This is a genomic window from Nocardia sp. NPDC051030 (genome assembly GCF_040683015.1).
In the GTDB taxonomy this organism is placed as follows: Bacteria; Actinomycetota; Actinomycetes; order Mycobacteriales; family Mycobacteriaceae; genus Nocardia.
On the sequence record NZ_JBFBCD010000006.1, the window covers coordinates 403,700 to 516,476 of the forward strand.

Here is a 112,777-nt window from a genome sequence, read left to right on the forward strand (position 1 = left end):
CGCCGATCTGCGCCACCTCGATCGGTGACAGCTGATCCACCAGGGCGAGCGCCTTGGCGACGCTGCGCGAGGGCAGGTACTCCATGACCAGCCAGGGTTCACCGGCCTCGAGGACCACGTCGTAGACGGCGATGGCGTGTTCGTGCGAGAGCTTCGCGGCGACCCGGCCCTCATGCATGATCCGGCTGCGGACCTCGCGCGCCTCGTCCTCGCTGAGTCCGGCCGTGGTCAGCACCTGTTTGATGGCGACATCCCGCTTGAGCAAGCGGTCATGGGCCAGCCAGACCGCGCCCATGCCGCCGCCGCCGAGCTTCGACTTGAGACGGTAGCGGCCGGCAACCAGGGAATCGGGGCCGACGATGGGATTGGCGCGTTCGGTCACGGGTGCAGGGTAGCGGAAAACCATCCTGACTGGCCTGGTTCGAAACTCGTCGTTTGCGCCACTGCCCCTTGACGCGCGGCGGGACTCGAGTTCTACTGTGCATTAGTCGAACATATATTCGATTATGTTAGGTAGCTGGAGCGGTGCTGGTTGTACTCCATCCATGGCGAGAGGTGGGTCGATAGATGGGTTCGGCTGGGGAAGCGAAACAGCGGCAACTGGCGGAACTGCGCCGGCGCATGGCCGCCATTCCGGCGCGCGGCGCGGACGCCGCCGCCCGGATATCCGTGGCCGAGGTGGACGCGGATTCGGGAGTCTTGCGTGGCGAACCCTTGCCGGTGCCGCCCGCCCTCGAAAATCTGCTACCCGAAGGCGCTTTGGTGAAGGGCTCGGTGGTCGCCTACACCGGAGCCCACTCCCTGCTGTCCGGTTTGCTGGCCTCGGTGACCGCTTCCGGCGGCCACGCCGCGGTCGTCGGCCTACCCCGGCTCGGCTTGCTGGCCGCTGCCGAAATGGGTGCCCGGCTGGATCGCCTGGCCGTCGTCACCGACCCCGGTGCCGACCCGCTGGAGATCGCCTCGGTGTTGCTGGAGGGCCTGGACCTGGTTGTCCTGGGCCTGAACGGCGCGTCCGTCCCCCTCTCCCGCACCCGAGTCCTCACCGCCCGCGCCCGCAGCAAGCACTCCACCCTGGTGGTCACCGGCGGTTCCTGGTCCGGCCCCGCCCTCCGCATCGACACCCGGGTCACCGGCTACAGCGGCCTCGGCCGCGGCTCCGGCCGCCTCCGCACCGTCTGCCTCGACGTCTCCGTCCACGGCCGCTCCGCCCAACCCCGCTCCGGCCGCCTCGACCTCTGCCCCCGCAATGGCCGAGTCGAATGGGTCGAACCCGCCCTCACCCCAGCCCCGCCCCTCCCCACCCGCCATGCCGCCTCCGCATCCTGACGCAATCCCGCTCCACGACACCGCTGTTCGGCAATACGCAGGACGGCCCGCATCGGTAACCGGTATGCCCGGTAGCTGCCCGGGCAGTCGCGATGCAGCGCCTGCTGTTCGGCGACACGATGTGGGACGGCTAACCTGCCTGACCAGCATTTTCGGGACGAGCCGCAGGGCTGTTCATCGGTCATCGGTGTCTCGGCGTCCTGGGCGGTTGGTTGGAAGGGTGGGTGGGCGTTGTGCCGCGGTGTAGCGGCCTCGACGCGTTGTGGGACAGATTCTTTCGGTTCGAGTGGTGCGAGCGCGCCGTGGTGATGGAGTGGGTGTGACGGCGCGGCGGTCTCGGGTGCTGGCGGTGTGGTGCCCGGATTGGCCTGCGGTGGCTGCGGCCGCGGAGGCGGGGGCTCCCGTGACGCGGGCGGTGGCGGTGTTTTCGGGGAATCGGGTGGTGGCTTGTTCGGCGGTGGCTCGGGGGGAGGGGGTGCGCCGCGGGCTGCGGCGGCGGGAGGCGCAGGGGTGCTGCCCGGATCTGCTGGTGGCGCAGGATGATCCGGATCGGGATGCGCGATTCTTCGAACCCGTGGTGGCGACCGTGGATGCGACCGTGCCGGGGGTGGAGGTGTTGCGGCCGGGGCTGCTGGTGCTGGCCGCGCGGGGGGCGGCGCGGTTCTTCGGGTCGGAAGAGGCGGCGGCGGAGCGACTGGTGGATGCGGTGGCGGCGGCCGGGGCGGAATGCCAGATCGGGATCGCGGATGAACTGTCGACGGCGGTGCTCGCGGCACGGCGAGCCGTCATCGTGCAGCCGGACGAGGGGGCGGAATTCCTTGCACCGCTGCCAGTTTCGGAGCTGTCGGTCGAACCAGCCCTGGCTCCGCCGGAGCGCAAGGATCTGGTGGATCTGCTGCACCGCTTGGGATTGCGCCGGATCGGTGATTTCGCGGCGCTCACACCGGTCGAGGTGGCCTCCCGTTTCGGCGCGGATGCCATTGCCGCGCACCGCTGTGCGCGCGCCGTGCCGGAACGTCCGCCGTCGGTCAGCACGCCCGCCGCCGACCTGGTGGTGGACTACCGCTGCGACCCGCCGATCGACCGCGTCGATGCCGCCGCTTTCGCGGGCCGCATGCTCGCCACCCAACTCCACGAGGTTCTCGCCGCCGCCTCGGTGGCCTGCACCCGCCTGTCCATCCACGCGGAAACCGAAGCGGGAGAACATCTCTCCCGAACCTGGCGCTGCGCCGAACCCCTCACCCCCGACAGCACCGCCGACCGCATCCGCTGGCAACTCGACGGCTGGCTCACCCGCCGCTCCCTGAGTGGTCGGCGGCCGACACCGCCCAGGCATACGAACTCCGGCACCGCTCGGCACGGCACCGAAGCAGGCTCGGATGTGGTTGGCGCAGAGCTTGATTCGAGTGAGTGGAGTGGGGGGTTGAACGCGCCGATCACTGTGCTGCGGCTGGAGCCGGTCGAAGTGGTGTCGGCGGGGGCCTTGCAGTTGGGGTTGTGGGGTGGGGTGGGGGAAGAAGAGGAGCGGGCTCGGCGGGCGCTGATCAGGGTGCAGGGGCTGCTGGGTGGGGATGCGGTGCGGATCGGGGTGTTGAGCGGTGGGCGGGGACCGGCCGAACGGGTCACCATGGTGACGCTGGGGGATGAGCCGGTGCCCGCGGCCGATCCGGCGCAGCCTTGGCCGGGGCGGCTGCCGGAGCCCGCGCCCACCGTGGTGTTGGTGAACCGGCCCGAGGTGACCCTCGAGGATGCCGGTGGGAACGCGGTGTGGGTGAGCGATCGGGGGCTGTTCACCGCCGATCCGGCTCGGCTGCACTGGGGGAGTCGCAGTTGGGAGCTGGTCGGGTGGGCGGGGCCGTGGCCGCTGGACGACCGTTGGTGGACGCATCAGTTCCGGCACGGGTTCGCCGCCCGCGCCCAGGTGCTGCTCGATCACGACAATCGCGCCCTGCTGCTGCTCGGCTACAACCGCGTCTGGCATGTGGAGGGTCTCTATGAATAGGACTGGCTCGGTGCGCTGAGCTGGTGGTTCGACAAGATCGCTGGTCATGGGGCTATGGCGGTGCGCACAACCTGCGGCGGCGGGGCGGCGGGGTCCGTACGCTGGTTGATCGTGGAGTTGACGGTCACCAGGGTCGCGTTCGAGGACGTGCTGATCGCCTACCGGGATTCGGGGGCGGCGGCCGGTCATCTCGACAGTGAGGTTCCCGTGGTGCTGGTGCACGGCATGGGCGGGGACGGTCACACTTGGGATCGGTTCGCGGCGCAGCTGATGCGGCAGGGGCGGCGGGTGATCATCCCCGATCTGCGCGGGCATGGCCGCAGCGCGCATACCGACTCCTACCGGTTCCCCGAATTCGGCGCGGATATTCTGCGGCTGTGTGAGCGGCTCGGGGTGGAGCAGGTCGATCTGGTCGGGCATTCGCTCGGCGGGTATGCGGTGTCCTGGGCCGCCATGGAACGCCCGGAGCTGGTGCGTCGGTTGGTGATCGAGGAGCAGCCGCTACCGCTGCGGTCCGGTGATGAACAGGTGACGTTCACTCGTCGCCTGCCGTCGGTTCCGGAGTTGTGGCATGCCGGTACCAGCGTGCTGCGGCATCCGCGCGCCGTCCTGGCCTTCGACCGGTCCATGACCGGTGCGGCTCTCGAACAATTCCGTAAGCCCTACCCCGAATGGTGGGAAGGCCTGTCCGATATCACCGCCCCCACCCTCTTCCTGCGCGGCGGCCCAGGCGGCATGGTCGACCCGGCCAAACTGGATCACATGCGCACCGCCCTACAAGACTGCACGGTCCGGGTCTTCACCTGCGGCCACAGCATTCACCGCGACCGCTACCGCGAATTCGAATCCACCGTCCTTCCCTTCCTGGGCCACTGACGGAACTACTCACGCGTTCGCCCTGGTGGAGTGTGAGGGTGTCGGGGGCGGAATCTACAGTTAGGCGGTGTCCGCACTCGATCGTCCCACGCTGGTCTTCGCTGATGAGCAGTCGTTTCGGCAGTGGTTGGCGGCCAACCATGCGGCCGTGGACGGCATCTGGATGAAGTTCGCCAAGAAGGGGTCGGGGTTCACCACGCTCGACTATGACGGCGCGCTGCGGCAGGCGCTGTGTTTCGGGTGGATCGATGGGCAGTCGCGGCGCATGGACGACGAGTTCTTCCTGATGGGGTTCACGCCGCGGCGCCGGCGCAGTCAGTGGTCCGAGCGCAATGTGGGGATCGCGGAGGAGCTGATCGCGCAGGGGCTCATGCATCCCGCCGGGCAGTCCGAGATCGATCGCGCCAAGGAGGACGGGCGCTGGGAGAACGCCATCGGGCGGGATCTGCCGGAGGATTTCCAGGAGGCCCTGGCCCGGCATCCGGAGGCGGCGGCCTTCTTCGAAACCCTGCCCATGCAATCCCGGATCGCGGTCGGCTATCACCTCGGCAGTGCGGCCCGCCCCGAGACTCGGGCGCGCCGCCTGGATCAGATGATCCGCAAACTCATCGACGGACAGCCGCTATGACCGGCTTCGGCGGCCAATTGTGCTCGGTTGCCGCACAGGAGATTCCACTACCCGGTAGCGCCACCCACATCACCGGTTGGCTGTGTATCGAGCAGCCCGGCGCGTGGGGGCGCGATGTGATCGGCGACGAGGTACTCGGCCCCGAGATCACCGCCGAGCTGGCGGCCCGCACCAAGGCCGCCCACGTCCGGCCCACTTTGATCCGCCGCCCCGGCCGCAATGAATTCTCCGGTGTCCGAACGGTTCTCATCGCCCGCACCCATCCCGGGGGTTCGTGGTGCGAGCGCTTCGAGATCACCGACCTGAAGGAGCTCCTGGACCTGGACCTGCACCTGTTGAACGGTCCCGCCCCCGGAATCGGTGTGCCCGTGGATGATCCGGTGATCCTGGTCTGCGCCCACGGCAAACGCGACCAATGCTGCGCCCTCCTGGGCCGCCCCATCGCCGCCCGCCTGGCCACCGAGTACCCCGAGGTCTGGGAGTGCTCCCACACCGGCGGTCACCGCTTCGCCCCCGCCGTGGTCATCCTCCCCACCGGCCTGACTTATGGCCGCCTGACCGAGGATTCGGCCCTGGAACTGCTCGCCGCCACCCGCCGCGGCGACATCTACCTCCCCGGCCTGCGCGGTCGCAGCTGCCACACACCCGTCGAGCAGGTGGCGGAAATAGCGGTCCGCCAGCAGATCGCCGACGAGACCTACACCCACCACGCCCCCGACGAGCCCCCGATCGACGGTCCGCGCACCCTTCCCACCGGTGAGCTCTCACTACCCATGGCCGAAGCTGCCGACGAAGCCGCGGCCATCGACGACTTGACGGTCGAACCCGCCCCCGCCGACACCCACACCTCCGGCGACCCAGCCACTTTCGCGGGCGCGGCCGTCGTAACCCACCGCGACGGCCGCCGCTGGCTGGTCACCACCCGCACCGTCCCCTACGCCCCTCGCCAAGCCAGCTGCGGCGCATCCCCCAAACCCGCTACCGCCGTGGTCGCCGACCAAGTCCACCCTCTGCCCTGACCGCATCGGCCGGTGGCTTGCCGCTCAGGTGACTTGATTGGACTCCGGAATGCCGAAGAGGGACAAGGTTATTCGGTAGAGGAGAGGAGTCAGGGTGGGGAGGTCGGCGGGGTGGGAGGAGAGTAGGCGGTCGCGAATTCGGTCGTCTATTCCACCGATGAGGAAGTCGAAAGTTTCGGGTGGGATGTCCGCGGGGATATCGCCTGTGGCGCGGCCGATTTCGAAGGCGGCGCGCATGCGGTCGGCGAAGATTTTTTTGAGGGTGGCGCGCTGGCGGGCTACTCGGGGGCCCGCTGCCAAGGCCTCGATGTGCAGGGCTTTGGCGAATTTGGTGTGCTCGGTGAGGATTTGGAGATATTCCGCGAGAGTGGCGTGGATCAGGTTGCGCCAGTCGGTGCGGGGGGCGGCGGTACCGGCTTTCGCCAGGACGGCGATCACATAGTTGACGGCCTCGTCGTAGGCGGCCGCGAAGCAGTCGTCGCGGTCGCTGAAGAACTGGTAGAAGGTGCGGCGGGAGACGCCCGCATCGGCCACGATGTGGGCCACGGTGGTGGTGGCGTAGCCGCGGTCGGCGACCGATTCCAGCACGCTCCACATCATCCGGTAGCGCTGCGAGTTCTCCACCGTCGAGCGGTCGAGACCGTGCGTGCCGCGGGGCAGCCGGGTGCGATCGACATCGGGGCCGAGACTCATTCGTCGAGGATATCGAGTCGAGGCCGCAGTGGGTCGGGATCGGATCCGGGCCGGAAAGGTCGATACCGGGGCCGGAAATGATTGTGGCGGGCAACATCATTGCGTGTAGAACGTGTCGCCGGTTACAGTCTCGAATCGTTGGGTACGTGAACGTTTCCATGGGGGTCGGATGAAGGTCAGGAATCTTAAGGGGCGCATCACCGCTGCGCTGGCCCTGCTCACCGCGGCGGTCACCGTGGGCGCGCTGGCGACGCCCGCCGCGACCGCCGAACCGGATGCCGGACCGCTCGGTGCGGCCTGGACGAACACCCACGATGCCGCGCCGCAGTATCCCGGTGTGCACATCGATTGGGATGTGCCCATCACCATGAGCGACGGAACAGTGTTGAAGGCCAACGTCTATCGGCCGATGGATGCCCAGGGCCGGATCGTGGACACCCCGCTGCCGACCATCGTGAACCTGACCCCGTACACCAAACTCATGTCGATGATCGCCGATTCGGCGCTCTCGGTCCCGGTGCTGCCGGACATTCTCGAGAACTTCTTGCAGGGCTTCGACCTGTCCGCCTTCGGCTTGGGCGGTCTCACCGAACTCACCAAGGCCCTGCCGGGTGGTGCCGGGCGCGTGTTCACCGCCGACCGCAAGCTGATTCAGAGCGGCTACACGCAGGTCGTCGCCGATGTGCGCGGTACCGGGTTTTCCGAGGGCGTCTGGCAGGTGTTCCAGCAACGCGAACAGCTCGACAATGTCGAGGTGATCGACTGGGCGAGTCGTCAGCCCTGGTCGGACGGCAATGTCGGGATGACGGGCGTCTCCTACTCGGCCATCAACCAGCTGCACGCCGCCGAGCAGCACCCCGCCGCGCTGAAGGCCATCTTCCCTGTCGAACCGGGCAGTGATCTGGTGCGCGATGTGCTCGCCACCGGTGGTGCGCTCGGCTTCGGTTTCATTCCGCCGTGGCTGCTCGGCGTCGACACCCTCAAGCTGATCCCGGATCTCGCCTCGGTCTTCAACGGCACCTTCGACTGGCAGTGGCTGGCCGACCGGGTGCAGAGCCCACTCACGTTCTTCGACTACATCATTCAAGCGCTGACCATCAACAGCGTCCCGGAGATTCCCGACAATCTGAAGAGCCTGCTGGAGACGGACAGTCCCCTGCGCACCGGCTGGCTCGGTCACCCCGACCGGATCCAGGTGCCGACCCTTGTCTACGGCGGCTGGCACGACATCTTCACCTACTCCGAACCGCGCATCTACAACGCGATTCCCTTGCCGCCCGGGCAGAAACAGCTCATCATGGCCGACACTTACCATGCGAATCCGGGCAGCGGCTTCGGTTCGGCGGGTGCACCGCCGCGCCTGGATGTGCTGCAACGCGCCTGGTTCGACAAGTGGCTCAAGGGAATCGACAACGGCATCGACGGCTACGGTCCGGTGACGCTGTTCCAGCAGGGCGGCTCCTGGACGACCGCCGGTGAATTCCCGCGCGCCGAAGCCGATTACCGCCGCCTGTACCTGTCGGCCGCATCCAGCGGGACCACCGGCACCAGCCTGCACGACGGCAGCCTGACCGCCGAACCCGGCGACGCCGCCCGGCTCACCGTCGGACCCGGCATCATGAGCCTGTGCTCACGGGATTCCGCGCAGATCACCGCGGGCATCACCGCCATCCTGGACGCGTGCGCCAAGGATGCCCGCCCGATGGAACTCAATGGCCTGACCTTCACCGGCGCACCGGTTTCCGAGCCGACCCTCATCTCCGGCCCGGTCAACCTGCACCTGAACACGGTGCTCGACGCGACCGACGGATACTGGTCCGCCACGCTCAATGATGTTGCCCCCGACGGCAAGTCCACCGTCCTCACCTCCGGCCAGCTGACCGCCTCACTGCGAAAAGTGGACGAAGCCAAGGCAACCCGCTCCGCCAACGGCGACTACACCGACCCCTACCCCTACCTGACCCTGGACACCCGCGAGCCCCTGATCCCCGGCCAGCCCACCCAACTGGACCTGGGCCTGACCGCCACCGACGCGGTCCTGCAACCCGGTCACCGCCTCCGCATAGACGTCTTCGCCTTCAACTTCCCCCGCGGACTCCCGCTACGACCACTCCTCAATGAAAGCGGATTGCACCAGCAGCACATCGAACTCGACCCGAGCGCCCCGAGCTGGATCAATATCCCGATCGGCGGCAACCCCGGCTGGTAAGACCGCCACGAGCCAACCATCGAGAACGCCGCCCCCGGAATCATTTCCGGGGGCGGCGGCAGGTTGGACGGCAGGCTGAACGGCCAATGGCCTCCGGTGCCTAGACCCCGTAGCAACGCGAGCCGAGAGCCCGAAAAGTGGGTGAAGCCGATCGAGCCCAGCGACGCTGTCGAATCCGCAGTGGGCCTGACACTTTCGGCGACTTGGGCGGTCGTCATCTCGGTTCGATGACCTGTGCGCGTCGGGCCGGGTTGTCGAATGCTGGTGTCGCGCTGCGGGTGTGGATGGCGCTATAGATCGCGATGGCGAACAGTAGGGCCGCTGCGCCCGCGAACCAGTCGCCGAAGCGGGCGTAGATGGTGGGGGTGGCGGGTTGGGGGAGGGCGGCGAGGATGGTTCGGGTTCGGTCGATGTCGGTGGGGGTGGAGGCGAGGATTCGACCGTGGGCATCGCTGAGGACGAGGTCGCCCAGTTGGGCGGGGCGGGCTATGGCCAGGCCGGATTCGACGCCGCGCAGGACGGCCATGCGGCTGTGCCGCCAGCGGTCTTCGCGGAAGTCGAGGGCGGGGACCAGGAGCAGGGTCGCGCCTTCGGTTCTGTTGGTGCGCACCAGGTCCGGGTAGTCCAGGTCGTAGCAGACGGCCAGGGCCCAGGGGGTGCCGGGCACCTGTTTCGATTCGGTGCCCGGGGTCAGGTCCGATTCCAGGCCGGGGACCAGATGGTGTTTGGCGTAGACGGTTCCGGAGGGGAAGTCGATGGCGGCATTGATGCTGGTGTCGCCCCGGGCCAGGACCAGGCCCGCGATCACGTGCAGGTTCCGGCGATTCGCCACCTCGGTGAGTGGGCCGGACAGGATGGGCAGGGTGGATTCGGTTGCACTCCAGGACTTCTCGGGCAAGACCACGATTCGTGCGCCACGGTCGGCGAGCCGGTCGATCTCGGTCACGGTCCGGGTGATCATGTCGCGCCCATCGGCGGAATCGACCGGGACGAAATCCTCGGGCTGGGATACCGCGACCAGACCCACGATCACCGGATCGCGGCCCGCGGGGGTGGACAGCTGCCAGACGCCATAACCCAGGACGGCGAGCAGCACCGTGGATGCGGCCGCCGCACAACGGATTCGAGCGGCGCGGGGCGCGGTGGTGTCGAGCAGCACCGCCAGCACCGCCGGGATCAGCATGATCAGGAATGAGATTCCCAGCCACCCGGTCAGCGCGGCCACCTGGATGACCGGCAGCACGCCCGCCTGTGTGTAGGCCACGCTCCACCACGCGCCGATCAGCCCGGTCAGGGAGATCAGGTATTCCATCAGGACCCAGCCCGCGGGCAGTGCGAGCATGGCCGCGCCGGGGCGGCCGCGGCGGATCAGCGTGCGAGTCAGCACGATCAGCCCGGCATAGCTGAGGCTGTTGACGCCGAGCAGCAGGATCGTCGGCAGCGGCGGCTGTTCGAGCGTGGTGCCGAAATAGGAGATGAAGGGGTACGCGCCGCCCAGCCAGGACACGACCGCGGCGGCGAACGCCATCCGGGCCGAAACCCGGGGCGCGAGTAGCAGAATCGGGAGCGGGGCCAGGGCCACGAATCCGGGATGCGGGTGCAGGCCGGTGCCGAGCAGCCACAACACCGCCGAAAGCACTACCGCGGCGACCGGCAGGAGAAGACGTTTCACGATATGAATGCTGGTCCGCCGGGCCTTCACGCACATCGCCGACAGGAGTGAACCAGGGCTGGTCCCTGCGGGTGATCCGGCCGCGGCTCTCTGCGGGCGCGCTTGTTCCCGGTCCGTGCGGGTGACGCCCTCGTCGGGCCTTCTCACCGGCCTGTTCAGGGGTGGTCTCGGCCCGGCACCACCAGTCCGGCCTCGTACGCGAACACCACGGCCTGCACCCGATCTCGCAGCGACAGTTTGGAAAGCAGTGCGCTGACATGGGTTTTCACGGTGTGCTCGCTGACGATCAGAGCCTCCGCGATCTCCGCGTTCGACTGCCCGCGCGCCAGTTCACGCAGGGTGTCGCGTTCGCGGTCGGTCAATTCGCTCAAACGGTTCGCCAGCTCCGGGCGCGGATGGCCGTGCCCCGACAGTTGGGCGATCAAACGCCGGGTGATCGTGGGTGCCAGCAGCGCTTCACCGTCGGCCACCACCCGGACCGCCGCCACCAGTTCATCGCGCCGGGCATCCTTGAGCAGGAATCCGCTCGCACCGGCACGCAGCGCGGCGTAGACGTATTCGTCCGCGTCGAACATGGTCAGTACCAGTACTTTCGCGGGCGTGCGGGCGCAGATGCGGGCGGTGGCGGCGACGCCGTCCAAGCGCGGCATGCGAATATCCATCACCACCACGTCGGGCGACAAGGCCTCGGCCTTCTCGACGGCTTCGATGCCATCGGCGGCCTCACCCACGACGGTGATATCGGATTCCGCGGCGAGGATCATGCCGAATCCACCGCGGAACAGCTCCTGATCATCGACTACGAGCACCCGCACGCTCACACCTCCCTGGCGATGGGCAGTTCCGCGACAACGGTGAAGCCAGCCCCGGATCCATTGGTGCGCAACACTCCACCGCACGCTTCGACGCGCTCGCGCATGCCGATCAGTCCGGTGCCGGTCGGCTCGAGGCGTGGGCCGGTCGGCTCGATGCCGATGCGGTCGGTGCTGGTTCCCGTGCGGCTGGTTCCCGGCCGGGCTGCGCCATCATCGGCAACGCGAACCGTCAATTGTGTTGTGGACCAGTCCAATACGACCTCTACATGCTCGGCCCGCGCATGCTCGAGCGTATTGGTGAGCGCCTGCTGCACCACACGATAGGCGGCGACCCCGACCTCGCCGGAAACTGGTCTGCTGTCACCCTTCTCGATGAATGTCGCCGCCACACCCCCGCGTCGGCACATGTCCACCAGATCGGGGATCGTCGCGAGACCGGGCTGATGCCGAGCCTTGTCCTGCCCATCACGCAGGCTGGCGAGGCTGAGCCGCAATTCGTGTACCGCGCTGCGCCCGGTATCCGCGATCCCCGCGAAGGTGGCGTCCGCGCGATCCGGATCGGTGTGCGTGAACAGTGGCCCGGTCTCTGCCTGCACGATCATCAAACCCACTGCGTGCGTGACGATATCGTGCACATCCCGGGCAATCGACACTCGTTCCCGCGCCACCGCCGCGACCCGCTCCTCATCCACCCGCAAGGCCCGCTCCCGCAATAACTCGATCTGCGCATGCCGAGCCCGCACCCCCGTCCCCAGCGTCCACGCCGTCAAGAACGACAGCGCCGCATACCCGTACGACTCCACCGGTTCCCCCGGCAATATCAATGACACGAGAATCCCCAGCCCCCCGGCCACGACCGAGATCCGTCGCACAATCGCCCCGCTGTAAGCGGCAATTGTGTACGAGCACACCACGGTCCCATAAGGCAGCACCGGCAGCGCATGCGCACAGGCCAGCCCGATGACCCCCGCCCCGACCACCCCTCCCGCCACCAACGGCTCCCGCCTCCGCCACAGCAACGGCACCGAGCCCAGCACTCCCAGCCCGATCACCCACCAGCCCCGCCTTTCCGCCACTTGCGGCCCCACCGTAGCCACCGTCACCAACACCGTGACAACAACATCCGCCACCCACCCCGGCAGCCCCCGAACCCAAGCCGCCACCACCCCTTCCCCACTCCAGGGAACGACAGCGTCATCACGAATACTCATAGCCCCCCGAGTCTCCCTGGTCCCGTCCCGCCCCGCCTCCCACGCCAGGACGATCCCCATCTCATCCGTGAGAGCGAGTTATCAAGATCAGGGAGCTCTGGTGGCGGGAATTTGTCCAATTCCCCGCCACCAGAGCTCCCTGATCTTGTTCGGGTGCGGTGTTGCTTGGGTGGGGATTACCAGTGGGTGCCGGGGACGAGGCGGGCGGCGCGGCGGAGGGCGGTGCCGGTTACTCGGAGGGCGGGTGGGACGGGGCGGCGACGGCGTTGGGGGACAACGATTTCGACGTCGGTGGTTTCATCGGTGACTGTTTCGCCCTTGGCGGCGGCGGAGTCGGGGATGGCGCGGTAGTAGCGGTGCAGGACGCGCTCCTTGATGGAGGGGGCTACCAGGTTGCCGTATTCGGCGAGGGTGCCGAGGGGGACGTCGATGCGGCGGGGGCGTTCGCTGAGGGCTCGGACGATGAGGGCCGCTGCCCATTCGGCGGATTGGGTGGAGGTGCCCTGGTCGCCGCTGGGGGCGATCATGGGGGTGCGGACCAGGGGCATGTGGATGGTGGTGAAAGTGACGTTGTCGGCGAGCATTTCGGCGGCGGTCACTTCGGCGAACTTGTCGAGGGCGGCCTTGCTGGCCAGGTAGGCGGCGAAACGGGGGGTGGCCACCTGGACTCCGGCGCTCGAAATGTTCACGATGTGACCGTCTTTGCGCTCGCGCATCTGCGGGAGCAGGGCGAGGGTCATGCGGACCGCGCCGAAGTAGTTGACCGCCATGGTGCGCTCGAAGTCGTGCATGCGGTCGGTGGAGCGGTGCACGGCGCGGCGGATGGAGCGGCCCGCATTATTGACCAGCATGTCGACATGCCCGTGATCGGACAGGATGAGCGTGATCGCACGGTCCACGGATTCGGCGTCGGTGACATCGCACTGGTAGGCGTAAGCCGTGCCGCCGTCGGCATTGATCTTCTCGACCACGGTGGCGAGCTCATCGCCGCGGCGGGCGAGCAGGATGACGACCGCGCCCTTCTCGGCGACGGCGTGCGCGGCGGCCAGGCCGATGCCGGAGGAAGCGCCGGTGATCAGGACGTGCTTACCGGTCAGGTCGCGCCGGGCACGCCGGCGGGCCAGGTAACCGGAGCCATTGGTGGCGGACAGATCGGTCATCGCTGCTCCCTTGCGGATCGAATTGCCTAGAACTTACTTCAAAGTAAGTTCCGCTGCCAGGGTGACCCACCAGACACTCGAATTGCCTCCGGACTTCGCCCTCGAATGGCGGCAAAGCGCGGTGCTGATGTGCCTCTCGAGCCCCCTGGGGTTTCTGGGTTCGGCTTCGGCGGGTCCTTGTAGAGACCGCTCGGTTTCGAATGTATGTTCGATACCCGAAGGTTGCTGCGGAGAGGAGGTACGCGTCATGGGCTGGCACCACGGTCCACCGTCATGGGCGGAAATGGAACGCGTGCTGTCCGGGCGGCCGAGCGCGGAACGCGCCTACCCCGAAGGCGACGGCGGCGACAGTCCGGCCTGGTCACGCAAGCGAGGGAAATATCAGGCCGGGGCGCTCGAGCGCGCCGCGGCGGCGGTGCCGTACGCGGAACTGCACACCCACTCGGCCTACAGCTTCCTCGACGGCGCGAGCCAGCCCGAGGAACTCGTCGAGGAGGCGGTGCGGCTCGGACTGGAAGCCCTCGCCCTCACCGACCACGACGGGTTCTACGGCGTGGTGCGATTCGCGGAGGCCGCCCGCGAATGGGGCATGCCAACCATCTTCGGCGCGGAACTCTCGATCGGCACCGCGGCCCGGGCGGGCGCGCACCTCCAGCCGCGCGGAATCCGGCGAGGCCGTGGCGGCGAACCCCGCTCCGGACAGCGGGCCGCCCAAACGCAGGCGGGTATCGCGGAAGGCGGGGAGCATGGCGAATTCGATACGCAGGGTAGAGAACTCGACGTGCGGAGTAGGGGTGGCCGCACCGGTGCCTCGGCGGGGACCGACTCCGCACCGCGCACCGGCGCGCCCGACCCGGCCGGACCGCATCTGCTGGTGCTGGCGCGCGGGCAGGAAGGGTATCGCAGGCTGTCCCGGGAGATCGCCGCCGCGCATATGGCGGCGGGGGAGAAGGGGATTCTGCGCTACGACCTGGACCGGCTCACCGAGGCGGCGGGCGGGCACTGGCATGTGCTCACCGGCTGCCGTAAGGGCACGGTGCGGCAAGCCCTCGAACAGAGTGACGCGGCGGCGGAGGCGGCACTGCGAGATCTGGTGGAGCGCTTCGGGAATGAGCATGTGAGCGTGGAACTCACTCACCACGGCATTCCCGAGGATGATGAGCGCAATGCCCGGCTCATCGCACTGGCCGACCGGGTCGGATTGCCCGTACTCGCCACCACCGGAGCGCATTTCGCCGCACCGCCGCAGCGGCAGCGGGCCATGGCGCTCGCCGCTATTCGGGCCCGGCAGAGCCTGGATGAGATGGCGGGGTGGCTGGCTCCCACCGGCGGCGCGCATCTGCGATCCGGGGCGGAGATGGCGCGACTGTTCGCGGAGTGCCCGCGCGCGGTGGCGAATGCCGTTGCACTGGCCCGGGAATGCGCATTCGACCTGCGTTTGATCGCACCGCAGCTGCCGCCGTTCGACGTGCCGGACGGGCATGACGAGAACTCGTGGCTGCGGGAACTCACCATGGAGGGCGCGGCCCGCCGCTATGGCCCGCGCGCCGGTAATGAGAAGGCGTACCGGCAGCTCGAGCACGAACTGGAGGTGATCGCGCGGCTCGGCTTCCCGGGCTACTTCCTGGTGGTGCACGACATCGTGAGCTTCTGCCGTGACAGCGACATCCTGTGCCAGGGAAGAGGTTCCGCCGCCAACTCGGCCGTCTGCTACGCCATCGGCATCACCAATGTGGATCCGGTCGCCAATAAGCTGCTCTTCGAGCGGTTCCTGTCGCCGGAGCGCGACGGCCCGCCCGATATCGACGTGGATATCGAATCCGATCGCCGCGAGGAGGCGATCCAGCACGTCTACGCCAAATACGGACGCGAGTACGCGGCACAGGTGGCCAATGTGATCACCTATCGCGGTCGCTCCGCCGTGCGGGATGCCGCACGCGCCCTGGGGTTTTCACCCGGTCAACAGGATGCCTGGAGCAAACAGGTGAGCCGCTGGACCGGAGTTTCCAAGGAGGAGCACACCGATATCCCGGCGGACGTGCTGTCCCTGGCCGGTGAATTGGAGGGCCTGCCAAGACATCTCGGCATTCACTCCGGCGGCATGGTGATCTGCGACCGGCCCATTGCCGATGTCTGCCCCACCGAATGGGCGCGCATGGCCGGACGCAGCGTCCTGCAATGGGACAAGGATGATTGCGCCGCAGCGGGATTGGTGAAATTCGATCTGCTCGGGCTGGGCATGCTGTCGGCGCTGCACTACATGATCGACCTGGTGCGCGAGCACAAATCGGAGACCGTCGAACTGCATCGCCTGGATCTCACCGAAGCCGCCGTATACGACATGCTGTGCCGCGCCGACTCGGTGGGCGTATTCCAGGTGGAATCGCGGGCGCAGATGGCGACCCTGCCGCGTCTGAAGCCACGCAACTTCTATGACCTGGTGGTGGAGGTGGCGCTCATTCGGCCCGGCCCGATTCAGGGCGGATCCGTGCACCCCTACATTCGCCGCCGCAATGGGAGGGAGAAGGTCGAATACGACCATCCCGCACTGGAGAATTCCCTCGAACGCACCCTCGGCATCCCGCTGTTCCAGGAGCAGCTCATGCAAATGGCCGTGGATATCGCCGGATTCACCGCCACCGAAGCCGATCAGCTGCGCCGCGCCATGGGCTCCAAACGTTCCACCGAGAAGATGGAACTCCTCCGCGAACGCTTCTACCAGGGCATGCGTGACCTGCACGGCATTACCGGCGAGATCGCCGACCGCATCTACGAGAAGGTGTACGCCTTCGCGAATTTCGGTTTCCCGGAAAGCCATTCGCAGAGTTTCGCCTCCCTGGTCTTCTACTCGTCCTGGTTCAAACTGCACCACCCGGCTGCCTTCTGCGCCGGACTGCTGCGCGCCCAGCCGATGGGCTTCTACTCCCCGCAGTCCCTGGTCGCCGACGCCCGCAGGCACGGCGTCACCGTGCACGGCCCCGATATCAACCACAGCCTGGCCGAGGCCACCCTGGAAGCGAAGGGCATGCAGGTCCGCCTGGGTCTGGCCGCCGTCCGTCACATCGGCACCGAACTGGCCGAGCAGATCGTCACCGCCCGCATGCCCGGCCCCTATACTTCATTCCTGGATCTCACCGGCCGCGTGGAATTGACTGTCCCGCAAGCGGAATCGCTGGCCACCGCCGGTGCCCTCGGCAGCCTCGGCATCACCCGCCGCCAAGCCCTCTGGGCCGCCGGAGCCGCTGCAGGCGAACGCCCCGACCGCCTCCCCGGCACCGGTGCGGCCACCGACGCCCCCGCCCTCCCCGGCATGAGCAAACTCGAACTGGCGGCAGCGGACGTCTGGGCCACCGGCGTCACCCCCGACAGCTACCCCACCGAATTCCTCCGCCCCCGCCTGGATGCCCTCGGCGTAATCCCCGCCGCCCACCTCCTCGGAATCCGCGACGGCACAAGAGTTCTCGTAGGCGGTGCGGTAACCCACCGCCAACGCCCCGCCACCGCAGGCGGCGTCACCTTCCTCAACCTGGAAGACGAAACCGGCATGATCAATGTCGTCTGCTCGGTAGGCCTCTGGGCCCGCTACCGCCGCCTCGCCCAATCCGCCCCCGCCCTCCTCATCCGAGGCCGAGTCCAAAACGCCGAAGGCGCAGTCACCGTAGTAGCCGAACACCTCCAACGCCTCGACCTCCGAATAGAGGCCCGCTCCCGAGACTTCCGATGACCCCGGGACAATGTTCCCGACGAGAAGGGAGCAGCGCGTGACCGTAGTCCGGGCAACGATCAAGCCGAACAGCAAGAAGGGTCCACTCGTCGAAACCCTCGAAGACGGCACCCTCCAGCTCTACGTCCGCGCCCCCGCCGTAGAAGGCAAAGCCAACAAGGCAGCCTGCGAACTCCTCGCCGACCACTATGGCGTCCCCAAATCCGCCGTCCGCGTCACCGCCGGAGCCACCTCCCGCTTCAAACGCTTCGAGATCGACGACTGATTTCAGTACTCGAGTTCAGCCCATGGAATACGAATCGAGAACGGAAAGTCGAACTCGACGCCATCGGTTTCTGCGGGCGACCACTCACCTGCGAGAACGTAATTGGCGGGGCGTAGTGGGCGCACTCCCTCGACCAAGTGACCACGTTCGAGTTCGAGCGCGAGCGCGTACGCTCTGATGGTCGATATGGCGGGTCCGTTCAGATCCAGACGAGCTTCCCAGTACCACGGAATCCCAGCGCTCGCGTAGCGGTTCTTCTTCGCTTCCATATCGGGCTCCGTGTTGGAGGGTGACAGCACCTCACCAACCAGGAGGACATCGGTGGCGCGAATGTCTTGAAGCGTAGACGGAAGACATTGAAACACCAGGAAATCCGGCGTCATAAAGTCGGACTTTCCGCTTTGTCCGAAGAAGACGTTGTTCTCGGCATCCACCTGCCAGCACAGCTCTGTACGCTCTGCCATCGACTTTTGCGCGCAACGCTCCAATGCGTTGGCCAGTCGGCGCATGAACCTCTGGTGCGGGGAGGGGCCCCGCCGAACCCAGACCACCCGGCCGTTCCATAGCTCGATCTGCTCCGCGATCTCTTCCGGAAGTCGTTCGAGTTCCTCCCAAGACATGTACTCCGGGAGTTCGGGCCGTTCGATGTGTGGAATGGACACGTCATCAGGGTATTTCCCCATGTCCGCAGCCTCCTGAGTTTGCGCAGCAAGGACGGTTTCGTCCGGATTTCTCATGCGCCTTGTGTCAGTAGACCTCTCGAACGGCTGCCTGTCACCTATACCGCGCCGGGGAAGCCCAACTGCCGCCAGGCTTCGTAGACGGAGACTGCGGCGGCGTTGGAGAGGTTCATGGAGCGGCGGCCGGGGAGCATGGGGATGCGGAGGCGGTCCGTTACCCGGGGGTCGGCGAGAACCGCTTCCGGAAGGCCGGTGGGTTCGGGGCCGAAGAGGAAGACGTCGCCCTTGCGGTAGGCGATGTCGGTGTTGCGGGTGGTGGCGGCCGCGGTGAAGGCGAAGACTCGCTCGGGCTGGATGGAATCCCAGGCGGCGGAGAGATTCTCGTGCACGGTGACCGAGGCCAGGTCGTGGTAGTCCAACCCGGCCCGGCGTAGCTTCGGCTCGGATAGGTCGAAGCCGAGGGGTTCGATCAGATGGAGTTCGCAGCCGGTACCGGCGGCGAGCCGGATGGCGTTGCCGGTATTGGGCGGGATGCGCGGTTCGAAGAACACCAGATGGAACACGCGGTCCAGCATCTCAGAACAAGAGAACCGTACTGTTCGTGACCCGGCCGTTAGACTCGGCGCGTGAGTCCAGCCCATGCCGCGCCCGAGAGCCGCACCAGTCGCTCCGGAGCGTTCTTCCGGGAGAATCTGCCGATTGTGCTGGTCGCCGTGGTGATGGTGGTGGCGGTGGTGTTCCTGGCGTGGGATCGGTGGCGGCGGGGGACGTTCTTCTTCGGGGGTGCGACATTGCTGGCGGCAGCATTGCGGATGCTGCTGCCGACAGATCGGGCCGGATTGCTGGCGGTTCGGGGTAAGACTTTCGACGTGGTCTGGCTGACCGTGCTCGGGGTCGCGATCATTGCGCTGGCCGCGACCATCAGCAGCCTCGGCGTGACCTAGACCGTCAGGCGACGCCCGAGTTCGCGGCGTAAGACCTCCTGGTCGGGGAGGCGTTCGAGTACGCGCAGCACGGCGGGACGGAGTTCGCGCTGCTCTTCCGGGGATAGTAGGTCGACCAGATCGCGAAGATCCATGTCATCGAATGCGGACGTCATGGTGCACACATTACGGTCGGGAAACGCGAAGCACACGGATTCCGGGGCCACCGTTACGGAGGTGTCATCGGAACGAAATCAGCAGCGGGTCAGGGTATTTCGGACGAAACAGGCCCGACATGCGACGGTGTGTAACCTGGCTCGGCGGATCTCCGTCCATGGTCCGGACGGACATCCGCCGAAGTTCCGAGCGGCCGCCCGTCAGCGCCGGGCGGCACGCACCGCGCGAGCCAGTTCCATCGTCTCGACCATGAGTTTGCCGACCGCTTCGGTCTCGGTGAGGAAGCCGTCGTGGCCGTCGCGCGAGCGGACGATCTCGAGGCCCTTACAACCGGGCAGCAATTCGGCCAGCTCGGCCTGCGTGCGCAGCGGGTACAGCCGATCGGAGTCGACGCCGCCGATCACACAGGGCACCGGCGTGGCCGCGAGGGCCGCCTCGACGCCGCCGCGTCCGCGACCCACGTCATGCCGGTTCATGGCCTCGGTGAGTAGGACGTAGGTGGCCGGGTCGAAACGCGAACAAAGCTTGTCCGCCTGATACTCCAGATAGGACTGCACCGCGTAACGGCCGCCCTCCCACGGGTTCTCATCGCCCTGCCCGTGATTCTCGAACCGATGGTCGAGCTCGAATTCGGTGCGATAGGTCAGGTGCGCGATCCGCCGGGCAATGCCCATGCCGGTCATCGGCGCGCGGCCGGTGCCGTGATAGTTGCCGCCCTGCCAGTCCGGATCGGACTGGATGGCGGCGATCTGGGTGGTCTGGGTGCCGATCTGATCGGCGGTCGCGCGTGCGCCGACGGCGAGCACCAGGGCCGCGCCGACGCGTTCGGGATGGCCGACCATCCATTCCAGGACCCGCATGCCGCCCATGGAGCCGCCCACGACGGCGGTCAGGCGGTCGATGCCGAGCAGATCGAACAACTTGGCCTCGGCCGTCACCTGGTCCCGGATGGAGATCTCGGGAAACCGTGTGCCCCAAGCCTTTCCATCCGCCGCCAGCGACGAGGGCCCGGTGCTGCCCTTGCAGCCGCCGAGCACGTTCGTGGCGATCACGCACCATTCGCGGGTGTCGATGGCCGCGCCCTCACCGACAATGCCGTCCCACCAGCCGGGCTGGGGGTGATGCACGTCCGCGGCACCGACCACATGCGAGTCACCGGTCAGCGCATGCTCGACCAGCACCACATTGTCGGCGTTCGCGGAGAGTTCGCCCCACCGCTGCACGGCGAGCGTGACGTCCGGGATGACCGCGCCGTTCTCCAGCCGCACGGCCCCGATGGAAATGCTGCCGAGCGTCCCGTCCGGCGGCGGAAGCAGGACTTCCGCGGCCGGACGGGAGGTGCTCGATTCGATGTTCACGGTCAACTTGCCGCCGCCGTCAGTCCGGAGCGCAGATCGGCCAGAATGTCGTCGATGCCCTCGATACCGACGGCCAAACGCACGAGACCAGGCGTGACACCGGAAGCGAGCTGTTCTTCCGGGGTCAGCTGGGAATGCGTGGTGGAGGCCGGGTGGATGACGAGCGAGCGCACATCCCCGATGTTAGCGACATGGCTGTGCAGCACCAGTGCGTCCACGAACTTCTTGCCCGCATCGACACCGCCGGCCAGTTCGAAGGACACGATCGCGCCGACACCCTTGGGAGCCAGTTGTTTGCCACGCTCGAACCAGGGCGAGCCCGGGAGCCCGGCGTAGAACACCGATTCGACGCCCGGCTGCTCGCTCAGGAACTCCGCGACCGCCTGCGCGTTCGCCACGTGCCGCTCGATCCGCAGGCTCAGCGTCTCGATGCCCTGGCTGATCAGGAAGGCATTGAACGGCGAGACGGCCGCACCCAGATCGCGCAGCAGCTGCACGCGCGCCTTGAGCGCATACGCGGGCGCGCCCAGATCGGCGAACACCACACCGTGGTAGCTGGGATCCGCGGTGGTGAAGCCCGGGAACCGCGACTTGCCGTCGGCGTCGGTGACGGTCCAATCGAACGCGCCGCCATCCACGATCACGCCCGCGACCGCCGAACCGTGCCCGCCCAGATACTTGGTCGCCGAATGCACGACGATGTCCGCACCCTGCTTCAGCGGCTGGATCAGGTATGGGGTGGCGACCGTGTTGTCCACGATCAGCGGCACGCCCGCCGCATGCGCGACACCCGAGATGCCCGGGATATCCAGCACCGAGCTGCTCGGATTGGCGATCGTCTCACCGTAGAAAGCCTTGGTATTCGGCCGGATAGCCGCCTGCCACTGCGCCAGATCGTCCGGATCCTCGACGAAACTGACCTCGATACCCAGCTTGGGCAGCGAGTAGTGGAAGAGGTTGTAGGTGCCGCCGTACAGGTGCGGGCTGGAGACGATGTGATCCCCGGCCTCGGCCAGATTCAGGATGGCGTAGGTTTCCGCGGCCTGCCCGGAGGCCAGCAGCAGTGCGGCCACACCGCCTTCGAGCGCGGCGATGCGCTGCTCCACCACGTCCTGGGTGGGGTTCATGATGCGGGTGTAGATATTGCCCGGCTCGGCGAGTCCGAAGAGCGCGGCGGCGTGATCGGTGTCGCGGAACGCGTACGACGTGGTCTGGTAGATGGGCAGGGCGCGGGCGCCGGTGCCGGCATCGGGGGACTGTCCGGCGTGAATCTGCAAGGTCTCGAAAGACCAGGCGGCCGGATCGATTTCCCCACTCGCCGGGGTTGCGGCGGGCGCGGTCGAGTCACTCATGTCGTGCTCCAAGAAAAGGTCGCCGATAGGCGGAATTTGAGGTTATCTGAAGGCGAATAGGCTTCGACAACAACACATTTCGGTGGCCTCCTACAGTGCGCTTGCGCTCGTCCTTCGAGCGCCCGGTCCTCACCCGGAGCACCCCACCGCAGCTGGAGGGTTGCCGATCAGCGAGCCGGGGCTTATCGCTGATGCTCTTGACCTGTTCGGGATTCTAACGGGGAGTAGCGGCCGCTTCCGAGGTGGGGTCGGCCACAATGGGCGCGGCGCAGACCCGGGCGAATTCGTGATACGCCCTGACCACGGCATCGGCCATGCCGCGCGCCGAGCTCATCACGCAATCGGGCGGACCGGCCTCGGTCTCGCATTCGGTGCCGACTCGCATGATGGTGTGCCAGGTGCCGAGGATGAGTCGCACCGCCAGTCCGTCCGGATCGCTGCCCATGCGTTCGCCCAGCACGGTCGACATCTGCCGCATCTTGTGTTCGGCGGCATCGAGGCTGGCGGCGCGGACCGCCGGGCTGGTGCGAATGATGTTCTGCATCTGCTGGAACCAGGTGAACCGTGGTGCCGCTCCGTCGTCGACGACGTCGTCCACGAAGCTGAGGAAGGAATCGAGCAGTGCCCGCATCTCATTGCCGGTGATGGGCTGGGCGCGCAGGTTTTCCGCGATCACGGCCGACCATTCGGTGATCGGCGCGATGACGATGTCTTCTTTGCTCTCGAAGTACCGGTTCACCGTGCGCGGTGAGACATCGGCGGCATCGGCGATCTGCTCGACGGTGGTGGCGTCGAAACCCTGTGTCTCGCACAGGTGCAACGCCACGTCGATGATGCGTTCCCGGGTTTGCTGCTTCTTGCGTTCGCGTAGCCCGAGGCGTTGGCGTTCGAGCAGGTCGGCATTCGTTGACGACTCGGACATGGGCTCATCATATCGCGAAACCCGCAAAATGTGACTTGAGCCGCCAACTGTCTGAGTGCGACATTTTTCTCTTGACGCCAAATGTCTGGCAGTGCCAGGATGGTTCTCGGGTGTCCGGAAGCGTCCACAGAGGAGACGACATGACCGCCGGGACTGTGACTTTTCCCGAATCAGAAATCGACGACAGACAGCGCGGCAATGCGCGCTGGTGGGCGCTGGGCGTACTCGCCCTGGCCCAGCTGATGGTGGTGCTCGATGCCACCATCGTGACCATCTCGCTGCCCTTCGCCCAGCAGGACCTGGGCATCAGCGATGGCAATAAGCAGTGGGTGCTCACCGCCTACACGCTGATCTTCGGCGGCCTGCTGCTGCTCGGCGGACGGCTCGCCGACTACCTCGGCCGCCGCCGCATCTTCCTGATCGGCCTGGTCGGCTTCGCCGCCGCCTCGGCTCTCGCGGGGCTCGCGCAGAATGGCGCGCAGCTGTTCGCGGGCCGCGGTTTGCAGGGTGCGTTCGCGGCGCTGCTCGCACCGGCCGCGCTGTCCCTGGTGTCGGTGACCTTCACCGAAGCCAAGGAACGTGCACGGGCATTCGGAGTGTTCGCCGGTGTCTCGGCGGGTGGCGCGGCCATCGGCTTGATCGCGGGTGGCGCGCTCACCGAATACGCCGACTGGCGCTGGTGCCTGCTGGTCAATGCGCCGATCGCGCTGGTGGCGTTCCTCGGTGCCATGGCCTTCGTGATCAAGGACGTCCCGACCGCCCGGACCGGTGGTTACGACCTGCCCGGTGCGATCACCGTGACGCTCGGCCTGGTCTCCGTGGTCTACGGATTCAGCCGCGCCGCCGAGGCCGGTTGGACGGCGGGCAGCACGCTCGGACTGTTGATCGCCGGTGCGGCATTGCTCGCGGCCTTCGTGGCGATCGAGTATCGGTCCGCGAATCCGCTACTGCCGCTGCGCATTCCGGGCGAGATCAATCGGGGTGGCTCGTTCCTGGTGGCGCTGCTGGTGCCGATCGCCATGTTCGCCATGTTCATCAATATGAGCTACTACCTGCAGATCACGCTCGGCTGGACGGCGCTCAAGGCGGGCGTGGCGTTCCTGCCCTTCCCGGTCGGCATCGCCATCTCCGCCGGTATCACCAGCGCGCTGCTGCCGAAGCTGGGTCCGCGCCCGATCATGATCACCGGTGCGGTCCTGGGTGCGGCGGGTCTGCTGTATCTGTCGCGCCTGAGCTTCGGTGACGGCTACGCGGGCAGTGTGCTGCCTGCCATGGCATTGATCGCGCTCGGCATGGGCGGACTGTTCGTGTCCATGCAGGCCACCGCGCTGCATCAGGTCGACGCCGAGGATTCGGGTGTGGCCAGTGCGCTGCTCAATGCCGCGCAGCAGGTCGGCGGGGCCATCGGACTGGCCCTCCTGAGCACGATCGCGGTGCAGGTCGCCGAGCGGTTCGCCACGAACAACCCGACGGTCGACAACTTGGTGGCCCGCGCGGCCATCCACAGTTACGACGTGGCCTTCCTGATCGGCGCGGGCTTCTTCCTCGCCTGCATCCCGATCATCGCGTTCATGATCCGGGACAAGCCGGAGGCATTGCTCGAGGGCGACGCGCACGTGCATGTGGGCGTCTAGGAGTTAGCGCGACCGGACGAAAGTGAACCCGCGGGCGGCATCGGCATCGGTGCGGCTCGCGGGTTTATTCGTGCCCGGAAAGTGCGCAAGATCACTGCGGACCCTACTCATGAGTAACCGATCGCGAATCCCGCACAGCGGGGGTCGGCCGCACAGTGAGGTTATTAGCAGCAGTACGCTTGTCTTGCTTGGCGCTCACAGCACGCGGACTTGGTACCACAGGCCCCGTGGAAAACGCCGAGCGTATACGTTGTCTGTTGAACAGCTGGGGTCCGCTACAAGCGTGCTCGCCTGGCCGTGCAATGGGAGCACCACCTTCCTAGGAGGACACGAAGATCCATGTCCAAGATCAAGGTTGAAGGGACCGTCGTCGAACTCGACGGCGACGAGATGACCCGGATCATCTGGCAGTTCATCAAGGACAAGCTGATCCACCCGTACCTCGATGTGAACCTGGAGTACTACGACCTCGGGATCGAGTACCGCGACAAGACCGACGACCAGGTCACCATCGACGCCGCCAACGCCATCAAGTTGCACGGCGTCGGCGTCAAGTGCGCGACGATCACCCCGGACGAGGCACGCGTCAAGGAATTCGGCCTGAAGAAGATGTGGCGGTCGCCGAACGGCACCATCCGCAACATTCTGGGTGGCACGATTTTCCGCGCGCCGATCATCATCTCCAATGTTCCGCGTCTGGTACCGGGCTGGACCAAGCCGATCATCATCGGCCGTCACGCCTTCGGCGATCAGTACCGCGCCACCGACTTCAAGGTGTACGAGGCCGGTACGGTCACGCTCACCTTCACGCCCGAGGACGGCTCCGAGCCGATCATCCACGAGGTCGTGAAGATGCCCGAAGAGGGCGGCGTCGTGATGGGCATGTACAACTTCAAGGAGTCCATCCGGGACTTCGCGCGGGCCTCGCTGAACTACGGCCTGCAGCAGAACTACCCGGTGTACCTCTCCACGAAGAACACCATCCTCAAGGCGTACGACGGCATGTTCAAGGACACCTTCGAAGAGGTGTACGAGAACGAATTCAAGGCCGAGTTCGACGCGGCCGGCCTGACCTACGAGCACCGCCTCATCGACGACATGGTGGCTTCCTCCATGAAGTGGGAGGGCGGCTACGTCTGGGCGTGCAAGAACTACGACGGCGACGTGCAGTCCGACACCGTGGCGCAGGGCTTCGGCTCGCTGGGTCTGATGACCTCCGTGCTGCTCACCCCGGACGGCCGCACCTGTGAGGCGGAGGCCGCGCACGGCACCGTCACCCGGCACTACCGTCAGCACCAGCAGGGCAAGCCGACCTCGACCAACCCGATCGCGTCCATCTTCGCGTGGACTCGTGGGCTCGAGCACCGCGGCAAGCTGGACAACACCCCCGAGGTGATCCGCTTCGCGCAGCAGCTCGAGGACGTCGTCATCAAGACCGTCGAAAGCGGCCAGATGACGAAGGATCTGTCGCTGCTCGTCGGCGGCGACCAGGGCTACCTGACCACCGAGGAATTCCTCGGCGTGCTGGATGCCAACCTGGCGCGAGAGCTCCGCTAACAACTCTCGGGGCTCTCAGGGGTTTCACCCCTGAAACCCCAAGGGCGCTACAAGCGTTTGCACACTCCGGGCACCTGCCCCCACCGAGACGGTGGGTGGGCGGGTGCCCGAACTGTTTTCCAGGGTCATGAAACTTTCATGACCGGTAGGGCACTATCGAATCATGATCGACGGCAGAGCTCTCGGGAATGATTTGCGGCGCGGGGTGCGCGGACGGGTGTTCGTGGCGGGGGAGGACGGGTTCGAGCAGGCTCGGACGCCTTGGAACGTGGCTGTGCGGCAAGAGGTGTCGGCCGTGGTCGAGATCGCGGACGCGGTGGATGCGGCGGCCGTGGTGAAGTACGCGGCCTCGGCGGGGATGGCCGTGAGCACGCGGGCCACCGGGCACAGTCCCTCGGCGGCTGCGGACGGGACGATCCTGGTGACCACTCGGGCCTTGGATGGGGTCGAGGTCGATCCGCAAGCGCGGGTGGCCCGGGTGCAGTCGGGCGTGCAGTGGGGAAGCGTGTGCGGGGCGACGGCCGAGCACGGATTGTGCGGGGCCGTAGGCAGTTCCGCGGTGGTGGGGCTGACCGGATACACCCTCGGCGGCGGCGTGGGATGGTTCGCGCGCAGTCAGGGCTTCGCGGCGAATGCGGTGCGGGCCCTCGACGTGGTGACCGCCGACGGAGCGCACACCCGCGTGACCGCCGACTCCGACCCGGATCTGTTCTGGGCGCTGCGCGGCGGTGGCGGCGACTTCGCGCTGGTCACCGGTCTCGAATTCGACCTCTTCGAAACCCCGCAGCTGTTCGGCGGCCGCATCCTCTGGCCCGCCGAGCGCACCGCGGCCGTGATCGCCGCCTTCCGCGATGCCACCGCGGAAGCCGCTGAGGGCCTGAGCATTTGGCTCAGCCTGGTGCAGTTCCCGCCCTTTCCTCAGGTCCCGGAGTTCTTGCGCGGCAAGGCCATGGTCGCCATCGACCTCCTCGCCTCGGGCCACGTCACCGACCCGCTCCGCTACTTCGACGAAATCCCCGGCATCGTGCTCGATACCCGCCGCCCCCTCGACCCCACGCAAATCGGCGACATCTGCATGGAGCCCACCAACCCGACCCCCGCCGCGGTTCGCGGTGAACTCCTCACCGACTTCTCCTCGGAGACAACCGATTCCCTGCTGGCCGCCACCGCCGCGGGCTCGGTCGCCCCGCTGGCCATGATCCAGATCCGCCACCTGGGCGGCGCGCTGACCCGTTCGTCCACGGAGGCAGGCTGTTCCACCACTCTCACCGAGCCGTACCTCATCTCCCTCCTCGGCCCGATCCCCACCCCGGAGGCTGGAGCCGCGGTCCTGGCTCGCCAGAACTCCATTACCGAAGCCCTTCGCCCCCACCTCAGCGGCCGAAAGCCCTTCACCTACTTGGATTCCGGCGAAACTCCCGCTCAGGCCTTCGCTCCCGAATCCCTGTCCCGCCTCCGGTCGATCAAGGATCACTACGACCCGCGAGACATCTTCCGCAGCAATTACCCGCTCAACCAGAACTGATGGCGGGAATCGCGCGGGGGAGGGGGAGGTTGTAGGGCGCATGACTTTGACGGCGGTAGCGACATTGCAGGCTCGGGCGGGGAAGGAAGACCTCGTGCGCGCGCAGGCGTTGTCGCTCATCGAACCGACGCTGGCCGAGGCGGGGAACATCAGCTATCAGCCGTATGTGCATCCGACTCGGCCCGGGGCCTGGGTGGTCGTGGAGAGCTGGGCCTCGCGGGTGGACTTCGATGCGCACCTGGCGAGTCCGCACATGGTGGAGGCGTTCGAGGCCGGGGCGGACCTGCTCGCCGGGCCGCCCGAGCTGTCCGTGTTCGAGGACTGACGCCGCCCGGAGTGACTGCGGCAACAGCGTCGTAACCCCGCCGCCGGTCCGTGAGTGATCTCACGGAGCTGGAGGGTATCGGGGGCGTTCGCTGTTGTGTTGCGCTTGGTCGTGGCCAATTCTGTATCCCCGTCGAGCGTGTCAGCGACCGCTGTCGTCCCCGTGGAGGGTGACGTCGAGCCGCGGCGTGGGTGGAATGTGGCCGCCATGCTCGCGCTGGCGCTCGGTGGGTTCGGGATCGGGACCACCGAGTTCGTCACCATGGGTTTGCTGCCGGATATCGCTGGCGCTCTGAAGGTGTCCGAACCGGCTGCGGGGCATCTTGTTTCGGCGTATGCGCTGGGTGTGGTGATCGGGGCGCCGGTGATCGCGGCGTTGAGTGCGCGGGTGCCTCGGAAGCGGTTGCTCATGGTGTTGATGGCGGCGTTCACCTTGGGGAATGCGGCCAGTGTGATCGCGCCTTCGTATGGGACTTTGATGGCGGCGCGGTTCGTTTCGGGCTTGCCGCATGGGGCTTACTTCGGTGTGGCTTCGCTGGCGGCGGCCTCGCTGGCTCCGGTGGGGCAGCGCGCCAAGGCAGTTGCTGCCGTTATGCTGGGCCTGAGCGCCGCCAATGTTGTCGGCGTTCCTTCGGCCACTTGGCTAGGTCAGCATCTGGGCTGGCGGGACGCCTTCGTGGTGGTGGCCGTGATCGGAGCCGCCACGGTCGTCGCCATTGCACGATTCGTGCCGGAGCTGCACGGCATTCGCATTACCGATCCTCGTACCGAGCTGGGCGCGCTGCGCCGCCCGCAGGTGCTGTTGACGCTGGTGGTGGGCGCGGTCGGGTTCGGCGGCATGTTCGCCGTGTACACCTACATCACCACGACCCTCACCGATGTGTCCGGTATGCCGCTCGGGGCGGTGCCGATCGTGCTGGCGCTGTTCGGGCTGGGCATGGTGGCGGGCAATATCGCCGGTGGTGTGCTGACCGATCGCGGGGTCACTCGCGCGGTGTTCGCCTCACTGATTTCGATGGTCGTGATCCTCGCGGTCTTCGTTGCCGCCGCGCATAATCCGATCACCGCCGCGATAGGCGCGTTCCTGATCGGTGCCTCGGGTGCTTCGCTTGCTCCGGCGCTCCAGACTCGCCTGATGGATGTGGCGCATGACGCGCAGACGCTGGCCGCCGCGCTCAATCACGCGGCATTGAATATCGCGAATGCGGCGGGTGCGTGGCTCGGTGGTCTGGTGATCGCGGCGGGCCTCGGTTACACGGCCCCGGCGGTCGTCGGCGCAGGACTGGCCATTGTCGGCGTGCTGCTGTTCACCGCTACCGTAGCGATTGCGCGCCGCTCGTCCGCCAGGGCTGAGCTTGCCGTCGTCGGGTAATCGGCCGCTCTCGGGCGATGAACATACAGATCTGTATGTAAGTGTAGAATCCCCCGCATGACCAGGACCGCAGCCGACTCGAAACAGCCGCGCCGCACCCAGGAGCAGCGCAGCACCGAGATGCGGACGCGCCTGCTCGACGCCACCATCGACTGTTTGGTCGAGTACGGGTACGCGGGCACCACCACCCCGCGCGTCGCCGAACGGGCGGGCGTCACCCGGGGCGCGCAGGTGCATCACTTCGGGTCCAAGACCGACCTCGTGGTCGCGGCCATCAGTCATCTCGCGCAGCGGCGCACCGATGCGGCCATGCAGGAGATCGGCCGGATCAAGACCGGGACGGATCCCATTGCGACCGTGCTGGATTTCCTCTGGGAACTGCATCAAGGGCCGTTGTTCATCGCCGCCATGGAGTTGTGGGTGGCGGCCCGCGTGGATCGCATGCTGGCCGCCGAGATGGGCAAGGTCGAGCCGTTCGTCAACAATGCCGTGCTCATGGCGCTGAGCCGGTATGTCCCGGACGAGGTGCATCGCAAGGACGCCCGGGATTTCGTCTACACGGCCATGGATGCGCTGCGCGGCATTCTCGTCTCCAGCTTCATCGACTCCGATCCCGAACGGGCGCACCGGCGTTGGCTGCGCGCCTCGGAGCATCTGCGGGATGCGGCGAGGGTCAGATTGCCGGGGATACTTCTCGGGGAGTGACTCCGGAAACGCCGAACGGCACGTCGGGCGAATACTTTTCGCCCGACGTGCCGTTCCCTTTCGAGTGTCTACCGTCCGTGGGGGAGCAGGTGGATGCCGTTCTTGTCGGTGGAGAGCGCCAGTGAGCTGATGTACTGGATCTCGCCCTCCGGGCCGGGCACCGCCGAGGCGATCATGTCCGGGCGTTCGAACTCCATGCCGGTGACGGCGCAGGTCAGGGTCTCGCCGGACGGGTTGCCGTGCTCGTCGAACAGGGGCAGGTCGATACCGTCGTCGGTGCGGCGCAGGTAGTACTTGCCCTTGGTGGCAATGGCGGTGAGCGGCGTGGCGACGAAGGCCACGACGACGGCGACCAGCGGCGAGTACGGCTTGAGCAGCTCACCGAACAGACCGAAGAAGGTCATGATCGACAGCACCGCGGACAGGCCGAAGCCCACCAGGCCAACAGGATTGAAGTCGTAGAGCATGCCGCGGCGGAACTCCGGCACCTTGGGCGAGATCTTCAGGACGTACTTGTTGATCGCGATATCCGTTGCGACGGTGACGATCCAGGCGATACCGCAGTTGGCGTAGAAGCCGAGAATGTTATTGAGGAAGTCGAACATATTGGCTTCCATCAGGATCAGCGCGATCACCAGGTTCACCACCAGGAAGACCAGCCGTCCCGGGTAGGTCTTGGTGACCCGGGTGTAGGAGTTGGTCCAGGCCAGCGAGCCGGAGTAGGCATTGGTGACATTGATCTTGATCTGGCTGATCACCACGAGCACCACGGCCAGGGTCATGGCCAGCCAGCCCGGCACCATATCGCGGTAGATCTCCAGGAACTGGTGCACCGGCTGATTCGCGATGCCCTGTGCGGCAGGAAGATTCGCGATCAGGTAGACCGCGAGGAACAGACCCACGACCTGCTTGGCCGCACCGAACAGCACCCAGCCGGGGCCTGCGAGGAGCATCCAGCCCCACCACTTGCGGGCGTTCTCGGGTGTGCGCGGCGGCATGAAACGCAGGTAGTCGATCTGCTCGGCGATCTGCGCGATAAGCGAGAGGCAGACGCCCGCGGCCAGCAACGTGCCGGAAAGGCTTACCCCGGAACCATTCTCGCCGCTGTAGGCGAAGAACGAGGACACCGAATCGGGATGGCGCACCAGCAGGAAGCCGAACGGCAGCACCATGAGCAGCAGCCACAGCGGCGTCGTCCACACCTGGAGCTTGGCCAGGGTGTTCATGCCGTATTTGACCAGCGGGAAGATGATCAGCGTCGAGAGCAGATAGCCGATCCACACCGGTATGCCGAGCCCCAGTTTCAGGCCCTGCGCCATGATCGAACCCTCGAGCGCGAAGAAGATGAACGTGAAGGACGCGAACACCACATTGGTCACGATCGACCCGTAGTAGCCGAATCCGCTGCCGCGAGTGATGAGGTCGAGGTCGATGTTGTACCGGGCGGCGTAGTACGCCAGCGGGAAGCCGGTGAGCATGACGACGATGGCGAACAGGCCGATGCCGAGCAGTGCGTTGCCGGTGCCATTGGCGATACCGATATTCGCGCCGATGGCGAAGTCGGCGAGGTAGGCGATGCCGCCGAGCGCGGAGATGCCGACCACGGCCGGACTCCACTTGCGGTAACTGCGCGGCGCGAACCGCAGCGTGTAGTCCTCCAAGGTCTCCTTGGCGGCGGCTATTCCGTCTGAGTTCGCCGAGCGGGTATCGACTTCGACCACGTTCTTCTCCTCGTCCCTCACCGTTGATCACGGCGACCGTTTGTACGTTCGTACAGAGATGTGGACGGGGAATTGCCGGTCGATTGCGACGCTGTTACGTCACAGTCGGCGGCCCGGATCTGGGGTCGAACATCAAGATCGAACATACACATCCAGCTGTATGTGTTCGTCTGTCTGTGACGATCGGCCTTCTGTGGATCTGCTGTACCAGCTGGGGTACTACTCTTGCGGCCTTACATACAGCTCTGTATGTTTGTTAGCAGTTCGATCCGGGTGGATCGGCTGCGTGCTGCCCGCTGGACGCCGGGCAGCCTGATCTGAGGAGTTCGATGACGAACAAGGTCTACGTCGTCGGCGTCGGCATGACGAAGTTCGAAAAGCCGGGGCGGCGCAAGAACGAAGACGGCAGCGACTGGGACTACCCGGATATGGCGCGCGAGTCCGGCACCAAGGCGCTCGCGGACGCTGGGATCGACTACCGCGAAATCGAGCAGGCCTACGTCGGCTACGTGTACGGCGAATCCACTTCCGGCCAGCGCGCGGTCTACGAGCTGGGTATGACCGGCATTCCGGTGGTGAACGTCAATAACAACTGCTCCACCGGCTCGACCGCGCTTTATCTTGCGGCACAGGCGATTCGGGGCGGCCTGGCGGACTGCACCCTCGCACTCGGCTTCGAGAAGATGCAGCCCGGCTCGCTCGGCTCCACCTGGGACGACCGCGAACAGCCCATGGCGCGGCACATCATGGCCCTCGCCGAGATCTCCGAGGTGCTGTTCCCGGTGGCCCCGTGGATGTTCGGCGCGGCCGGACGCGAGCATATGAAGAAGTACGGCACCACCGCCGAGCACTTCGCCAAGATCGGCTACAAGAACCACAAGCATTCGGTGAACAACCCGTATTCGCAGTTCCAGGACGAGTATTCGCTCGACGACATCCTGGGCTCGCGCATGATTTACGACCCGCTCACCAAGTTGCAGTGCTCGCCCACCTCCGATGGTTCCGGCGCGGTCATTCTGGCCTCCGAGGAATTCGTTGATCGCCATGACCTTTCGCGGCAGGCGGTGGAGATCGTCGGTCAGGTCATGACCACGGATTTCCAGTCGACCTTCGACGGGTCGGCCAAGAACCTCATCGGTTACGACATGAATGTGCAAGCGGCCCAGAAGGTTTATGCACAGGCCGGGCTCGGACCGGAGGACTTCCAGGTCATCGAGCTACATGACTGCTTCTCCGCCAATGAGCTGCTGCTGTATGAGGCCCTCGGACTGTGTAAAGAGGGCGAGGCGGGCGACCTCATCGACAAGGGGCTCACCACCTATGGCGGCAAGTGGGTCGTCAACCCGTCCGGCGGCTTGATCTCCAAGGGACACCCCTTGGGCGCAACGGGTTTGGCGCAGTGCAGCGAACTCACCTGGCAGCTGCGAGGCACCGCGGACAAGCGTCAGGTCGAGAACGTCACCGCCACTCTGCAACACAATATCGGACTCGGCGGCGCGGCCGTCGTCATCGCCTACCAGCGCGCAGACCGCTGAACCAGCTCAACGAGGAGTACATCTCATGGGACACATCGAAGCCAGCCGCGACCTCAGCGCCAGCCCCGAATCGCTCTGGGCGGTCGTCTCCGACCCGCAGACCTGGGACAAGTGGTTCTCCATCCACGAGCGCTGGATGGAGGAGCCGCCCGCCGTGCTCGCTCCGGGCGCGAAGCTCGTCGCCAAGATCATGATGCTCGGCATGGCCAACAAGATCGAATGGGTGGTGGAGAGCGTCGACACCCCGAATCGCCTGGTGCTCAGCGGCACCGGCATGGCCGGGGTGAAGGTGCAGTTCGGTTTCGACATCGCACCCGAGGGCAGTGGCAGCAAGTTCTCCGTCTCCGGCGACTTCGAAGGCGCGCTGATCAAGGGTGCGCTCGGCAAGGCGGTCGAGAAGGACGGGCTGAACCAGCTCGACAAGACCCTCACCGCACTCGATGGCCTCGCCACGGCGGCCTGAGATGGCTGATACCGCAGTTGTTTTCGATGAGACCGGGCTCGACACCTGGTCCGACGAGGAGCGGTTCGAGGTCACCCGGGAGCGGATCGCGGAGTATGCCGCCGCCACCAATGATCCGATCCCGGCGCACCTGAAAGGTGATGTGGCCCCGCCGGTTTTCGCTATCGTCCCGGTGTTCGAGGCCATGATGATGCCGGTCATCGATGTTGCTCCGATGAGTATCTTCGGCCGGGTCGTGCACGGGGAGCAGGATTTTCACTTCCACCGGCCGATCCGCCCCGGCGACAAGCTGGTGTCCCGTGCCAAGGCCATCGGCTTCGAGGGCAAGGAGAACGGGACCACCATCACCATCCTCATCGAATGCCGTTCCGAGGATGGGGAACTGGTCAATGAGCAGTACCTGACCGCGTTCTTCCGGAATATCGATGTGGGCAAGCAGGTCGGCGACGCCGCCCCGGCACACCGCTTCGACGCTGCGCTGGCGGAGCAGCCCCCGCTGGCCACGGCGAGCGCGCACGTGGACGACGATCAGACGTTCCGGTATTCACCGGCCTCCGGGGATCCGGTCCCGCTGCACCTGGACGAGCAGGTGGCCAAGGACGCCGGTCTGCCCGGCATCATCGCGCACGGCCTGTGCACCATGGCCATGTCCTCCTGGGGCGTGCTCACCGAGGTCGCGGGCGCGGATGTGGCTCGGCTGCGACGCTTCGCCGTCCGCTTCTCCAAGCTGGTCTTCCCCGGCGACGACCTGGAAACCCAGATCTGGAAGGTGGGCTCCAAGAACGGAGTGACCACCTACGCCTTCCGCACCGTCCGCGGCGATGATGTCGTGCTCGGTGACGGCACCGCCGAAATCGCGGACTGAGCAACCCTTTTCGCTTGTAGGACAGGAGACTTTCATGGGTGCACTCGAGGGACGGGTTGCCATCATCACCGGGGCCGGACGGGGGATCGGGCGTGAGCATGCGCTGCTGTTCGCTCGCGAAGGTGCTGCGGTAGTCGTCAATGACCTCGGTGGCAGTAATGCCGGTGAGGGCGCGGACTCCGGGCCCGCACACGAGGTGGCGCAGGAGATCGTCGCCGCAGGGGGGCGGGCGATCGCCAATACCGACAATGTGGCGGACTGGGCGGGCGCGAAAAACCTGGTGGATCAGGCTGTTTCGGAGTTCGGGCGGCTCGACATCGTGGTGAACAATGCGGGCATTCTGCGGGATGCCTTCGTGGCCGGGATGGACGAGGCGCAGTGGGATTCCGTCATCGCCGTGCATCTCAAGGGGCATGCGGCGGTGCTGCGGCATGCGGCCGCGTACTGGAAGGACCAGTCCAAGGCCGGAAATCAGCCGAATGCGGCCGTGATCAATACCGCGTCGGCCTCCGGCACCACGGTGCCGAACGCCGGGCAGGCGAATTACGGTGCGGCCAAGGCCGGTATTGCCGCGCTCACCCTGGTGGCGGCGGATGAGCTGGCGCGGTACGGGGTGCGCGTGAATGCCATCGCGCCGATCGCGCGCACCCGGCTGACCCTGGCCACGCCGGGTATGGGCGACATGATGGCCGCCGAGGCCGCGGTGCTGGAGGAAGGCGAGTTCGACGCCTTCAGCCCGGCCAATATCTCGCCCCTGGTGGCCTACCTCGCCACCGAGAAATGCCCGGTCACCGGCAAGGTGTTCGCGGTGCAGGGCGGGGCCATCTCCGAACTGGCGGGCTGGCACGACGTGAAGACCATCGAGACCGAAGGCCCGTGGTCGATCGATGACATCGGCGGGCGACTGCCGTAATCAGGAAGGCGGACAACGATGTTCGAATGGTCCGAGACCGATGAGCTGATCCGTGGCGCGGTGCGCGGCTTCATCGACAAGGAGATCCGGCCGCATCTGGACGAGCTAGACAGCGGGGAGATGCTGCCCTATCCGATCATTCGGAAGCTGTTCGGCGAGTTCGGGATCGATGCGCTCGGAGAGGAGACGGTCACCAAACTGCTGGCGCGCCAGCGCAAGCGGGAGGAGGCCCTCGCCAAGGGGGATCCGCTGCCGGAGAAGAAATCCGGGAGCTCCGACGGCGGGCCGTTCTCCGGGCAGGAATCCCTGATGGCGGTGCTGATCGGCGAATTGTCCGGTGTCTGCATGGGTTTGGTCACCGCCATGGGCGTCAGCATCGGTCTCGGCGCGACCACGATTCTGGCGCGCGGCACCCTCGCCCAGAAGGAACGCTGGCTGACCGACATCGTGACCATGAAAAAGGTTGCGGCGTGGGCGATCACCGAACCGGACTCCGGGTCGGACGCTTTCGGCGGCATGAAGACCTATGTGCGGCGCGACGGTGAGGACTACATCCTCAACGGGCAGAAGACCTTCATCACCAATGGCCCGTACGCCGACACGGTGGTCGTCTACGCCAAGCTCGACGAGGGCAAGGATGTGGACAAGCGGGACCGCAAGGTGCTGACCTTCGTGCTGGACAAGGGCATGGAGGGCTTCGCCCAGGGCAGGCCGTTCAAGAAGATGGGCCTGCACGCCTCACCCACCGGTGAACTGTTCTTCGACAATGTCCGCCTCGGCCGCGACCGGCTGCTGGGGGAGACCGAGGAACACACCAGCGGTGACGGAAGGGAAAGCGCGCGTTCGAGTTTCACCGCCGAACGGCTCGGGGTCGCGTTCATGGCGCTGGGCATCATCAATGAATGCCACCGCCTGTGCCTGGATTACGCGAAGAATCGCAAGCTCTGGGGTCAGGAGATCGGGCGTTTCCAGCTGGTGCAGCTCAAGCTCGCCAAGATGGAGATCGCCCGGATCAATGTGCAGAACATGGTGTTCAATGCCCTCGAACGCAGCCGGGCCGGTAAACCGCCGACCCTCGCGGAGGCCTCGGCCATGAAGCTGTACAGCTCCGAGGCCGCCACCGATGTGGCCATGGACGCCGTCCAATTATTCGGCGGCAATGGCTATATGACGGAGTACCGGGTCGAACAGCTGGCCCGGGACGCCAAATCGCTCATGATCTACGCCGGGAGCAATGAGATCCAGGTGACGCACGTGGCCAAGGGTCTGCTCGGCCGGTGAACACCACCGATGCCGCCCGCTCGCACAGTGCGGGCGAGCGGCATCGGCTGTGCCGTCAGGGCTTTCGGGCCAGAGCGGCCGCGATCAGTTGCTCCCACACCGAGAGCTCATGGGTGGGCGCCCCGATCCGGGTGACATCGGCGGCTTCCGGCGTGGGCCGCCAGAGGGCACACGGCCGCAATCCGGGCTCGAGCACCTCGAGATCACCGAACAGCGCGAGGATCTCGTTCGGCCTAGACCGCGCGCAGGCGGGTACGGCTCGCGTAGACGTGTTCGGCTATCAGGGTCGCTATGCGGTCCGGCGCTTCCAGCATGGGGACGTGGCCGACGTCGTGGATCAGGATGCGGTCGGCGGAGTCGGGGAGTTCCTGGAGGAAGCGGCGGGCGTAGATGCGGTTGGGGATGACCCGGTCGTTGTCGCACATGAGCAGGCGGACGGGCGTTTTCAGGGTCGAGAGGTCTTCGAGGGCCGGGAAACGCAGGCCGCTCACCAGCATCGGGAGCATGGCCCGGCAGTTGAGGGCGGAGGTGATGGCGGCCTCTATGCCGCGGCGCGGGGCGGCCGCGGTGTTCTTGCTGAGCACCAAGGCGACCGCCTGCCGGACGAGTGCGCTGTGTGTGAGGGCGGGCGGCAGGCGTTTGCCGATCTCCACGAACGGGATCATCGACAGGAACTTGATTCCGACCCGAACCTGCTGCGTGGAGGGGGTTTGCCAGCCACCGGCGGGAGCGATTGCGGTGAGGGTGCGGGCACGCCCGCGGCGGGCCAGTTCGAAGCCCACCCAGCCGCCGAGCGAATTGCCCGCGATATGGCAGGTGCGCCAGCCCAGTTCGTCGAGCTGGTCCTCGATCCGATCCGCAAGCGTGCTGATATCGAGATACCAGCCGTTGAAATCGGGGCCGCCCCAATGCCCGGTGAATGCGGGAGCGAACACCTCGCAATGACTGGACATGCGTTCCGCGACCTGCTCCCAGCAATGCGGCGACATCATGAACCCGTGCAACAGGAGCAGGGGATCGCCGGAGCCGATATGGAGGGCGCGCACGGGCGCAAGGGGGACGGTGGGCTTGGTGGTGCCTGACGTCATCGTCATCACCCCTTCCTGGACCTCGGTGTCCGCGAGGAAGTGTGGATAAGCCGCATTGTACGGTCGTGGTGTGGCCTACATCATCTCAACGTGCAACGTCAATGGAGTGCGTGCGGCATCGGGCAAGGGACTTCTCGCCTGGCTGGACGCCACCGAAGCCGATCTCGTATGCCTACAAGAGACTCGGGCGACCGACGAGCAAACCCGTAGCGCGCTGGCTCCCGCACTGGACGCGGGCTGGTATCTGAGCCACGCCGAACCGGGTATCAAGGGTCGTGCGGGCGTAGCCATCCTGTCCCGGCGCGAACCCGACGCCATTCGGGTCGGCGTCGGCCTCGAGGACGGCGGAACCTGGTCTGCCGTGGACGAATTCGCGGAACTCGGCCGCTATATCGAGGCGGACTTCGACGACCTCACCATCGCCAGCGTGTACGTGCACACCGGTGAGGCCGATACCCCCATGCAGGACGAGAAGTACCGGTTCCTCGATGCCATCGGCGCGCGCATGACCGCCATCACCCGCGAGTTCGTGATCATGGGCGACTGGAATGTCGCGCACACCGAACTCGACATCAAGAACTGGAAGGGCAACGTCAAGAACTCGGGCTTCCTGCCGCAGGAACGCGCCTGGGTGTCCTCGATGCTGGCCGCCGGGTACAAGGACGTGGTGCGTGAACTGCATCCCGGCGTGCCCGGTCCGTACAGCTGGCACTCCTACCGTGGCCGCGCCTACGACAATGACGCGGGCTGGCGCATCGACTACCAGTTGGCTCGCGGCGATATCGCGGCCCGTGCCAAGCAGGCCGTGGTGGAACGCGCCGCCACCTATGCCGAGCGCTGGTCCGACCACGCGCCCGTCACGGTGCAATACCGGTGACGATCTCGAAGAAGATGCGCGCCTGGCTGCTGCTGGGCGTCGCGGTCGCACTGCTGCTGGTCGCCGTCGTCGCCTCGCGCGGCGGCGATCAGGCCAAGGACACCAGCAGCCGGGCCGTGGCCACCGCGACGGCGGGCAAGACCACGGCACCCAAGCCGGGTGGCACGAAACCCGGTGCGGTGGACCAGACCACGGCCGTCGCGCCCTCGCGTGTCGCCGGTGTCCCGGACCGCGTGTATGCGACGCTCGCCGAGATCGACGCCGGACGCTGGCCCGACTCGGCGAACGCGCCCGGCACGAAGGGCGGCGACACCTGGATGAACCGCAGCCGCACCCTCCCGACGCAGGACTCCGATGGGAAGCGCATCACCTATCAGGAGTGGGACGTCAACCCCAAGAAGCGTGGCCAGGACCGCGATGCCGAACGCATAGTCACCGGCAGCGACGGCTCCGCCTGGTACACCTCCGACCACTACGGCACCTTCACGAGGATTCGCTGATGACCGACACCATGCCGCTGTCGCAGTTCCTCTCCACCCCAGCCGTTTCCGAGATCGCCGCCAAGGGCCGCCGCTCGGCGTCCCGGCCCGGCACGCCCGCCCCGGCGGTACTGGGCGTGCTGCCGGTCGGTGCGGCCGAGTTCTCGGCCGTGCGTGGCCGAATCCCGGACGGTTACCTCTCCCGTGAGCTGCGTGGCCGCAAGATGCGCACCGTCGTAGAGGTTTTCGACGAGTTCGCGGCGGCTTTCCAATTCCCGTATTACTTCGGCGAGAACAAGGACGCCTTCGACGAATGCCTGCGGGATCTCGACGAATTCGTCGGCCCCGCACAGGGATACGTTGCGGTCGTACGCAATGCCGCACTGCTACTGGACGAGGAGTCCGAGGAACGCGCCTGGTTCGCCGAGGCCATGGCCGACTGCGCCGAATTCTGGTCCGGCCGCGGCATCCCCTTCCGCGTCGTGCTCCAGGACGCGGCCCCGCCCGGGGTGCGGACCGTATCCCTCGCCCTCGACCCCGAATCCGGAAGGGCTTGATTCACCGGAGTTTTCATCGGCGTTCACCTGCCCGAACCCCTTCGTGTGGTGGATGCTGCCAGGGTCGCTGAGTGATCGCAGCTCGACGCGATCCGAAAGACTCTGGAGGTTTCCATGTCCGGCTCTCGCCGCCACTACGGTCGTCGCGGTCGCGTCGCCGCCGGGTTCGCCGCATTGCTCGCGCTCAGCGCGACCTCATGCGGTTCGGACCAGGCGGCGGCAGACTCGGAAACCGCCACGCCGATCAAGCATCTCGTGGTGATCTTCCAGGAGAACGTCTCCTTCGATCACTACTTCGCCACCTACCCGAACGCGGCGAACACCGACGGCACCAAGTTCACGGCACTGCCCGGCACCCCCGCGGTGAACGGCCTCACGCCGGACCTGTTGACGAAGAACCCGAACAAGTTCCAGCCCGCCCGACTCGGCGGCCCCGGTCAGCAGATCACCTGCGATCAGGACCACGAGTACAAGGACGAGCAGCTCGCCCTGAACGGCGGCAAGATGGACCAGTTCGTCGAGCACACCAATGTCTCCGAGGGTGCGTCCTGCAAGTCGCCGGTCTACGGCCCGCAGGGCCTGGTCACCGACTACTACGACGGCAATTCGGTGACCGCGCTGTGGAATTACGCGCAGCACTACGCCATGAGCGACAACTCCTGGACCACCACCTTCGGCCCGTCGACGGTCGGCGCCCTGAACCTGGTCACCGGTCAGACCCACGGGGTCACCAAACAGGTTCCGCCGAACGGCAAACCGTTCCCCGAGGACACGGTGCTGGAGAACGCGGGCAATGGCCAGGGCACCGTCGTCGGTGACCCGCAGCCCTTCGGCGACGACTGCTCCACTCGCGACACCGTGCAGATGACCGGCACCAATATCGGTGACCTGCTGAATAAGCAGAACGTCAGCTGGGGCTTCTTCCAGGGCGGATTCAAGCCCACCGAGACCAAGGACGGCAAGGCCGTCTGCGGGGCCACCCACAATGTGGGTGTCGAACTCGGCGGTACCGGCAAGACCGGCGACAAGGCGTTCGACACCAAGGGCGACTACATCCCGCACCACGAGCCCTTCCAGTACTACGCCTCCACCGCGAACCCGCATCACCTGCCGCCCACCTCGGTGGACAAGATCGGCCAGACCGATCAGGCCAACCACCAGTACGACCTGACCGACTTCTGGTCCGCCGCCGACGCCGGGAAGATGCCCGCCGTGAGCTACCTCAAGGCCCCGGGCTACCAGGACGGCCACGCCGCCTACTCGGATCCGCTGGACGAACAGCGATTCCTCGTGGAGACCGTCAATCACCTGCAGAAGCTGCCGGATTGGAAGGACACCGCGGTCGTCATCGCCTACGACGATTCCGACGGTTGGTACGACCACGCCGCGCCCAAGCTCGTCATGAACTCGGCCTCGGAGCAGGACGGCTACAGCGGCCCCGGCGTCTGCGGCGACACGAAAACCGCCCCGGCCAAATATCAGGGTCGCTGCGGATACGGCCAGCGCGTGCCGCTGCTCGTGGTCTCCCCGTACGCCAAGGCGAACTTCGTCGACCACGGTCTGACCGACCAGACCTCCATCCTCCGATTCATCGAGGACAACTGGAAGACCGGCCGCATCGGCGACGACTCCTTCGACGAGCGCGCCGGAGCCATGGACGCCCTCTTCGACTTCAAGGCCGCCGCCCAGCCCACCCTGGCCCTCGACCCGAAGACCGGCAGCCCGAGCTGATCAACCCCGAAAACCGTCCGCCCTGCGAAATCCGCGCAGGCCGGGCGGTTTTCGGCTATCCCGCCGGGTCAGCGGTCGCCGAGGATGGACTCCGCGGCCTGCGGAATATCCTGCGGCTCGGGCGAATCCGTCGCCTGGGCGCGGGAGAGCTTGACGGCCGCGACACCCATCACGACCACCGAGGCCAGCACGAACGCGGTCCCGATCGGACCGCTGCGCAGTCGTTCATCCAGCACGGTGAGCCCGAGGAAGGCCGCACCGAGCGGCTCGGTGACGGTGAACGCCGGGAGCGAAGCCGACAGCGGCCCAACCTGATACGCGCGCTGCTGCAGGTACAGGCCCGACAGGCCGGTCACCACCAGGGCGTAGGTCTGCCAGCTGCCCAGCACGGGGCCGACGCCGTCGCCGAACAACTGCGTGACATGAATGGTCAGCGCGGCCGACACACCGAACAGCAAACCGGCCGCCGTCCCGAGCAGCAGCGCCTGTAGCGCAGGCGCTTTCACCCTGACTCCGGCCACCGTGGCCGCCGCGATCACCCCGAGCACCAATCCCAGCGGCCCCATCCACCGCTGCCACGGCGCATCCGTCACCCCTTCGGTGGGATCGCCGACGATCAGGAAGCAAGCCAGCGCCACCGACAGGGCCGCCGCCTGCCCCCACATCACCAGCGTCACCCGCCGCCCGCTGTAATGCGCCGCCAACGGCAGCGCGAACACCAACGCGGTCACCAGAATCGGCTGCACCACCAGCACCGTCCCCATGGACAGCGCCACCACCTGAAACGCGAACCCGCCGCCGTCCCCGACCAGCCCCGCCCACCACCGCGGACTCCGAATCAGCTGGGCCATCAGGGCCTCACCCTCGGGAACCTCCGCGGCGGCCCGCTGCTGCGCCACTGCCCCCACCGCGAACATCACCGCTCCAACAAACGCGAACAGCACCGCCGCAACAGGATGACCAGACATCAGCCCAGTCTGCCCCGCCAACCGCCTCGACCACCCCGCGCCCCTCCCGCCGCACCGTGGGACCGAGTCCCGAGGCGGTTCACACCCCATCTGTTTGGCCCACACCCCCTGTCGAACGCCCGAAGGCGGTGTGAGCCAAACGAATGGGGTGTGAACCACCACTAGTCAGTCGCGGAGGCGGGTCGCCAGGTCTTCGGCGAGCAGGACGAACACGTCGGTGGTTTGGTCGATGAGTTCGTCGCGGGGCATGTCGAGGTCGCCCTGGAGCCAGGAGGTGAGGGTGTGCACGAGGCCGCCTACGAGGTAGGTGGCGCGGAAGCCGATGGCGGGGTTGGGGTCTGGATCGGTGAGGCCGTAGAAGTCGATGCCCTCGGCGGCGACCAGGTGGGCGAAGGCTCGGATGGTGTGGGTGGTGCGGGTGCGGAGTTCTGGGGTCGAGGCGCTGACCAGTAGGGCCACTTGGGCTTTGCGGGGGTCGTCGGTGAGGACACCGATGCCCGCGGTGATGGCGGCGTGGGCGTGCGCGCGGGTGTCGTCGGCGGCGGTCTGGATCGCGCGCAGGATCGCGGTGGCGAGTTCTTCGGCGATGGCGTCGAACAGTGCGGACAGGACCGCGTCACGGCCGTCGAAGTTCTCGTAGTAGTAGCGCTCATTGAGTCCGGCCCCGGCGCACAGCGCGGAGACGGTGAGTTTGTCGATGCCCTGACTGCCGATGATCTCGAGCGCGGCATCCAGCAGTGCGGTTCTGCGCTGGGCGCGGCGTTCTTCCGCGGAGATGCCGCCATACGTCCGTTGCCCGGTCACGGTTCGATTCTGGCACGGACGCAATTCTGGTAGAAGGTCTTGCCAGAATATGTGATGTGGGGGACTCTGTAGCCAGATGGCTGTGGCCTGCACCACGGCCCTGTTTTCAGGAGACAACGATGTCTGCATCAGAACCCGGCTACTTCTCCGACGACTCGATGATTCGGCGTGTCATGCGCAAGCGCGCGGTCGGACTCACCTACGGGCAGCGTGCCCTGGTGATCGGCGCGGTACACCCGCTGCTCTACGTCGGCACCGCGGAGAACACCGAGCACCGGACCACCCCCTACACGCGACTTGCCTTGACCGGCAGGCTTTTCGAAGCCGTGTCACTGGGCAGCAAGGCCGAGGCGGATCGGGCCCGCTCGTTCACCCGCAAGAAGCATGCGACGGTGAACGGCGCGCTACCCGAGGACGCGGGGGAGCGGCATCCGGCGGGCACCCGCTACTCGGCGCACGACCCGCACCTCATGTTCATGACCATGGCCTTCACCTTCGATTCCGCCGAGGTCATGCACGACCTCCTGGTCCGCCGCCTCACCGCGGGCGAACGCGAGGGCCTCTACCAGGACTATTGCCGCTGGGGTGAGCTGTTCGGCATGCCCCGCGAGGCCGCGCCCGCCACCTACCGGGAATTCCGCCGCGACTTCGACGCCTACCTCGCCTCCGACGAACTCTTCCTGACCGAGGAGGCCGAGCTGGTCGGCGCGTACCTGATGGGCCAGCGCATCGCCAACCCCTTGTCGATGCCGGTGCAGCAGGCGCTGACCGGATTCAACCTGCTCGTGCAGGGCTCACTCCCGCCGCGCATCCGCGAAATGTACGGCCTGGACTGGGGCATTCGCGAGCAGCTGGCCTGCCGCGGCCTGGCGCAGGCGGTCCGCACCGCGCACCTCTCGCCGCCGCTGCTGCCCAAGCTGCTGCGCGGCCCGCTGAACGGCCCCAGCTACCCGCTCTACAAGCTGGCGACACGCCGCGAACAGCAGCTCGTGCACGCGGGTCGGCCCAGTATGCCGGGGGTGGATCCACGGAACTGGGTGGCGCGAAATTCGGCTTGATGGCCATGGGAAGATCGGAGCATGTCCAGTCCTGAACCAGCCGCCGAACGCAAGCAGCGGGTCCTGTCCGGGATCCAGCCGACCAGCGATTCCTTCCATCTCGGGAACTACCTTGGCGCGCTGCAATATTGGCCACGGCTGCAGGACGACTACGAAGCCTTCTACTTCATCCCCGACCTGCACGCCATCACCGTGCCGCAGGATCCGAAGGCGCTGCGCAAGCGCACCAAGCAGGCGGTCGCGCAGCTGCTGGCGGTCGGCATCGACCCCAAGCGGGCCACGCTGTTCGTGCAGAGCCAGGTGCCCGAGCACGCCGAGCTGACCTGGGTGCTGAGCTGCATCACCGGTTTCGGCGAGGCCAGCCGGATGACCCAGTTCAAGGACAAGTCGGTCAAGCAGGGGGCGGATAACGCCACCGTCGGCCTGTTCACCTACCCGGTGTTGATGGCCGCCGACATCCTGCTCTACCGCCCGCAACTGGTGCCGGTCGGCGAGGACCAGCGCCAGCATATGGAGCTGACCCGAAACCTGGCGCAGCGCTTCAATACTCGCTTCAAGAAGACCTTCGTGGTGCCGGAGCCGTACATCATGAAGGGCACCGCCAAGATCTACGACCTGCAGGATCCGACCTCCAAGATGAGCAAGTCCGCCAGCTCCGACGCGGGCCTGATCAATCTGCTCGACGATCCGAAGGTTTCGGCGAAGAAGATCCGCTCCGCGGTCACCGACACCGAACGCGAGATCCGCTACGACCCGGAGACCAAGCCGGGCGTGAGCAATCTGCTGGTCATCCTGAGCTCGCTCACCGAGACCCCGATCGTCACCCTGGAACAGAACTATCAGGGCAAGGGCTACGGCGACCTCAAGACCGACACCGCCGACGCGCTGGTCGAATTTGTCACTCCGATGCGCGCGAAGGTGGAAGAGTATATGTCTGACCAGGGCGAACTCGACCGCATCCTCGCTTCCGGCGCGGATCGGGCGCGAGAGGTCGCCAGCAAGACTCTCGCGCAGGTGTACGACCGGGTGGGCTTCCTGACCCGTTGACTCCTGCGCGCCGAGCGTCGCGGAGGTGCACGGTGTTCGGCAAGGTATTCGATCAGGTCAAGGCGTGGATCGAACGGGAGATCCAGAAGCGGCATTGGCTCGATCATCTGGTGCGCGCCGGAGGCCGATATCAGCGACAGCGCGGTGACTACTATGCCGCGGGCATTACGTATTTCACGGTGCTGTCGCTGTTTCCGCTGCTGATGGTGGGTTTCGCGGCGGCCGGTTTCGTGCTGTCGCGCGATCCGCATCTGCTCACCGAGATGCAGAAGAAGATCGTCGAGAACATTCCGGGCTCGGCGGGGGAGCAGATCAATGACCTGATCACTCAGGCGGTGAACTCCCGCACCGGAGTCGGCGCGATCGGTCTGGCCGCGGGAGCCTATGCCGGTCTGGGCTGGATCGCGAACCTGCGGGCCGCGCTCACCGAACAGTGGGAGCAGCCGAGCAAACCGGGCAACTGGGCGCTCACCAAGCTCTCGGATCTGCTGGCGCTGATCGGGCTGTTCTTCGCCATCGCCATATCGCTCGGCCTGTCGATACTGGCCACCAGCGGTCTCATCGAATCGCTGCTGAAGCGCGCCCATATCGAGCAGTCGACCTGGATCACCGTGCTGCTCATGATCGTGTCGCTGGTGCTGGCCATTCTGGCGAACTGGGCGGTCTTCGTATGGATCATCGCCCGCATGCCGCGCCATCCGGTCACCGTGCGCAGCGCGGCGCGGGCGGCGCTGTTCGCGGCGGTGGTCTTCGAACTGTTCAAACAGCTGGCCACGATCATCCTCAAGACGGTGGTGACCAGCCCGGCCGGTGTCGCCTTCGGCCCCATCATCAGCCTGATGGTGTTCAGCTACATCACGGCGCGAATCATCCTGTTCGCCACCGCATGGGCGGCGACGGCCTCGGAAAACGAACTGCCGGTGGATATTCCGCCGCCCGCCCCGGCCATTATCGAGACCCGGATGCTGGGCCCGGGACTCTCGGCCGGAACGGGGGCGGCGCTGTTCGGTGCGGGTGCTGTTGCGGCAACACTGGTTTCGGCGCTGCGCAAGCGCTGATCAGCACTGGAATCCCGCGCGATCAGCAGTGCGAGCGAATGTTCACGTGCTCGACGAGCGAGAAGAGGTTCTTGTCGAACAGGCCCGTCGCGAACCAGCGGTACTTCTTGTTCTTGGTCGACAGGTTCTGCGCGAACTTGCCCTGATCCTTGCCGTCGTACCAGTTGTTATTGAAGACGGTCGTCAGCACGGCATTATTGCTGTCGCGCAACTCGACCCACATCAGGTAGGCGTCCCCGCCGCTGGAGCTGGACACGGTGCCGTCGAAGGACGCGGTGCCATCGGAGTTGATGGTCCATTTCGCGCCGCTCTGCATGGTGCAGTCACCGGAGTGCAGGGCATTGAAGGTGAAGTCGAATCCCGTGGTGGCATTCGCGGTGCCGGTCGACACGGTCGCGCCGACCGTGCTCAGGGCCACGGCGGCCGCCGCCATCGCGGTGAGGCTGCGGAGTTTGCGGGTCGTTTTCATGAGGTCTCCTCAGAGTTCGGGGTAGGCCTGGATGGCTCACCCCTACTCTGCGGACACCCACCAATGAGGTTCCAATGACAAACCAATCGCCGTACCGTAGCTCAGCGGCGGCGGCCCAACCGGCTCGCGACCGCCAGCAGCAGCACCACCAGGACGAGACCGCCGCCGATCAGGATCAGCCGCGCATTGTTCCCGGACCCGTCGTTGTGTGCCTCGACGTGATCCATCGGCGGAGTCGCCACTGCCACAGCGGAAGCCGTGAGGTCGGTCGAGTTCGAATCACTGCCGGGCAGGCTGCCGACGCTCACCCCCGAGGGCATCGCGAAGGCGTAGTCGAGCAGTTTGGCGGCCTGCTCCCACGGCCGGAACGGCAGCACATCCGCCTTCAGAAGCGTCACGGCCAGGCGGTGCCCATTGCGCTGCGCCGCCGCCACGAAGGTCTGCCGGGCGTCGTCGGTGTACCCGGTCTTGCCGCCCAGCGCGCCGTCGTACTCGTAGAGCAGATGGTTGTCATTGGCGATCATGAAGCCCGGATGATCCTTGTCGTCAGGGTCTTTCGGATTCGCCGGGAAGCCAGGGAAGTCCACCTGCTCGGTGTGGATGAGCTCGGCGAACAGCGGCAGCGTCATGGCATCGCGGAAGATCAGCGACAGGTCGTAGGCGGAGGTGCTCATCCCCGGCCCGTCCAGGCCGGACGGTGTCGCCGCGCGAGTATCCAAGGCGTGCAACTCTTTCGCGCGAGCGTTCATCAGCGCGACCGTGGCCTCGTCCCCGCCGAGCTGGGTGGCGATGGCATGCGCCGCATCATTTCCCGACGCCATGATCAGCCCCTGGAACAGCTGCCGATTGGTGTACCGCCCGCCGGGCCCGATGCCGACCCGGGTGCCGTCGGCATTGGCGTCGTCCTGGGTCCCGACGATCACCTTGTTCTGATCCAGCTTGCGCAGCGCCACATCCGCCAGCAGCACCTTGATGGTGGAGGCGGGCCGATACCGCCCGTGCGGATCCTTGGCGAGGAGCACCTTGCCGCTATCGAGATCCGACACCATCCACGCCGTGGCCGAGATGCCCTCAGGTATGCGGGCCGAATCGGGCGGCACCACCAGACCGCAACCGCCCAGCCGTTTCCCGCCCACCGGCGGGTCCGGAATCGCCAGCGCCCCCGGCGTGGACTGCCCGGGCTCCGGCGCCTCGGAGGTGTCGATGGCTGGCGGCGGACTGGTCTTCTGCGCGCAGTCATCGGTGTTCGGCGTCGTGAACGGCGTTGTGGTGGTGGGCGGTTGGGCGTTCGCCGGACCGGGTGCGGGCGCGTAGGACCCGACCGCGAGTGCGGTGAGACCGGCCGCCAGAACGGCGGCGAGGCGGACGGGGGCGTGGCGCGAATGCCTGCGAATGCTCATCGCGCCCGAGAATATCGCCCCAATGCCCCAGCGGTGTGGAGGCGCCGAACAACCGCCCGTGACCAGCGAGTATCCCCCGACCTCAGGGCTGCGGGATCGGGGGACGGCGGTATCGAGAACTACTCGGGGCGAGCCCTATTCGGCGGTCTTGCGGACCGGGCAGCCGTGCGCCAGCGGGCCCAGCAGCTTGTTGTTGTCGTAGAAGTGCTCGAGCTCCAGGATGCGGAGGTCCTCGGAGACCTTGGCAATGGTGATGCCGGTCATCTCGATGAGTTCGCCGGTGGGCTCGTGGCCCTTGTACGCGCCGGTGTAGCGACCCCAGTGCCGCCATTTGAAGGTGACGGTCGGCGGGCCGGACAGCACTTCCAGAACCTCCCAGAAGAAGCCGCCCGGGAAGGCGGTGTGGAAGATGTCGTGCGAGGACTCGAAGGTCTCATTGTCGACGTCGTAGTACGGGTTCTCGCCGATCAGGATGTTGTAGGACCCGATCGAGGCGAACTCCTCCGCGTCCTGCCACTTGCCGCCATTGACCCGGCCGCGATAGTGCTCGGCCACCAGGGAGACCCAGTCGGCCGGATCCTTCTTGTGCGAGACCTCCATCTCGAAGACCTTCACCAGTTCTTCGACGATGAACTCCAGCGAGTCGGGCGCGTGCTGGGTGGTGCGCTCGACCGGCATGACGGTGTGGCTGAGGTGGTAGTCGGGGACATCACCGCGCCATTCCTCCGGTGCGGCACCGGCGATTACGGCTTCGCGTCCTTGCAGATGCAAGGGAGTCTGGACGGGTTCTGTTGCCTCAACAGTCATTTCACGCCTCATCTATTCAGACCCGTTGCGGGGCCTGCAAATTCAAAACAATCCGGATGAAGGTAGCAGTCGTCGTGGAGGGTGTCGCGACAAGTTCAGACGTTCGTCCAATTGCTGGATAGGTTCGATGACACGACAACGTTTGACATGATCTGTCAAATGGGAGACTCTCTCATTATCGAGTTTGATTCAACTGATTGGACCTGTCATGAATCCACCAGGCGCGCGCCGCTGGCTGGCCCTCGGCGCCCTGGCCGTGGCAATGCTGACCATCGGCCTCGACGTCACCGTGCTGACCGTCGCCCTGCCCACCCTCGCCATCGACCTGCACGCCGACACCTCCGCACTGCAGTGGTTCAGCAGCGCGTACACCCTCGCCCTGGCCGCCGTCATGCTCCCGGCGGGCGCCCTCGGCGACCGCTACGGCCGGAAGAAGTTCCTGCTCGCCGCCCTGCTGGTATTCGGCGGGGCCTCCATCGCCTGCGCCTTCGCCATCTCCTCGGGACAGCTCATCGCCGCCCGCGTGGTGCTCGGCGTGGCGGCCGCGGCCATGATCCCGCTCTCGATGTCCGTGCTGCCCGGCCTGTTCCCCGAACCGGCGCAACTCCGGCGCGCCATCGCCATCTGGGTCACCTCCACCGCCATCGGCCTGCCCCTCGGCCCGATCGTCGGCGGCTGGCTCCTGCAGAACTTCTGGTGGGGCTCGGTCTTCTTGCTCAATGTGCCGCTCGTCGTCATCGGAGCCACCGCGGTCGCCCTGCTGGTGCCGGAATCCAAGAGCGCGGCCGAGTTCCGCATCGACCTGCCCGGCGTCCTGTTGTCCGTCGCCGGAATGCTCGGCCTCACTTACGGTTTCATCCGCTTCGGCGAGCAGGGCTGGGGCAATGGCCCCGCCTGGGCGGCCGTCGTGGGCGGCACGCTGATCCTCGGCGCGTTCGTGCTGTGGCAGCGGCGGGCGGCCCATCCGCTCATCGACCTCGGACTGTTCCGAGCGCGCGGATTCCGCTGGGGCACCGTGTATATGGTGCTCGTCAACTTCGCCATGTTCGGTCTCTTCTTCACCATGCCGCAGTACTTCCAGGCCGTGCTCGGGACCGACGCGCTCGGCAGCGGGTTGCGCTTGCTGCCGCTCATCCTCGGGCTCGCCCTCGGCAGCCGCGTGGTGGACAAGCTGCTCCCCAAGGTCGGACTGCGCCTGGTGCTGACCTCCGGATTCACCCTGCTCGCCGTCGGACTCGGCCTGGGTGCGCTGCTCACCGTCGACAGCGGCTACCTGATGGCGGCCATTGCCCTGACCCTGCTCGGCTTCGGCATGGGCCTGCTCATGCCCGCCGCCATGGGCCTGGCCATGGGCGACCTCACTCCCGAGCGCACCGGCTCCGGTTCGGCGCTCATGCAGGCCTTGCGACAGGCCGCCGGGACCATCGGCGTGGCCGTGCTCGGCACCATCCTGTCCACCCAATACCGTTCCAGCTTGGGCGAACTCAACCGCGACCCGATCTCGGACGGTGTCAATGCCGGTGTCGGCGTCGCGCGCAAGCTCGGTGACCCCACCCTGCTCACCCACGTGCAGACCGCCTTCATGGACGGGATGAGCGTCATGCTCTGGGTGTGCGCGGCCATCTGCGTGGCCGCGACCGTGCTGGCCGCCGTGCTGACCCGGCAATCGCGGGTGGCGCGGGAGCCCGCGCCCGATGCTGCACAATCGGTTCATGCCGGCTGAGTCCAACCCCGCTCTACTGACCGACGAACCCGCGCGCCCGCCCCGGCCGACGCTGCGGGAACGGAAGAAGGAACGCACTCGGCGCGCCATTCGCACCGAGGCGTTCCGTCTTTTCCGGGAGCAGGGATACAACGAGACCACCGTCGAGCAGATCGCGGAGGCCGCCGACGTCTCGCCGAGCACCTTCTTCCGCTACTTCCCGTCCAAGGACCAAGTGGTGCTGGCCGACGACCTGGACCCCGTCATGATCCGGGCGATCGAGCGGCAGCCCAAGGACATGACGGTCCTGCAAGCCATCCGGCAGGCCACCATCGAATCCTTCGCCGAACTCAGCTCGTACGATTTCGGTTTCGAGACCGAGCGGACGGAACTGCTCTACTCGGTGCCGGAACTGCGCGGCGCGGTGGCCCGGGAATTGGAACGCAATATCGACCTGATGGCAGCCATAGCGGCCAAGCGGCTGGGCCGCGATGCCGACGACTTCGAATGCCGCGTCCTGGCCGGGGCGCTCACCGGCGCGATGCTGTCGCAGATCAATGAGGGGCCCTACGACCCGGACCGGATTCTGAAGGTGATCGACTTCGTGGCGAGCGGAATGAAGATCTGACCGCGGCCTAGGCGGATTGCACGCCGATGAGCTCCGCCACGGTGTCGTCGGTCATGGTCGAGAAGAACCCGCCCACCACATCCTCGATCTCCGAGATCGATTCCGCGCAATACAGAATCGGCTGATAGTGCGTGATGTCGTAGACGGCGGTGCCCATCTCGCGAATGTTCAATGGGCGCAGCTCGGCCTGTCGGAACTCCTCGATCTCCCCGAACGAGGACAGCAATCCGGCTCCGTAGCAACGGACTTCGCCCCGTTCGCGGACCACGCCGAATTCCATGGAGAACCAGAACACATCGGCCAGGAACTTCAAGGCCTTCTCGCCGGTGATCCGGGCGACGGCCGCGCCCACCTCCGCGTAGATGGCGGCGAAGCGCGGACTCGCCAATTGATTGGCGTGGCCCAGGATTTCGTGCACCGCATCGGGTTCGGGCGTGTACAGCGGCGCGGAATGATGACGAATGTACTGGGTGGAGTGGAAGATCCGGTCCGCGAAGGAACCGAAGAACTGCCGTAGCGGCACCAGGCCCGCGGCGGGCGCGTAGCGGAATCCGGTGAGCGGCACCAGTTTCGCCGAGACCTCGTCCAACTCCGGGATGTGATCCGACGGCAGGTCCAAGCGCCCGGCCGCCTCGATCACCTCCGCACACGCATAGCGTTCCCGCTTGCGCGCCAATTCGGCGGAGACGATCCGCCACACCTCTTGTTCCTCGCCGGTGTAATCGATGACGGGCGTCGGACCGCCGGGCCGATAACCCAGGGCGAGCGCGGCAATCGCATTGCGGCGCGCCCGATAGACCGGATCATTGACCCCGGGATGCTCGTCGCTGAGATGTACGGTCACATCTCCATCGGCACCCTTGGTCACCGGCGAGTACAGCTGAGCCTCGGTGAACATGACTCGATGCAATCACTGTGCGACGCGCGCTACAACGAACGCCCGCGCAACTGGTCAGATTGCCAAGCTGGCGGAGTAGCGCGGCGTGGCCGACGCCGTGCGACTCCGCTTCGGCTGTGCATCGAGCGCACATGGCTCGGCGCAATCGATCTCGAGGATCGGCGCGTCCGTCGTGGCCGAATCGTGTCGATCGCCCGCACTCGGGGCCGCGGGCATGGGAAAGGCCCCCGGCATTTGCAGATGCCAGGGGCCTTCGGAAGTGCTACTCGGTGCTCGTGGGTCAGCGCGGGGCGTTGGCCGGATCGATCAGGGTCGGGGTGCGGCCCTCCTTGCGGGCGCGGCGCGCATCCTCGAAGAACTCACGGGAGAACAGGGCCGACAGGACCGCGATACCCGCACGGTGGATACGGAATTCGCCGGAGGTGACCGAACCGGTGAGCCGGATGACCCGGCCATCGGCGTCGGCGGGCTTGGCGAAGTCCTTGACCTTGCCGCGGCCGGTCCAGTTCAGCTCGGTCTGGTCGATGACCGCGTCGTCCGGGACGAGCAGCTTGACCATGCCGTGGTCGAGATCGGCGTGCACGACGATCGGGTCGTCACCCTCGATCTGCGGGGAGCGCAGATCGATGACCATGCTGCCGTAGCGGGCCTTGATATCGAACTGCTTGGCATCGGTCCAGTCGCCGAGGCGCTTGGTGGTGGCGTGGTCGGTGTGGATCTTGACGGGAGCGGTGGTGGTCATTGCCTTTGTCCTTCTGGAGGTGGTGGTCGAGTTCGCCTGCTCCTCAATAGTGGCATGAGAACTAGTCTCCACGCAACTAGTTTCTGGGAATCTAGTTGTCGGGAATCTAGTACGATGAGGTCATGACAGCATCGGCCCAGTTCAAGCGCTCACCGCTCGCCATGGCGCTGCTCGGCATCCTGCATCTGGAGCCGATGCACCCCTACGCCATCCAGCGGCGCATCAAGGAATGGGGCAAGGACAAGGTCGTCAATGTCGGCCAGCGCGCCGGGCTGTACAAGACCATCGCCCGACTACAGGAAGCCGGGCTCGTCGCAGTCCGCGAGACCGGACGCGACCAGCAGTACCCGGAACGCACCGTCTACGAGATCACCGACGCGGGCCGCGCCGCCTGCGCCGCCTGGCTCGCCGAAATGGTCAGCACCCCGCGCAATGAATTCCCGGAATTCCCCGCGGCACTGTCATTCCTGATGCTGCTCGGGCCCCTCGCCGCGCGCGAGGAACTGGAGCGGCGCGCGAAAACCCTGCGCGCCACGGTGACCGAGATGGATGAGGACGCCGAGCTCGCCACCCAGATGCAACTCCCGCGCGTGGTGACCCTCGAAGACGAATATCTGCGCGCCATCGCCGAGGCCGAATTGCGCTGGGTGGAAGGCGTTGTCGCCGATCTGGCGGCGGGCACGCTCACCTGGTCGTGGGAATCCCTTGCTCCGCACCGTGATTCGACCACTGATGAGCCGTCTGAGGGGTAGTCGAACGCCGCGCGAATTACTGTGCCTCGCAGCGTAAATCGTCCGCGGGTGGGGTGAGGTCGACCAGATAGCGGGTGACCGGGTCGTCCACGCAGGGCACGCCCGTGGCAACCACGCCGTGCTGCACCCCCTGATAGCTGATCATCGCGGCCCCGAGCTCGTGCGCCAGGGCCAGCGCACCCGCGTAGGGAGCGACCGGATCGCCCGTGGTGCCGACCACGACCACCTTCGGCAGCCCGGGGGTGCTCGGCCGGTGCGGCAGCCATGCGGGGGCGAGCGGCCAGAAGGCGCAGACGTTCAATGCGACCTGAGCGCCATTGTGGCCGTCGTCCATCATCGGCGCGACGGCCTGCGCGCGCCGATCGAGTGCCAGCGCCTCGGCGTGATCGGTCACGCGCGTCTCCTCCAGGCAGAGCACCGCCTTCTGCTGGTCGCGATTCACCACCCCGGTCGTGAAGCGGTCCGCCAATGCCAAGAAGGTGTCGCCGTTCCCGCGCCGGACTTCGGTCAGGCCCTTGGTGATGGCGGGCCATCCGCTCGGGCTGTACAGCGAATTGACCACGGCGCTGAACGCGTCGAGGTACCCCAGCCCCCGGCCGTCGGCCGTCGCGGCGTGGTGGTCCTCGAGCGGATTCAGCAGGGAACGAAGGGCTTCCGTCGCCTGTCCGGCATCGGTGCCGAGTGGGCAGTCCGCCGACTGCACGCAGTCCGCGGCGTAGGCGTCGAAGGCGTGCTGCATGCCCGCCGCTATCCCGACGTCGTCCAGCACATCCGCGTCCGCGTCCAACGCACCGTCGAGCACCATGGCCCGCACCCGGTTCGGGAACATCTCGGCGAAGGTGGAGCCGAGCCGGGTGCCGTAGGACCAGCCGAGGAAGGTCAGTTTCGAATCACCGAGCACGGACCGGATCACGTCCATGTCCCAGGCCGCCTGGCGCGTGCCGATGTCCGCGAGCACGTCGGTTCCGGTGCGCTGCAAGCACTTCGCGACGAGATCCCGGTGCCGCTGCTCGGTGGCCGCGATGCCCGCGGTGGAGCGGTCCAGGTCGGCGTCGGTGCGTTCGGCCGCGAAGTCCGCGGCGGTGCGGCACTCCACCTTCGGCGTCGACGCGCCCACCCCGCGCACATCGATCCCGATCAAGTCGAAGCGCTGCGCCAGCGCCGACTTCGAGAGTCCGAGCGGCAGTTTCAGACCCGGCGCACCCGGTCCGCCGGGATTGGTGAGCAGCGATCCGACCCGCTCGCCCCGAGCGGCCAAGCGCGACACCGCGATCTGTGCCGTGCCGTCCTTCGGCTTGTCGTAGTCGAGCGGCACGGTGATCCGGGTGCACTGAATTCCCGCCGCCGACAACCCCTCCGAGCCCGCGAACCCGTCGCAGGACCCCCACGACACGTGCTGGTGGTAGTACCGGTCCAAGGCGGAAGTCGATGTGCCGAAGAGGATTCCGCATCCGGAGGTGAGCAGCAGAACCGCCACCAGGATCGGCAGCCGGGTACTGCCGACTCGCCTGGCTCGATCTTGTCGATTCGTCATCGACGCCCCCCTCGATCCGATCTCGGATCAATTGTGCCCGACAACGGCTGTCCGGCAACAGCAAAGGCCGCCTTCCTCAGAAGAGGAAGGCGGCCTTCGCTTTCAGGCTATGGAATCAGCGCGCGAAGAGCAGAGCGCGCTTGACTTCCTGGATCGCCTTGGTGACCTCGATGCCACGCGGGCAGGCGTCGGTGCAGTTGAACGTGGTGCGGCAGCGCCACACACCCTCGACATCGTTGAGGATGTCCAGGCGCTCACGCGCGGCCTCGTCACGGCTGTCGAAGATGAAGCGGTGCGCGTTCACGATCGCGGCCGGGCCGAAGTAGCTGCCGTCGCTCCAGTACACCGGGCACGAGGTGGTGCAGCAGGCACACAGGATGCACTTGGTGGTGTCATCGAAGCGGGCCCGGTCGTGCTGGGACTGGATGCGCTCGCGGGTCGGCTCGTTGCCGTGCGTGATCAGGTACGGCTTCACCGCCTTGAACGCGTCGAAGAACGGCTCCATGTCGACGATGAGGTCCTTCTCCACGGGCAGGCCGCGGATCGGCTCGACGGTCATGGTGAGCGCCTTGCCGCCCTTGGGCAGCAGGTCCTTCATGAGCACCTTGCAGGCCAGGCGGTTCACGCCATTGATGCGCATGGCATCGGAGCCACAGACACCGTGCGCGCACGAGCGGCGGAAGGTGAGCGTGCCGTCCAGGTAGGACTTGATGTAGATCAGCACGTTCAGGAACCGGTCGGTCGGGAGCACCGGCACCTGGAACTCGTCCCAATGCGCGCCCAGGGCGTCCTCGGGATTGAAGCGGGCGATCTTGACCGTGATCATGGTCGAGCCGTCCGGCACGGGCGCGGGCTTCTCGGAAACCGCCTTGTCGAGTGTGGCAGTCATCAGTACTTACGCTCCATCGGCTCGTAACGGGTCTGCACCACCGGCTTGTAATCGAGCCGGATGTCGGAGACGAGCTCCGGGCTCTCCTTGTAGGCCATGGTGTGGCGCATGTAGTTGGTGTCGTCGCGGTTCGGGTAGTCCTCGCGGGCGTGGCCGCCGCGCGATTCCTTCCGGTTCAGCGCGCCGACGACGGTGACCTCGGCCAGTTCCAGCAGGAAGCCGAGCTCGACGGCCTCCAGCAGGTCGCTGTTGTAGCGCTTGCCCTTGTCCGTCACCGTGATCCGCGAGTAGCGCTCCTTGAAGGAGTGGATATCGGTGAGCACCTTCTTCAGGGTGTCCTCGGTACGGAACACGCCCGCATTGGCGTCCATGGTGGCCTGGAGCTCGGTGCGAATGTCCGCCACGCGCTCGTTGCCGTGATCGGACAGGATCAGCGCCAGCCAGTCCTGCACCATCTGCGCCGGGTTCTCCGGCATCTCCACGAACTCGCTGCGCGCGGCGTACTCGGCGGCGGCGATGCCCGCGCGACGGCCGAACACATTGATGTCCAGCAGCGAGTTGGTGCCCAGGCGGTTCGCGCCGTGCACGGACACGCAGGCGCACTCACCGGCGGCGTACAGGCCGGGGACCACGTCGGTGTTGTTGCGCAGCACCTCGCCGCGGATCTTGGTCGGGATACCGCCCATCACGTAGTGACAGGTCGGCATGACCGGCACCGGCTCCTTCACCGGGTCCACACCCAGGTAGGTGCGGGCGAATTCGGTGATGTCGGGGAGCTTCTCCTCGAGCACGTCCTCGCCGAGGTGGGTCACGTCGATGTAGACGTAGTCCTTGTTCGGGCCGCCACCGCGTCCCTCGGCCACCTCGAGCACCATCGAGCGGGCGACGATGTCGCGCGGCGCGAGGTCCTTGATGGTGGGGGCGTAGCGCTCCATGAAGCGCTCACCGGACGAGTTGCGCAGGATGCCGCCCTCGCCTCGGACCGCCTCGGAGATCAGGATGCCCAGGCCCGCAAGGCCTGTCGGATGGAACTGGTGGAACTCCATGTCCTCCAGCGGGAGTCCCTTGCGGAACACGATCGCCATGCCGTCACCGGTGAGGGTGTGGGCATTGGAGGTGGTCTTGTACATACGACCCGAACCACCGGTGGCGAAGATGATCGACTTCGCGTGGAAGACGTGCAGCTCGCCGGTCGCCAGCTCGTAGGCCACCACGCCGGTCGCGATCGGGCCGCGCTCGGAATCGGTCATGACCAGGTCGAGCACGTAGAACTCGTTGTAGAACTCCACGTCGTGCTTGACGCAGTTCTGGTACAGCGTCTGCAGAATCATGTGGCCGGTGCGGTCTGCGGCGTAACACGCGCGCCGGACCGGGGCCTTGCCGTGGTCACGGGTGTGACCGCCGAAGCGACGCTGGTCGATCTTGCCCTCGGGCGTGCGGTTGAACGGCAGGCCCATCTTCTCCAGATCCATCACGGCATCGATGGCCTCCTTGGCCATGATCTCCGCGGCGTCCTGGTCGACCAGGTAATCGCCACCCTTGACGGTGTCGAAGGTGTGCCACTCCCAGTTGTCCTCTTCCACGTTCGCGAGCGCGGCACACATGCCGCCCTGCGCCGCACCGGTGTGGCTGCGGGTCGGGTAGAGCTTGGTCAGCACGGCAGTGCGAACCCGGGGACCGGCCTCGATTGCGGCGCGCATACCCGCGCCGCCGGCACCGACGATCACGACGTCGTAGCGGTGCTCCTGAATCGGTCGAGAGTCACTCATCGAGGTGGCCTGTTCCTAACTGATGTTGGGGTCGAAGGTGAAGATGACATACGTGCCCGTCGCCATGACCAAGATCATGGAGACGACCAATGCAGTCTTGAGCCAGAAGCGGGTGGAGTCCTTGCGGGCGTAATCGTCGATGACGGTCCGCAGGCCATTGCCGCCGTGCAGCTGGGCCAGCCACAACATGGTGAGGTCCCAGATCTGCCAGAACGGGCTGGCCCAGCGGCCGGCCACGAAGGCGAAGTTGAGGCGGTGCACGCCGCCGTCGATCATCAGCATGATCGTCATGTGGCCGATGACCAGGACCACCAGCAGCAGGCCGGAGGCGCGCATGAACAACCAGGCGTACTTCTCGAAGTTATTGCCGGAGGTGCGGCGCGGGGCACGCGGTGCGTCGAGGCTGGCGGGGCGGTCGTAGGACTTGCCCAGAACAGGTGCGGTCATGTCGGTCGCCCTCAATTCGTCAGCAGGTAGAAGAACTGGCGGCCGACGCCGGCTCCGGCGATCAGAATCCAGAGGGCGAGCACGATCCACAGCATCTGCCGCTGGTAGCGCGGCCCCTTCGACCAGAAGTCGACCAAGATCACCCGGATGCCGTTGAACGCGTGGAAGAGCACGCAGACGACCAGGCCCATTTCCATGAGGGCCACGACGGGGTTCTTGTAGGTCTCGATCGCCTGGTCGTAGGTGTCCGGGCTGACGCGCACCAGTGCGGTATCCAGGACGTGGACGAACAGGAAGAAGAAGATCGTCACGCCGGTGATGCGGTGCATGGCCCAGGACCACATGCCGGGGTCGCCTCGGTACAGGGTCCGCTTCGGCTTAGCCGGAGCTTCTAGCGTGGTCATAGCGTGCGGTGCCTCCAACGTCGTTGATGGACCCGGTCAGATCCGGCCGCAGAGCCGTTGGACTGTCGATAACACCTGCTCACGAGCGGAATCGACATCCGGTGGCAGTGCTGCAGGCCCGCTGTCGGGAACCTGGACCGATCTGTCATGGACTCTAATCCGTGGGTGTTGGCGGAACTAATTCGGCGTGCCGCTCGTTGGTCCGAATTGTTGTGAGTTAGGTTTGCCTTTCCTGATTTTCGAGGCCGAGTCGGACGGCTCCCGCGCGGGTTCCGCCATGGTCATGGGAGGATGGTCCGATATGTCGGATATCGAGTGGAATGTCCTGCGGCACAAGGCATCCGAAGTCATGCGAAATGCCTATGCGCCCTACTCCCGATTCCCCGTCGGGGCGGCCGCTCTCACCGCGGACGGCCGCATTGTGAGCGGCTGCAATGTGGAAAATATCTCATACGGTTTGGGCCTCTGCGCCGAATGCGTACTGGTGGGTAACTTGATTTCGTCCGGCGGCGGGCGACTTATCGCCGTCTCCGTCTGCGACTCCCGCGGCGAAATCCTCATGCCCTGCGGACGCTGTCGGCAGATCCTGTTCGAACACGGCGGGAACGAACTCGTCGTCGATCACCGCGGCGCTCCGGTCCTGTTGAGCGCGCTGCTGCCCGACGCCTTCGGGCCCGACGACCTGTCCGCCGGACAGCAGTAACCCACGAACTTCCCTCGGGCATGCCAGGGTTGGAGGGGTGACGGTGCATTCGGCGGTATCGGTGATCACAGCGAAGCGCGATGGCGGGGAGCTCAGCGACGCGCAGATCGATTGGGTGGTGGACGCGTTCAGGCGCGGGGAAGTGGCCGACGAACAGATGTCGGCGCTGGCCATGGCGATTCTGCTGCGCGGCATGACGCGACGGGAGACCGCGCGGTGGACGGGCGCCATGATCGACTCCGGCAAGCGGATGGACTTCCGCGATCTGGGGCGGCCCACGGTCGACAAGCATTCGACCGGAGGCGTGGGAGACAAGATCACCCTGCCGCTGTCGCCGCTGGTCGCGGCGTGCGGTGCGGCCGTGCCGCAGCTGTCCGGGCGCGGATTGGGCCACACCGGAGGCACTCTCGACAAGCTCGAGGCGATTCCCGGCTGGCAGGCGGACATTTCCGCATCCCGCATGCGGGAGATCCTCGCCGACCCGGCCATCGGCGCGGTGGTATGCGCCGCCGGAGCCGACCTCGCGCCCGCGGACAAACGCCTCTACGCGCTGCGTGACGTGACCGGGACCGTCGAATCCATCCCCCTGATCGCCAGCTCCATCATGAGCAAGAAGATCGCCGAGGGAACCGGTGCGCTGGTCCTCGACGTGAAGGTCGGGCGGGGAGCCTTCCTGAAGCACCTCGACCAGGCCCGCGAACTCGCCACCGCCATGGTCGAACTCGGTACCGACGCGGGCGTGCGGACCGTGGCGCTGCTCACCGCCATGGACACCCCGCTCGGCTGTACCGCGGGCAATGCCCTCGAGGTCGCCGAATCCCTGGACGTTCTCGCAGGTGGCGGGCCCGCCGATGTCGTGGACCTGACCCTCACCCTGGCGCGGGAAATGCTGGCCCAGGCCGGAATCGACGGCATCGACCCGGCCGACGCCCTCGCGGACGGCCGGGCCATGGACCAGTGGCGCGCCATGATCAGCGCGCAGGGCGGGGATCCCGACGCTCCGCTGCCGTCCTCGCGCCACACCGAAACCCTGTACGCCCCCGCCTCGGGCACCCTGACTCGGCTCGACGCCATGGACATCGGCCTGGCCGCCTGGCGGCTCGGTGCGGGCCGCGCCCGCCAGGGTGATCCGGTGCAGGCCGGGGCGGGTATCGAAATGCACGCCAAGCCAGGCGATCCCATCAAGGAGGGGCAGTCGCTGCTCACCCTGCACACCGACACCCCCGAAGCGATCCCGGCCGCACTCGAGCTGCTGCGCGACGCGTACACCATCGGCGAGGCCTCCGACGTACGAGCCCAGCCCCTGGTCCTCGGCCGCATCACCGCCTGACCCCCGGAGTTGCAGGCCTTCCCGACGGTTGCAGGCCATACAACCCCTGCAACTGTCGACAAGACCTGCAATCTCGATGGAGCGCGTGGTTCGAGCTGGGGCGCAGCCGGGATCGGCGGATCGGCCTACCTTGGGAACGGTGATGTATAGATCCGATTTCCGAGTACGGGCGTCGGTGGCGGCGGGGCTGGGCGCGCTGGCGCTCGGGTTCGCGCTGCCGTTCGCCGCCATGTCAGCCTCGAGTGCCGAGCCGCGGATCGACCCCAATCCGCCGACGACGCACTCCAAGCCGTACCCGTACTACAGCAGCTGTGCTCAGGTGCGGGCCGAGGGGAAGGCGCCGTTATACGCCGGTCAGCCGGGATATAACCGGCAACTCGACCCCGAGGGCAAGGGCGTGGCCTGCGGCTACTGAGTGACGATCACGGAAAGTCCAGCAACGCGCGGGCAACGACTCGCCTAAGAGAGGGTGGACACAGTCCAACTACGATGCCGCAGAACGGGAATGCGGCTACCGTTTGAACATGACTGGACCGACGCCCCTCACTCTCGCCTCGATCCGCCAGGCGCCCAAGGCGGTTCTGCACGACCACCTGGACGGCGGCCTGCGCCCCGCCACGGTGCTGGAGCTGGCCAATGCCTGCGGCTACGACCAGCTACCCGCAGGCGACGCCGAAACCCTGGGTAACTGGTTCCGGGACGCCGCCGACAGCGGATCGCTCGAACGCTATCTGGAAACCTTCGCGCACACCGTCGCCGTCATGCAGACGCCCGAGGGCCTGCGGCGGGTGGCGCGCGAATGCGCCGAAGACCTCGCCGCCGACGGCGTCGTCTACGCCGAGGTGCGGTTCGCGCCCGAACAGCACCTCGAAGCCGGGCTCACCCTGGACGAGGTGGTCGAGCACACCCTCGCCGGATTCCGTGAAGGCGAAGCCAATGCCGCCGCGGCAGGCACTCCCATCGTGGTCGTCTGCCTGCTGACCGCCATGCGGCACGCCGCCCGCTCCCGGGATATCGCCGAACTGACCGTACGCTGGCGCGATCGCGGCGTCGGCGGCTTCGATATCGCCGGTGCGGAGGCGGGCTATCCGCCCAGCCGCCACCTGGACGCCTTCGAATATCTGCGATCCGCGCACGCGCACTTCACGATTCACGCGGGCGAGGCCTTCGGATTGCCGTCCATCCACGAGGCCATTGCCTTCTGCGGCTGTGAACGGCTCGGCCACGGCGTCCGCATCACCGACGACATCACCGATTCCGCCGACGGCCCCAAGCTCGGCATAGTCGCGAACTATGTGCGGGACATGCGAATTCCGCTCGAACTGTGCCCGTCCTCGAATGTGCAGACCGGTGCCGTCCCCTCGCTGGACAAGCATCCCTTCGACCTGCTGGCGCGACTTCGCTTCCGGGTCACCGTGAATACCGACAACCGGCTCATGAGCGATACCTCCATGAGCGAGGAGATGCTCAAGCTGGTGCAGACCTTCGGTTATGGCTGGAGCGATCTGGAGCGCTTCACCATCAATGCCATGAAGTCCGCCTTCATTCCATTCCCGGATCGCCTGCGGCTCATCGACGAAGTCATCAAGCCGGGCTATGCGGTCCTGATCGGTTAGGGCCGTCATGATCGGATAAAGGCCGTAATGCAATTCGGGCCGCACCCGTGGGGGTGCGGCCCGAATTGTCAGAGCGAGAGGACTTCTGGCGAGGTCACTCCTGGTTGAGGCGTGCTTCGAAGGCTTGTTCCAGCGCCCGCCAGCCGTCGGCCTCGGCCGCGAACGGAGGGTTCGGGGCGAGACGCGTCGGGTCGGGGTTCAGCAGGTAGGAGACGTACCAGCCGAGCGGGGTGGAAACGGCGAGGGCGGATTCGACCGAGTCATCTTCGGCGTAATCGGCTGCGTCGGTGAACAATTCGACCGCGAGGTCGAGCTGGTCGGTATCGACGGACTTGGGGCCGCTGCCCAGATCGTCGGCCAGGCCGGGCAGGACGTAGACATTCTCGTCATCCACCTCGACCTCGAGCGAACCATCGACCGCCGCGGTCTGCACCTCGGCGTAGGTGCTGACCCGGGTCAAGTCGTGCTCGTGATCGTCGGCCAGGTAGCGGGCCAGGGCGCGCTCGGAGCCGAAGACGGTGATGGCCCCATCGGTGCCGAGGAAGATCGGCTCGTCGTCCACATAACAGCGCAGCGTGTAGACGGTGCCCTCGGAGGTGACGATCTTGACCGGGTCGATGCCGACCTCGTGCCAGAACGACAGCACCTCGTCCTCTTCTTCCTCTTCCTCGTCGTCGTCCTTGGTCAGGTCGACGACCTCGATCTCATCGTCGCTGTCCGCCGCGTCCTCGGCATCGACGATGTTCTCTTCCGCCGCAAGCAGTTCCGCCTCGGCGACCGCGACCGCGTCGGCGTCCACCTCGGGGATGGTCACCACCGAGTCGATGGCGTCCAGCACGTCGTCCCAGTCCTTGGCGATGGCCGCGCCGATCTGGTCCCAGAGTTCCTCGCCCTCGGGCCCGGCGAAGGCGTTCACGCCACCGGCGAGAGCGCCCAGCACCGGGTGCGAGCCATAGAACTTGGTGACGGTGTCGAGCTCGCACACGTCGCCGAGATTGCGAACCAGCTCCAGGGTGTCCTCGAGCTCGGAGACGACCTCGGGGTCCGGATCGTCGGCCGCGAGCTCGGGCACGCCGACCAGATCGAAGACGAACTGCTCCTCGGGCTCCAGTTCGGCAGCCGACAGACCAGCGATAATGGTCCAGGCCGGATGGTCGACGAGATCGTTCTCGGCATTGGTCCGGATGAACGCGGCGAGCTCCGCGACGGACTCGAATCCGTACAGGTCCTCCTCGTGACCGAGGAACGCCTGCCACTCATCGTCACCGTCTCGCCAGCGCGGTGCCCACAGGGTGACGAGATCGCCTTTGGTCAGGCCGAGCGCGATCGGGACGATGTCTCCAGAAGCCATGACCGGAAGCCTATCTAGTGGCCGCCTCAGGCACTATCCGGGTCGGCCCCAACATTTCCCGGAACATTTCCGGGGGCTAGTGAACGGTTCAATCCGGCGACGACCTCGGCCCTTTGCGCGCTCGCCAGCGCGGCCGCCTGTCCGCATGCCCACAGGATGAGCTGGGAGACCTCGGCCGGGGGCCGAGAGGTCACGGATTCGGCCAGCCATAGCCCCGTCAAGGCTCCATTGCCATCCACCTCGGCGGAGACCGAACGGTCGTCCGACGTGAAGCGGCCGCGCACCTTTCCGAGGCCGTACAGCGTGGCCTCCAGGGCCTCCAATTGCTCGGCGACGCCGTTGACCAGGGCATCCATTTCCGCGCTCATGAGTTCTCCGTCCGGGTGCGGGGAGTGGGAGTCATGCGTTCCGGGTCCAGCTGGTCGGACCGGTATCGGCATCGTCGAGCCGGTCGAGCTCGTCGACCGCGGCCTGCCGGGTGGGCAGGCCGAGCTTGTCGAGCACCTCGTCCGGCATGCCCGCCTCGGCCAGCTGCTCGCGGCGGCGGGACTTGGCGACCAAGGCGGAACGCCTGGTCAGCCGTAGAATCTCGTCCGCGAGAGCCTGTGCGCCATAACGGTATTCACCGCGCTCGAACTTGATCTCCACCGGCATGCCCTGATCGGTGGCGCGCACCGTCACCGTGCCCGCCCGATTACCGCTCGCCGCCACCGTCACCGGCGGCACCTGCGGGGCGCTCATGTGGTCGGCCTGTAGAACCCGAGGAAACGCATACCCATGTTCTCCGTTCGAATCGCACCGATCTGGACGGGGTTACCTGCCTCCACCAATTGGCCATTGCCGATCACCATGGCGACGTGGCCGTCCCACACCGCCAGATCCCCGGGCATCAAGTCCCCTGGACCGATCTGCGCGTGACCGTTCCCTTGCTCCTGCGCCAGCCGCGGCAATCCGACACCCGCCTGTGCGTAGGCCCACTGCGTCAATCCACTGCAATCCAGACCGGAACCCGGTGTGGTGCCACCCCAGAGGTACGGCGTCCCGACCGCGCTCAAGGCATTGCGCACCGCATCCGCGGCCTGCTGGTTCGGCGCCTCCACGGTACTGCCGTCGGGCAGCGTGAGCCGCACCCCGGTCGGCGAGGTGTGCGTGCCGGAGGCCGAATCCAGGCGGTGATCGCCGGTCTTCGCCGGAGACTCGCCCGTCGAGGCCGGAACCGTGAGCAAGCTGCCCATCAGACCCGACCCGGTTTCCACCGCCCGGCTGCCCGCGGCCGCGACCGCCGACCCGAACTGCTGCGGTCCGCTCGGCGTACTCACCGAGACCGGGACAACCGCCTGCGGATCGGAATAACCGACGCCGATCGGTGAGACGGGAGCCGGAGCGGGCGTCGGTGCGACCAGGTCGTTCATCGCCGCGGTCTGCGCCTCGAGCTCCGCCCGCACCCGCCCGACCACGCTCAGTGCCCGCCCGAAGTGGTCGACCGCGGACCCCACGATCGCGGCCACACCGGCCGGACTGAATCCGGCCGACTCGAACCCCTTCGCCTCGGCGAGGAAGGACCGCAGAATCTCTTCCAGGTCCCGCTGCCCGGCCGTGATCACCCCCGTCGCCCGATCCACCACCTCCGCCATGGCATTCCCGCGATCGGAAACCATTGCCGCACTGGCCTGCACCCGCATGGCCTTGTCCATGGCCGCATCCCCGGCGGGCCCGCGCCAAGCGCCGTACATCCCATTGATGCCGTCCCGCCCGGACGCGTGAATCTCATCGATGGCCGCCGACGCCTCCCGCAAACCCGCGCCGGTATCCCCAGCCATTCCGCCCGCGCCGAACCCCGCGAGCAGCTCCGCGATCGGCCGCGCCAGCGCCTCCACATCCACCGCCGCGGTCATACCCGCGCCCCCGCTCTGCTTCGATTCCCGCAGTTGCATGCCTTACCGACAGTTGCAGGGGTTGTAAGGCCTGCGACTGTCGATAACCCATGCAGCTGCCGAGGGCCGGCGGCGGGCTCGATGACATTCATGCGCTCAGCTCCTGGGTGGTGGGCAGGGCGGCTTGTAAGGCTGCGGCATAGGTGGTGTCGGTGGCGGTGTAGGTGGTCGCGGCGGTGGTGGAGGTGGTGCCGAGGGTGGTCAGGACGGCAGCGAGATCGGTGATCGAGGTTAGGTGGGTGGTGTGGGCCGCGGTGTAGGCGGTGAGGAAGTCGGCGCCGATGAGGCCGAGGGCGGGGGCGAGTAGGAGCGGGTCGGTAGCGGCGGCTCGGGTGGCGGTCGCGCTCAGGTGCGCGGCCATGAGTTCGGCCACGTTCGAGTAGGCGGCGAGGCCGTCGGGATCGATCGAAATCCTGTGCATGAATGCCCCCGTCATGCCGGTCGCTGGGTGATTACGTCCTGCATGTGATTGGACGGGGCAGGCCGGGATCCGGTTCCGGGGTTATCGGGATTCGCCCAGGTGGGAAATCGCTTCTTAACGTATTTGCGCTGCTCTGGCCTATCGTTTTCGTATGCGCACTCACATCGTGGATCACCCGCTCGCCGCAGCTTTGCTGACCACCATGAGAGATGCCCGCACCACGAACCCGACATTCCGGGCGGCGCTGCGCGATCTCACCGGTCTGCTGGTCTACGAGGCCCTGCGGGACGCGCCGGTCGTGAGGTTCCCGATCGCCACCCCCGTCGCGGCCGCGGAGGGCACCAGTCTGGCGACCCCGCCGCTACTGGTTCCCGTGCTGCGCGCCGGGCTCGGCATGGTCGAGACCGCCGAGAATCTGGTCCCCGACGCGCGCATCGGTTTCGTCGGCGTGGCCCGCAATGAGGAGACGCATCAGCCGACTCCGTACATGGAGTCGCTCCCCGACGACCTGTCCAGCACCCCGGTCATCGTGCTCGACCCGATGCTCGCCACCGGTGGTTCCATGGTCTTCACGCTGGATCTGCTGGCCGCCCGTGGCGCGCGCGATGTCACCGTCATCTGCGTGGTCGCCGCCCCGGATGGCATTGCCGCCCTGGAGAAGTCCGGTCACGCCAACCTGCTCGTCACCGCCTCGGTGGACCGCGGGCTCAACTCGGACGCCTACATCGTGCCCGGTCTCGGTGATGCCGGAGACCGTCAGTTCGGCCCCCGCTGAATCGGTGCGGGACCGTCGATCCGGACCCCGCGGTAGCGATTTCGGCTCGGAACGAAGAGGTCAGAGCTTCTCGCAGAACTCGCGGAGTTCGGCGAGTCGCTGTGCCGCAACCTTCTTCGCGGACGTGAGGGTCTCTGTGGGGTCGATGGGTGCGAAGGTCTCCAGGTAGCACTTGAGTTTCGGCTCGGTGCCGGACGGGCGGACCACCATGCGGAAGGTCGGTGCCTCGAAAACCAGTGCGTCGGTGCGCATCTGCCCACGGATCTGCAGCATGTCGGTGCGGGTGACCGGTTCGCCCGCGATCTCGGTCGGCGGTGCCTCGCGCAGGCGGGCCACCACCTTCGCGGCCTCGGCCGCATCGGCCAGGCGCAGGGACACCTGGTCTCCGGCATGCACGCCGAATTCGATGGCGTAGCCATCGAGTACATCGAGGAGGGTGCGCCGCTCGGCCTTCAGTTGCGCGACCAGGTCGGCGGCAAGCACCGCCGCCGAAATCCCGTCCTTATCGCGCACGGCCACCGGATCCACACAGTGCCCGATGGCTTCCTCATAGGCGTAGGCCAGCCCCTCGCCCGCCCGCGCCAGCCATTTGAAGCCGGTGAGCGTTTCGGCATACCGCGCTCCCCGGGCCGCGGCCACCTTGCTCAGCAGCCGCGACGACACGATGGTGGTCGCCACCAGCGCACCGGTTTTCGCCGTGCGCAGCACGAAATCGCCCAGCAGCACCCCGGTTTCGTCGCCGCGCAGCATGCGCCAGCCATCCGGGCCGGGCACGCCCACCGCGCAGCGGTCGGCGTCGGGGTCCACTGCGATCGCGACATCCGCGCCGACCTGCTCGGCCAGCGCCAGCAGCAGATCGGAGGCCCCGGGTTCCTCCGGATTGGGGAACGCGACGGTCGGGAAGTCGGGATCGGGCTCGAATTGCTCGGCCACCACGTGCACATCGGTGAAGCCCGCGTCCCGCAGCGCGGCCACCGCCAATTCGCCTCCGACGCCGTGCATTGCGGTCAGCGCGATCCGAATATCGCTGCGCGCCGGGGATTCCCCGCCGATGAGCATGGGCAGGTGGGCCACGCGGGCGAGATAGCGGCTCACGAGTTCTTCGCCGAATTCCTCGGTCGTGCATCCGGCGGGCAGCACCAGGAGGTTGGTGGCGTCGGGTGCGCTGCGCGGAATGGGTTCGCGCACAGCCTCTATGCAGCGTTCGATCTCCGCGTCGGCGGGCGGGATGAGCTGCGAGCCGCCGTCCAAGTAGACCTTGTAGCCATTATCGGTGGCCGGATTGTGGGAGGCGGTGATCTGGATTCCGGCGACGGCACCCAGCTCGCGTACCGCGTAGGCCACCACCGGGGTGGGTAGTGGTCGGGGGAGCGGTAGTACCGAGAACCCGGCGGCCGCAAAGACTTCCGCCGTTGCCTGGGCGAATTCGGCTGAACCGTGCCGGGCATCCCGTCCGACGATCACCAGACCGCCACCGAGGCAGCGGTTCCGGAGCCAGTCGGCGATACCGGCGCTGGCGCGGGAGACGGTGTCCACGTTCATGCCATCGGGGCCGTCCTGCAGTGGCCCGCGGAGCCCTGCGGTTCCGAAGCGCAGCATGGCGGCGCGGCCTACAGCGATTCCAGGACGCCGCGCAGCAGTTTGCCCAATCGTGGTGCGGCGGCGTGGCCTTCGGCCAGGACCTCGGCGTGCGAGAGGTGCGCGCCGGTGACTCCGGCGGCCAGGTTGGTGACGAGCGAGATGCCGAGCACCTTGGCTCCGCCCTCGCGGCAGGCGATGGCTTCGAGCACGGTGGACATGCCGACCAGGTCCGCGCCCATGGTGCGGAGCATGCGGATCTCGGCGGGCGTCTCGTACTGCGGTCCGGTGAGGCCCGCGTACACGCCCTCGGTCAGGCTCGGGTCGACTTCCTTTGCCAGGGCGCGCAATTCGGGATCCCAGGCGTCGACGAGGTCGACGAAATTGGCTCCCTCGATCGGCGTGCGCCCGGTGAGATTGAGGTGATCGCCGATCAGTACGGGTTCACCGACCGCCAGCCCGTCGCGAATGCCACCCGCCGCATTGGTCAGCAGGATGGTCTGCGCGCCCGCCGCGATGGCGGTGCGCACATTGTGGACGACGTTCGCCGGGGTGTGGCCCTCGTACAGGTGCTGGCGGCCCATGAGCAGCAGCACGGGCGAGTCGTTCACGACGACGGAGTGGATGGTGCCCTGATGACCCTGTGCCGTGGGCGATCCGAACCCCGGCACTTCACCCATCGGAAGGGAGGTGGCGGGCTCGCCGATTTCGGCGGCGGCCTCCTGCCAACCCGATCCGAGTACCACCGCGACCCGGTGGTTCTGCTGTCCCGTTCGTTTGGCAATCGCCTCGGCGGCCTGCTCGGCTAGCATGTCTGCCACCCTAGTCCCAGGCGATCTCGCGCGCTCGGGGGCCGCGCGGACCTGCCGTTTTCGCACCTTTTGCCCGGCGAACGGGGGTGGCAAAAGAATGGCTACCCGTCGGTAGGTATTCGAATACGGCCCGGCTACTCTGCACCCATGCCGTTTTTGAAGCGTGATGGGGACGTATTCGTCCTGTACCTCGGGGCCGAGGGCCAGACCATCGACAGCGAGAACCGCTTCCACCCGGATTGGATCACCGAGGTCCACTCGCTGCTGGACGAGGTCGAGGCCTCCGAGGGTCCGGCCGCGCTGGTCGTGACCTCCGCCGGCAAGTTCTTCAGCAATGGTCTCGACACCGATTGGCTGTTCGGCAATTTCGACAAGAACTGCTGGTACCTGGACCGGGTGCATTCGCTGTACACCCGCCTGCTGACCTTCGGCATGCCGACCGTCGCGGCCGTGAACGGGCACGCCTTCGGTGCCGGTGCCATGCTGGCCACCTCCTGCGATTTCCGCGTCATGCGCGCCGATCGCGGTTTCTGGTGCCTGCCCGAGGTGCACCTGGGCATGCCGTTCACCGTCGCCATGAATGCCCTGCTGACCAACCGCCTGGCCAATCAGGTGGCGGTCGAGGCCATGACCACCGGCCGCCGCTACAGCGCCGATGACGCGATTGCCGCCGGAATCGTGGACGGCAAGGCGGATGCCGAGTCGTTGCTGTCCGTGGCCGTCGCGCGCGCGGAGATGCTCAAGGGCAACCGCAAGCCGAACCTGCCGGTCATCAAGAAGGCGCTGCACCAGAACGCGCTCGCCGGTCTGGCCGTGGAGACCACTCCCGAGAATCTGGGCTTCAACCCGAGCTGAGTCCGCGCACACACAGTTTTCTTCCGGGTCTCGAATCCACACCTCTGCTGGGGGTTTGGATTCGGGACCCGACTTTTTTCCGGGGATGCGGCGGTGATGCCCCCGAATCTTCCACCCGTTTCCCCTAATTACCGGCCCAGCCGGAGGGATTTCCGGCTTACCTGATGCGCGGCGGCGCGATGGTAGTGCAAGACTGTGTGACATGCCACCATCGCCCGATGCGACGGTGTTCGCCGCGGTCGATTCGGCGATCGCCGTTGCCCGCGATCAGTTGATCGCGCTGTCGCACAGCATTCACGCCGAACCCGAACTCGCCTTCCAGGAATTCCGTAGCGTCGAGAAGACCATGGAACCGTTGCGGGAGCGCGGTTTCCACATCGAAAAGGCGGTCGCGGATCTGCCGACCGCCTTCAGTGCTGAATACGGCAATGGTGACTTAGTGGTCGGTATTTTTGCCGAATACGACGCTTTGCCCGAAATCGGTCATGCCTGCGGGCACAACATCATTGCCGCCTCGGCCGTCGGCGCCGCGCTGGGCCTGGCCTCGGTGGCCGATGCTTGCGGCCTCACCGTCAAGCTGTTCGGCACGCCCGCCGAGGAGAGCGGCGGCGGCAAGGTGATCATGCTGGACCACGGCGTCTTCGACGATCTGGCCATGGCGCTCATGATCCATCCGGGCCCGGAGGATATCGCCGGCGCGCATTCGCTGGCGCTCGCGGATTTGTCGGTGGTTTATCGCGGCCGGGAATCGCATGCCAGCGCCGCCCCCGAATATGGGCGAAATGCCGGAGATGCCGTAACCATCGCACAAGTTGCTTTGGGTTTGCTCCGGCAACATCTACTTCCCGGACAGCAACTACACGGTATAGTCGGCTCGGGCGGCGTAGCCCCCAATATCGTGCCTGGACACGCGGAACTGCTGTATTACCTACGGGCAGTCGACTCCGCGGCCCTCGAAGATCTGATGCGACGCGCATCGGCCTGTTTCGAGGCAGGAGCCCTGGCGACCGGATGCACACAGGAAATCCGGAAGCTCGCGCCGACATATACCGAGCTCACTCCCGACAGCGCACTACTGTGTGCCTATCGCGAGCAGATCCGCGAACTCGGACGCGAGCCCATTGCCCCGGAACTCGAGGCGCAACGGCCGCTGGGCAGCACCGATATGGGCAATGTAACCAACGTCATCGCAGGCATTCACCCGGTCATCGGCATCGACGCCGGGGGAGCGGTGACGCATCAGCCCGCGTTCGCGGCGGCGGCCGTGAACCCGTCGGCCGACCGCGCGGTCATCGACGGGGCAACGGCTTTGGCTCGCACCGCGATAACTATCGCAGGCGATCAATTTCACAGGGACAGGTTGTCGGAACGCGTCATTCAACGGCAGTTTCAGCGACAGGAGGACATTCGGTGAGCACAACCGGCCGGTCCGCGGCGCGAAGTAGCAGTATCGGACCGAAAGCAGGGGCCTGCATGAGCACACAGGCCGCTGCCAGCGTCGCAATGGAACCGGCGACCGGGCACGAGACGGTCGAGGCATGGCTTTCGGAGCACACGGACGATCTGATTTCGTGGCGCAGGCACATCCATGCCAACCCGGAGCTCTCCCGCACCGAGTTCGCCACCACCGAGTTCGTGGAGTCCTGGCTGATCAAGGCCGGTCTCGAACCTCGCAAACTACCGAGTGGCACCGGCATCATCTGTGATATCGGCCCCGATACTCCCCGCATCGGGCTGCGCGCCGACATGGACGCGCTGCCACTGCAGGAGTACACCGGCCTGCCCTTCGCCTCCACCGTGCCGGGCGTCTCGCACGCCTGCGGGCACGATGCGCATACGACCATCCTGCTCGGCACGGCGCTGGCCCTCGCCGAGATCCCGGACCTGCCGGTCGGTGTGCGGCTGGTCTTCCAGCCCGCCGAGGAGGTCATGCCCGGCGGCGCCATCGATATGGTCGCGGCCGGAGCCATGGAAGACGTGTCGCGCATGTTCGCCGTGCACTGCGATCCGCGCCTCGAGGTCGGCCGGGTCGGCATTCGCGTGGGTGCCATCACTTCCGCCGCCGACACCGTGGAACTCGTCCTCGATTCGCCCGGCGGCCACACCTCCAGACCGCACCTCACCAGCGATCTGGTCTACGCCATCGGCACCGTCATCACCGGCCTGCCCGGCCTGCTGAGCCGCCGCATCGACCCCCGCACCAGCACCGTCATGGTCTGGGGCGCGGTCTCGGCGGGCAAGGCCCCCAACGCTATTCCGCAGACCGGCATGCTCACCGGCACCGTCCGCACCGGCGACCACGCCACCTGGTCGCTGCTCGAGCCCATGGTCCGCGAGATCGTCGAGGGCCTGCTCGCCCCCACCGGCGTCCGCTACCAGCTCAACTACAAGCGCGGCGTCCCCCCGGTAGTCAATGACGAACAGGCCGTCCGCATGTTCGAGGACGCCATCCGCGGCCTCGGCCCCGACGCCCTCACCGACACCCAGCAATCCGGCGGCGGCGAGGACTTCTCCTGGTACCTCGAAGAGGTCCCGGGCGCGATGGCCCGCCTGGGCGTCTGGTCCGGCCAGGGCGAACAACTCGACCTGCACCAGCCCACCTTCGACATCGACGAGCGGGCACTCGCGGCAGGCGTCCGAGTCATGACGAACATCGTCCTGAACGCACAGGCACACTGACGTACACACACCCGACCACAGGACCGGGCCGCACCCCAGCTGGGGTGCGGCCCGGTTTTTTGGTCGTTCGGAAACTGCGACAACTGATTTCGCAACGGTCCGGATAACTCGTCGGGTACGCCCAAAATCGGTGCCGTGCCTGACCGCACCACGCGACGACAACTGGCAACGGCTCTCAGCCGGGCGCTGAAGTCTCGGGGAGGCGGGGGAGCTCAGCCGAAGGTGCCGGGGCCGACGTTCTTGCTATTGCGGGTGCGCAGGGCGAGGACGTAATCGGCGGGGGCTCCGGCCTTTTCGGCGGCGTCGGAGATCACGCCGATGTAGCGAGCCGAAGGTAGGCCGCCCTCGTACGCGTCCAGCACGTAGAGCCAGGCGAGGACCGGGTCGGTGCCCGTTCCCTGGTTCGGGGTGACGCGAAGCCGGATCTTCTTGTGGATGCCGAAGTCGGAGCCCTCCCAGCGATCCAGACTCAACTCGTCCTCACTCGGGACGTCGTAGAGCACTACGAAGACGCGTGAGCCCGGCTCCTCGACCACCGTCGCGAGCGGCCCCTCCCAGCCGATGTCGTCCCCGGCGAAGGTGAGGCGCCAACCCTCCAGCCAGCCGGTTCCGTACACGGGGGAGTGCGGACAGCGCTTGAGCATCTGCTCGGGATCCATGTTGGACCCATAGGCGGCGTAAATCGGCACCGTAGAAGCCTATCGAACAATCGCCCCCAACCATCCCCGATCCCTATCACCGGGCGGTTCGGGCGGGTTCAGCAACCGTCCGGTTCGAGGGTTCGTGCCGTGGTGAGGCGCCCTGCGGGGTTCGGTGGGGGTACCCGAGAATTGTGACGAACTTGTCTTCAGATGCGGTCGGAGCTGTGCGAATTCAGCCCGATAACCTTGTACATCGGTACCGGAGATCCCGGGACCGAGGCAGAAGCGAGGGACAATGACCCGCATTGCGATCATCGGAGGCGGACCCGCCGGTTACGAAGCGGCGTTGGTCGCGGCACAGCACGGGGCTCCGGTCACGTTGATCGACTGCGACGGTATCGGCGGTGCGTGTGTGCTGTGGGACTGTGTGCCGTCGAAGACTTTCATCGCATCCACCGGCGTCCGCACCGATCTGCGGCGCGCCCGGGACCTGGGCATCACCGTGCACCCGTCGCAGGCGCAGGTGCGATTGGCCGAGGTGAACTCCCGAGTGAAGGCGCTCGCGCAGGCGCAGTCCTCCGATATCAAGGTGAAGCTGCAGACCGCGGGAGTCACCGTGCTCTCCGGGCGTGGCGAAATCATCGATCAGGCCCCGGGTCTGGCCACCCACCTGGTGAAGGCCACCCTCGCCGACGGCCAGCAGCAGCTCATCGAGGCCGAGGTCGTGCTCATCGCGACCGGTGCCAGCCCGCGCGTGCTGACCGGCGCCGAGCCGGACGGTGAGCGCATCCTCACCTGGCGTCAGCTCTACGACCTGCGCGAACTCCCCGAGACCCTGGTGGTCGTGGGTTCCGGTGTGACCGGCGCCGAATTCGTCTCCGCCTACACCGAGATGGGTGTGAAGGTGAAGCTGGTCTCCTCCCGCGACCGCGTGCTGCCCGGCGAGGACGCCGACGCCGCGCTGGTGCTGGAGGAAGCCCTCGCCGAGCGCGGTGTGGAACTGGTCAAGCACGCCCGCGCCGATGCCGTGGAGCGCACCGCGGACGGCATCGTGGTGAAGCTGTCCGACGGCCGCAATGTGACCGGCTCGCATGCGCTCATGACGGTGGGCTCCATCCCCAATACCGAGAACCTGGGCCTGGGCCGGCTCGGCATCGAACTCGACAAGGGCGGATACCTGCGGGTGGACCGGGTTTCGCGGACCACCGCGCCCGGCGTCTACGCCGCGGGCGACTGCACCGGCCTGCTGCCCCTCGCGTCCGTGGCGGCCATGCAGGGCCGCATCGCGATGTACCACGCACTCGGTGAGGGCGTGGTGCCGATTCGCCTGAAGACCGTCTCGTCCGCGGTGTTCACCCGCCCGGAGATCGCGACCGTCGGCGTCAGCCAGACCGCCATCGACAATGGCGAGGTCCCGGCCCGCACGGTGATGCTGCCGCTCAACACCAACCCGCGCGCCAAGATGCTGGGCCTGCGTAGGGGTTTCGTGAAGATCTTCTGCCGTCCCGCCACCGGTGTGGTGATCGGCGGCGTCGTGGTGGCCCCCATCGCCTCGGAGCTGATCCTGCCGATCACCCTTGCGGTGCAGAACAATCTGACCGTCAATGACCTCGCGCAGACCTTCTCGGTGTACCCGTCGCTGACCGGTTCGGTGACCGAGGCCGCCCGTCAGCTCATGCGTCACGACGACCTCGACTGAGGTTTCCGGCCCCGCCGATTCGCAGTGGTGAGGCGGCACAGGCGTTTTCGAAAGCCCAGGTGATCGAGCTCGCCTTGCTGCGTTGTCTCCCTTGTGATTCACTTCGCCACGGAAGCGATCGGCAGGGCGGTCGCGAGCGACGCCGCGGGGGGACCCCGATCTCCCACTCCGCGCGTTGCTCGGCTTCGCCCTCGTCTCGGATCGTGCCGATGAGGGACGAAGAGGAAACGAGCGAAACGTGAAGCACCGCAAGCCGAGTCGGATCAAGGCGAGCACCTCCCTGACGCTGGTCGGCGCGGCCGCCGTGGTGACCCTGCTGGGCTCGCCCGCGAACGCCGCCCCCGCCGACCCGGGTGTCGTTCCGACCGCACCCGACAAGCAGCCCGACGCCACCACCGACAACCCGGCCCCCGAGAACCCCCAGAACGGCGCCGGCACCGGCGGCAAGCCGGAGGTGGTCAAGCCCGATACCAAGCCGAGCCAGCCGGGCGTCACCACGCCGGGCACGCCGAAGCCGGACACCACCCAGCCCAATGGCGGCCAGCCCGCCGGTGACGCCCCGAAGACCGATCCCGGTGCCGCACAGCCCGCCGGTGATCAGCCCAAGCCCGCCGATCCGGGCGCCGCGCAGCCCGCGGTGCAGAAGCCGACCCAGCCGGGCGTGACGGTGCCGCGCGTGGCGCCGCTGCCGGTGCCGGGCCAGAGCGTTCCCGCGGTCACCGCGCCGGATGCGGGCCAGCCGGCGGTGCAGACCAAGCCGGAGCAGAATGCGCCTGGCGCACAGGTGAATCCGGGCACCACCAAGCCGGAGACCACCGACAACAGCACCCAGGATCCGGCGCTGAACACCCTCACCAGCGAGCCGACCGTGCAGCAGCCGCGCTGGCAGGCGCCGGTCGTGGAGACCGCTCCCGCCGCGCCCGTGGTCGAGATGACCGGCCCGCACACCGAGGTCGGCGCGAATATCGACGGCGGCGGCCTGCTGCCGGGCTGGGCCGCGAACACCCACCACTTCAGCAATCTGGACGGGTACGTCGGCACCATCGGCTACACCACGCCGGGCGGTCTGGGCGAGGCCGGCGTGTCGCTGGACTTCACCACCCTCAACCAGATCAAGGTGACCGCCTTCGCCACCGCCAATGCCGGTGACGATCGCAAGATGGAGTTCTACCTCGACACCACCGCGGCCAATGCCGCCAAGACGGATGCCGAGAACTTCGTCCGGCTGCTGCCCGGCGGCACAGTGATCCTGGACGCGGCTGCGCAGATTGGTAAGCTCCCGCAGGGTGAGATTCCCGGACAGACGGTCGACCTCGGCGGCCTGACCACGCAGGTGGGTGGTTCGGTCCAGTACTGAGCGAGCAGCAACAGAGTCATCGCGTGGGGCGGTCGTCAGCGACCGCCCCACGCGTGTGTGGCGAAAGGATGGGTGATGGCTTCCGGCAAGGATGACTCCGCGGACCGCCCGGATCCCCAGCCGGGATCCGAACCGGAGTCCGAGTTCGGGCCGTCGCTGTCCGAATTCGGGCCGTCCTTGAACGATTTCGGTCCCGCACCCGATCTGGGCGCGGCCGGATGGACGCCCGCGCCGGTGCCGCAGAACCCGGATCTGAGCTGGCGGCCCGCGGACGCGGCCCCGCCGGTGCCGCCCCCGCCCGCGCAATATCGGGCCCCGGACTCCTGGATGCCGCCGACGACCGGGCAGTACCCGGCGGTGAACGGCTCGTCGCCCTTCGGGGATCCGACCGAGGTGACGACGAAATTCGACGCACCGAACGGGTCGCCGCAGATGGGTTGGGCTCCGGCGACGGGACAGTTCCCGGCGGTGACCGAGCCGGTTCCGGCCGCGCCGGAAGCCCCGAAAGCTCCGGACGCACCTGCTCCCGCTCCCGCCGAGGAAGCCGATTCCACGTCGTGGTGGCGCTCTTCCTCGCCGACCGGATTCCCGCCGACACCGCCCTCCACGCCGGAATCATCGGGCACCGAAGGCGAGTCGCTGTCGTGGGCGGACGATCCGATCGCCAAGATGCTGGCGCCCAAGACGGCCGCGAAAGTCACTCCGCCGCAAGAGGATAAGCCGGATCGTCCGGTGAAGAAGATCGCCGCGATCGCCGTCGGCGGGGTGGCGTTGGTGGCCGTGATCGGGGTCGCCGCCGTGGCAATGCTGAGCGGTGGCGGCGATAAGGACGACACGCAGGCGGACCCGACTGCGGGCGGCCCGGCCACCGCGGCCGCGCCGACGACCGCCGCCGCACTGAGCTGCCCGTCCAAGCGCGACGGCAATCTGACCATCGGCAACGGCTCGGGCAGTACACGCACCGGCGCCGAGGCGATTCTCGGTTTCCAGCACGCCTTCTACACCGATCGCAGTGGCGTGAAGGCGCGCTCGTTCGTCGCGCCGGACTCGGTGAACGTGTCCACGGCGGAGGTGATCCAGAAGGACGGCATCGATCCGACGCCGAAGGGGGTCAGCTATTGCGTGCGGATCGTCGAGGTGGCTCCGGAGACCTATGACGCGGACCTGACCGTGCACAGTCCCGACGGCACCACCGCGGTCTATCCGCAGCGCATCACCACCGTGGATCGGGAAGGCAAGCACCTCATCTTCGCGCTCGAGGGACGCTAGGTCCCGGGCGCTGGATCACACCACCTGCGTCCCAGAATATGAGAAAGTCATTTCATATTCTGGGTAGCGTTATGAAACAGTGGGGTTTCGCGTACCCCGGCGTTCCCTCGGAGGTGTTTCATGTCGGCGACCACTCCGCCACTGTCCCGGCGGCTCGACAGCTTGCAGAGCTCGGCCATTCGTGACCTGCTCAAGCTGACTTCCCGCGCCGACATCATCGGCCTCGCCGGTGGCCTCCCCGACGCCGAACTCATGCCCCGCGACCGCATCGCGGCCGCCGCCGAAACCGCCCTGTCCAGTCGCGCGGTCCTGCAATACACCGAATCCCCCGGCTGGGGCCCGCTGCGCGAGGTCCTCGCCGCCCGTGAATCGGCCCGCACCGGCCGCCCGCTGTCCATCGACGAAATCTTCGTCACCCACGGTTCGCAGCAGGCGCTGTCCCTGCTGGCCGAGGTGCTCCTGGATCCCGGTGCGCTGGTGATCGTCGAGGATCCGGCGTATGTCGGTGCGCTGCAAGTCTTCCGGGCCGCCGGAGCCCGCATCCTCGCCGTCCCCCTGGACTCCGAAGGCATGCGCCTGGACATCCTGCGCGACCTGCTGGCGAAGGGTGAACGCCCCGCATTCGTCCACACCGTCAGCAACTTCCACAACCCCGGCGGCGTCACCATGAGCTCCGCCCGCCGCCGCGAACTCGCCGAACTCGCTGACGCGCACGGCTTCTGGATCATCGAGGACGACCCGTACGGCGAACTCTGGTTCGACCAGCCCGCCCCCGCACCGGTTGCGACCTACTCGCCCAACGTGATTCGCCTCTCCAGTGCTTCCAAGATCCTGGCCCCCACCCTGCGCGTCGGCTGGATGATCGCCCCCACCAAGGTCTGTCGCGCCGTAGAACTCCTCAAGCAGGGCGCAGACCTCTGCGGCTCCGCCCTCACCCACCAGATCGCCGCCGACCTCCTGGCCGACACCGATTGGCTCACAGCCCATATCGACAAAGTCCGCAACATCTACGGCGAACGAGCCCACGCCCTGGTCGACGCTGTCCGCACCCGCTTCGGCGACCGCATCACCTGCACCGAAGCCACCGGCGGCATGTTCCTCTGGGCCGACTTCACCGACGGCACCGACACCCAAGCCCTCCTCCCCGCCGCCCTCGACGCGGGCGTCGCCTACGTCCCCGGCTCCGCCTTCGCCGTCTCCACCGACTACACCCACTCCATGCGCCTGTGCTTCACCACCTCCGAAGCGGCCATCCTCACCGAAGCGGTGGATCGCCTGGCTCGCGCGCACGCGGCAGCGGAATCCCAAGGCGCGGTAGGGAATCAGGCCCAGTTGTAGGTGCGCTCCACGGCCTTGTTCCACTCGTGCATGAGGTTGTCGCGGTCGGTGGTGGACATGGTGGGGGTCCAGCGCTTGTCCTCGGCCCAGTTGGCGCGGATATCGTCGGTGCCCGACCAGTAGCCGACGGCCAGCCCGGCCGCGTAAGCCGCACCGAGAGCGGTGGTTTCGGTGACCACCGGGCGGACGACGGGGGCGTCGAGGATATCGGATTGGAACTGCATGAGGAGTTCGTTCACGACCATGCCGCCGTCGACCTTGAGCGTCACCTTCTCGACGTCCAGGTGCTGGGCGGCGGAGTCGGCGCGCATGGCGTCGATGACCTCGCGGGTCTGGAATGCGGTGGCCTCCAACACCGCTCGCGCGATATGAGCCTTGGTGACGAAGCGGGTGAGGCCCGCGAACACGCCGCGCGCGTCGGGCCGCCAGCGGGGCGCGAAGAGGCCGGAGAAGGCGGGGACGATGTAGCAGCCGCCATTGTCGGCGACCGTGCGGGCGAGGGGTTCGATCTCGTCGGCGTTGGTGATCATGCCGAGGTTGTCGCGCAGCCATTGCACCAGTGAGCCGGTGACCGCGATGGAACCCTCCAGGGCGTACACGGCGGGTTGGTCACCGAGCCGGTAGCAGACCGTGGTGAGCAGCCCGTGCTCACTGAACACCGGCGTCGTGCCGGTATTCATGAGCATGAAATTGCCTGTGCCGTAAGTGTTCTTGATGTCGCCGGTGGACAGGCACGCCTGCCCGAAGGTGGCGGCCTGCTGATCGCCCAGAATGCCCGCGACCGGTACGCCCGCGAGTGCGCCGGTGGTGATGTCCGCGTACACCTCCGAGGAGCTGCGGATGGTCGGCAGCATGGCCATGGGTACGCCGAATTCCGCGCAGATCGTCGAATCCCATTGCAGGGTGCGCAAATCCATCAGCATGGTGCGTGAGGCATTGGTGACGTCGGTGAGGTGCTGGCCGGTGAGATTCCACAGAATCCAGCTGTCCATGGTGCCGAAGCACAGTTCCCCGGCCTCGGCGCGCTGGCGGGCTCCCGGTACCCGGTCCAGGATCCAGCGCAGTTTCGGCCCGGCGAAGTAGGTGGACAGCGGCAGTCCGGTGCGATCGGCGTACCGGTTGGGGCCCTCGGACCCGGCGAGTTCCACGGTCAGATCGGCGGTGCGGGTGTCCTGCCAGACAATGGCATTGTGAATCGGCTTGCCGGTGGCGCGTTCCCACACCACGGTGGTCTCGCGCTGATTGGTGACGCCCGCCGCGGCGATCTCGCTCGTGCCGACACCGCACTTGTCGAGCACTTCGGCGATCACGGATTCGGTATTGCGCCAGATGGTTTCGGCATCGTGTTCGACCCAGCCGGGTTGCGGGAAGATCTGTTCGTGTTCGCGCTGGGCGACTCCGACTATCCGCCCGTCGTGATCGAAGATGATGCAACGACTCGACGTCGTGCCCTGGTCGATGGCAGCCACAAAGCGACGCATTCGAGCAGGCTACTCGACGGCCCGGGGTGAGCGGTGACATGACACCACCGCCGTCGCGGGTCGCACCACGACCGATTACCGTGGGCTACGGTTACCTGCGGGTAGCCCCGGGCAACACCTTCGACCAGAGCGCTTTCGACCAGTTATCGAGACGACGCCGCGTCGGCACTACGGCGCAGGCTGGAGGAGTCGAGCATGACGAAGCAACCGCGATCGCAGTTCCTAGGCCCCGAGCAGCGCGAAGCTGCCTGGGCCCGGCTTGGCAAGGACACCTTCGACGTCATCGTGATCGGCGCGGGAGTGGTCGGCGCGGGCATCGCGCTCGATGCCGCCACCCGCGGCCTGGAAGTCGCGCTGGTGGAGGCCCGCGATCTCGCCTCCGGCACGTCCAGCCGCTCGTCGAAGATGTTCCACGGCGGTCTGCGGTACCTGGAGATGATGGAATTCGGGCTGGTCCGGGAGGCGCTCAAGGAGCGCGAGCTGGCGCTGTCCACCCTCGCACCGCATCTGGTGAAGCCGCTGCGCTTCCTGTACCCGCTCAGCCATTACGTCTGGGAGCGGCCGTACGTGGCCGCCGGGCTCACCCTGTACGACACCATGGGTGGCGCGAAATCCGTTCCGGGACAGCATCATCTGACCAAATCCGCGGCACTGCGACTGGCCCCCGGGCTCAAGGACGACGCGCTGACCGGTGGCCTCACCTACTACGACACCGTCGTCGACGATGCCCGCCACACCATGACCGTGGCCCGCACCGCCGCCCACTACGGCGCGGTCATCCGCACCTCCACGCAGGTGGTCGGCTTCCTGCGCGAGGCGGACCGGGTGGTCGGGGTGAAGGTGCACGACAGCGAGGACGGCCGCACCACCGAGGTGCGCGGCAGCGTCGTCATCAATGCGACCGGCGTGTGGACCGATGAAATCCAGTCACTCGCGCAACAACGCGGCCGATTCCATGTGCGAGCGTCCAAGGGCGTGCATATTGTCGTCCCGCGCGACCGCATTGCCAGCGACACCTCGATCATTCTGCGCACCGAGAAGAGCGTGCTGTTCGTCATCTCGTGGGGCACCGACCACTGGATCATCGGCACCACCGACACCGACTGGAACCTCGACCTCGCGCACCCGGCCGCCACCAAATCCGATATCGACTACCTGCTCGGGCATATCAACAAGGTGCTGGTCGCGCCGCTCACGCACGCCGACATCACCGGTGTCTACGCGGGCCTGCGGCCACTGCTGGCGGGGGAGAGCGACCAGACCTCCAAGCTCTCCCGCGAGCATGCCGTCGCCCGCGTCGCCCCGGGCCTGGTGGCGATCGCGGGCGGTAAGTACACCACCTACCGCGTCATGGCCTACGACGCCGTAGACGAAGCCGCACAGGACATTCCGCAGCGCGTACCGCCCACCATCACCGAGAAGGTGCCGCTGCTCGGCGCGGACGGCTACCACGCCCTGATGAACCAGACCCCGCACCTGGCCGAGAAGTACGGCGTGCATCCGTACCGAATCCAGCACCTGCTCAACAGGTATGGCTCGCTCATCGACGAGGTGCTCGGTCTCGCCGACGGCAAACCCGAACTGCTGCAACCGATCACGGCCTCACCCGGCTACCTGCAAGTGGAGGCCGTCTATGCGGTGGCCGCCGAAGCCGCCCTGCACCTGGACGACATCCTGGCGCGGCGCACCCGCATCTCCATCGAATACGCGCACCGCGGCGTCGACTGTGCCGAACAGGTGGCCCGCCTGGTCGCCCCCGTGCTCGGCTGGGACGAGGCCGAAATCGCCCGCGAGGTCGACACTTACAACGCGCGCGTCAAGGCCGAGATCGAATCCCAGACCCGTGAGGACGACGCCTCGGCGGATGCGCTCCGCCAGGCCGCCCCCGAACCCCGGCCGCAGATCCTGGAGCCGGTACCCGTGCCCACCGACAATCAGCGCACGAGTTTGTAGTTGAACGCCAGGGTGCCGAGCGGGCCCATCAGACGCACCCACTGAATGATCATCATCTCGGTGCCGCGCGCGGTGGTGATGTCGCCGACGTCCACGATGTCGAGCCAGCCGAATTCCCGAAGCAGTTGGGTGACAGTGGCTTTGGCGTCGGCGTCATCGCCGGAGACGAAGATGGTGTGGTCGCCGTCGGCCAGCTTGGCCGGATACGCCATGATCTCGGCATTGACGGTATTCAGCGTCTTCACCACACGGGCATCGGGGAAGGCGCGCTGGATCTGCTCACCGACCGAATCCGTATTGCAGACCGCCAGATGCGGCGGGAAACCATTGGAGAAGTCCAGCGGATTCGACACGTCGATGATCACCTTGCCCGCCAGGTTCTCCGCACCCGCGCCCTGCAGCGCGGCCACGCTGACCTGCCCGCCGGTGGCATTGATGACCAGCTCGGCATGCGCCGCGGCCTCCGGCGCGGTCCGCAGCGGCGCGGGGAACTCCGCTTCCGCCTTCGCCTCGGTGGCGGCCACATCGCGAGTGCCGATGACCACGTCGTGCCCGAGTTCCACCAACCGCGCGGCCAGGGTGCGACCGACATTGCCGGTGCCCAGGATTCCGATTTTCATAGCGCCACCCTAGGAGCGAAACCACAGCGTGGGAATGGTTTTCGCGCAGGACGAAATGTTCGGTCACGCTGAGCCTTGGTCATGAAATGTTCACGGTCCCCTTGATGAAGTAGTCGCAGCGGTCCGAACGACACGACCGCCTAGACGAAAAAGGAGATCTTCATGATCAAGACCGTTCTCGCCGCAGGCACCCTGGCCCTCGCCGTCGTCGCCGGCGGCACCGCCATCGCCTCCGCCGAAGAGGCCCAGGTCGAAGGCAACTACTCCACCCTCGCCGCCTGCCAGGCCGACGGCCCCAACGTCCAGGTCAACCGCGACAACAACTCCTGGACCACCTGGGACTGCCGCCAGGGCAACGACGGCCTGTTCTACCTCTTCCTCTCGCGCTAACCACGACGCTGACTCGGGGGCGCGCAAGGCGCCCCCGCTCAGTCCCCCGCGTCCGACCTCAGTTGGGTGAGGGCTGACAGCGCGGGCAGAAGTAGATGCCGCGATCCGCACGGGTTGCGGTGGAATCGTCGCCCAGTAAATGGACGACCAGGTTCGTGCCGCAGCGGCGGCAGGGGCGGCGTTGGCGGCCATAGGCCAGTGCGCGCCACGGCGGTTCGTGTGCCGCTTTCATGAGGACTCGATGGGCCTCGTCGACCAGGGCGGGTAAGTCGGGGATCGCGTGGACGGGAGTGGCGGGGTGGACGCGGCGGAGGAAACAGATCTCGCTGCGGTAGATATTGCCGATACCCGCCAGGTTTCGCTGATCCAGTAGGGCCAAGCCGATCGGGAGATCGGGGTGCCTCTCGAGCCGCCGGATTGCTTCGGCGGCATCCCAATTCGGGCCGAGTAGATCCGGGCCCAGGTGATCGGTGACGGTGTGCTCGTCGGGAAGGCGCAGCACTTCCACCAGACCGAGGGAGAAACCCACCGCCTCGGACTCCGCGGTGGCGAGCACCAAGCGAGCGGTGAATCCGGGCTTGGTCCAGCGCTGACCGGACGGATAGACCCGCCATTCGCCTTCCATTTTTAGGTGTGTGTGAATGCTGAGCTCGGGCGTTCGGACGAACAGATGCTTGCCGTAGGTGCCGACACCTTCCACCTGCTGCCCGCGCAGATCGAGGGTCGCGTATTTGGGTACCCGGAAATCGCTGCGGGTCAGCGTCTTTCCGGCCAGCGCCTTACGCAGTCGCTGCGCGGTCAGGAAAACGGTGTCGCCTTCCGGCATCAGCGGGGCTCATTCACGGCTTGCTCCGGAGCCGGAATCCCTTGGGGGTGGCCGCGAAGCCCGCCTCGGAGAGGAAGCCGGCGAAGGTATTGCCGTGTACCGATTCGCCGTTCACTCGATCGATCACGAGGGAATCCACTCGGCGTTCGGACACCAGACCGGCCAGGGCCGCCGCGGCGGCGGTGCGCACATTCGGGTCCTCGGTGAAGGTGAGCAGGGTCTTTCCGCCGCGTTCCAGGTAGAGGGCCAGGTCGCCATCCACCAGTACGACCAGGGCTCCCGCCTTGCGGCCCGGCCGATGTCCGGCTCCCTCGGCGGCCGCCTTCGGCCAAGGCAGAGCCGCTCCATACGCATTCGCGGGATCGCAGGCCGCCAGGACCACGGCCTTTCCGGCGTCGCGGCCCTCTGCCCCGGGGCGATCGGTGTCGAAGGACCGTAGTCGATCCACCACATCGGTTGTCGAGAACTGCGCCCCGCCCAGCGAATCCACGAAATATCCGCGCCGACAGCGTCCTCGGTCCTCGAACTCGGTCAGGACTCGATACATCAGGGCGAACCCGCCGGGGACCCCTTCACTCTGCACAGGCCCGCGTGTCAGCACTCCGTACCGCTCCAGGAGCACATCCGCCGTGGCGTGGGCGCGAACGGTGTTGTCCACCAGTCGTTCCGGAAGCAGTGACCAGCGGCCCGCCGCGTTCGGCGGGCTGACTCGCGCGGGCATGCCGGTGCGCGGTAGGTACATTCGCCCGCGCGGTGCTCGCCGGGGTGTGCGATGTGCCGTCGTGGTCCGGGTGGTTCCGGACAGCAGTGCCCGCACCGGCGCGAAAGTATCGCCCGCCATGTACCCGGCCCACACCAGTTCCCAGAGCGCCGTGACCACGGCCGCCTCGTCCTCGACCCCGGTCGCCTCGGCCAGTTGCCGGAAGAAGTACGCCCCGCCACCAGCCGTATCGACCACGGCGGACTGCTCGACAACAGTCGCGCCCATGGCCATGAGCAAGCTGATCTGGGTTGGTGTGAAGTCGATTTCGGTGGAGGGGAGGAGGGTGAGGGGTGCCTGTTCGGCTGGATGCAGGGCGATCCAGCCGTCCTTGGCGGTGATCGAGCCGTGGCCCGACCAGAGGACTTCACCGGTGGAGAGGAGTTCATCCAGCAGGGCGGGGGAGTAGTCGCGGACTCGGGACGGAAGGATCAAGGATTCCCAGGCCGAGGCCGGGATCGGTACGCCCGCAAGCTGTTCCACGACGGCGGCCACGCCGTCCACCCCGCGCAGTTCGCCGGTGCCGACGTGCTGCCAAGCGGGCAGGAAGCGGGCGAGGGCGGCCGTCGCCACAGGCTCGACTTCCTTGCGAGCGGCGGCCAGGGAGCGGCGGCGCAGGCGACGCAGCACCTCGCTGTCGCACCATTCCGCGCCCGCCGAGCCTGGCGTGAATTCGCCTTCGACCACGCGCTTTTCGAGGCCGAGGCGATGCAGGGCGGTGGCCGCCACCGCCGTGCCCAGGCCGAAGCGGTGCGCTACCGCGGTAAGTGTGAACGGTCCGTGCGTGCGGGCGTAGCGTCCGACCAGGTCGCCGAGCGGATCGGCGACCGGCTCGATGAATGCCGCGGGAACTCCGATCGGCAGCGGCACGCCCAGCGCGTCGCGCAGTCGCGCGGCATCCTCGATGGCCACCCACCAGCGTGAGCCCGCGAACGAGACCTCCAGTGCGCGATGGCTTTTCACCAGTTCGTCGAACCATGGTCGCGGATCGTCGGTGCAGCGTTCGGTGGCTTCCTCCGTGGTCAGCGGTCCGAGTAGCCGGAAAAGGTCGGCGAGCCCTTCCATGTCCCGCGCATGCCGCTCCGGTGTGAGCCGCTGCAATTCCCGTTCGGTCTGCTCGAGCACGGCGGCATCGAGAAGTTCCCGCAGCTCGACCCGTCCGAGCAGTTCCGCCAGCAGGCTGGAGTCCAGCGACAGTGCCGCCGCCCGCCGTTCGGCGAGGGGACTGTCGCCCTCGTACATGAACTGCCCGACGTAATCGAAGAGCAGCGAATTCGCGAAGGGCGACGGCGTGGCCGTCTCCACCTCGACAAGCCGCAACTGTCGCCGCGCGACCCGCCCCAACAGCTCTCGCAGCGAAGGCAGGTCGTACACGTCACGCAGACATTCCCGCACCGTCTCCAGCAGGATCGGGAACTCCGGGAACTTCCGCGCCACATCCAGCAGCTGCGCCGCCCGCTGCCGCTGCTGCCACAACGGTGCCCGCTTCCCCGGATCGCGTCGCGGCAGCAGCAAGGCCCGCGCCGCACACTCCCGGAACCGGGAAGCGAAAAGCGCCGACCCCCCGACCTGTTCGGTCACGATGTCATCGATCTCATCGACGTCGAACACGAACAGATCCGCCCCCGGCGGCTCATCCGTCGTATCCGGCAACCGCACCACGATCCCGTCATCCGACGGCGTAGGCGCGGCATCCACCCCGAACCGCTCCCGCAGCCGAGCCGCCACCGCCAAGGCCCAAGGCGCATGCACCGCAAGCCCATACGGCGAATGCAGAACCACCCGCCAGTCGCCCAGCTCATCCCGGAACCGCTCCACCAAAAGCGTCCGATCCGTAGGCAATTGCCCGGTGGCCTCCCGCTGCTCAGCCAGGAGCGACACCAGATTCGCCGTCGCATTCTGATCCAGCCCAGCCGCCACAACGATCTGGTCCAGCGCGGTCCCGGCACCACCTGACTCCGACTCCGCACGCGGGCCGCGCGAGCGTTTCGCCGCCCCGCCCTGCCGCGCGTCGATCGCCGGATCATTGTCGATGCCATTGGCATTCGATGCCGCGGACGCCGTTCCGGCATCCCCCACGAACTCGTTCAGCGCCGTGGCCAGAGGGACAAGGCCGTCCTTCTTGCCTCGGGTAGTGGCCTTGGCCCGGACACTTCCCGGTGACTGCTCGATCGCCTGCCCGGTGGTGCGTACGAATTCGCCGAGTGCCGCACCCAATTCGGCGGGGCGGCCTAGGCCGTCGCCGTGCCAGAAGGGGAGGCGGCCGGGGAGGCCGAAGGCGGGGGTCACCAGGACTCGGTCGAAGGTGATCTCTTCTATGCGCCAGCTGGTGGCACCGAGGGCGAAGACGTCGCCCACGCGGGATTCGTAGACCATCTCCTCATCGAGTTCGCCGACGCGGGAGGCTTTTTCGCCGACCATGAACACGGGGAAGAGGCCGCGGTCGGGGATCGCGCCGCCGGAGGTGACGGCCAGGCGTTGCGCGCCGGGTCGGCCGGTGAGGGTGCCGGCGTCGCGGTCCCAGACGATGCGCGGGCGGAGTTCGGCGAATTCGTCGGAGGGGTAGCGGCCGGAGAGCAGGTCCAGGACCGATTCGTAAGCCGAACGGGGAAGGGCGGCATAGTTTCCGGTGGCACGCACCGTCTCGAACCAGGTGTCGGCGTCGATCGGTTCGAGGGCGCAGGCGGCGACCGTCTGCTGAGCGAGAATGTCGAGGGGGTGGGCGGGAATCTTCAATTCTTCGATCTGCCCGGCGGTCATGCGCAGTGAGGCCACCGCGCAATGGATTACATCGGTGCGGTGCTTGGGAAAGATGACCCCGCGCGAGATCTCACCGACCTGATGCCCGGCACGTCCCACTCGCTGCAAGCCGCTCGCCACCGAAGGCGGCGCTTCCACCTGCACCACGAGTTCGACCGCCCCCATATCGATGCCGAGTTCGAGACTGCTGGTCGCGACCACGCATCGCAGCCGCCCACTCTTGAGGTCGTCCTCGATGATGGCCCGCTGTTCCTTGCTCACCGATCCGTGATGGGCGCGCGCCAAAAGTGGTGCCGCACCGTGAATCACCTCGGTCGACGCCCCCAACTGCGCGGGCGGGGCATGCTCGGTATCCACCGTCTCGCCGAGCCGGGTCGCATAGGCCTCGTTCAATCGTGCGGTGAGTCGTTCGGAGAGCCGCCGCGAATTCGCGAACACGATGGAAGACCGGTGTTCCAGCACCAGATCCACGATGGCCTCGTCCACATGCGGCCAGATCGACCCGGGCTGATCCGAATCAGCGCCTCCCGCATCGGGTTCGGTCATATCGGCGACCGGCACCCGCACCGACAGGTCGAAGGTCTTGGCCGCGGGCGGCGACACGATGGTGATGGGTGCGTCGCCGACCAGGAACCGCCCCACCTCCGCGGGAGGTCGGACCGTCGCCGACAGCCCGATCCGCTGCGCCGGTCGCTCGAATCCGGGCGTCCCGGACCGCAGCAAATCCAGTCTGGCCAGTGAAAGCGCCAGGTGCGCACCGCGTTTGGACCCGGCGATGGCGTGCACCTCGTCCACGATCACGGTGTGCACTTCGCTGAGCGTCTCCCGTGCCGCCGAGGTCAGCATGAGGAACAGCGACTCGGGCGTCGTGATCAGAATGTCCGGCGGCGTGCGCTGCATGGACCGCCGATCGGCCGCCGTGGTGTCGCCCGACCGCACCCCCACCCGGATCTCCGGCGCAGGCAGCCCCAGCCGCTTGGCCGTCTGCGTGATCCCCACGAGTGGTGCCCGTAGATTGCGCTCCACATCCACGGCCAAGGCCTTCAGCGGCGAGATGTACAGCACCGAGGTCTTGCGCTTCTCCTGCGGCTCCCGGGTGGCCAGCCGATCGAGCGCCCACAGAAATGCCGATAGCGTCTTACCCGACCCGGTCGGCGCGACGACCAGCGTGTGCTCGCCCGCCGCGATGGCCTCCCAGGCCCCCAGTTGCGCGGGCGTCGGCGCGGGAAACGCGCCGTCGAACCACTGCCGGGTGGCGGGGGAGAACCGATCCATGGCCCCAGTCTGCACCCGCCCACCGACAACTCGGCCCGCCCCCGGGAGGCGAGCGAAGGACGGGCAATCGAATCACGCCCGCCGTACCCGCGCGTAATGTTCCCTCCGTGCAGAAGGTGCTCCGACTCGACTTGGTCAGCCATGGAATGACCGAGGCGATGCGAAAAGCACGATTCCCCGTAGACGAACCACTCACCGAGGCCGGTCGCCGCGCGGTCTCGTCGTGCGGTCGCCTGCAAGAGGGCCGCGTGCTCACCGCCCCCGAACGCCGTGCCACCGAAACCGCCGCGCTCATGGGACTCATGGGTGCCGAGGACGACCGACTACGCGACCTCGACGCCGGAGCCTGGCGCGGCGGCGAACTCATGTCGGTGCCGAAAGAGGATCTCTACCTCTGGCTGACCGATCCCGGCTATCGCGGCCACGGCGGCGAATCGGTGGTCGACGTGGTCGAGCGCACGGGCGAGTGGATGGCCGATATCGCCGTGATGGGCGAACCCACCATCGCCATCACCCATCCGGCGGTCATTCGCGCCGCCCTGCTGGTCACCCTCGACGCCCCCGCGAAATCCTTCTGGCGCATCGATGTTCCCCCGGTCAGCGTCACCCGCCTGCACTATCGCGGCGAATGGACCCTGCACTTCCGGCCGTGAGGTTTTGAGCTTGATACAGCATGGCCCGCACCGCATCGGTGATCAGCCCGGCGGACAGGCTCGGATCGATGGCCCGCTGAATACCCAGCCCGAGTCCCAGACTCAGAACCGCGGTGGCCGCGTCCTCGGCGGGCAGCGGCAGCGTGAGCCCCATGGAATCCGCCAGCCCTTGTAGCTGGGCGGCAATGGTCCCGCGCACCATCCCCAGACTCGACACCAGCGCGGCCTGCAATGCCGGATCGTCCCGCGCCACGATGGCGAACTCGAATTCCAGCATGGTCCAGCCGACATCGCCGAGGGTCCGCGCGGCCCAGTCCTGAAACCGTTCGAGCCGATCCTCGAGCTCGTCGCTGCCCGCGAGTAGCTCGCCCACTTCCGAGAACTTGGTCTCGTGAATGAACCCGAGTACCTCGAGACACAACTCCTTCTTGGTCCGGAAGTTCGAGTACACCGCGCCCTTGGAGTACCCGGCCTCCTCCGCGACCCGCTCCAGGCTGGTCTTGGCGTACCCGTCGGTGAGGAACAGGTCGCGCGCGGTCGCGAGCAGGTCCGCGCGGGTGCGGGCCTGGCTCTCGGACCGGGTCAGTCGTGGCATATGGCGATTCTATGTACTGCAAGTTTTGGGATACCGCCGGTATCTGAAAAATGATATGTTCGAGACCATGAGTAACAGGAACGGGTCACATCGACGTGGCCTGGCCATCGGCTGCGGGGGCACGCTCGGCGCGGCGTGGATCGTGGCGGCCCTGGCCGCGGCGCGGGACGTACTGCAGTGGGATCCGCGCGAAGCGGACGTCATGATCGGCACCTCGGCCGGTGCGGAAATGCTGACCATGCTCGGCAGCGGCATCGGCGTGGACGAACTCGTCGCCATGCAGGACGGCACCTCCACCAATCCGATCCTCACCGCGCACATGCGTTGCGAGCCGGGCCGATTCCCGCCCCTGCCCCGCCCGCGCCTCGGCGCACCGGCTCACGCCGTGCGCTCCCTGCTCGCCGGACCCGGCAATGGTCACGCCCTGCTCACCGCGAGTAGTGGCCTGCTCCCGCAAGGCAGCGGCGACCCGAGTTGGCTGCAACGCCTGGCCGATCGGCTCAACCCCGGACGCGGCTGGGTGGAACATCCGGCGACCTGGCTGGTGGCCATGGACCAGGACAGCGGCGAGCGCGTCGCCTTCGGCTCACCTTCCGCTCCGGACGCGAATCTCGGTGCGGCACTGCGGGCTTCCTGGGGTGTACCCGGCTGGTTCCCGCCCGTGCCGATCGACGGCCGCCGCTTCATCGACGGCGGCGCGGCCTCCACCGCCTCCGCGGACCTGCTCATTCCGGCCCAGCTCGACGAGGTCGTGGTGCTCGCGCCCATGGCTTCGACCGGGCGCATCCCCGCCACCAGCCCCGGCCACCTGCTGGAACGTCAGTTGCGAAATCGTATGAGCGAGAAGCTCGATGCCGAGATCGCGCTGCTGCGCGCGAGTGGCACCAAGGTGCTGCGCCTGGACGCCACCGCCGAGGACCTCGAGGTCATGGGCCCCAATTTCATGGACGGCCGTCGCCGCCTCGCCACCTTCGAACACAGCTTGAAGAGCACTCGCAAGGCAATGGAGCAAGGAACCTTCGCATGAGCATTATCGGAAAGAATTACCCCGCAATCGATCTCGCCGGTGCGCGAGTGCTGATCACCGGTGCGGGCCGCGGCATCGGCCAGTCCACCGCGGAATTGTTCACCCGCCGGGGCGCGGAAGTCGCCATCGCCGATGTGGATACGGCCGCCGGTGCGGCGGCCGCGGCCGCGCTCGGCGCAGTCTCCTTCGAACTCGATGTGCGCAATCGTGACCAGTGGGACAAGGTCGTCGCCGACTTCGGTCGCATCGACATCCTGGTCAACAATGCGGGCGTCATGCCCGCCGGAGCCTTCCTCGACGAGCCGGATGCGGTGGGCCACACCGCCATCGACGTGAATGTTTGGGGTCTCATCCACGGCATGCGGGCCGTCGTCCCCGGCATGATCGATCGCGGCAAGGGCCACGTCGTGAATGTCGCCTCCCTGGCGGGCAAGATCCCGATCGCGGGCCTGGCCGTCTACAACGCCAGCAAGTTCGCCGCTGTAGGCCTTTCCGCCGCAACGCGTCTGGAGTTCGCCCCGCAGGGTGTCAGCGTCAGCTGCGTCATGCCGTCGGCCGTGCGCACCCGCCTGTCCTCGGGCCTGGCCCTCGGCAATGGCATGCCCACCGTCGATCCCGAGGATGTGGCGGCGGCCATTCTCGCCACCGTCCGCACCCGAAGGGCCGAGGTCGCCGTCCCGAACTTCTTGGGCCCCATCGACGTAGCCTTGGCCGCCGCGCCGGAACCGGCGGTACGCCTGGTCCGCCGCCTCTTCAATGGCGACCGCGCCCTGCACCCCGCCGACGAATCCACCCGGGCGAAGTACGAGGAGCAGATCCGCGCCATCAGCATCGACGAACCGGCCTGACCGGAAAACCATTCGACCGCCGCACGCACCGGGCGCTACCGTGATCTCACGCGAGTGCCCGGTGCGCAGGCAGCGGATACTTCGGACCTTTCGAGCGAAAGTTCATGCGGGTTCGAGTCCCGCCGTCGGCTTCGGCCGACGTGGCGAAATTGGCAGACGCAAAAGGCAAAAACCGCCGCCGACTTCGATCTCGGGCCCTCGCGTTATTCGAACCGAATCCCCTGTGCCAAGGGGAGTTCGGTGGAGTAGTTGATGGTGTTGGTGGCCCGGCGCATATAGGACTTCCACGAGTCCGAACCGGACTCACGCCCGCCGCCCGTCTGCTTCTCGCCACCGAACGCGCCGCCGATCTCCGCACCCGACGTGCCGATATTGACATTGGCGATACCGCAATCGGACCCGTCGGCGGCCAGGAACCGTTCGGCCTCCCGCTGATTCTGCGTGAAGATGGCGGACGAAAGCCCCTGCGGGACACCATTGTGCAGCTCGATGGCCGCGTCCAGATCCTGATAGGTGAGTACGTAGAGGATCGGTGCGAAGGTCTCCTCGCGCACCACCGCGGTCTGCGCGGGCATGCGGACGATGGCCGGTCGCACATAGTAGGCGTCGTCGCCGAAGCCCTCGACTCGTTCACCGCCGCAGATCAATTCGCCACCATCGGCCTGCGCACGTTCGAGGGCCTTCTGCATATCGGTATAGGCCTTGCCATTGATGAGCGGTCCGACCAGCACGCCATCATCGAGCGGATTCCCCACGTGCAGTTGGTTGTACGCGGACGAGATGCGATCCAGCAGCGGCCCGACCACATCCACATGCACGATGAGCCGCCGCAGCGTGGTGCATCGCTGTCCCGCCGTCCCCGCGGCCGAGAACACGATGCCGCGCGCGGCGAGATCCAGATCCGCCGACGGCGTCACCACCGCGCCATTATTGCCGCCCAATTCGAGTAGGCAGCGGCCGAATCGAGCGGCCACCCGGGGCGCGACGATCTGCCCCATGCGGACCGATCCGGTCGCGCTCACCAGCGCCACCCGCGGATCGTCCACCAGTCGCGCACCGACCTCGGCAGCACCCTGAACAAGCTGGTGCACTTCGGGATCCGCGCCCACATCGAGCGCGGCCCGACGCAGCAGCGAATGACAGGCCAGCGCCGTCAGCGGTGTCGCCTCGGAGGGCTTCCACACCACCGTGTCCCCGCACACCAGCGCGAGCGCGGTATTCCACGCCCACACCGCGACCGGGAAGTTGAAGGCCGAGATCACGCCGACCACGCCGAGTGGATGCCAGGTCTCCATGAGCCGGTGCTCGGCCCGCTCCGAAGGCATGGTGTGCCCGTACAACTGCCGGGACAGCCCGATGGCGAATTCGCAGATATCGATCATTTCCTGGACTTCGCCGCGCGCCTCCGCGCCGATCTTCCCCGCTTCCAGGGTGACCAGCTGCCCGAGTTCGTCCTGATGCTCGGTCAGTAGCTGGGCGAGTCGCCGGACCACGGCCGCGCGCTGCGGGGCGGGTACGGTGCGCCAGTCGCGAAAGGCATCGGCGGCGCGGTCGATGGCGCGATCCACGTCCGCGACCGTGCTCGGCTGCAAACTGGTCAGTTCGCTGCCGGTAATGGGGGAGCGCACCGAGAGTGCGCCCGGTTCCGGCGGTTCGGCTCCGAGTGCGCGCAAGATCGACTCCGTGCGAGTGCGGAGTTCACGCGAGGTTCGCTCGGTCAGTGCAGAGGACATTGGCAGCTCCAGTATGGGTTCCGGCCACGAGTTCGGTTCGCTGAGTTAGCCTTCGCTGATGGCGGATACACCGGCGAAACCCGTACTCGACGACATCGATCGACTGCTGATCCGTGAGCTGATTGCCGATGGCCGCGCCACCCTGTCCAATCTTGCCGAAAAAGCGAATCTGTCGGTGTCGGCGGTACAGTCGCGGGTCCGGCGGCTGGAGGCGCGGGGCGTGATTCGCGGGTACACGGCCAATGTCGACCCCGAGGCCCTGGGGCAGATGCTGTCGGCATTCGTCGCGATCACTCCTCTCGATCCATCTCAGCCCGACGACGCACCGGCGCTGCTGCAGCACATTCCCGGCATCGAAGCATGTCATTCGGTGGCCGGGGATGAGAGCTACATGCTGCTGGTGCGCGTGGCGTCCCCGCGGCACCTGGAGCAACTGCTGCAGGAGATCCGGGCGACAGCCAATGTCAGGACACGAAGCACCATCATTCTGCAGACATTCTATGACAAGTAGCTTCTGCTCGTAATAAATCCGATATTTACGGCACACACCGTAAATATTCGTTTACCCTGGGCTGGTGACCCTCGAACTCGAACGGCTTGGGGCGGTTGCCGAACCGAACCTGGTCACCCCCGCCCGGGTGCATCAGATCCTGTCCGCGAGCATCCTCGCCGACGGCTTCGACCTAGTTCTCGACCTGCGAAAATCCCGAGGACGCCGACTGGTCGACGCCCGCGACGGCACGGCATACCTGGATATGTTCGGCTTTTTCGCGTCCTCGACGCTGGGCATGAACCATCCGGCACTGGTCGGTGACCGCCGCTTCCTCGCCAACCTCACCGCCGCCGCCCTCAATAAACCCAGTAACTCCGACGTCTACACCGTCGAGATGGCCCGCTTCGTGAAGACATTCGCGCGGGTGCTCGGCGATCCCCGGCTCCCGCACCTGTTCTTCATCGACGGTGGCGGCCTGGCCGTGGAGAACGCCCTCAAGGCCGCCTTCGACTGGAAGTCCCGGCACAATGAAATGCACGGGCGCGCAGCCGAACTCGGCACCAAGGTGCTACACCTGACCGGGGCATTCCACGGTCGCACCGGGTACACGCTCTCGCTCACCAATACCGATCCGGTGAAGACCGCGCGGTTCCCGAAGTTCGACTGGCCGCGCATCGACACGCCCTACGTCGGATCCGACCATCCGGATATCGAGGCGGCCGAACGGCACGCCCTCGAACAGGCCGAACGCGCCTTCGCCGAAAACCCGCACGACATAGCGTGTTTCATTGCCGAACCCATCCAGGGTGAGGGCGGCGACCGGCACCTGCGGCCGGAATTCCTGCGCGCCATGCAGGAGCTGTGCCACGCCAATGACGCCCTGTTCATCCTGGACGAGGTACAGACCGGCGTCGGCATGACCGGCACCACCTGGGCCTACGAGCAGCTCGGCCTGGAACCGGATGTGGTGGCCTTCGGCAAGAAGACGCAGGTGTGCGGCATCATGGCCGGCGGTCGCGTGGACGAGGTGCCCGACAATGTCTTCCACGTCAGCTCCCGGCTCAACTCCACCTGGGGCGGCAACCTCACCGATATGGTGCGCGCGCGTCGCATTCTCGAGGTCATGGAGCATGAAAACTTGGTGGACCGCGCCGCGGAACTGGGTGCACACCTGCTGGGCCGTCTGACCGAATTGTCCGCTGCCCATGCGGAAGTCACTGACCCGCGCGGCCGTGGCCTCATGTGCGCCGTCAACCTGGAATCCGCGGCTCGCCGCGACTCCGTGGTTACCCGGCTGCGCGAGGAAGAACACCTGCTGATCCTCGGCACGGGAGAGCGCGGCATTCGTTTCCGTCCACCGCTCACCGTGACGGTCGCCGAGCTCGACGAGGCGGTCGACGCACTGGAACGTGTATTGGGCTGAGCCGCAGGCATATTGAGTAATGACGGCACCCCCGGCACAGATTCTGCCCGGGGTGCCGTCCGTTCTGCCCTGATCGCACCCTTCGCCGGAAACGCCCGAGCTGCCGAGACACCCCGCAAACTTCCTGCGAAAGCCCAAGTAGCCCCCTACTATTCGGCTACATGTCAGCTCGCCGCCATACCGTTGTGGGACGGTGCAGCGCGTGATCGCGCGCCGTGCTCGCTACGGATTCATTGTGTCGATGGTCGTCCTCGCCGGATGCTCCGGTGGCAATGCCGGGACGGTGGACAAGACCACCGCCGCGCCGCCGCCGACGGCCCCCGCCGCCACACCGCAGGCGCAGGCGCTGCTGCCCGGCATGCCGCCGCCGCTCTCGCCGACCGATGTCTACGCGGGCACCCGCGAACTCAGCCCGGCGGTCGCCGATCATCTGCCGCGCGTCTACGTGCCCAATAGCGAGTCCAACACCATCACGGTGATCGACCCGGCCACCTTCCAGGTCGTCGACACCTACCCGGCGGGCGGGCGCGAACCGCAGCACGTGGTGCCGTCCTATGACATGCAGATGCTGTACGCCAATAACGACCTGCCGATCGGCAGCGGCAGCCTGCTCCCCATCGACCCGCGCACCGGCAAGCCCGGCGAGCCCATCCCGGTCCGCGACCCGTACAACATGTACTTCACGCCGGACGGGAAATACGCCCTCGTCGTCGCCGAAGCCGACCGTTCGCTGGATCTCTACGACCCGCACACTTGGCAGAAGCTGCACGATATCGCCGTCCCCGACTGTCCGGGCGTGAATCATATGGACTTCACCGCGGACGGCCGATCCGCCTTGGTCAGCTGCGAATTCAGCGGGCGCATGGCGGTGATCGACATTGCGAATCTCGCTCTGGTGCGCATGATCGATCTGCCCGACGGTCGATCCGGCAAACCTCAGGACGTGAAGCTCTCACCCGATGGGCGCACCTTCTATGTCGCCGACATGGTGGCCAATGGCATCTATGTCTTCGACGCGCAGACCTTCGAGAACACCGGGTTCGTCCCCACCGGTGGCGGCACCCACGGCCTCTACATCACTCGCGACTCCAAGGCCATGCTCATCACCAACCGCCATGAGGGCAGCATCTCGGTGTGGGACTTCGCCACCAATCAACTGGTTCGCAAATGGCCCATCCCCGGTGGCGGCAGTCCCGATATGGGCAACCTGTCCGCCGACGGCAGCGTCTTCTGGGTCTCGGGGCGCCACCACGGCGAGGTCTATGCCATCGACATCGTCAACTGGACGCTGCTCGCCCGCATCCCGGTCGGCAAGGGCTGCCACGGCCTCACCATCTGGCCCCAGCCCGGCCGCTACTCCACCGGTCACACCGGCGTCATGCGATAAACAACTCTCGTAGCTCTCAGGGGCTTCGCCCCCGAACCCCCTCGAGACTGTCGGGCTTCGCCCTGAACCCCCGGAATCGTTGTCTCGCATCGTGGTCGAGAACCGGACCGCTCGAGCCGTGCCGCTGAGCGGAATTGGACCCTACTTATTTCTGGGGGGTTCGGGTATTGGCGGGCCCGGAATAATGGCATCTACCAGGGGATTTTTACTGGCGGGTAGTCAATAACCGTACTCATGAGTAGGGATTCCGGGATTACCGGAGGCGCTTGGTACTGGTTACACTCCCGGTCATGACGAGTGTCCAGCAGCAGCCTTCGCCGGGGTCGGCGGGCGCCCCTGATATCCACACCACCGCCGGCAAGCTGGCGGACCTGCGTAATCGCCTGGATGAGGCCCAGCACCCGATGGGTGAGGCCGCGGTCGACAAGGTCCACGCCAAGGGCAAGATGACCGCGCGCGAGCGCATCCTTGCGCTGCTCGACGAGGGTTCTTTCGTGGAGCTGGACGCATTGGCGCGGCACCGCAGCGTGAACTTCGGCCTGGAGCATCAGCGTCCGCTCGGCGACGGCGTGGTGACCGGTTACGGCACCATCGACGGCCGCGACGTGTGCATCTTCTCCCAGGACGTCACCGTCTTCGGCGGTTCGCTGGGCGAGGTCTACGGCGAGAAGATCGTCAAGGTGATGGACCTGGCGCTCAAGACCGGCCGCCCGCTGGTCGGCATCAATGAGGGCGCCGGCGCGCGCATCCAGGAAGGCGTTGTCTCGCTGGGCCTTTACGGCGAGATCTTCCACCGCAATATCCAGGCCTCCGGCGTGATCCCGCAGATCTCGCTGATCATGGGCCCGGCCGCGGGTGGCCACGTCTACTCGCCCGCCCTGACCGACTTCGTGGTCATGGTCGACGGCACCTCGCAGATGTTCGTCACCGGCCCGGACGTGATCAAGACCGTCACCGGTGAGGAAGTCACCATGGAGGAGCTGGGCGGCGCCCACACCCACATGGTGAAGTCCGGTGTCGCGCACTACGTCGCCTCCGGCGAGCAGGACGCCCTCGACTACGTCAAGGACCTGCTGAGCTACCTGCCGAGCAATAACCGCGCCGAGGCCCCGCGCTTCCCGGCCACCGACCCGATCGACGGCGCCATCGAGGCATCCCTCACCGAGGACGACCTCGCGCTGGACTCGATCATCCCGGATTCGCCGAACCAGCCGTACGACATGCACGAGGTCATCAAGGCCCTGGTCGACGACGACGAGTTCCTCGAGGTGCAGGCCGAGCGCGCGATGAACATCATCGTCGGCTTCGCCCGCATCGACGGCCGCAGCGTCGGCTTCGTGGCCAACCAGCCCTCCCAGTTCGCGGGCTGCCTGGATATCGACGCCTCGGAGAAGGCCGCGCGCTTCGTGCGCACCTGCGACGCCTTCAATGTCCCGATCATCACCCTGGTCGACGTTCCGGGCTTCCTGCCCGGCACCGGCCAGGAGTTCAACGGCATCATTCGCCGCGGCGCCAAGCTGCTGTACGCCTACGGCGAGGCCACTGTGGGCAAGATCACAATCATCACCCGCAAGGCCTACGGCGGCGCGTACGACGTGATGGGCTCCAAGCACATGGGCGCCGACGTGAACCTGGCGTGGCCCACCGCACAGATCGCGGTGATGGGTGCCTCGGGCGCGGTCGGGTTCGTCTACCGTAAGCAGCTCAAGGATGCGGCGGCCGACGGCCAGGATGTCGACGCCCTGCGCCTCGAACTGCAGAACGAGTACGAGGACACCCTGGTGAACCCGTATGTGGCGGCCGAGCGCGGCTATGTGGACGCGGTCATCCCGCCGTCGCACACCCGCGGGCAGATCGTTTCGGCACTGCGCCTGCTCGAACGCAAGATGGTGACCATGCCGCCCAAGAAGCACGGCAACATTCCGCTCTGATTGTGCGATAAGCGCGGTATGAGGCGCACACTGACCTATTGGGCAGTTGCTTTGTACCGCGCACGATCGCCTCATCCGAGCAAAGATGGTTGATGTAGTGACCCTCGACGCCGAGGGTCGTAACGAATACCGTTTGCGGATCTTTACGTGAACCAAGCCGCGCGTCCCCGCGCGGCGATTGGACAGGAGGACTGGCGCTGTGACGACCATGGCTGATGAAGAAGTACTGCGCGCCGCCGAACTGGATCTAGCCGTCGATGACGAGTTGGTGGGCGCCGTCGATACTGCTGTCACCGAGGTCGAACTGACGAGTGGGGGGCCGGTCATCCAGGTCCTGAAGGGCAACCCGACCGACCTCGAACTAGCCGCTCTGGTGTCCGTGTTCGCCGCCGCGTCGGCGAGTGCCGCCGGGAATTCGGGCCCGCATGGCCCGGCCGACATGTGGGGCCGCCCGACCATGCTGCACCGCGGTTCTTCGCCGTTCTCGCCTTACGCCTTCCCGGCACTGTCGCACCTGCGCGACTGACCTGCGGCGTTCGAGTCGAATAGCAGCTCCCGTCACGTGGCCTGAGAGAATACGGCCCGTGACGACCTTCGTACTGGCTTCCCAGTCCCCGGCCCGGCTCGGCGTGCTCCGCAATGCGGGTGTCGAGCCGGTGGTCCGGGTTTCCCACGTGGACGAGAACGCGGTGGCGGCGGCATTGCCCGCGGGCACCGCGCCCGATCGAGTGGTGATCGAACTGGCCCGCGCCAAGGCGCGCGAGGTGGCCTCGACCCTCGGTGCCGAATTCCCGGATGCCGTTGTGGTCGGCTGTGATTCGATGCTGCTCGTGGACGGCATCCTGCAGGGCAAGCCGCTGACTCCCGAGGTGGCGCGCGTGCGCTGGGCCGAGATGGCCGGGCGCAGTGCGGATCTGCTCACCGGTCACTCCGTGCTCCGCATGCGCGACGGCGAGATCGTCGCCGAGGCCGCCGACTGCAGTTCCACCACAGTGCATTTCGCCAAGCCCGAGCCCGAGGAGCTGGACGCCTACATCGCGACCGGCGAGCCCTTGCAGGTCGCGGGCTCGTTCACCCTCGATGGCCTCGGCGGCTGGTTCGTGGACCGGATCGAGGGTGATCCGTCGAGCGTGATCGGCATCGGCCTGCCGCTGGTGCGCCGACTGCTCACCGAGGTGGACGTCGATCTAACGCAGTTGTGGGTCTGATCCGCGCAGCTGGGATTCCGCACCGCGCACCTGGGGATCCGGCGTGCGCAATTGCGGGGCGACGCGGCCGGTGGCGGGCGCCAATCGAGGTTCGCCGGTCGGGTCCGGAACGGTTCCCGGGCCGGGCACGGTGCTGTCCGGGCGGGCGGCGAGCAATTCCAGTCGCGCCACGCACAGTTCGGGTTCCACGAACGGGTGCAGGCGCACATTGACGGTGTCGCGGGCGCCATTGCGGTCCAGCACTTCGCGCATGAGCCCCAGATGCACGCCGCACACGACCTCGGAGTGACTGCGCGCGAGTTCGCGCAGCGGGCAGGCGGTCATCCGGATGAGGGATGACTCGTCGGTCTCGGCCGAGGGATCGCGTTCGGGGGCGAAGCCGAGCTCGGACATGAGGGTGACGGTCAGATCCTTGGCGTCTTCCAGGGTTTCCACGGGTTGATCCGCGGATTCCAGTTTCGCGCCCCAGGCGCGACCGGCCGCGATGGCGGCGTCGGAGCGGCGGCGCGGATCACTGCCCAGCTGGTCGGCGAGAACCTGTGCCAATTCCTGATAACCCACGGATCGCTGCACGGCGGTATAGCCGATGCGGGGACGGCCGCGACCGCGTGGCGGCTGCTGGAATTGCCGGACCAGGGATTCTCGGGTGAGGACATCCAAATGGAAACGAACCGTAGTCACATGCTGGCCGGTGACGCGCGCAAGTTCCTGTGCGTCGAGAGGCTCGCTGGCGCCACGTAGGATCGCGAGCAATCGCCGTCGCGGCCAAGAATCGGACATAGCTCACCCCTCCTCCCGGGAGACTTTATCGGATGAAGCTGCGCTTAATTCGCCCAATCACCCGATTCGTGATCTGAAACGAGTTTCGTTACCGCCACATGCCTACGATCGGTGTAGAGACTTTCCATCGCCGATACCAATCCCACCACGCGTGAAGGACCACACCGTGCCCGTAGCCCCGGATCCGCATCCCTCTTTCGGTTCCTACGCACATCCTCACCGACTAGTAACCACAGAGTGGCTGTCTGCAAACATCGGCGCGCCGGGGCTCAAGATCATCGAGTCCAACGAAGACATATTGCTATACGACATCGGGCATGTCCCGGGCGCCATCAAGATCGACTGGCGAACCGAGCTGATCGAGCCTTGCACGCGCGACCTCGTCGATGGTGAAACCTTCGCCGAACTCATGCGCATGAAGGGCATTACCCGCGACGACACCGTGGTCATCTACGGCGATAAGGCCAATGGCGCCGCGGCAGCCGCCCTGTGGGCGTTCAGCCTCTTCGGACACGAGGACGTGCGCCTGCTGGATGGCGGCCGCGACGCCTGGATCTCCGAGGGCCGCGACACCACCTTCGAGGTGCCCTCCGCCGGACTCGGCGACTATCCGACCGTCGAACGCGACGACAAGCCCGCCCGGGCCTTCCGCGAGGATGTCGTGGCGCACTTCGGCGGCCCGCTGGTCGATACCCGCGTCTTCGACGAGTACACCGGCGAACTGGTGGTCCTGGACCGCCCCGAGGAACAGGCCCTGCGCGCCGGGCACATCCCGACGGCCGTCAACATCCCCTGGACCTCCTCCGTCGGACCGGATGCGCGATTCCGCCCCCGCGCCGAGCTGGACGTCATCTACGGTGGGGTGTCCGAGGGGATCGCGCCCATGGTGTACTCCCGCATCGGGCGGTGGTCCGCGCACACCTGGTTCGTCCTCACCTACCTGCTGGGCGTGCATGGCGTGCGCAACTACGACGGCTCCTGGACCGAATGGGCCAATGCCGTCGGCGCGCCGATCACGACTGGCGAACAGCCGGGCGAGATACCCAAGATCGCCGCACGGTAGTTACACTCCGGGGCCTGAAACCGAAGAGACTCGGTGAAACCCCGGCGAGGCTTCTCGCTCAGTGGTTTCGTCGAAACCCTCGCGAGCTGACTTGCGATAGAAGTTCAGGGGAGGTTCTTTCTGAGTCCTCTTGCCCCTGAGAGTGACGAGAGTTGCATGCGTCACCTTTGCGGCCTACCCATGGGTAGGCCTATCCCGGTTCGGCGCTTGTTGGCAGACTGCCTACACTCGCCCAAGACGAAGTTTTCACAGCACAGGAGGCTCAGTGCCCAGCCATGCCAACGCGCAGATCACAAAGGTCCTCGTAGCCAACCGAGGCGAGATCGCCGTGCGCGTGATCCGGGCCGCCAAGGACGCCGGAATCGCCAGCGTCGCGGTGTATGCGGAACCGGACGCCGATGCGCCGTTCGTGAAGCTCGCCGATGAAGCCTTCGCGCTCGGTGGTCAGACCTCGGCCGAGTCGTACCTGGTGTTCGACAAGATCCTCGATGCCGCCGCCAAGGCCGGCGCGGACGCGATCCACCCGGGCTACGGCTTCCTTTCCGAGAACGCCGATTTCGCCCAGGCCGTGATCGATGCCGGTCTGATCTGGATCGGCCCCTCCCCGCAGTCCATTCGCGATCTGGGCGACAAGGTCACCGCGCGGCACATCGCTGAGCGCGCCAAGGCCCCGATGGCCGCGGGCACCAAGGACCCGGTCAAGAACGCCGACGAGGTCGTCGCGTTCGCCAAGGAGTTCGGTGTTCCGGTCGCGATCAAGGCCGCCTTCGGTGGTGGCGGTCGCGGTATGAAGGTCGCGCAGACCATCGAGGAGATCCCCGAGCTGTTCGACTCCGCCACCCGTGAGGCCGTCGCGGCCTTCGGTCGCGGTGAATGCTTCGTGGAGCAGTACCTGGACAAGGCCCGCCACGTCGAGGCGCAGGTGCTCGCCGACAAGCACGGCAATGTGATCGTGGTCGGCACCCGCGACTGCTCGCTGCAGCGCCGCTTCCAGAAGCTGGTCGAGGAGGCCCCGGCCCCCTTCCTGTCCGATGAGGTACGCGGCAAGATCCACGCTTCGGCCAAGGCCATCTGCAAGGAAGCGCACTACTACGGTGCGGGCACCGTGGAGTACCTGGTGCAGGGCGAGACGGTGTCGTTCCTCGAGGTCAACACCCGCCTTCAGGTCGAGCACCCGGTCACCGAGGAGACCGCCGGTATCGACCTGGTGCGTCAGCAGTTCCGTATCGCCGAAGGCCATGAGCTGGAACTGAAGTCGGATCCGACCCCGCGCGGCCACTCCTTCGAGTTCCGCATCAACGGTGAGGACGCGGGCCGCGGTTTCATGCCCGCTCCCGGCCCGGTCGTCGTCTACAAGGAGCCCGCGGGCCCCGGTGTGCGCGTGGACTCCGGCGTGGTCGAGGGCAGCGTCATCGGCGGCCAGTTCGACTCCATGCTTTCCAAGCTGATCGTCACCGGCGAGAACCGCGAGCAGGCGCTGCAGCGTGCGGCTCGTGCGCTGGCCGAGTACCAGATCGAGGGCCTGGCCACCGTTCTTCCGTTCCACCGCCACATTGTCGAGAACCCCGCGTTCATCGGTGACGGCACCAAGTTCGACGTCTACACCAAGTGGATCGAGAACGACTGGACCAACACCATCGAGCCGTACACCGGTGGTGTGGTGCTCGAGGACGACGAGGAAGCTCCCCGCCAGAAGGTGGTCGTCGAGGTCGGCGGCCGTCGCCTCGAAGTGTCGCTGCCGGGCCAGTTCTCGGTCGGTGCCGCCGCCGCGAGCAATGGCGCGGGCGTCGTCCGCAAGAAGCCGAAGCCGCGCAAGCGTGGTGGCGCGGCCGGTGCCGGTGCCTCCGGTGACGCCGTGACCGCGCCCATGCAGGGCACCGTCGTCAAGGTCGCCGTCGAAGAGGGTCAGTCCGTCGAGGCGGGCGATCTGGTCGTCGTGCTCGAGGCCATGAAGATGGAGAACCCGGTCACCGCGCACAAGGCCGGTGTCATCACGGGCCTGTCCGTCGAGGCCGGTGCCGCCATCACCCAGGGCACCGTGCTCGCCGAGATCAAGTAGCCTTCCTGGATTTTCCGAATGGGGTCGCTCACTTCACCTGAGCGGCCCCATTCGTTTCCGCTCTCTCGCGCTAAGGTCGGAACATGGCTGAACCACCGGACATTCGCATCGGCACCGCAGAGCGTGAGGATGCCATGAAGCGGTTGTCCGATCATTTCGCGGCGGGGCGGCTCAGCGTGGCCGAGTTCGATGAGCGCAGCGGAATCATCGCGGCTTCGTTGACGCGCGGGGATCTGGCGAAGGTGTTCACGGATCTTCCGGATCCGGTGTCCATGACCAAAGCGGTTCCGGCGCAGCGGGAGTCCCGGTTCGGGACGCAGTGGCCGGAGCGGGCGATGCCGGTGATCACCATTGCGATGGTGATTCTGTTCTTCATTACGCATCAGTGGCTGGTGTTCCTGGTTATTCCGCTGGCGGGGGCGGTGTTGTTCGGGAGCCGGGATCGGCAGCTGCGGCATGATCGGCGCAGGCAGCGGGGGAGGTCTGATGGAACCGATTGAGATCAATGCGGGCGGTTGGTATTTGCGGGCCCTGCGCGCCGATGAGCGGATCGACGATCGGCCCGCCCTTGCCGACGGTGGTATTACCGATCCGGATTATGTGGACCGCCGCACCGCGGAATGGGGGGATGAGACCCACTTCTCGTGGGCGGTCTGCGTGCCGACGACCGCCGAGATGGTCGCCGAGATCGGTGTGACTCCGGGCAGTGACGGCACCGCGGCGGTGGTCGGCTGGGCGCGTGCGGGTTATGACGCGGCGCTGTCGGACGGGCTCGATTCGGTCCGCCGTTTCACCGCCGGGGCCCTCGGGCTGGAACCGCGCGACGCCTGATCGTTTGTCCGGACCGGAAAAGTTACCGATCCGAATCTTCCGCTCTGACCTGCATTTGAACTGTCCTGATCAAGATTTTCGGTCAAAAACAGTTCGTATCCCACCCCTGTGCCAGTGGACTCTGGAGTCGCATCCGAAACCGCTACAGGGGAGACGGTTATGTGGGGCTGGAGTAGACATCAAACAGATCGAGCGACAGCGGCATCGTTCACCAATTGGCGGGTCACCGACCCGAAGCCGACGGTGACCGATCCCGATTTCCGCACCGAACGTCCGGGGGACGACGACGCCTCCTCGGAGCTCACTTATGACGATGTACTCATGTTCGGCATGGCGATTCCGGTAATGCGGTAGGGAGTACGTCATGGGGCCCGGCGGCGGATGGCGATTGCCACTCCGCCGCCGCGTCCGTTTCGGGGCGGGAAAACAGGAGTGGAGTAGCCTGCGGGGCATGAGCAGGGCACCCCTGGATGTGGAGCGATTGCGGCGCGATGTCGCCGGATCGGCACCGTCGAGCTTCTTCACCGAGATCGACGTGGTCGAGACGACCGGTTCGACCAATGCGGATCTGGTTGCGCGGGCCATGGATTCAGTGCAGGCCGATCGCCTCGTGCTGATCGCGGAGGCGCAGGAGCGCGGGCGCGGGCGGCACGAACGGGTGTGGGTGAGCCCGCCGCGGGCGCAACTGGCCATGTCGATGCTGGTCCGGGTGCGCGGTATCGATCCGGCGGTGCTGGGCTGGCTGCCGCTGCTGACCGGGGTCGCGGTGGTCGACGCGGTGCGGGCCGACACCGGGGTGAAGGCGGCCCTGAAATGGCCGAACGATGTACTGGTCGAGGGCCGTAAGTTGGCCGGGATTCTGGCCGAGATCGCCGCCGCGGGCGCGGATCCGGCGGTCGTTGTCGGCGTCGGGGTGAACGTCAGCCTGACCCTGGCGGAACTGCCTGTCCCGCACGCCACTTCGCTGGAGCTGTCCGGCGCTCCCGAAACGGACCGCACCGAATTGGCGGTTGCGATTCTGCGCGAGTTCGCGCACCGCTTCACGGCCTGGGAAGCTGCGGGCTGGGATATCACCGAGCTCGCCGCCGCCTACCGGGAGCGCTGCTCGACCATCGGCGCCCAGGTGCGCGCCGAACTCCCCGGCGGTGAGACGCTGACCGGCGTCGCCACCGGCGTGGACGAGAACGGCCGCCTGCTGATCGGCGATCGCGCCGTGTCCGCGGGCGACGTCACCCATCTGCGCGCCGAATACTGAACCACCGCACTCACACTCGCGGGTGACGGGGCCGCTAGTGCGGTTTAGTGGGCTTACCGTTCTCGGGCTTGTCATGATTCCCGTTCCCGTTCCCATTGCCATTGCCGTTGCCGTTGCCGTTCGGGTTGGCATTGGGGTTGGCGTTGCCGGTCTGCTGGCCGGGGAAGGTCGGGATCGGAATCTGGAATGGGAGGGTGGCTTCGGTCGTCGTCGGAGGACCGGTGGGGGCCGAAGTCGCCGGTGCCGACGTGGCCGGGGCCGAAGTCGCCGGGGCCGATTGCGGATTCGAGGTCTGCGGTGATTCGGTGCGCCCGCGCCCGGAGGTCGGTGGCAGCACCGGAGCCTCGGATTCGGTCGAGATCACCTGTTGCGGTGTCGGTTGCGGCTGTGTCGGCGAATCCCGGTTGGTGAGCACCATTGTCACCACCGCGGCGGCGATCGCGGCGAGGGCCAGCGCGGCGGCGAGCCGGGGCTTACCCTTCGGCAGGCCGGACTTGTGTTCTGCCGGTGCGGATTCGGCGGCTCCCGCGCTCAGTGCTCGGACACTGGCCGCCCGGCCGAAACCGCTCGGCGTGACCGTGCTGACGGGCGGGAGCGGTTTCGTCCCTCCCGCGGCGAGGGGAGTGGTGGCCGCTGCCGCCGCGACCTCGGGAATCGGAGTGGTCGGCGCGACGGGCGCGCGGGTCAGCGCGGTGCGGGCGGCGGCCGCGAGTTCACCCGCGCTGGGGTAGCGCAGACTCGGGTTCTTGGCCATGGCGCGGGCAATGACGTCGTCGAGTTCGGCCGGTACCTCCGGATTGGTTTCCCCGGCGCGCGGCGGATCGGCGGTGAGATGGGCGTGCATCTGCCGGGCCGGATCGGTAGCGCGGAAGGGTCTTCGCCCGGTGAGGCATTCGTGCAGTACACAGCCGAGCGAGTAGATATCCGAACGCGCGGTGGCCGTCCCGGTGAACCGTTCGGGCGCCATATAGGCCGGGGTGCCGATCACGAAGCCGGTGCGGGTGATGGTCGGGTGCCCGGTTTCCTGTGCGGTGCCGAAGTCGATGAGATAGGCGAAGCCGCTGGGCATCACGACAATATTGGACGGTTTGATATCGCGGTGGATCAGTCCGCGGCGGTGCGCTTCATCGAGCGCCGCGGCGGGCTGGGAAAGGATGTCGACGGCCGTCGCGGGTGGCAGCGGGCCCTCGGTGCGCAGCAGCAGGCCCAGATCGGTGCCGTCGATCAGGGCCATATCGATGTAGAGGCGGCCCTCGTGCTCACCGAAGGTGTGGATGGGCACGATGTGCGGTTCGCGCAGCCGGGCCGCCGCGCGTGCCTCGCGCTGGAATCGCTGCCGGTAGACCGGGTCGGTGGACAGTTCCCGGGCCAGCACCTTCAGGGCGACGGTGCGGTCGGTGCGGGTGTCGTGCGCCCGCCAGACCTGCCCGGTTCCGCCACTGCCCAGCAGTGTTTCGAGTCGGTAGGGGCCGAATGATGTGTCCCCCATGAGAAGTCCTCTCGTGACGGATGCTTCTCATGGGGGACTACCCCGTTTCTTGAAAAATGCGCAGCTTGAAGAATGCGCAGTTTGAAGAATGCGCAGCTTGGAAAATGCTCACACAGGCTGAAGCTGGCCGCGGGCGGCTTCGCGGGCGAGCAGCCGGTCGCGCTGCTCCTCGAACTTGGCCACATCGCTCTCCAGCTTGGCCACATACCCGGCGAGGATCTCGCGGGATTGTTCCCCGCGCGCGCCGAAGTCATTGCGCTCGAAGACATTCCAGATCTTGAGCACCGGCTGCACCACTTCCTCGAGGTGCTGGCGCAGGTCGTAGATGCCGTGCTTGGCCATGATCACGCCATTGCGCCGGAAGTTCGGCATGCCCGCGCCGGGCATGACGAAGTTGGTGAGCACCTTGGTGATCGCCTCGATCGCCTGATCGGGGACCAGGTCCAGGCCCGCGCCGCAGAGTGTGCGGTAGAAGATCATGTGCAGGTTCTCGTCGGCGGAGATGCGCTGCAGCATGCGGTCGGCGATGGGGTCATTGCAGACCTTGCCGGTATTGCGGTGCGAGATGCGGGTGGCGAGCTCCTGGAAGGTCACATAGGCGACGTTCTCCAGGAAGCCGCCCCAATCGTCGGGGGACTGCGCGCCATTGGTCATATGGATCATCCGCGCCTCTTCCAGGGCCACCGGATCCACGCCCCGGGTGACCACCAGATAGTCGCGCATGACGATGCCGTGCCGGTTCTCCTCCGCCGTCCAGCGGCCGACCCAGGTGCCCCACGCCCCGTCCTGGGAGAAGTTCTCGGCGATCTCGCGGTGGTAGGAGGGCAGATTGTCCTCGGTGAGCAGATTGGTGACCATGGCGATCTTGGCGACCTCGCTGAGCGTCGATTGCGAGGGGTCCCAGTCCTCGCCACCCATGGCCGCGAAATTGCGGCCCTGGTCCCACGGCACATAGTCGTGCGGGTGCCAGTCCTTGGCCATGGACAGGTGGCGGTTCAGGTTCTGCTCGGCCACCGGTTCGAGTTCTTGGAGAATCTGATGCTGGGTCAACTCTCGGGTCACACACGCCTCCTGAGTCTTGCGCCGGGTGAAACGGCCGGGATGGTGTTGCGCGGGATTGCGAGAAACGGCAGATCGTGGTCGAGGATGCTACCGGTGCGGCACGATTGTGCTCCAGACCGCTGGTCGGCGTGAGGCATTCTGACATCTCCACGCGCTACTGTTCCAGCATGGGTTATCCGGATGAGGCTCTCGCGCCGGAGGAACGGCTGTTACTGCATCGGCATCCGCATTGGAAGATGTTGTTCTGGCCCGCTGTGACTTTCATCCTGATCACCGCATTGGCCGGATTCGGTGCGGGAGTGGCGGCGCGCAATACCGAAGGCACGCTGGGCACCGCTCTGTTGCTCGCCATTCTGGTGGTGTGGCTGGCGATTGTGCTGTGGCGCAGTATCGCCCCGCTGCTGCGCTGGAAGTCGACGCACTTCATCATCACCGATCGCCGGGTGCTGATCCGCCAGGGCGTGCTCACGCATACCGGAATCGATATTCCGATGAATCGGATCTCGAATGTGCAGTTCCGGCACGGACTGTTCGACCGCATGCTGGGCACCGGCACGCTGATCGTCGGCTCGGCGTCGGAGGATCCGCTGGAGTACGACGACATCCCGCAGGTGCAGAAGGTGCACGCGCTGCTCTATCACCAAGTCTTCGATGTGGTGCAAAACAATACGAACGGCGGCGGCTACAACGGTTCGCCCGGCGGTTACCCGTAGTCTTATCCCGTGACCGCTGTACTGCTGGCCGAAGACGACGAGGCCATTGCCGCGCCGCTGTCGCGAGCGCTGGGTCGTGAAGGCTATTCGGTGACCGTCGAGAGTTACGGTCCCGCCGTGCTGGAACGGGCCCTCGAGGGCGGTCACGACCTGCTGATTCTCGACCTCGGCCTACCCGGAATGGACGGGCTGGAGGTGTGCCGCCAGGTGCGTGCGCGCGGCGCCGATCTGGCCGTGCTCATGCTCACCGCCCGCACCGACGAGGTGGACTTCGTGGTCGGCCTGGACGCGGGGGCCGACGACTATGTCGGCAAACCGTTCCGGCTGGCCGAACTCCTGGCCCGGGTGCGGGCGCTATTGCGCCGCAGCGGAATCGGCGATGAGGCGGTGGAGGTCGGCGGCATTCGCCTCGAACCCGCGGCGCGCCGGGTGCTGGTGAACGGCGTCGAGGTGAATCTCGCCAATAAGGAATACGAACTACTCAAGGTGCTCATCGACCGCGCCGGGCAGGTGGTTTCGCGCGAGACCATTCTGCGCGAGGTGTGGGGCGATGCCGATTTGCGTGGTTCCAAGACCCTCGATATGCATATGTCGTGGTTACGGCGCAAGATCGGCGACGAGGGGCCGGTGGCGGAGCGCCGGATCGTCACCGTGCGCGGCGTAGGCTTCCGCTTCAATACCGATTAGCCGGGCATCCAGCGAAGCGAGGCATCTCGACGATGAGACGCAGAATCTTGCTGTCCATGGTGGCCGCCCTGACCCTCACCACACTGGTGCTCGGGGTGCCGCTGGCCTTCACGGCCTGGCAGTGGGTGGAGGACATCACCCGCAATGAACTGCGCAATCGCCTCGACCGCATTGCCGTGGAGGTGGTGGCGCAGGAACGCGACGACGGGCTCGTGCACGGGACCCTGGACCTGCGCTCGGTCGTACCGCTGATACCGGAGAACGGCCGATTGACCATCGTGTATCCGACGCCGCAGGACAATGCCTCACGCATAGATTCGGGCTCGGAGGCGGTGCGCGATCCGCTGGTGGAATCCCTGGCCATGGGCACCTCCGGTTCGCTGCGGCTGGAAACCCCTTCCGCCCCTATGCATTCCATGCAGCGGCAGGCGCTGGGCGCGGTGCTGGGCCTGGTGCTCATCTCGCTCGGCGCGGGCATCGCGGTGGCCGTGGTGACCGCGCGCCGGGTGGCCGATCCGTTGCGGGATGTGGCGGGCCGGGCCGCGCGCCTGGCCATGGGCGACTTCCGCGCCGATCCGCGCCGTCACGGCATCACCGAACTGGATCGCGTCTCGGACGTGCTGGATTCGGCGACCGTGGAGATCGCGGGCCGCCTGCAACGCGAGCACGCACTGGTCGCGGACGTCTCCCATCAGCTGCGCAGCCGACTGACCGCGGTGCGCCTGCGCCTGGACGAATTGTCCACGCACACCGATCCGGCCGTGGTGCACGAGGCCGAAGAGGCCATGGCACAGGTGGATCGGCTCACCGACGCCATCGACGAACTCGTCCGCGCCTCCCGCGACGAGGGCGCGGCCGAACGCGATCCGGTCCCCGTGGTCGCGGAACTCCGTGGCGTAGTGGCGGAATGGCGGCACCCCTTCGCCGAGGCGGGCCGCAAACTGGTCCTGCTCGGCGACCCCACCCTCCGCGCCCCCGTGACCGGATCCCGCCTGCGCGAGGCCGTCGCCGTCCTCGTCGACAATGCCCTCATGCACGGCGGCGGCACCTGCACCGTCTCCGTGCGCACCGTCCCCGGCGTCCGCGACGACCGCGACCCCCTGGTCTGCGTCGAGATCGCCGACGAAGGCGACGGTGTCCGAGACGAACTGGCCCCCCACATCTTCGACCGCGGCTTCTCCGCCGCAGGCTCCACCGGCGTAGGCCTGGCCCTCGCCCGAGCCCTCATCGAAGCCGACGGCGGCCGCCTCGAACTCCAACGCCGCCGCCCCGCCCTCTTCGCAGTCTTCCTCGGCTCCTCCTCAGCCCCCCAGCGCTCTCCGAACAGCACCATGGCCGAACCACGCTGAGATCGCTTCCTCTGGGGGGTCGGGGGCTTGGCCCCCGAACCCCCTTTTCCTATCGGGGGTGTGGGGGCGAAGCCCCCATTTCTAACTCTTTTCTAACCATTGGTTAGCGGCAGCTGAGAAATCGCTCCATACCTTCGGACTCGTTCAAGGAAACCGGTGAGCAATCACCGGCGAGACGAAGGAGAACTCATGCAGAAGAGCACGATTCGCCGCGGCATCATCGCGGGCGGCATTGCCGGGGCCGCTGCCATCGGCGCACTGGCCGGGCCCGCGGTCGCGAATGCCGCCGAACCGGGCGCGATCACCGCCCCCACGCTGCCCACGGTCGAGGCGTCGCCGGACACCGCCATCTCGGTCACCCAGAATGCGGACGGCACCCTGGTGGTCGAGCGCCCGGGTCCGGACGGCACGATCTACGCCGAGCCCGCGCAGCTTGCCGACGACGGCACGATTTCCGTCCGGCCCGGGCAGCCGGGGCCGCAGAACACCATCACCATCGGCCCGGCGGTTCCGGCCCGGCCGGGACAGCCCGGGCCGGAGTTCATGCCCGCGATTCCATTGCAGCCCGCGCAGCCGCTGCCGTCCACAGGAAGTGCCGGCTGATCGGGTTTGCCTGAGGTTTACTGCTCGCTCGCGTCAGTATCGTCGGAGCTGTGACTGGTGCCCGGATTCTGGTTGTGGACGATGACGTGAGAGTGCTGGCGTCGGTGGCGCGGGGGCTGCGTCTATCCGGTTTCGAGGTCGAGACCGCGA

At 66.8% G+C, this 112,777-nt stretch carries 107 protein-coding genes, 1 tRNA gene and 1 riboswitch (2 of these 109 cut by a window edge); of the genes, 64 read left to right on the plus strand and 44 right to left on the minus strand.

Translation table 11 applies throughout. The annotated features are described in order from the left end of the window. A protein-coding gene (locus tag AB0N05_RS22580) for a serine/threonine-protein kinase (protein ID WP_364697491.1) crosses the window boundary here: on the minus strand, positions 1-406 show its beginning. 746 nt of this gene lie to the left of the window's left edge; 406 of the gene's 1,152 nt are visible here — the first part of the coding sequence; its start codon is at positions 404-406; its stop codon lies beyond the left edge, outside the window. Between the two features lie 161 nt (positions 407-567). Here AB0N05_RS22580 and AB0N05_RS22585 point away from each other — a divergent pair, with 161 nt between their 5' ends. From AB0N05_RS22585 to AB0N05_RS22605, 5 genes are all read left to right on the plus strand, one after another. After that, on the plus strand, positions 568-1,326 hold the full coding sequence (locus AB0N05_RS22585; protein ID WP_364697493.1) for a hypothetical protein: 759 nt from the start codon (positions 568-570) through the stop codon (positions 1,324-1,326). Between the two features lie 319 nt (positions 1,327-1,645). Then, positions 1,646-3,328, plus strand: coding sequence for a DNA polymerase Y family protein (locus AB0N05_RS22590; RefSeq protein WP_364697496.1), 1,683 nt, complete (start codon positions 1,646-1,648; stop codon positions 3,326-3,328). A gap of 54 nt (positions 3,329-3,382) precedes the next feature. Then, on the plus strand, positions 3,383-4,204 hold the full coding sequence (locus AB0N05_RS22595; RefSeq protein WP_364697499.1) for an alpha/beta hydrolase: 822 nt from the start codon (positions 3,383-3,385) through the stop codon (positions 4,202-4,204). A 67-nt stretch (positions 4,205-4,271) separates the two neighbouring features. Then, entirely contained in the window at positions 4,272-4,832 is a 561-nt protein-coding gene (locus tag AB0N05_RS22600) for a YdeI/OmpD-associated family protein (RefSeq protein WP_364697502.1), read from the plus strand. Continuing rightward, positions 4,829-5,851: a sucrase ferredoxin gene (locus tag AB0N05_RS22605; protein ID WP_364697505.1), complete on the plus strand. Its 1,023-nt coding sequence runs from the start codon at positions 4,829-4,831 to the stop codon at positions 5,849-5,851. The genes AB0N05_RS22600 and AB0N05_RS22605 overlap by 4 nt, the downstream gene beginning before the upstream one ends. Positions 5,852-5,875: 24 nt before the next feature. Here the strand turns inward: AB0N05_RS22605 and AB0N05_RS22610 are convergent, their stop codons facing one another. Beyond that, entirely contained in the window at positions 5,876-6,544 is a 669-nt protein-coding gene (locus AB0N05_RS22610; protein WP_364697508.1) for a TetR/AcrR family transcriptional regulator, read from the minus strand. A gap of 169 nt (positions 6,545-6,713) precedes the next feature. Here AB0N05_RS22610 and AB0N05_RS22615 point away from each other — a divergent pair, with 169 nt between their 5' ends. After that, positions 6,714-8,753, plus strand: coding sequence for a CocE/NonD family hydrolase (locus tag AB0N05_RS22615; RefSeq protein ID WP_364697511.1), 2,040 nt, complete (start codon positions 6,714-6,716; stop codon positions 8,751-8,753). A 214-nt stretch (positions 8,754-8,967) separates the two neighbouring features. Here the strand turns inward: AB0N05_RS22615 and AB0N05_RS22620 are convergent, their stop codons facing one another. From AB0N05_RS22620 to AB0N05_RS22635, 4 genes are all read right to left on the minus strand, one after another. Next, positions 8,968-10,425 (minus strand): nitrilase-related carbon-nitrogen hydrolase, encoded by a 1,458-nt coding sequence (locus tag AB0N05_RS22620; RefSeq protein ID WP_364697514.1) that lies wholly within the window; start codon positions 10,423-10,425, stop codon positions 8,968-8,970. A 155-nt stretch (positions 10,426-10,580) separates the two neighbouring features. Continuing rightward, positions 10,581-11,246, minus strand: coding sequence for a response regulator transcription factor (locus tag AB0N05_RS22625; protein ID WP_364697517.1), 666 nt, complete (start codon positions 11,244-11,246; stop codon positions 10,581-10,583). Continuing rightward, positions 11,243-12,451, minus strand: coding sequence for a histidine kinase (locus tag AB0N05_RS22630; RefSeq protein WP_364697520.1), 1,209 nt, complete (start codon positions 12,449-12,451; stop codon positions 11,243-11,245). Before AB0N05_RS22630 ends, AB0N05_RS22625 begins: the two co-directional genes overlap by 4 nt. Before the next feature lie 176 nt (positions 12,452-12,627). Then, entirely contained in the window at positions 12,628-13,611 is a 984-nt protein-coding gene (locus tag AB0N05_RS22635; protein ID WP_364697523.1) for an SDR family NAD(P)-dependent oxidoreductase, read from the minus strand. 247 nt (positions 13,612-13,858) lie between these two features. Between AB0N05_RS22635 and AB0N05_RS22640 the strand changes: the two genes are divergently transcribed. Together AB0N05_RS22640 and AB0N05_RS22645 are read left to right on the plus strand one after the other, a co-directional pair. Further along, on the plus strand, positions 13,859-17,335 hold the full coding sequence (locus tag AB0N05_RS22640; RefSeq protein WP_364697526.1) for an error-prone DNA polymerase: 3,477 nt from the start codon (positions 13,859-13,861) through the stop codon (positions 17,333-17,335). A 10-nt stretch (positions 17,336-17,345) separates the two neighbouring features. Next, positions 17,346-17,600, plus strand: a complete 255-nt coding sequence (locus tag AB0N05_RS22645) for a DUF167 domain-containing protein (RefSeq protein ID WP_364697529.1) — start codon at positions 17,346-17,348, stop codon at positions 17,598-17,600. Positions 17,601-17,602: 2 nt separating this feature from the next. Here AB0N05_RS22645 and AB0N05_RS22650 read toward each other — a convergent pair whose 3' ends face one another. Then, positions 17,603-18,220 carry a Uma2 family endonuclease gene (locus AB0N05_RS22650; protein ID WP_364697905.1) on the minus strand — a complete coding sequence of 206 codons (618 nt, stop codon included), beginning with the start codon at positions 18,218-18,220 and terminating at the stop codon, positions 17,603-17,605. Between the two features lie 158 nt (positions 18,221-18,378). After that, a complete protein-coding gene (locus tag AB0N05_RS22655) occupies positions 18,379-18,843 on the minus strand; it encodes a tRNA (cytidine(34)-2'-O)-methyltransferase (RefSeq protein WP_364697907.1) in 465 nt (154 codons plus the stop codon). A 63-nt stretch (positions 18,844-18,906) separates the two neighbouring features. On the opposite strand from AB0N05_RS22655, the gene AB0N05_RS22660 reads away from it, so the two are divergent. After that, a complete protein-coding gene (locus tag AB0N05_RS22660) occupies positions 18,907-19,224 on the plus strand; it encodes a DUF3017 domain-containing protein (protein ID WP_364697532.1) in 318 nt (105 codons plus the stop codon). Here AB0N05_RS22660 and AB0N05_RS22665 read toward each other — a convergent pair. The 4 genes from AB0N05_RS22665 to AB0N05_RS22680 all read right to left on the minus strand — a co-directional run bounded on the left by AB0N05_RS22665 (position 19,221) and on the right by AB0N05_RS22680 (position 23,012). After that, the gene (locus tag AB0N05_RS22665) at positions 19,221-19,379 is read right to left on the minus strand and encodes a hypothetical protein (protein WP_364697535.1); all 159 of its coding nucleotides are present in this window, start codon (positions 19,377-19,379) and stop codon (positions 19,221-19,223) included. The genes AB0N05_RS22660 and AB0N05_RS22665 overlap by 4 nt on opposite strands. Positions 19,380-19,580: 201 nt before the next feature. After that, positions 19,581-20,744 (minus strand): homoserine O-acetyltransferase, encoded by a 1,164-nt coding sequence (locus AB0N05_RS22670; protein WP_364697538.1) that lies wholly within the window; start codon positions 20,742-20,744, stop codon positions 19,581-19,583. After that, positions 20,741-22,090: a bifunctional o-acetylhomoserine/o-acetylserine sulfhydrylase gene (locus AB0N05_RS22675; protein WP_364697541.1), complete on the minus strand. Its 1,350-nt coding sequence runs from the start codon at positions 22,088-22,090 to the stop codon at positions 20,741-20,743. The genes AB0N05_RS22670 and AB0N05_RS22675 overlap by 4 nt, the downstream gene beginning before the upstream one ends. A gap of 92 nt (positions 22,091-22,182) precedes the next feature. Further along, positions 22,183-22,293: riboswitch (SAM riboswitch) on the minus strand. Between the two features lie 11 nt (positions 22,294-22,304). Then, positions 22,305-23,012, minus strand: a complete 708-nt coding sequence (locus AB0N05_RS22680) for a TetR family transcriptional regulator (RefSeq protein ID WP_364697544.1) — start codon at positions 23,010-23,012, stop codon at positions 22,305-22,307. Positions 23,013-23,152: 140 nt separating this feature from the next. Between AB0N05_RS22680 and AB0N05_RS22685 the strand changes: the two genes are divergently transcribed. The 6 genes from AB0N05_RS22685 to AB0N05_RS22710 all read left to right on the plus strand — a co-directional run bounded on the left by AB0N05_RS22685 (position 23,153) and on the right by AB0N05_RS22710 (position 30,129). Further along, positions 23,153-24,646 carry an MFS transporter gene (locus AB0N05_RS22685; RefSeq protein WP_364697547.1) on the plus strand — a complete coding sequence of 498 codons (1,494 nt, stop codon included), beginning with the start codon at positions 23,153-23,155 and terminating at the stop codon, positions 24,644-24,646. A gap of 339 nt (positions 24,647-24,985) precedes the next feature. Further along, entirely contained in the window at positions 24,986-26,203 is a 1,218-nt protein-coding gene (locus AB0N05_RS22690; RefSeq protein ID WP_364697550.1) for an NADP-dependent isocitrate dehydrogenase, read from the plus strand. 163 nt (positions 26,204-26,366) lie between these two features. After that, entirely contained in the window at positions 26,367-27,728 is a 1,362-nt protein-coding gene (locus AB0N05_RS22695) for an FAD-binding protein (protein WP_364697553.1), read from the plus strand. A gap of 40 nt (positions 27,729-27,768) precedes the next feature. Further along, positions 27,769-28,053 carry a putative quinol monooxygenase gene (locus AB0N05_RS22700; RefSeq protein WP_364697556.1) on the plus strand — a complete coding sequence of 95 codons (285 nt, stop codon included), beginning with the start codon at positions 27,769-27,771 and terminating at the stop codon, positions 28,051-28,053. A 207-nt stretch (positions 28,054-28,260) separates the two neighbouring features. Further along, positions 28,261-29,424 (plus strand): MFS transporter, encoded by a 1,164-nt coding sequence (locus tag AB0N05_RS22705; RefSeq protein WP_364697909.1) that lies wholly within the window; start codon positions 28,261-28,263, stop codon positions 29,422-29,424. Between the two features lie 57 nt (positions 29,425-29,481). Beyond that, positions 29,482-30,129 carry a TetR/AcrR family transcriptional regulator gene (locus AB0N05_RS22710; RefSeq protein ID WP_364697559.1) on the plus strand — a complete coding sequence of 216 codons (648 nt, stop codon included), beginning with the start codon at positions 29,482-29,484 and terminating at the stop codon, positions 30,127-30,129. Between the two features lie 68 nt (positions 30,130-30,197). Here AB0N05_RS22710 and AB0N05_RS22715 read toward each other — a convergent pair whose 3' ends face one another. Next, positions 30,198-31,850 carry a hypothetical protein gene (locus AB0N05_RS22715; RefSeq protein ID WP_364697563.1) on the minus strand — a complete coding sequence of 551 codons (1,653 nt, stop codon included), beginning with the start codon at positions 31,848-31,850 and terminating at the stop codon, positions 30,198-30,200. A gap of 329 nt (positions 31,851-32,179) precedes the next feature. Between AB0N05_RS22715 and AB0N05_RS22720 the strand changes: the two genes are divergently transcribed. Genes AB0N05_RS22720 through AB0N05_RS22740 form a run of 5 tightly spaced genes read left to right on the plus strand, consistent with a single transcriptional unit; the run spans position 32,180 to position 36,907 of the window. Next, positions 32,180-33,385, plus strand: a complete 1,206-nt coding sequence (locus tag AB0N05_RS22720; protein ID WP_364697566.1) for a lipid-transfer protein — start codon at positions 32,180-32,182, stop codon at positions 33,383-33,385. Positions 33,386-33,410: 25 nt separating this feature from the next. Next, positions 33,411-33,848, plus strand: coding sequence for an SRPBCC family protein (locus AB0N05_RS22725; protein WP_364697569.1), 438 nt, complete (start codon positions 33,411-33,413; stop codon positions 33,846-33,848). Between the two features lies 1 nt (position 33,849). Then, complete coding sequence (locus tag AB0N05_RS22730) at positions 33,850-34,713, plus strand: MaoC/PaaZ C-terminal domain-containing protein (protein ID WP_364697572.1); 864 nt, start codon at positions 33,850-33,852, stop codon at positions 34,711-34,713. A gap of 34 nt (positions 34,714-34,747) precedes the next feature. After that, entirely contained in the window at positions 34,748-35,626 is an 879-nt protein-coding gene (locus AB0N05_RS22735; RefSeq protein ID WP_364697575.1) for an SDR family oxidoreductase, read from the plus strand. An 18-nt stretch (positions 35,627-35,644) separates the two neighbouring features. Further along, entirely contained in the window at positions 35,645-36,907 is a 1,263-nt protein-coding gene (locus AB0N05_RS22740; RefSeq protein ID WP_364697578.1) for an acyl-CoA dehydrogenase family protein, read from the plus strand. Between the two features lie 55 nt (positions 36,908-36,962). On the opposite strand, the gene AB0N05_RS22745 is transcribed toward AB0N05_RS22740, so the two are convergent. Both AB0N05_RS22745 and AB0N05_RS22750 read right to left on the minus strand, forming a co-directional pair. Continuing rightward, positions 36,963-37,103 (minus strand): hypothetical protein, encoded by a 141-nt coding sequence (locus tag AB0N05_RS22745; RefSeq protein ID WP_364697581.1) that lies wholly within the window; start codon positions 37,101-37,103, stop codon positions 36,963-36,965. Positions 37,104-37,140: 37 nt separating this feature from the next. After that, positions 37,141-38,001 (minus strand): alpha/beta hydrolase, encoded by an 861-nt coding sequence (locus tag AB0N05_RS22750; protein WP_364697584.1) that lies wholly within the window; start codon positions 37,999-38,001, stop codon positions 37,141-37,143. Between the two features lie 64 nt (positions 38,002-38,065). Between AB0N05_RS22750 and AB0N05_RS22755 the strand changes: the two genes are divergently transcribed. The 4 genes from AB0N05_RS22755 to AB0N05_RS22770 all read left to right on the plus strand — a co-directional run bounded on the left by AB0N05_RS22755 (position 38,066) and on the right by AB0N05_RS22770 (position 41,639). Continuing rightward, on the plus strand, positions 38,066-38,872 hold the full coding sequence (locus AB0N05_RS22755; protein ID WP_364697587.1) for an exodeoxyribonuclease III: 807 nt from the start codon (positions 38,066-38,068) through the stop codon (positions 38,870-38,872). After that, positions 38,869-39,372, plus strand: a complete 504-nt coding sequence (locus AB0N05_RS22760; protein ID WP_364697590.1) for a ribonuclease domain-containing protein — start codon at positions 38,869-38,871, stop codon at positions 39,370-39,372. The genes AB0N05_RS22755 and AB0N05_RS22760 overlap by 4 nt, the downstream gene beginning before the upstream one ends. Continuing rightward, positions 39,372-39,908: a barstar family protein gene (locus AB0N05_RS22765; RefSeq protein WP_364697593.1), complete on the plus strand. Its 537-nt coding sequence runs from the start codon at positions 39,372-39,374 to the stop codon at positions 39,906-39,908. The genes AB0N05_RS22760 and AB0N05_RS22765 overlap by 1 nt, the downstream gene beginning before the upstream one ends. A 114-nt stretch (positions 39,909-40,022) precedes the next feature. After that, positions 40,023-41,639 carry an alkaline phosphatase family protein gene (locus AB0N05_RS22770; RefSeq protein ID WP_364697596.1) on the plus strand — a complete coding sequence of 539 codons (1,617 nt, stop codon included), beginning with the start codon at positions 40,023-40,025 and terminating at the stop codon, positions 41,637-41,639. Positions 41,640-41,707: 68 nt separating this feature from the next. Here AB0N05_RS22770 and AB0N05_RS22775 read toward each other — a convergent pair whose 3' ends face one another. After that, positions 41,708-42,607: a DMT family transporter gene (locus AB0N05_RS22775; protein WP_364697599.1), complete on the minus strand. Its 900-nt coding sequence runs from the start codon at positions 42,605-42,607 to the stop codon at positions 41,708-41,710. 165 nt (positions 42,608-42,772) lie between these two features. Beyond that, positions 42,773-43,411 (minus strand): TetR/AcrR family transcriptional regulator, encoded by a 639-nt coding sequence (locus AB0N05_RS22780; protein ID WP_364697602.1) that lies wholly within the window; start codon positions 43,409-43,411, stop codon positions 42,773-42,775. 119 nt (positions 43,412-43,530) lie between these two features. Between AB0N05_RS22780 and AB0N05_RS22785 the strand changes: the two genes are divergently transcribed. The 3 genes from AB0N05_RS22785 to yhjD are packed head-to-tail and all read left to right on the plus strand — an operon-like array spanning position 43,531 to position 46,574. Continuing rightward, a complete protein-coding gene (locus AB0N05_RS22785; RefSeq protein WP_364697604.1) occupies positions 43,531-44,469 on the plus strand; it encodes an oxygenase MpaB family protein in 939 nt (312 codons plus the stop codon). A gap of 21 nt (positions 44,470-44,490) precedes the next feature. Beyond that, positions 44,491-45,516 carry a tryptophan--tRNA ligase gene (trpS, locus tag AB0N05_RS22790; RefSeq protein ID WP_364697605.1) on the plus strand — a complete coding sequence of 342 codons (1,026 nt, stop codon included), beginning with the start codon at positions 44,491-44,493 and terminating at the stop codon, positions 45,514-45,516. Between the two features lie 32 nt (positions 45,517-45,548). Continuing rightward, positions 45,549-46,574, plus strand: a complete 1,026-nt coding sequence (gene yhjD, locus AB0N05_RS22795) for an inner membrane protein YhjD (protein ID WP_364697607.1) — start codon at positions 45,549-45,551, stop codon at positions 46,572-46,574. Between the two features lie 22 nt (positions 46,575-46,596). On the opposite strand, the gene AB0N05_RS22800 is transcribed toward yhjD, so the two are convergent. The 3 genes from AB0N05_RS22800 to AB0N05_RS22810 all read right to left on the minus strand — a co-directional run bounded on the left by AB0N05_RS22800 (position 46,597) and on the right by AB0N05_RS22810 (position 49,250). Beyond that, on the minus strand, positions 46,597-47,043 hold the full coding sequence (locus AB0N05_RS22800) for a DUF6294 family protein (RefSeq protein WP_364697608.1): 447 nt from the start codon (positions 47,041-47,043) through the stop codon (positions 46,597-46,599). 101 nt (positions 47,044-47,144) lie between these two features. Further along, positions 47,145-48,443 (minus strand): D-alanyl-D-alanine carboxypeptidase family protein, encoded by a 1,299-nt coding sequence (locus AB0N05_RS22805; protein WP_364697610.1) that lies wholly within the window; start codon positions 48,441-48,443, stop codon positions 47,145-47,147. A gap of 135 nt (positions 48,444-48,578) precedes the next feature. Continuing rightward, on the minus strand, positions 48,579-49,250 hold the full coding sequence (locus tag AB0N05_RS22810) for a SnoaL-like polyketide cyclase (RefSeq protein WP_364697612.1): 672 nt from the start codon (positions 49,248-49,250) through the stop codon (positions 48,579-48,581). A 208-nt stretch (positions 49,251-49,458) separates the two neighbouring features. Between AB0N05_RS22810 and AB0N05_RS22815 the strand changes: the two genes are divergently transcribed. Together AB0N05_RS22815 and AB0N05_RS22820 are read left to right on the plus strand one after the other, a co-directional pair. Continuing rightward, on the plus strand, positions 49,459-50,973 hold the full coding sequence (locus AB0N05_RS22815) for a DHA2 family efflux MFS transporter permease subunit (protein ID WP_364697614.1): 1,515 nt from the start codon (positions 49,459-49,461) through the stop codon (positions 50,971-50,973). After that, complete coding sequence (locus AB0N05_RS22820; protein WP_364697616.1) at positions 50,963-51,580, plus strand: TetR family transcriptional regulator; 618 nt, start codon at positions 50,963-50,965, stop codon at positions 51,578-51,580. Before AB0N05_RS22815 ends, AB0N05_RS22820 begins: the two co-directional genes overlap by 11 nt. A 7-nt stretch (positions 51,581-51,587) precedes the next feature. On the opposite strand, the gene AB0N05_RS22825 is transcribed toward AB0N05_RS22820, so the two are convergent. Together AB0N05_RS22825 and AB0N05_RS22830 are read right to left on the minus strand one after the other, a co-directional pair. Next, complete coding sequence (locus AB0N05_RS22825) at positions 51,588-52,478, minus strand: phenylalanine 4-monooxygenase (protein WP_364697617.1); 891 nt, start codon at positions 52,476-52,478, stop codon at positions 51,588-51,590. Positions 52,479-52,758: 280 nt separating this feature from the next. Then, positions 52,759-53,220, minus strand: coding sequence for a hypothetical protein (locus tag AB0N05_RS22830; RefSeq protein ID WP_364697619.1), 462 nt, complete (start codon positions 53,218-53,220; stop codon positions 52,759-52,761). A 122-nt stretch (positions 53,221-53,342) separates the two neighbouring features. Here AB0N05_RS22830 and AB0N05_RS22835 point away from each other — a divergent pair, with 122 nt between their 5' ends. Continuing rightward, positions 53,343-53,972, plus strand: coding sequence for a PadR family transcriptional regulator (locus AB0N05_RS22835; protein ID WP_364697620.1), 630 nt, complete (start codon positions 53,343-53,345; stop codon positions 53,970-53,972). Positions 53,973-53,988: 16 nt separating this feature from the next. Here AB0N05_RS22835 and AB0N05_RS22840 read toward each other — a convergent pair whose 3' ends face one another. From AB0N05_RS22840 to sdhC, 5 genes are all read right to left on the minus strand, one after another. Then, positions 53,989-55,506, minus strand: a complete 1,518-nt coding sequence (locus tag AB0N05_RS22840; protein WP_364697622.1) for an alpha/beta hydrolase — start codon at positions 55,504-55,506, stop codon at positions 53,989-53,991. A 115-nt stretch (positions 55,507-55,621) separates the two neighbouring features. Then, positions 55,622-56,395 (minus strand): succinate dehydrogenase iron-sulfur subunit, encoded by a 774-nt coding sequence (locus tag AB0N05_RS22845; RefSeq protein ID WP_364697624.1) that lies wholly within the window; start codon positions 56,393-56,395, stop codon positions 55,622-55,624. Further along, positions 56,395-58,164, minus strand: a complete 1,770-nt coding sequence (gene sdhA, locus AB0N05_RS22850) for a succinate dehydrogenase flavoprotein subunit (RefSeq protein WP_364697625.1) — start codon at positions 58,162-58,164, stop codon at positions 56,395-56,397. The genes AB0N05_RS22845 and sdhA overlap by 1 nt, the downstream gene beginning before the upstream one ends. A gap of 15 nt (positions 58,165-58,179) precedes the next feature. Continuing rightward, positions 58,180-58,611, minus strand: coding sequence for a succinate dehydrogenase hydrophobic membrane anchor subunit (locus AB0N05_RS22855; protein WP_364697626.1), 432 nt, complete (start codon positions 58,609-58,611; stop codon positions 58,180-58,182). Positions 58,612-58,622: 11 nt separating this feature from the next. Continuing rightward, complete coding sequence (gene sdhC / locus AB0N05_RS22860; protein ID WP_364697628.1) at positions 58,623-59,015, minus strand: succinate dehydrogenase, cytochrome b556 subunit; 393 nt, start codon at positions 59,013-59,015, stop codon at positions 58,623-58,625. 301 nt (positions 59,016-59,316) lie between these two features. Between sdhC and AB0N05_RS22865 the strand changes: the two genes are divergently transcribed. The 4 genes from AB0N05_RS22865 (at position 59,317) to AB0N05_RS22880 (ending at position 62,664) form a co-directional block, all read left to right on the plus strand. Beyond that, positions 59,317-59,718, plus strand: a complete 402-nt coding sequence (locus AB0N05_RS22865) for a cytidine deaminase (protein WP_364697911.1) — start codon at positions 59,317-59,319, stop codon at positions 59,716-59,718. A 43-nt stretch (positions 59,719-59,761) separates the two neighbouring features. Continuing rightward, positions 59,762-61,048, plus strand: a complete 1,287-nt coding sequence (locus AB0N05_RS22870) for a thymidine phosphorylase (protein ID WP_364697913.1) — start codon at positions 59,762-59,764, stop codon at positions 61,046-61,048. 142 nt (positions 61,049-61,190) lie between these two features. Next, on the plus strand, positions 61,191-61,463 hold the full coding sequence (locus AB0N05_RS22875) for an excalibur calcium-binding domain-containing protein (protein ID WP_364697915.1): 273 nt from the start codon (positions 61,191-61,193) through the stop codon (positions 61,461-61,463). A 109-nt stretch (positions 61,464-61,572) separates the two neighbouring features. Beyond that, the gene (locus AB0N05_RS22880; RefSeq protein ID WP_364697629.1) at positions 61,573-62,664 is read left to right on the plus strand and encodes an adenosine deaminase; all 1,092 of its coding nucleotides are present in this window, start codon (positions 61,573-61,575) and stop codon (positions 62,662-62,664) included. Between the two features lie 94 nt (positions 62,665-62,758). Here AB0N05_RS22880 and AB0N05_RS22885 read toward each other — a convergent pair whose 3' ends face one another. The 5 genes from AB0N05_RS22885 to AB0N05_RS22905 all read right to left on the minus strand — a co-directional run bounded on the left by AB0N05_RS22885 (position 62,759) and on the right by AB0N05_RS22905 (position 66,370). Further along, positions 62,759-64,015: a primosomal protein gene (locus AB0N05_RS22885; RefSeq protein ID WP_364697630.1), complete on the minus strand. Its 1,257-nt coding sequence runs from the start codon at positions 64,013-64,015 to the stop codon at positions 62,759-62,761. A gap of 26 nt (positions 64,016-64,041) precedes the next feature. Then, positions 64,042-64,383, minus strand: a complete 342-nt coding sequence (locus AB0N05_RS22890; protein ID WP_364697632.1) for a YbaB/EbfC family DNA-binding protein — start codon at positions 64,381-64,383, stop codon at positions 64,042-64,044. Between the two features lie 31 nt (positions 64,384-64,414). After that, positions 64,415-64,756 (minus strand): hypothetical protein, encoded by a 342-nt coding sequence (locus AB0N05_RS22895; RefSeq protein WP_364697634.1) that lies wholly within the window; start codon positions 64,754-64,756, stop codon positions 64,415-64,417. After that, positions 64,753-65,949, minus strand: a complete 1,197-nt coding sequence (locus AB0N05_RS22900) for a C40 family peptidase (RefSeq protein WP_364697636.1) — start codon at positions 65,947-65,949, stop codon at positions 64,753-64,755. Before AB0N05_RS22900 ends, AB0N05_RS22895 begins: the two co-directional genes overlap by 4 nt. An 88-nt stretch (positions 65,950-66,037) precedes the next feature. Further along, the gene (locus AB0N05_RS22905) at positions 66,038-66,370 is read right to left on the minus strand and encodes a DUF2563 family protein (protein ID WP_364697638.1); all 333 of its coding nucleotides are present in this window, start codon (positions 66,368-66,370) and stop codon (positions 66,038-66,040) included. Between the two features lie 151 nt (positions 66,371-66,521). On the opposite strand from AB0N05_RS22905, the gene upp reads away from it, so the two are divergent. After that, positions 66,522-67,145 carry a uracil phosphoribosyltransferase gene (gene upp, locus AB0N05_RS22910; protein WP_364697640.1) on the plus strand — a complete coding sequence of 208 codons (624 nt, stop codon included), beginning with the start codon at positions 66,522-66,524 and terminating at the stop codon, positions 67,143-67,145. Between the two features lie 60 nt (positions 67,146-67,205). On the opposite strand, the gene AB0N05_RS22915 is transcribed toward upp, so the two are convergent. Together AB0N05_RS22915 and AB0N05_RS22920 are read right to left on the minus strand one after the other, a co-directional pair. Continuing rightward, positions 67,206-68,744 carry a phospho-sugar mutase gene (locus AB0N05_RS22915; protein ID WP_364697642.1) on the minus strand — a complete coding sequence of 513 codons (1,539 nt, stop codon included), beginning with the start codon at positions 68,742-68,744 and terminating at the stop codon, positions 67,206-67,208. Between the two features lie 11 nt (positions 68,745-68,755). Next, the gene (locus AB0N05_RS22920; protein WP_364697644.1) at positions 68,756-69,535 is read right to left on the minus strand and encodes a purine-nucleoside phosphorylase; all 780 of its coding nucleotides are present in this window, start codon (positions 69,533-69,535) and stop codon (positions 68,756-68,758) included. Positions 69,536-69,682: 147 nt separating this feature from the next. On the opposite strand from AB0N05_RS22920, the gene AB0N05_RS22925 reads away from it, so the two are divergent. From AB0N05_RS22925 to AB0N05_RS22935, 3 genes are all read left to right on the plus strand, one after another. Then, a complete protein-coding gene (locus AB0N05_RS22925) occupies positions 69,683-70,390 on the plus strand; it encodes an enoyl-CoA hydratase/isomerase family protein (protein ID WP_364697646.1) in 708 nt (235 codons plus the stop codon). Positions 70,391-70,592: 202 nt separating this feature from the next. Then, a complete protein-coding gene (locus AB0N05_RS22930) occupies positions 70,593-71,804 on the plus strand; it encodes a M20 family metallopeptidase (protein ID WP_364697648.1) in 1,212 nt (403 codons plus the stop codon). A gap of 59 nt (positions 71,805-71,863) precedes the next feature. Beyond that, complete coding sequence (locus AB0N05_RS22935; RefSeq protein ID WP_364697650.1) at positions 71,864-73,069, plus strand: M20 family metallopeptidase; 1,206 nt, start codon at positions 71,864-71,866, stop codon at positions 73,067-73,069. A gap of 212 nt (positions 73,070-73,281) precedes the next feature. On the opposite strand, the gene AB0N05_RS22940 is transcribed toward AB0N05_RS22935, so the two are convergent. Beyond that, positions 73,282-73,758, minus strand: a complete 477-nt coding sequence (locus AB0N05_RS22940) for a gamma-glutamylcyclotransferase (protein ID WP_364697652.1) — start codon at positions 73,756-73,758, stop codon at positions 73,282-73,284. Between the two features lie 247 nt (positions 73,759-74,005). Here AB0N05_RS22940 and AB0N05_RS22945 point away from each other — a divergent pair, with 247 nt between their 5' ends. The 4 genes from AB0N05_RS22945 to AB0N05_RS22960 all read left to right on the plus strand — a co-directional run bounded on the left by AB0N05_RS22945 (position 74,006) and on the right by AB0N05_RS22960 (position 79,373). After that, positions 74,006-75,409, plus strand: a complete 1,404-nt coding sequence (locus AB0N05_RS22945) for an NAD(P)H-quinone dehydrogenase (RefSeq protein ID WP_364697653.1) — start codon at positions 74,006-74,008, stop codon at positions 75,407-75,409. A 238-nt stretch (positions 75,410-75,647) separates the two neighbouring features. Continuing rightward, positions 75,648-76,766: a hypothetical protein gene (locus tag AB0N05_RS22950; protein WP_364697655.1), complete on the plus strand. Its 1,119-nt coding sequence runs from the start codon at positions 75,648-75,650 to the stop codon at positions 76,764-76,766. 75 nt (positions 76,767-76,841) lie between these two features. Then, on the plus strand, positions 76,842-78,035 hold the full coding sequence (locus AB0N05_RS22955) for a hypothetical protein (RefSeq protein WP_364697656.1): 1,194 nt from the start codon (positions 76,842-76,844) through the stop codon (positions 78,033-78,035). A 120-nt stretch (positions 78,036-78,155) separates the two neighbouring features. Continuing rightward, the gene (locus AB0N05_RS22960) at positions 78,156-79,373 is read left to right on the plus strand and encodes a PLP-dependent aminotransferase family protein (protein WP_364697658.1); all 1,218 of its coding nucleotides are present in this window, start codon (positions 78,156-78,158) and stop codon (positions 79,371-79,373) included. On the opposite strand, the gene glpK is transcribed toward AB0N05_RS22960, so the two are convergent. After that, on the minus strand, positions 79,358-80,854 hold the full coding sequence (glpK, locus tag AB0N05_RS22965; RefSeq protein WP_364697659.1) for a glycerol kinase GlpK: 1,497 nt from the start codon (positions 80,852-80,854) through the stop codon (positions 79,358-79,360). The two genes, AB0N05_RS22960 and glpK, sit on opposite strands and share 16 nt — an antisense overlap. A 195-nt stretch (positions 80,855-81,049) precedes the next feature. Here glpK and glpD point away from each other — a divergent pair, with 195 nt between their 5' ends. Next, positions 81,050-82,807, plus strand: a complete 1,758-nt coding sequence (gene glpD / locus AB0N05_RS22970; RefSeq protein WP_364697661.1) for a glycerol-3-phosphate dehydrogenase — start codon at positions 81,050-81,052, stop codon at positions 82,805-82,807. On the opposite strand, the gene AB0N05_RS22975 is transcribed toward glpD, so the two are convergent. Then, a complete protein-coding gene (locus tag AB0N05_RS22975; protein WP_364697662.1) occupies positions 82,789-83,427 on the minus strand; it encodes an NAD(P)-binding domain-containing protein in 639 nt (212 codons plus the stop codon). The two genes, glpD and AB0N05_RS22975, sit on opposite strands and share 19 nt — an antisense overlap. Positions 83,428-83,589: 162 nt before the next feature. Between AB0N05_RS22975 and AB0N05_RS22980 the strand changes: the two genes are divergently transcribed. Further along, entirely contained in the window at positions 83,590-83,817 is a 228-nt protein-coding gene (locus AB0N05_RS22980; protein WP_364697664.1) for a hypothetical protein, read from the plus strand. Positions 83,818-83,875: 58 nt separating this feature from the next. Here the strand turns inward: AB0N05_RS22980 and AB0N05_RS22985 are convergent, their stop codons facing one another. Further along, entirely contained in the window at positions 83,876-84,643 is a 768-nt protein-coding gene (locus AB0N05_RS22985; RefSeq protein WP_364697665.1) for a DNA-formamidopyrimidine glycosylase family protein, read from the minus strand. Positions 84,644-84,656: 13 nt separating this feature from the next. Beyond that, the gene (locus AB0N05_RS22990; protein ID WP_364697667.1) at positions 84,657-89,438 is read right to left on the minus strand and encodes an ATP-dependent helicase; all 4,782 of its coding nucleotides are present in this window, start codon (positions 89,436-89,438) and stop codon (positions 84,657-84,659) included. 107 nt (positions 89,439-89,545) lie between these two features. On the opposite strand from AB0N05_RS22990, the gene AB0N05_RS22995 reads away from it, so the two are divergent. Then, positions 89,546-90,091, plus strand: coding sequence for a histidine phosphatase family protein (locus AB0N05_RS22995; RefSeq protein WP_364697669.1), 546 nt, complete (start codon positions 89,546-89,548; stop codon positions 90,089-90,091). On the opposite strand, the gene AB0N05_RS23000 is transcribed toward AB0N05_RS22995, so the two are convergent. Beyond that, positions 90,042-90,686, minus strand: a complete 645-nt coding sequence (locus AB0N05_RS23000; protein ID WP_364697670.1) for a TetR/AcrR family transcriptional regulator — start codon at positions 90,684-90,686, stop codon at positions 90,042-90,044. The genes AB0N05_RS22995 and AB0N05_RS23000 overlap by 50 nt on opposite strands. Positions 90,687-90,753: 67 nt before the next feature. Between AB0N05_RS23000 and AB0N05_RS23005 the strand changes: the two genes are divergently transcribed. The 3 genes from AB0N05_RS23005 (at position 90,754) to AB0N05_RS23015 (ending at position 92,692) form a co-directional block, all read left to right on the plus strand. Next, positions 90,754-91,713, plus strand: a complete 960-nt coding sequence (locus AB0N05_RS23005) for a patatin-like phospholipase family protein (protein ID WP_364697671.1) — start codon at positions 90,754-90,756, stop codon at positions 91,711-91,713. Next, the gene (locus tag AB0N05_RS23010; protein ID WP_364697672.1) at positions 91,710-92,561 is read left to right on the plus strand and encodes an SDR family oxidoreductase; all 852 of its coding nucleotides are present in this window, start codon (positions 91,710-91,712) and stop codon (positions 92,559-92,561) included. Before AB0N05_RS23005 ends, AB0N05_RS23010 begins: the two co-directional genes overlap by 4 nt. Positions 92,562-92,617: 56 nt before the next feature. Continuing rightward, positions 92,618-92,692: transfer RNA gene (locus AB0N05_RS23015), tRNA-Ser, on the plus strand. Positions 92,693-92,764: 72 nt separating this feature from the next. On the opposite strand, the gene AB0N05_RS23020 is transcribed toward AB0N05_RS23015, so the two are convergent. Beyond that, positions 92,765-94,294: an aldehyde dehydrogenase family protein gene (locus tag AB0N05_RS23020; protein WP_364697673.1), complete on the minus strand. Its 1,530-nt coding sequence runs from the start codon at positions 94,292-94,294 to the stop codon at positions 92,765-92,767. A gap of 58 nt (positions 94,295-94,352) precedes the next feature. On the opposite strand from AB0N05_RS23020, the gene AB0N05_RS23025 reads away from it, so the two are divergent. The 6 genes from AB0N05_RS23025 (at position 94,353) to AB0N05_RS23050 (ending at position 100,736) form a co-directional block, all read left to right on the plus strand. Further along, entirely contained in the window at positions 94,353-94,805 is a 453-nt protein-coding gene (locus AB0N05_RS23025) for an Lrp/AsnC family transcriptional regulator (RefSeq protein WP_067720610.1), read from the plus strand. A 64-nt stretch (positions 94,806-94,869) separates the two neighbouring features. Then, positions 94,870-96,210, plus strand: coding sequence for an L-lysine 6-transaminase (lat, locus tag AB0N05_RS23030; RefSeq protein ID WP_364697675.1), 1,341 nt, complete (start codon positions 94,870-94,872; stop codon positions 96,208-96,210). A 202-nt stretch (positions 96,211-96,412) separates the two neighbouring features. Then, a complete protein-coding gene (locus AB0N05_RS23035; protein WP_364697677.1) occupies positions 96,413-97,597 on the plus strand; it encodes a YncE family protein in 1,185 nt (394 codons plus the stop codon). A 290-nt stretch (positions 97,598-97,887) separates the two neighbouring features. After that, positions 97,888-99,528: an acyl-CoA carboxylase subunit beta gene (locus tag AB0N05_RS23040; protein WP_364697679.1), complete on the plus strand. Its 1,641-nt coding sequence runs from the start codon at positions 97,888-97,890 to the stop codon at positions 99,526-99,528. 208 nt (positions 99,529-99,736) lie between these two features. Then, positions 99,737-100,054 carry an acyl-CoA carboxylase subunit epsilon gene (locus tag AB0N05_RS23045; protein ID WP_364697917.1) on the plus strand — a complete coding sequence of 106 codons (318 nt, stop codon included), beginning with the start codon at positions 99,737-99,739 and terminating at the stop codon, positions 100,052-100,054. A 58-nt stretch (positions 100,055-100,112) separates the two neighbouring features. Next, positions 100,113-100,736 carry a nucleoside triphosphate pyrophosphatase gene (locus AB0N05_RS23050; RefSeq protein ID WP_364697681.1) on the plus strand — a complete coding sequence of 208 codons (624 nt, stop codon included), beginning with the start codon at positions 100,113-100,115 and terminating at the stop codon, positions 100,734-100,736. Here AB0N05_RS23050 and AB0N05_RS23055 read toward each other — a convergent pair. Continuing rightward, entirely contained in the window at positions 100,716-101,516 is an 801-nt protein-coding gene (locus AB0N05_RS23055) for a transcriptional regulator (RefSeq protein WP_364697683.1), read from the minus strand. The two genes, AB0N05_RS23050 and AB0N05_RS23055, sit on opposite strands and share 21 nt — an antisense overlap. A 166-nt stretch (positions 101,517-101,682) precedes the next feature. Between AB0N05_RS23055 and AB0N05_RS23060 the strand changes: the two genes are divergently transcribed. From AB0N05_RS23060 to AB0N05_RS23080, 5 genes are all read left to right on the plus strand, one after another. Beyond that, positions 101,683-102,579 (plus strand): sulfurtransferase, encoded by an 897-nt coding sequence (locus AB0N05_RS23060; RefSeq protein ID WP_364697685.1) that lies wholly within the window; start codon positions 101,683-101,685, stop codon positions 102,577-102,579. A 265-nt stretch (positions 102,580-102,844) separates the two neighbouring features. Continuing rightward, positions 102,845-104,638, plus strand: coding sequence for a biotin carboxylase N-terminal domain-containing protein (locus AB0N05_RS23065; protein ID WP_364697687.1), 1,794 nt, complete (start codon positions 102,845-102,847; stop codon positions 104,636-104,638). Between the two features lie 83 nt (positions 104,639-104,721). Then, positions 104,722-105,138, plus strand: a complete 417-nt coding sequence (locus AB0N05_RS23070) for a DUF1707 domain-containing protein (RefSeq protein WP_364697689.1) — start codon at positions 104,722-104,724, stop codon at positions 105,136-105,138. Beyond that, positions 105,125-105,469, plus strand: a complete 345-nt coding sequence (locus tag AB0N05_RS23075) for a hypothetical protein (RefSeq protein ID WP_364697691.1) — start codon at positions 105,125-105,127, stop codon at positions 105,467-105,469. The genes AB0N05_RS23070 and AB0N05_RS23075 overlap by 14 nt, the downstream gene beginning before the upstream one ends. A gap of 451 nt (positions 105,470-105,920) precedes the next feature. Continuing rightward, positions 105,921-106,724, plus strand: a complete 804-nt coding sequence (locus AB0N05_RS23080; protein ID WP_364697693.1) for a biotin--[acetyl-CoA-carboxylase] ligase — start codon at positions 105,921-105,923, stop codon at positions 106,722-106,724. A 34-nt stretch (positions 106,725-106,758) separates the two neighbouring features. Here AB0N05_RS23080 and AB0N05_RS23085 read toward each other — a convergent pair whose 3' ends face one another. Continuing rightward, complete coding sequence (locus AB0N05_RS23085) at positions 106,759-108,213, minus strand: protein kinase (protein ID WP_364697695.1); 1,455 nt, start codon at positions 108,211-108,213, stop codon at positions 106,759-106,761. Between the two features lie 108 nt (positions 108,214-108,321). After that, positions 108,322-109,275: an acyl-ACP desaturase gene (locus AB0N05_RS23090; RefSeq protein WP_364697697.1), complete on the minus strand. Its 954-nt coding sequence runs from the start codon at positions 109,273-109,275 to the stop codon at positions 108,322-108,324. 167 nt (positions 109,276-109,442) lie between these two features. Between AB0N05_RS23090 and AB0N05_RS23095 the strand changes: the two genes are divergently transcribed. From AB0N05_RS23095 to AB0N05_RS23115, 5 genes are all read left to right on the plus strand, one after another. After that, positions 109,443-109,988, plus strand: coding sequence for a PH domain-containing protein (locus tag AB0N05_RS23095; protein ID WP_364697699.1), 546 nt, complete (start codon positions 109,443-109,445; stop codon positions 109,986-109,988). A 9-nt stretch (positions 109,989-109,997) separates the two neighbouring features. Continuing rightward, complete coding sequence (locus AB0N05_RS23100) at positions 109,998-110,675, plus strand: response regulator transcription factor (RefSeq protein WP_364697701.1); 678 nt, start codon at positions 109,998-110,000, stop codon at positions 110,673-110,675. Positions 110,676-110,707: 32 nt separating this feature from the next. Then, positions 110,708-112,024 (plus strand): HAMP domain-containing sensor histidine kinase, encoded by a 1,317-nt coding sequence (locus tag AB0N05_RS23105; protein ID WP_364697703.1) that lies wholly within the window; start codon positions 110,708-110,710, stop codon positions 112,022-112,024. A 189-nt stretch (positions 112,025-112,213) separates the two neighbouring features. Next, positions 112,214-112,627, plus strand: coding sequence for a hypothetical protein (locus AB0N05_RS23110; protein ID WP_364697705.1), 414 nt, complete (start codon positions 112,214-112,216; stop codon positions 112,625-112,627). Positions 112,628-112,677: 50 nt separating this feature from the next. Then, positions 112,678-112,777: the 5' end (the start) of a response regulator transcription factor gene (locus AB0N05_RS23115; protein WP_364697707.1), read on the plus strand. The gene runs 590 nt beyond the window's last position; 100 of the gene's 690 nt are visible here — the first part of the coding sequence; the start codon lies at positions 112,678-112,680; its stop codon lies off the right edge, out of view.

Bases quoted from the DNA above. Each gene is read 5' to 3' on its own strand.
- AB0N05_RS22585 (WP_364697493.1), top strand. From the start codon at position 568: ATGGGTTCGGCTGGGGAAGCGAAACAGCGGCAACTGGCGGAACTGCGC.
- AB0N05_RS22595 (WP_364697499.1), top strand. From the start codon at position 3,383: ATGGCGGTGCGCACAACCTGCGGCGGCGGGGCGGCGGGGTCCGTACGC.
- AB0N05_RS22605 (WP_364697505.1), top strand. From the start codon at position 4,829: ATGACCGGCTTCGGCGGCCAATTGTGCTCGGTTGCCGCACAGGAGATT.
- AB0N05_RS22610 (WP_364697508.1), bottom strand. From the start codon at position 6,544: ATGAGTCTCGGCCCCGATGTCGATCGCACCCGGCTGCCCCGCGGCACG.
- AB0N05_RS22615 (WP_364697511.1), top strand. From the start codon at position 6,714: ATGAAGGTCAGGAATCTTAAGGGGCGCATCACCGCTGCGCTGGCCCTG.
- AB0N05_RS22630 (WP_364697520.1), bottom strand. From the start codon at position 12,451: ATGAGTATTCGTGATGACGCTGTCGTTCCCTGGAGTGGGGAAGGGGTG.
- AB0N05_RS22635 (WP_364697523.1), bottom strand. From the start codon at position 13,611: ATGACCGATCTGTCCGCCACCAATGGCTCCGGTTACCTGGCCCGCCGG.
- AB0N05_RS22640 (WP_364697526.1), top strand. From the start codon at position 13,859: ATGGGCTGGCACCACGGTCCACCGTCATGGGCGGAAATGGAACGCGTG.
- AB0N05_RS22645 (WP_364697529.1), top strand. From the start codon at position 17,346: ATGTTCCCGACGAGAAGGGAGCAGCGCGTGACCGTAGTCCGGGCAACG.
- AB0N05_RS22650 (WP_364697905.1), bottom strand. From the start codon at position 18,220: ATGTCTTGGGAGGAACTCGAACGACTTCCGGAAGAGATCGCGGAGCAG.
- AB0N05_RS22665 (WP_364697535.1), bottom strand. From the start codon at position 19,379: ATGACGTCCGCATTCGATGACATGGATCTTCGCGATCTGGTCGACCTA.
- AB0N05_RS22675 (WP_364697541.1), bottom strand. From the start codon at position 22,090: ATGAGTGACTCGACCGCGCCCGCCGCAACCCCGGCGAGTGGGGAAATC.
- AB0N05_RS22680 (WP_364697544.1), bottom strand. From the start codon at position 23,012: ATGTCCGAGTCGTCAACGAATGCCGACCTGCTCGAACGCCAACGCCTC.
- AB0N05_RS22685 (WP_364697547.1), top strand. From the start codon at position 23,153: ATGACCGCCGGGACTGTGACTTTTCCCGAATCAGAAATCGACGACAGA.
- AB0N05_RS22690 (WP_364697550.1), top strand. From the start codon at position 24,986: ATGTCCAAGATCAAGGTTGAAGGGACCGTCGTCGAACTCGACGGCGAC.
- AB0N05_RS22695 (WP_364697553.1), top strand. From the start codon at position 26,367: ATGATCGACGGCAGAGCTCTCGGGAATGATTTGCGGCGCGGGGTGCGC.
- AB0N05_RS22700 (WP_364697556.1), top strand. From the start codon at position 27,769: ATGACTTTGACGGCGGTAGCGACATTGCAGGCTCGGGCGGGGAAGGAA.
- AB0N05_RS22705 (WP_364697909.1), top strand. From the start codon at position 28,261: ATGCTCGCGCTGGCGCTCGGTGGGTTCGGGATCGGGACCACCGAGTTC.
- AB0N05_RS22710 (WP_364697559.1), top strand. From the start codon at position 29,482: ATGACCAGGACCGCAGCCGACTCGAAACAGCCGCGCCGCACCCAGGAG.
- AB0N05_RS22720 (WP_364697566.1), top strand. From the start codon at position 32,180: ATGACGAACAAGGTCTACGTCGTCGGCGTCGGCATGACGAAGTTCGAA.
- AB0N05_RS22725 (WP_364697569.1), top strand. From the start codon at position 33,411: ATGGGACACATCGAAGCCAGCCGCGACCTCAGCGCCAGCCCCGAATCG.
- AB0N05_RS22730 (WP_364697572.1), top strand. From the start codon at position 33,850: ATGGCTGATACCGCAGTTGTTTTCGATGAGACCGGGCTCGACACCTGG.
- AB0N05_RS22735 (WP_364697575.1), top strand. From the start codon at position 34,748: ATGGGTGCACTCGAGGGACGGGTTGCCATCATCACCGGGGCCGGACGG.
- AB0N05_RS22740 (WP_364697578.1), top strand. From the start codon at position 35,645: ATGTTCGAATGGTCCGAGACCGATGAGCTGATCCGTGGCGCGGTGCGC.
- AB0N05_RS22750 (WP_364697584.1), bottom strand. From the start codon at position 38,001: ATGACGATGACGTCAGGCACCACCAAGCCCACCGTCCCCCTTGCGCCC.
- AB0N05_RS22765 (WP_364697593.1), top strand. From the start codon at position 39,372: ATGACCGACACCATGCCGCTGTCGCAGTTCCTCTCCACCCCAGCCGTT.
- AB0N05_RS22770 (WP_364697596.1), top strand. From the start codon at position 40,023: ATGTCCGGCTCTCGCCGCCACTACGGTCGTCGCGGTCGCGTCGCCGCC.
- AB0N05_RS22775 (WP_364697599.1), bottom strand. From the start codon at position 42,607: ATGTCTGGTCATCCTGTTGCGGCGGTGCTGTTCGCGTTTGTTGGAGCG.
- AB0N05_RS22785 (WP_364697604.1), top strand. From the start codon at position 43,531: ATGTCTGCATCAGAACCCGGCTACTTCTCCGACGACTCGATGATTCGG.
- trpS (WP_364697605.1), top strand. From the start codon at position 44,491: ATGTCCAGTCCTGAACCAGCCGCCGAACGCAAGCAGCGGGTCCTGTCC.
- AB0N05_RS22800 (WP_364697608.1), bottom strand. From the start codon at position 47,043: ATGAAAACGACCCGCAAACTCCGCAGCCTCACCGCGATGGCGGCGGCC.
- AB0N05_RS22805 (WP_364697610.1), bottom strand. From the start codon at position 48,443: ATGAGCATTCGCAGGCATTCGCGCCACGCCCCCGTCCGCCTCGCCGCC.
- AB0N05_RS22810 (WP_364697612.1), bottom strand. From the start codon at position 49,250: ATGACTGTTGAGGCAACAGAACCCGTCCAGACTCCCTTGCATCTGCAA.
- AB0N05_RS22815 (WP_364697614.1), top strand. From the start codon at position 49,459: ATGAATCCACCAGGCGCGCGCCGCTGGCTGGCCCTCGGCGCCCTGGCC.
- AB0N05_RS22820 (WP_364697616.1), top strand. From the start codon at position 50,963: ATGCCGGCTGAGTCCAACCCCGCTCTACTGACCGACGAACCCGCGCGC.
- AB0N05_RS22825 (WP_364697617.1), bottom strand. From the start codon at position 52,478: ATGTTCACCGAGGCTCAGCTGTACTCGCCGGTGACCAAGGGTGCCGAT.
- AB0N05_RS22830 (WP_364697619.1), bottom strand. From the start codon at position 53,220: ATGACCACCACCGCTCCCGTCAAGATCCACACCGACCACGCCACCACC.
- AB0N05_RS22835 (WP_364697620.1), top strand. From the start codon at position 53,343: ATGACAGCATCGGCCCAGTTCAAGCGCTCACCGCTCGCCATGGCGCTG.
- AB0N05_RS22840 (WP_364697622.1), bottom strand. From the start codon at position 55,506: ATGACGAATCGACAAGATCGAGCCAGGCGAGTCGGCAGTACCCGGCTG.
- AB0N05_RS22845 (WP_364697624.1), bottom strand. From the start codon at position 56,395: ATGACTGCCACACTCGACAAGGCGGTTTCCGAGAAGCCCGCGCCCGTG.
- sdhA (WP_364697625.1), bottom strand. From the start codon at position 58,164: ATGAGTGACTCTCGACCGATTCAGGAGCACCGCTACGACGTCGTGATC.
- AB0N05_RS22855 (WP_364697626.1), bottom strand. From the start codon at position 58,611: ATGACCGCACCTGTTCTGGGCAAGTCCTACGACCGCCCCGCCAGCCTC.
- sdhC (WP_364697628.1), bottom strand. From the start codon at position 59,015: ATGACCACGCTAGAAGCTCCGGCTAAGCCGAAGCGGACCCTGTACCGA.
- AB0N05_RS22865 (WP_364697911.1), top strand. From the start codon at position 59,317: ATGTCGGATATCGAGTGGAATGTCCTGCGGCACAAGGCATCCGAAGTC.
- AB0N05_RS22875 (WP_364697915.1), top strand. From the start codon at position 61,191: ATGTATAGATCCGATTTCCGAGTACGGGCGTCGGTGGCGGCGGGGCTG.
- AB0N05_RS22880 (WP_364697629.1), top strand. From the start codon at position 61,573: ATGACTGGACCGACGCCCCTCACTCTCGCCTCGATCCGCCAGGCGCCC.
- AB0N05_RS22885 (WP_364697630.1), bottom strand. From the start codon at position 64,015: ATGGCTTCTGGAGACATCGTCCCGATCGCGCTCGGCCTGACCAAAGGC.
- AB0N05_RS22890 (WP_364697632.1), bottom strand. From the start codon at position 64,383: ATGAGCGCGGAAATGGATGCCCTGGTCAACGGCGTCGCCGAGCAATTG.
- AB0N05_RS22895 (WP_364697634.1), bottom strand. From the start codon at position 64,756: ATGAGCGCCCCGCAGGTGCCGCCGGTGACGGTGGCGGCGAGCGGTAAT.
- AB0N05_RS22900 (WP_364697636.1), bottom strand. From the start codon at position 65,949: ATGCAACTGCGGGAATCGAAGCAGAGCGGGGGCGCGGGTATGACCGCG.
- AB0N05_RS22905 (WP_364697638.1), bottom strand. From the start codon at position 66,370: ATGCACAGGATTTCGATCGATCCCGACGGCCTCGCCGCCTACTCGAAC.
- upp (WP_364697640.1), top strand. From the start codon at position 66,522: ATGCGCACTCACATCGTGGATCACCCGCTCGCCGCAGCTTTGCTGACC.
- AB0N05_RS22915 (WP_364697642.1), bottom strand. From the start codon at position 68,744: ATGCTGCGCTTCGGAACCGCAGGGCTCCGCGGGCCACTGCAGGACGGC.
- AB0N05_RS22920 (WP_364697644.1), bottom strand. From the start codon at position 69,535: ATGCTAGCCGAGCAGGCCGCCGAGGCGATTGCCAAACGAACGGGACAG.
- AB0N05_RS22925 (WP_364697646.1), top strand. From the start codon at position 69,683: ATGCCGTTTTTGAAGCGTGATGGGGACGTATTCGTCCTGTACCTCGGG.
- AB0N05_RS22930 (WP_364697648.1), top strand. From the start codon at position 70,593: ATGCCACCATCGCCCGATGCGACGGTGTTCGCCGCGGTCGATTCGGCG.
- AB0N05_RS22935 (WP_364697650.1), top strand. From the start codon at position 71,864: ATGAGCACACAGGCCGCTGCCAGCGTCGCAATGGAACCGGCGACCGGG.
- AB0N05_RS22945 (WP_364697653.1), top strand. From the start codon at position 74,006: ATGACCCGCATTGCGATCATCGGAGGCGGACCCGCCGGTTACGAAGCG.
- AB0N05_RS22955 (WP_364697656.1), top strand. From the start codon at position 76,842: ATGGCTTCCGGCAAGGATGACTCCGCGGACCGCCCGGATCCCCAGCCG.
- AB0N05_RS22960 (WP_364697658.1), top strand. From the start codon at position 78,156: ATGTCGGCGACCACTCCGCCACTGTCCCGGCGGCTCGACAGCTTGCAG.
- glpK (WP_364697659.1), bottom strand. From the start codon at position 80,854: ATGCGTCGCTTTGTGGCTGCCATCGACCAGGGCACGACGTCGAGTCGT.
- glpD (WP_364697661.1), top strand. From the start codon at position 81,050: ATGACGAAGCAACCGCGATCGCAGTTCCTAGGCCCCGAGCAGCGCGAA.
- AB0N05_RS22975 (WP_364697662.1), bottom strand. From the start codon at position 83,427: ATGAAAATCGGAATCCTGGGCACCGGCAATGTCGGTCGCACCCTGGCC.
- AB0N05_RS22980 (WP_364697664.1), top strand. From the start codon at position 83,590: ATGATCAAGACCGTTCTCGCCGCAGGCACCCTGGCCCTCGCCGTCGTC.
- AB0N05_RS22985 (WP_364697665.1), bottom strand. From the start codon at position 84,643: ATGCCGGAAGGCGACACCGTTTTCCTGACCGCGCAGCGACTGCGTAAG.
- AB0N05_RS22990 (WP_364697667.1), bottom strand. From the start codon at position 89,438: ATGGATCGGTTCTCCCCCGCCACCCGGCAGTGGTTCGACGGCGCGTTT.
- AB0N05_RS23000 (WP_364697670.1), bottom strand. From the start codon at position 90,686: ATGCCACGACTGACCCGGTCCGAGAGCCAGGCCCGCACCCGCGCGGAC.
- AB0N05_RS23005 (WP_364697671.1), top strand. From the start codon at position 90,754: ATGAGTAACAGGAACGGGTCACATCGACGTGGCCTGGCCATCGGCTGC.
- AB0N05_RS23010 (WP_364697672.1), top strand. From the start codon at position 91,710: ATGAGCATTATCGGAAAGAATTACCCCGCAATCGATCTCGCCGGTGCG.
- AB0N05_RS23020 (WP_364697673.1), bottom strand. From the start codon at position 94,294: ATGTCCTCTGCACTGACCGAGCGAACCTCGCGTGAACTCCGCACTCGC.
- AB0N05_RS23025 (WP_067720610.1), top strand. From the start codon at position 94,353: ATGGCGGATACACCGGCGAAACCCGTACTCGACGACATCGATCGACTG.
- AB0N05_RS23040 (WP_364697679.1), top strand. From the start codon at position 97,888: ATGACGAGTGTCCAGCAGCAGCCTTCGCCGGGGTCGGCGGGCGCCCCT.
- AB0N05_RS23045 (WP_364697917.1), top strand. From the start codon at position 99,737: ATGGCTGATGAAGAAGTACTGCGCGCCGCCGAACTGGATCTAGCCGTC.
- AB0N05_RS23055 (WP_364697683.1), bottom strand. From the start codon at position 101,516: ATGTCCGATTCTTGGCCGCGACGGCGATTGCTCGCGATCCTACGTGGC.
- AB0N05_RS23070 (WP_364697689.1), top strand. From the start codon at position 104,722: ATGGCTGAACCACCGGACATTCGCATCGGCACCGCAGAGCGTGAGGAT.
- AB0N05_RS23075 (WP_364697691.1), top strand. From the start codon at position 105,125: ATGGAACCGATTGAGATCAATGCGGGCGGTTGGTATTTGCGGGCCCTG.
- AB0N05_RS23080 (WP_364697693.1), top strand. From the start codon at position 105,921: ATGAGCAGGGCACCCCTGGATGTGGAGCGATTGCGGCGCGATGTCGCC.
- AB0N05_RS23085 (WP_364697695.1), bottom strand. From the start codon at position 108,213: ATGGGGGACACATCATTCGGCCCCTACCGACTCGAAACACTGCTGGGC.
- AB0N05_RS23095 (WP_364697699.1), top strand. From the start codon at position 109,443: ATGGGTTATCCGGATGAGGCTCTCGCGCCGGAGGAACGGCTGTTACTG.
- AB0N05_RS23105 (WP_364697703.1), top strand. From the start codon at position 110,708: ATGAGACGCAGAATCTTGCTGTCCATGGTGGCCGCCCTGACCCTCACC.
- AB0N05_RS23110 (WP_364697705.1), top strand. From the start codon at position 112,214: ATGCAGAAGAGCACGATTCGCCGCGGCATCATCGCGGGCGGCATTGCC.